General features: G+C 71.3%; 96 protein-coding genes, 1 pseudogene and 1 riboswitch (2 of these 98 cut by a window edge). Of the genes and pseudogenes, 44 read left to right on the top strand and 53 right to left on the bottom strand.

Annotated elements, in window-relative coordinates; all coding sequences use genetic code 11:
* From F9C41_RS05935 to F9C41_RS05910, 6 genes are all read left to right on the top strand, one after another.
* Positions 1 to 1,195, top strand: the 3' portion of a protein-coding gene (locus tag F9C41_RS05935) for a M81 family metallopeptidase (RefSeq protein WP_155385650.1). It extends 269 nt beyond the left edge of the window; only the last 1,195 of its 1,464 coding nucleotides appear in the window; its start codon lies beyond the left edge, outside the window; its stop codon occupies positions 1,193 to 1,195.
* Between the two features lie 199 nt (positions 1,196 to 1,394).
* Positions 1,395 to 1,982, top strand: coding sequence for an HD domain-containing protein (locus F9C41_RS05930; protein WP_155385649.1), 588 nt, complete (start codon positions 1,395 to 1,397; stop codon positions 1,980 to 1,982).
* 180 nt (positions 1,983 to 2,162) lie between these two features.
* Positions 2,163 to 2,383, top strand: a riboswitch (cobalamin riboswitch).
* Between the two features lie 112 nt (positions 2,384 to 2,495).
* Complete coding sequence (locus F9C41_RS05925) at positions 2,496 to 3,017, top strand: acyl-CoA thioesterase (protein ID WP_407924668.1); 522 nt, start codon at positions 2,496 to 2,498, stop codon at positions 3,015 to 3,017.
* Positions 3,017 to 3,634, top strand: coding sequence for a LysE family translocator (locus F9C41_RS05920; protein WP_155385648.1), 618 nt, complete (start codon positions 3,017 to 3,019; stop codon positions 3,632 to 3,634). The genes F9C41_RS05925 and F9C41_RS05920 overlap by 1 nt, the downstream gene beginning before the upstream one ends.
* Before the next feature lie 184 nt (positions 3,635 to 3,818).
* Positions 3,819 to 4,157, top strand: a complete 339-nt coding sequence (locus F9C41_RS05915) for a VOC family protein (RefSeq protein WP_230689344.1) — start codon at positions 3,819 to 3,821, stop codon at positions 4,155 to 4,157.
* 315 nt (positions 4,158 to 4,472) lie between these two features.
* Entirely contained in the window at positions 4,473 to 5,195 is a 723-nt protein-coding gene (locus F9C41_RS05910; RefSeq protein ID WP_155385647.1) for a hypothetical protein, read from the top strand.
* 108 nt (positions 5,196 to 5,303) lie between these two features.
* Here the strand turns inward: F9C41_RS05910 and F9C41_RS05905 are convergent, their stop codons facing one another.
* From F9C41_RS05905 to F9C41_RS05885, 5 genes are read right to left on the bottom strand one after another with little or no spacing between them, the layout of a single operon-like run.
* The gene (locus F9C41_RS05905; protein WP_155385646.1) at positions 5,304 to 9,149 is read right to left on the bottom strand and encodes a tetratricopeptide repeat protein; all 3,846 of its coding nucleotides are present in this window, start codon (positions 9,147 to 9,149) and stop codon (positions 5,304 to 5,306) included.
* On the bottom strand, positions 9,121 to 9,384 hold the full coding sequence (locus F9C41_RS05900) for a hypothetical protein (protein ID WP_155385645.1): 264 nt from the start codon (positions 9,382 to 9,384) through the stop codon (positions 9,121 to 9,123). The genes F9C41_RS05905 and F9C41_RS05900 overlap by 29 nt, the downstream gene beginning before the upstream one ends.
* A gap of 38 nt (positions 9,385 to 9,422) precedes the next feature.
* Entirely contained in the window at positions 9,423 to 10,103 is a 681-nt protein-coding gene (locus F9C41_RS05895) for a flavodoxin (protein ID WP_155385644.1), read from the bottom strand.
* 46 nt (positions 10,104 to 10,149) lie between these two features.
* The gene (locus F9C41_RS05890) at positions 10,150 to 11,133 is read right to left on the bottom strand and encodes an aldo/keto reductase (protein WP_155385643.1); all 984 of its coding nucleotides are present in this window, start codon (positions 11,131 to 11,133) and stop codon (positions 10,150 to 10,152) included.
* Positions 11,134 to 11,166: 33 nt separating this feature from the next.
* Positions 11,167 to 12,024, bottom strand: coding sequence for an aldo/keto reductase (locus F9C41_RS05885; RefSeq protein ID WP_155385642.1), 858 nt, complete (start codon positions 12,022 to 12,024; stop codon positions 11,167 to 11,169).
* Positions 12,025 to 12,149: 125 nt separating this feature from the next.
* On the opposite strand from F9C41_RS05885, the gene F9C41_RS05880 reads away from it, so the two are divergent.
* Positions 12,150 to 13,052 carry a helix-turn-helix domain-containing protein gene (locus F9C41_RS05880; RefSeq protein WP_155385641.1) on the top strand — a complete coding sequence of 301 codons (903 nt, stop codon included), beginning with the start codon at positions 12,150 to 12,152 and terminating at the stop codon, positions 13,050 to 13,052.
* Here F9C41_RS05880 and F9C41_RS05875 read toward each other — a convergent pair.
* Positions 13,049 to 13,246: a hypothetical protein gene (locus F9C41_RS05875; RefSeq protein WP_230689343.1), complete on the bottom strand. Its 198-nt coding sequence runs from the start codon at positions 13,244 to 13,246 to the stop codon at positions 13,049 to 13,051. The genes F9C41_RS05880 and F9C41_RS05875 overlap by 4 nt on opposite strands.
* A gap of 2 nt (positions 13,247 to 13,248) precedes the next feature.
* On the opposite strand from F9C41_RS05875, the gene F9C41_RS05870 reads away from it, so the two are divergent.
* Positions 13,249 to 13,701, top strand: a complete 453-nt coding sequence (locus F9C41_RS05870) for a hypothetical protein (protein ID WP_155385640.1) — start codon at positions 13,249 to 13,251, stop codon at positions 13,699 to 13,701.
* Between the two features lie 11 nt (positions 13,702 to 13,712).
* The gene (locus F9C41_RS05865) at positions 13,713 to 17,054 is read left to right on the top strand and encodes a tetratricopeptide repeat protein (protein ID WP_155385639.1); all 3,342 of its coding nucleotides are present in this window, start codon (positions 13,713 to 13,715) and stop codon (positions 17,052 to 17,054) included.
* Here the strand turns inward: F9C41_RS05865 and F9C41_RS05860 are convergent.
* Positions 17,051 to 20,488 (bottom strand): tetratricopeptide repeat-containing protein, encoded by a 3,438-nt coding sequence (locus F9C41_RS05860; protein ID WP_155385638.1) that lies wholly within the window; start codon positions 20,486 to 20,488, stop codon positions 17,051 to 17,053. The genes F9C41_RS05865 and F9C41_RS05860 overlap by 4 nt on opposite strands.
* A 261-nt stretch (positions 20,489 to 20,749) precedes the next feature.
* Here F9C41_RS05860 and F9C41_RS05855 point away from each other — a divergent pair, with 261 nt between their 5' ends.
* A complete protein-coding gene (locus F9C41_RS05855; RefSeq protein ID WP_155385637.1) occupies positions 20,750 to 21,760 on the top strand; it encodes a LacI family DNA-binding transcriptional regulator in 1,011 nt (336 codons plus the stop codon).
* Between the two features lie 115 nt (positions 21,761 to 21,875).
* Here the strand turns inward: F9C41_RS05855 and F9C41_RS05850 are convergent, their stop codons facing one another.
* From F9C41_RS05850 to F9C41_RS05820, 7 genes are all read right to left on the bottom strand, one after another.
* Complete coding sequence (locus F9C41_RS05850) at positions 21,876 to 23,378, bottom strand: rhamnulokinase (protein ID WP_155385636.1); 1,503 nt, start codon at positions 23,376 to 23,378, stop codon at positions 21,876 to 21,878.
* A gap of 39 nt (positions 23,379 to 23,417) precedes the next feature.
* The gene (locus F9C41_RS05845; RefSeq protein WP_230689342.1) at positions 23,418 to 25,472 is read right to left on the bottom strand and encodes a bifunctional aldolase/short-chain dehydrogenase; all 2,055 of its coding nucleotides are present in this window, start codon (positions 25,470 to 25,472) and stop codon (positions 23,418 to 23,420) included.
* On the bottom strand, positions 25,469 to 26,635 hold the full coding sequence (gene rhaI / locus F9C41_RS05840; RefSeq protein ID WP_155385635.1) for an L-rhamnose isomerase: 1,167 nt from the start codon (positions 26,633 to 26,635) through the stop codon (positions 25,469 to 25,471). The genes F9C41_RS05845 and rhaI overlap by 4 nt, the downstream gene beginning before the upstream one ends.
* Positions 26,636 to 26,717: 82 nt before the next feature.
* The gene (locus tag F9C41_RS05835) at positions 26,718 to 27,692 is read right to left on the bottom strand and encodes a substrate-binding domain-containing protein (protein ID WP_155385634.1); all 975 of its coding nucleotides are present in this window, start codon (positions 27,690 to 27,692) and stop codon (positions 26,718 to 26,720) included.
* Between the two features lie 92 nt (positions 27,693 to 27,784).
* Positions 27,785 to 28,801 (bottom strand): ABC transporter permease, encoded by a 1,017-nt coding sequence (locus tag F9C41_RS05830; RefSeq protein ID WP_155385633.1) that lies wholly within the window; start codon positions 28,799 to 28,801, stop codon positions 27,785 to 27,787.
* On the bottom strand, positions 28,798 to 29,760 hold the full coding sequence (locus F9C41_RS05825; protein WP_155385632.1) for an ABC transporter permease: 963 nt from the start codon (positions 29,758 to 29,760) through the stop codon (positions 28,798 to 28,800). The genes F9C41_RS05830 and F9C41_RS05825 overlap by 4 nt, the downstream gene beginning before the upstream one ends.
* A complete protein-coding gene (locus F9C41_RS05820) occupies positions 29,757 to 31,295 on the bottom strand; it encodes a sugar ABC transporter ATP-binding protein (protein WP_155385631.1) in 1,539 nt (512 codons plus the stop codon). Before F9C41_RS05820 ends, F9C41_RS05825 begins: the two co-directional genes overlap by 4 nt.
* Positions 31,296 to 31,540: 245 nt before the next feature.
* On the opposite strand from F9C41_RS05820, the gene F9C41_RS05815 reads away from it, so the two are divergent.
* The gene (locus tag F9C41_RS05815; RefSeq protein ID WP_155385630.1) at positions 31,541 to 32,563 is read left to right on the top strand and encodes a LacI family DNA-binding transcriptional regulator; all 1,023 of its coding nucleotides are present in this window, start codon (positions 31,541 to 31,543) and stop codon (positions 32,561 to 32,563) included.
* A gap of 33 nt (positions 32,564 to 32,596) precedes the next feature.
* Here F9C41_RS05815 and F9C41_RS05810 read toward each other — a convergent pair whose 3' ends face one another.
* The gene (locus tag F9C41_RS05810; RefSeq protein WP_155385629.1) at positions 32,597 to 32,947 is read right to left on the bottom strand and encodes a nuclear transport factor 2 family protein; all 351 of its coding nucleotides are present in this window, start codon (positions 32,945 to 32,947) and stop codon (positions 32,597 to 32,599) included.
* Between the two features lie 115 nt (positions 32,948 to 33,062).
* On the opposite strand from F9C41_RS05810, the gene F9C41_RS05805 reads away from it, so the two are divergent.
* The 8 genes from F9C41_RS05805 to F9C41_RS05765 all read left to right on the top strand — a co-directional run bounded on the left by F9C41_RS05805 (position 33,063) and on the right by F9C41_RS05765 (position 44,764).
* Entirely contained in the window at positions 33,063 to 36,122 is a 3,060-nt protein-coding gene (locus F9C41_RS05805; RefSeq protein WP_230689341.1) for an AfsR/SARP family transcriptional regulator, read from the top strand.
* A gap of 99 nt (positions 36,123 to 36,221) precedes the next feature.
* Entirely contained in the window at positions 36,222 to 37,844 is a 1,623-nt protein-coding gene (gene mhpA, locus F9C41_RS05800) for a bifunctional 3-(3-hydroxy-phenyl)propionate/3-hydroxycinnamic acid hydroxylase MhpA (protein ID WP_155385628.1), read from the top strand.
* Positions 37,845 to 38,404: 560 nt separating this feature from the next.
* On the top strand, positions 38,405 to 39,406 hold the full coding sequence (locus tag F9C41_RS05790; protein WP_155385627.1) for a glycosyltransferase family 4 protein: 1,002 nt from the start codon (positions 38,405 to 38,407) through the stop codon (positions 39,404 to 39,406).
* A gap of 178 nt (positions 39,407 to 39,584) precedes the next feature.
* The gene (locus F9C41_RS05785) at positions 39,585 to 40,709 is read left to right on the top strand and encodes a glycosyltransferase (RefSeq protein ID WP_155385626.1); all 1,125 of its coding nucleotides are present in this window, start codon (positions 39,585 to 39,587) and stop codon (positions 40,707 to 40,709) included.
* Positions 40,706 to 41,716 carry a glycosyltransferase gene (locus tag F9C41_RS05780; protein ID WP_155385625.1) on the top strand — a complete coding sequence of 337 codons (1,011 nt, stop codon included), beginning with the start codon at positions 40,706 to 40,708 and terminating at the stop codon, positions 41,714 to 41,716. The genes F9C41_RS05785 and F9C41_RS05780 overlap by 4 nt, the downstream gene beginning before the upstream one ends.
* Positions 41,713 to 43,185: a glycoside hydrolase family 130 protein gene (locus F9C41_RS05775; protein WP_155385624.1), complete on the top strand. Its 1,473-nt coding sequence runs from the start codon at positions 41,713 to 41,715 to the stop codon at positions 43,183 to 43,185. Before F9C41_RS05780 ends, F9C41_RS05775 begins: the two co-directional genes overlap by 4 nt.
* A 230-nt stretch (positions 43,186 to 43,415) precedes the next feature.
* Complete coding sequence (locus tag F9C41_RS05770; protein ID WP_155385623.1) at positions 43,416 to 43,880, top strand: DUF5994 family protein; 465 nt, start codon at positions 43,416 to 43,418, stop codon at positions 43,878 to 43,880.
* A 65-nt stretch (positions 43,881 to 43,945) separates the two neighbouring features.
* Positions 43,946 to 44,764 carry an alpha/beta fold hydrolase gene (locus F9C41_RS05765; RefSeq protein ID WP_155385622.1) on the top strand — a complete coding sequence of 273 codons (819 nt, stop codon included), beginning with the start codon at positions 43,946 to 43,948 and terminating at the stop codon, positions 44,762 to 44,764.
* Between the two features lie 79 nt (positions 44,765 to 44,843).
* On the opposite strand, the gene F9C41_RS05760 is transcribed toward F9C41_RS05765, so the two are convergent.
* A complete protein-coding gene (locus F9C41_RS05760; RefSeq protein WP_155385621.1) occupies positions 44,844 to 46,061 on the bottom strand; it encodes an epoxide hydrolase family protein in 1,218 nt (405 codons plus the stop codon).
* A 467-nt stretch (positions 46,062 to 46,528) separates the two neighbouring features.
* On the opposite strand from F9C41_RS05760, the gene F9C41_RS05755 reads away from it, so the two are divergent.
* The 5 genes from F9C41_RS05755 (at position 46,529) to F9C41_RS05735 (ending at position 54,996) form a co-directional block, all read left to right on the top strand.
* Complete coding sequence (locus F9C41_RS05755) at positions 46,529 to 49,309, top strand: helix-turn-helix transcriptional regulator (protein WP_230689340.1); 2,781 nt, start codon at positions 46,529 to 46,531, stop codon at positions 49,307 to 49,309.
* Between the two features lie 248 nt (positions 49,310 to 49,557).
* Positions 49,558 to 51,012: a putative bifunctional diguanylate cyclase/phosphodiesterase gene (locus F9C41_RS05750; RefSeq protein WP_155385619.1), complete on the top strand. Its 1,455-nt coding sequence runs from the start codon at positions 49,558 to 49,560 to the stop codon at positions 51,010 to 51,012.
* A 306-nt stretch (positions 51,013 to 51,318) separates the two neighbouring features.
* Positions 51,319 to 53,244 carry an asparagine synthase (glutamine-hydrolyzing) gene (gene asnB, locus F9C41_RS05745; protein WP_230689339.1) on the top strand — a complete coding sequence of 642 codons (1,926 nt, stop codon included), beginning with the start codon at positions 51,319 to 51,321 and terminating at the stop codon, positions 53,242 to 53,244.
* Between the two features lie 41 nt (positions 53,245 to 53,285).
* A complete protein-coding gene (locus tag F9C41_RS05740; protein WP_155385617.1) occupies positions 53,286 to 53,648 on the top strand; it encodes a DoxX family protein in 363 nt (120 codons plus the stop codon).
* Between the two features lie 124 nt (positions 53,649 to 53,772).
* Positions 53,773 to 54,996 carry a multidrug effflux MFS transporter gene (locus F9C41_RS05735; RefSeq protein ID WP_155386191.1) on the top strand — a complete coding sequence of 408 codons (1,224 nt, stop codon included), beginning with the start codon at positions 53,773 to 53,775 and terminating at the stop codon, positions 54,994 to 54,996.
* Positions 54,997 to 55,059: 63 nt separating this feature from the next.
* On the opposite strand, the gene F9C41_RS05730 is transcribed toward F9C41_RS05735, so the two are convergent.
* The 7 genes from F9C41_RS05730 to F9C41_RS05700 all read right to left on the bottom strand — a co-directional run bounded on the left by F9C41_RS05730 (position 55,060) and on the right by F9C41_RS05700 (position 60,855).
* Positions 55,060 to 55,545 carry a hypothetical protein gene (locus tag F9C41_RS05730; protein WP_155385616.1) on the bottom strand — a complete coding sequence of 162 codons (486 nt, stop codon included), beginning with the start codon at positions 55,543 to 55,545 and terminating at the stop codon, positions 55,060 to 55,062.
* Positions 55,546 to 55,609: 64 nt separating this feature from the next.
* Complete coding sequence (locus F9C41_RS05725; RefSeq protein WP_196279635.1) at positions 55,610 to 56,323, bottom strand: DUF998 domain-containing protein; 714 nt, start codon at positions 56,321 to 56,323, stop codon at positions 55,610 to 55,612.
* A 36-nt stretch (positions 56,324 to 56,359) separates the two neighbouring features.
* Positions 56,360 to 57,136, bottom strand: a complete 777-nt coding sequence (locus tag F9C41_RS05720) for an ABC transporter ATP-binding protein (protein WP_155385614.1) — start codon at positions 57,134 to 57,136, stop codon at positions 56,360 to 56,362.
* Positions 57,133 to 58,191 (bottom strand): FecCD family ABC transporter permease, encoded by a 1,059-nt coding sequence (locus tag F9C41_RS05715; RefSeq protein ID WP_155385613.1) that lies wholly within the window; start codon positions 58,189 to 58,191, stop codon positions 57,133 to 57,135. The genes F9C41_RS05720 and F9C41_RS05715 overlap by 4 nt, the downstream gene beginning before the upstream one ends.
* A gap of 1 nt (position 58,192) precedes the next feature.
* A complete protein-coding gene (locus F9C41_RS05710; protein ID WP_155385612.1) occupies positions 58,193 to 59,221 on the bottom strand; it encodes a FecCD family ABC transporter permease in 1,029 nt (342 codons plus the stop codon).
* A 10-nt stretch (positions 59,222 to 59,231) separates the two neighbouring features.
* A complete protein-coding gene (locus tag F9C41_RS05705) occupies positions 59,232 to 60,236 on the bottom strand; it encodes an ABC transporter substrate-binding protein (RefSeq protein WP_155385611.1) in 1,005 nt (334 codons plus the stop codon).
* Positions 60,237 to 60,552: 316 nt separating this feature from the next.
* Positions 60,553 to 60,855 (bottom strand): helix-turn-helix domain-containing protein, encoded by a 303-nt coding sequence (locus F9C41_RS05700; protein ID WP_155385610.1) that lies wholly within the window; start codon positions 60,853 to 60,855, stop codon positions 60,553 to 60,555.
* A 64-nt stretch (positions 60,856 to 60,919) separates the two neighbouring features.
* Here F9C41_RS05700 and map point away from each other — a divergent pair, with 64 nt between their 5' ends.
* The 4 genes from map to F9C41_RS05680 all read left to right on the top strand — a co-directional run bounded on the left by map (position 60,920) and on the right by F9C41_RS05680 (position 65,460).
* Positions 60,920 to 61,699 carry a type I methionyl aminopeptidase gene (gene map / locus F9C41_RS05695; protein ID WP_155385609.1) on the top strand — a complete coding sequence of 260 codons (780 nt, stop codon included), beginning with the start codon at positions 60,920 to 60,922 and terminating at the stop codon, positions 61,697 to 61,699.
* A gap of 161 nt (positions 61,700 to 61,860) precedes the next feature.
* On the top strand, positions 61,861 to 62,007 hold the full coding sequence (locus tag F9C41_RS05690; protein WP_155385608.1) for a hypothetical protein: 147 nt from the start codon (positions 61,861 to 61,863) through the stop codon (positions 62,005 to 62,007).
* A 72-nt stretch (positions 62,008 to 62,079) separates the two neighbouring features.
* Entirely contained in the window at positions 62,080 to 64,821 is a 2,742-nt protein-coding gene (locus F9C41_RS05685) for an ATP-binding protein (RefSeq protein ID WP_230689337.1), read from the top strand.
* 291 nt (positions 64,822 to 65,112) lie between these two features.
* Positions 65,113 to 65,460: a DoxX family protein gene (locus F9C41_RS05680; protein ID WP_155385607.1), complete on the top strand. Its 348-nt coding sequence runs from the start codon at positions 65,113 to 65,115 to the stop codon at positions 65,458 to 65,460.
* Positions 65,461 to 65,527: 67 nt separating this feature from the next.
* Here F9C41_RS05680 and F9C41_RS05675 read toward each other — a convergent pair whose 3' ends face one another.
* From F9C41_RS05675 to F9C41_RS05660, 4 genes are all read right to left on the bottom strand, one after another.
* On the bottom strand, positions 65,528 to 66,268 hold the full coding sequence (locus F9C41_RS05675; protein WP_196279634.1) for a GNAT family N-acetyltransferase: 741 nt from the start codon (positions 66,266 to 66,268) through the stop codon (positions 65,528 to 65,530).
* Between the two features lie 192 nt (positions 66,269 to 66,460).
* The gene (locus tag F9C41_RS05670) at positions 66,461 to 67,192 is read right to left on the bottom strand and encodes an MBL fold metallo-hydrolase (protein WP_155385605.1); all 732 of its coding nucleotides are present in this window, start codon (positions 67,190 to 67,192) and stop codon (positions 66,461 to 66,463) included.
* Positions 67,193 to 67,290: 98 nt separating this feature from the next.
* Complete coding sequence (locus F9C41_RS05665) at positions 67,291 to 67,845, bottom strand: NADPH-dependent FMN reductase (protein WP_155385604.1); 555 nt, start codon at positions 67,843 to 67,845, stop codon at positions 67,291 to 67,293.
* An 81-nt stretch (positions 67,846 to 67,926) separates the two neighbouring features.
* Positions 67,927 to 68,376, bottom strand: a complete 450-nt coding sequence (locus F9C41_RS05660; protein WP_155385603.1) for a MarR family winged helix-turn-helix transcriptional regulator — start codon at positions 68,374 to 68,376, stop codon at positions 67,927 to 67,929.
* A gap of 193 nt (positions 68,377 to 68,569) precedes the next feature.
* On the opposite strand from F9C41_RS05660, the gene F9C41_RS05655 reads away from it, so the two are divergent.
* Positions 68,570 to 70,129, top strand: coding sequence for a glycosyl hydrolase 53 family protein (locus tag F9C41_RS05655; protein ID WP_155385602.1), 1,560 nt, complete (start codon positions 68,570 to 68,572; stop codon positions 70,127 to 70,129).
* A gap of 144 nt (positions 70,130 to 70,273) precedes the next feature.
* On the opposite strand, the gene F9C41_RS05650 is transcribed toward F9C41_RS05655, so the two are convergent.
* On the bottom strand, positions 70,274 to 72,262 hold the full coding sequence (locus tag F9C41_RS05650; protein WP_230689336.1) for a beta-galactosidase: 1,989 nt from the start codon (positions 72,260 to 72,262) through the stop codon (positions 70,274 to 70,276).
* Between the two features lie 300 nt (positions 72,263 to 72,562).
* Between F9C41_RS05650 and F9C41_RS05645 the strand changes: the two genes are divergently transcribed.
* From F9C41_RS05645 to F9C41_RS05615, 7 genes are all read left to right on the top strand, one after another.
* A complete protein-coding gene (locus F9C41_RS05645) occupies positions 72,563 to 73,858 on the top strand; it encodes an ABC transporter substrate-binding protein (protein ID WP_155385600.1) in 1,296 nt (431 codons plus the stop codon).
* Between the two features lie 3 nt (positions 73,859 to 73,861).
* The gene (locus tag F9C41_RS05640) at positions 73,862 to 74,788 is read left to right on the top strand and encodes a carbohydrate ABC transporter permease (RefSeq protein ID WP_155385599.1); all 927 of its coding nucleotides are present in this window, start codon (positions 73,862 to 73,864) and stop codon (positions 74,786 to 74,788) included.
* Entirely contained in the window at positions 74,785 to 75,633 is an 849-nt protein-coding gene (locus tag F9C41_RS05635; RefSeq protein ID WP_120320313.1) for a carbohydrate ABC transporter permease, read from the top strand. Before F9C41_RS05640 ends, F9C41_RS05635 begins: the two co-directional genes overlap by 4 nt.
* Positions 75,633 to 76,646 carry a LacI family DNA-binding transcriptional regulator gene (locus F9C41_RS05630; RefSeq protein WP_155385598.1) on the top strand — a complete coding sequence of 338 codons (1,014 nt, stop codon included), beginning with the start codon at positions 75,633 to 75,635 and terminating at the stop codon, positions 76,644 to 76,646. The genes F9C41_RS05635 and F9C41_RS05630 overlap by 1 nt, the downstream gene beginning before the upstream one ends.
* Positions 76,647 to 76,923: 277 nt before the next feature.
* Positions 76,924 to 77,601 carry a hypothetical protein gene (locus F9C41_RS05625; RefSeq protein WP_155385597.1) on the top strand — a complete coding sequence of 226 codons (678 nt, stop codon included), beginning with the start codon at positions 76,924 to 76,926 and terminating at the stop codon, positions 77,599 to 77,601.
* Positions 77,602 to 77,614: 13 nt separating this feature from the next.
* Complete coding sequence (locus tag F9C41_RS05620) at positions 77,615 to 78,148, top strand: sigma-70 family RNA polymerase sigma factor (protein WP_155385596.1); 534 nt, start codon at positions 77,615 to 77,617, stop codon at positions 78,146 to 78,148.
* Positions 78,141 to 78,884 carry a hypothetical protein gene (locus F9C41_RS05615; RefSeq protein ID WP_155385595.1) on the top strand — a complete coding sequence of 248 codons (744 nt, stop codon included), beginning with the start codon at positions 78,141 to 78,143 and terminating at the stop codon, positions 78,882 to 78,884. Before F9C41_RS05620 ends, F9C41_RS05615 begins: the two co-directional genes overlap by 8 nt.
* Before the next feature lie 83 nt (positions 78,885 to 78,967).
* Here F9C41_RS05615 and F9C41_RS05610 read toward each other — a convergent pair whose 3' ends face one another.
* Positions 78,968 to 82,450, bottom strand: a complete 3,483-nt coding sequence (locus F9C41_RS05610) for a S8 family serine peptidase (protein WP_155385594.1) — start codon at positions 82,448 to 82,450, stop codon at positions 78,968 to 78,970.
* Positions 82,451 to 82,677: 227 nt separating this feature from the next.
* On the opposite strand from F9C41_RS05610, the gene F9C41_RS05605 reads away from it, so the two are divergent.
* Positions 82,678 to 83,235: a hypothetical protein gene (locus F9C41_RS05605; RefSeq protein WP_155385593.1), complete on the top strand. Its 558-nt coding sequence runs from the start codon at positions 82,678 to 82,680 to the stop codon at positions 83,233 to 83,235.
* An 81-nt stretch (positions 83,236 to 83,316) separates the two neighbouring features.
* Here F9C41_RS05605 and F9C41_RS05600 read toward each other — a convergent pair whose 3' ends face one another.
* Positions 83,317 to 83,547: a hypothetical protein gene (locus tag F9C41_RS05600; protein WP_155385592.1), complete on the bottom strand. Its 231-nt coding sequence runs from the start codon at positions 83,545 to 83,547 to the stop codon at positions 83,317 to 83,319.
* 225 nt (positions 83,548 to 83,772) lie between these two features.
* Between F9C41_RS05600 and F9C41_RS05595 the strand changes: the two genes are divergently transcribed.
* Complete coding sequence (locus tag F9C41_RS05595; RefSeq protein WP_155385591.1) at positions 83,773 to 84,231, top strand: nuclear transport factor 2 family protein; 459 nt, start codon at positions 83,773 to 83,775, stop codon at positions 84,229 to 84,231.
* A gap of 166 nt (positions 84,232 to 84,397) precedes the next feature.
* Positions 84,398 to 84,997: a hypothetical protein gene (locus F9C41_RS05590; protein WP_155385590.1), complete on the top strand. Its 600-nt coding sequence runs from the start codon at positions 84,398 to 84,400 to the stop codon at positions 84,995 to 84,997.
* Positions 84,998 to 85,031: 34 nt separating this feature from the next.
* Here F9C41_RS05590 and F9C41_RS05585 read toward each other — a convergent pair whose 3' ends face one another.
* The 5 genes and pseudogenes from F9C41_RS05585 to F9C41_RS05565 all read right to left on the bottom strand — a co-directional run bounded on the left by F9C41_RS05585 (position 85,032) and on the right by F9C41_RS05565 (position 88,958).
* A complete protein-coding gene (locus tag F9C41_RS05585) occupies positions 85,032 to 85,520 on the bottom strand; it encodes a hypothetical protein (RefSeq protein WP_155385589.1) in 489 nt (162 codons plus the stop codon).
* Between the two features lie 165 nt (positions 85,521 to 85,685).
* Positions 85,686 to 85,910, bottom strand: a complete 225-nt coding sequence (locus F9C41_RS05580; RefSeq protein ID WP_155385588.1) for a helix-turn-helix domain-containing protein — start codon at positions 85,908 to 85,910, stop codon at positions 85,686 to 85,688.
* The gene (locus tag F9C41_RS05575; RefSeq protein WP_155385587.1) at positions 85,910 to 86,530 is read right to left on the bottom strand and encodes a DUF2975 domain-containing protein; all 621 of its coding nucleotides are present in this window, start codon (positions 86,528 to 86,530) and stop codon (positions 85,910 to 85,912) included. Before F9C41_RS05575 ends, F9C41_RS05580 begins: the two co-directional genes overlap by 1 nt.
* A 1,268-nt stretch (positions 86,531 to 87,798) precedes the next feature.
* Positions 87,799 to 88,257: pseudogene (locus F9C41_RS41100) on the bottom strand (SigE family RNA polymerase sigma factor); the annotation flags it as partial.
* An 80-nt stretch (positions 88,258 to 88,337) separates the two neighbouring features.
* Positions 88,338 to 88,958, bottom strand: a complete 621-nt coding sequence (locus F9C41_RS05565; RefSeq protein WP_230689335.1) for a TetR/AcrR family transcriptional regulator — start codon at positions 88,956 to 88,958, stop codon at positions 88,338 to 88,340.
* 61 nt (positions 88,959 to 89,019) lie between these two features.
* On the opposite strand from F9C41_RS05565, the gene F9C41_RS05560 reads away from it, so the two are divergent.
* The gene (locus F9C41_RS05560; protein WP_155385585.1) at positions 89,020 to 90,168 is read left to right on the top strand and encodes an FAD-dependent oxidoreductase; all 1,149 of its coding nucleotides are present in this window, start codon (positions 89,020 to 89,022) and stop codon (positions 90,166 to 90,168) included.
* 108 nt (positions 90,169 to 90,276) lie between these two features.
* On the opposite strand, the gene F9C41_RS05555 is transcribed toward F9C41_RS05560, so the two are convergent.
* The 6 genes from F9C41_RS05555 to F9C41_RS05530 form a co-directional block, all read right to left on the bottom strand.
* Entirely contained in the window at positions 90,277 to 93,873 is a 3,597-nt protein-coding gene (locus tag F9C41_RS05555; RefSeq protein ID WP_155385584.1) for a fibronectin type III domain-containing protein, read from the bottom strand.
* A gap of 26 nt (positions 93,874 to 93,899) precedes the next feature.
* Positions 93,900 to 95,735 carry a spherulation-specific family 4 protein gene (locus tag F9C41_RS05550; protein ID WP_155385583.1) on the bottom strand — a complete coding sequence of 612 codons (1,836 nt, stop codon included), beginning with the start codon at positions 95,733 to 95,735 and terminating at the stop codon, positions 93,900 to 93,902.
* Between the two features lie 27 nt (positions 95,736 to 95,762).
* Positions 95,763 to 96,590, bottom strand: a complete 828-nt coding sequence (locus F9C41_RS05545) for a carbohydrate ABC transporter permease (protein ID WP_155385582.1) — start codon at positions 96,588 to 96,590, stop codon at positions 95,763 to 95,765.
* Positions 96,583 to 97,560 carry a carbohydrate ABC transporter permease gene (locus F9C41_RS05540; protein WP_155385581.1) on the bottom strand — a complete coding sequence of 326 codons (978 nt, stop codon included), beginning with the start codon at positions 97,558 to 97,560 and terminating at the stop codon, positions 96,583 to 96,585. The genes F9C41_RS05545 and F9C41_RS05540 overlap by 8 nt, the downstream gene beginning before the upstream one ends.
* Before the next feature lie 6 nt (positions 97,561 to 97,566).
* Positions 97,567 to 98,829, bottom strand: a complete 1,263-nt coding sequence (locus F9C41_RS05535; protein WP_155385580.1) for an ABC transporter substrate-binding protein — start codon at positions 98,827 to 98,829, stop codon at positions 97,567 to 97,569.
* 177 nt (positions 98,830 to 99,006) lie between these two features.
* Complete coding sequence (locus tag F9C41_RS05530) at positions 99,007 to 100,173, bottom strand: ROK family transcriptional regulator (protein WP_155385579.1); 1,167 nt, start codon at positions 100,171 to 100,173, stop codon at positions 99,007 to 99,009.
* Between the two features lie 83 nt (positions 100,174 to 100,256).
* Here F9C41_RS05530 and F9C41_RS05525 point away from each other — a divergent pair, with 83 nt between their 5' ends.
* Complete coding sequence (locus tag F9C41_RS05525; RefSeq protein WP_155385578.1) at positions 100,257 to 101,525, top strand: Gfo/Idh/MocA family protein; 1,269 nt, start codon at positions 100,257 to 100,259, stop codon at positions 101,523 to 101,525.
* A 73-nt stretch (positions 101,526 to 101,598) separates the two neighbouring features.
* Here F9C41_RS05525 and F9C41_RS05520 read toward each other — a convergent pair whose 3' ends face one another.
* On the bottom strand, positions 101,599 to 102,690 hold the full coding sequence (locus F9C41_RS05520; RefSeq protein ID WP_155385577.1) for an NAD(P)/FAD-dependent oxidoreductase: 1,092 nt from the start codon (positions 102,688 to 102,690) through the stop codon (positions 101,599 to 101,601).
* Positions 102,691 to 102,825: 135 nt separating this feature from the next.
* Here F9C41_RS05520 and F9C41_RS05515 point away from each other — a divergent pair, with 135 nt between their 5' ends.
* Positions 102,826 to 103,680, top strand: coding sequence for a helix-turn-helix domain-containing protein (locus tag F9C41_RS05515; protein ID WP_155385576.1), 855 nt, complete (start codon positions 102,826 to 102,828; stop codon positions 103,678 to 103,680).
* A gap of 23 nt (positions 103,681 to 103,703) precedes the next feature.
* On the opposite strand, the gene F9C41_RS05510 is transcribed toward F9C41_RS05515, so the two are convergent.
* From F9C41_RS05510 to F9C41_RS05495, 4 genes are all read right to left on the bottom strand, one after another.
* A complete protein-coding gene (locus tag F9C41_RS05510) occupies positions 103,704 to 104,198 on the bottom strand; it encodes an NUDIX domain-containing protein (RefSeq protein ID WP_155385575.1) in 495 nt (164 codons plus the stop codon).
* 230 nt (positions 104,199 to 104,428) lie between these two features.
* Positions 104,429 to 106,894, bottom strand: coding sequence for a DUF7824 domain-containing protein (locus F9C41_RS05505; protein WP_155385574.1), 2,466 nt, complete (start codon positions 106,892 to 106,894; stop codon positions 104,429 to 104,431).
* A gap of 228 nt (positions 106,895 to 107,122) precedes the next feature.
* A complete protein-coding gene (locus tag F9C41_RS05500) occupies positions 107,123 to 107,593 on the bottom strand; it encodes an NUDIX domain-containing protein (protein ID WP_155385573.1) in 471 nt (156 codons plus the stop codon).
* Between the two features lie 251 nt (positions 107,594 to 107,844).
* Positions 107,845 to 108,567, bottom strand: a complete 723-nt coding sequence (locus F9C41_RS05495) for a 2-phosphosulfolactate phosphatase (RefSeq protein ID WP_196279633.1) — start codon at positions 108,565 to 108,567, stop codon at positions 107,845 to 107,847.
* A 203-nt stretch (positions 108,568 to 108,770) separates the two neighbouring features.
* Here F9C41_RS05495 and F9C41_RS05490 point away from each other — a divergent pair, with 203 nt between their 5' ends.
* Both F9C41_RS05490 and F9C41_RS05485 read left to right on the top strand, forming a co-directional pair.
* Positions 108,771 to 109,910, top strand: coding sequence for a serine hydrolase domain-containing protein (locus F9C41_RS05490; RefSeq protein WP_155385571.1), 1,140 nt, complete (start codon positions 108,771 to 108,773; stop codon positions 109,908 to 109,910).
* A 220-nt stretch (positions 109,911 to 110,130) separates the two neighbouring features.
* Positions 110,131 to 110,538, top strand: coding sequence for a hypothetical protein (locus tag F9C41_RS05485; RefSeq protein ID WP_155385570.1), 408 nt, complete (start codon positions 110,131 to 110,133; stop codon positions 110,536 to 110,538).
* A 439-nt stretch (positions 110,539 to 110,977) separates the two neighbouring features.
* On the opposite strand, the gene F9C41_RS05480 is transcribed toward F9C41_RS05485, so the two are convergent.
* The 7 genes from F9C41_RS05480 to F9C41_RS05450 all read right to left on the bottom strand — a co-directional run.
* Positions 110,978 to 112,093: a MerR family transcriptional regulator gene (locus tag F9C41_RS05480; protein ID WP_230689334.1), complete on the bottom strand. Its 1,116-nt coding sequence runs from the start codon at positions 112,091 to 112,093 to the stop codon at positions 110,978 to 110,980.
* A 268-nt stretch (positions 112,094 to 112,361) separates the two neighbouring features.
* A complete protein-coding gene (locus F9C41_RS05475) occupies positions 112,362 to 112,982 on the bottom strand; it encodes an SRPBCC domain-containing protein (RefSeq protein ID WP_155385568.1) in 621 nt (206 codons plus the stop codon).
* Entirely contained in the window at positions 112,957 to 113,337 is a 381-nt protein-coding gene (locus F9C41_RS05470; RefSeq protein WP_155385567.1) for an ArsR/SmtB family transcription factor, read from the bottom strand. The genes F9C41_RS05475 and F9C41_RS05470 overlap by 26 nt, the downstream gene beginning before the upstream one ends.
* Positions 113,338 to 113,380: 43 nt before the next feature.
* Positions 113,381 to 114,340: a serine hydrolase domain-containing protein gene (locus F9C41_RS05465; protein ID WP_155385566.1), complete on the bottom strand. Its 960-nt coding sequence runs from the start codon at positions 114,338 to 114,340 to the stop codon at positions 113,381 to 113,383.
* Positions 114,331 to 114,672 carry a hypothetical protein gene (locus F9C41_RS05460; RefSeq protein ID WP_155385565.1) on the bottom strand — a complete coding sequence of 114 codons (342 nt, stop codon included), beginning with the start codon at positions 114,670 to 114,672 and terminating at the stop codon, positions 114,331 to 114,333. The genes F9C41_RS05465 and F9C41_RS05460 overlap by 10 nt, the downstream gene beginning before the upstream one ends.
* Positions 114,673 to 114,755: 83 nt before the next feature.
* The gene (locus F9C41_RS05455) at positions 114,756 to 115,157 is read right to left on the bottom strand and encodes a helix-turn-helix domain-containing protein (RefSeq protein WP_155385564.1); all 402 of its coding nucleotides are present in this window, start codon (positions 115,155 to 115,157) and stop codon (positions 114,756 to 114,758) included.
* A 78-nt stretch (positions 115,158 to 115,235) separates the two neighbouring features.
* On the bottom strand, positions 115,236 to 115,343 hold the end of the coding sequence (locus F9C41_RS05450; RefSeq protein ID WP_155385563.1) for a DivIVA domain-containing protein. 516 nt of this gene lie beyond the right edge of the window; 108 of the gene's 624 nt are visible here — the last part of the coding sequence; its start codon lies beyond the right edge, outside the window — the gene reads right to left on this strand; the stop codon is at positions 115,236 to 115,238.

Genomic DNA, 115,343 nt, shown 5'->3' with positions numbered 1-115,343 from the left:
GGACGGCATGCTGGTCGACTTCCACGGTGCGATGAGCGTCGTCGGACGCGACGACGCCGAGGGCGACCTGATCACCTCCATCCGGTCCGCGCTGGGGCCGCAGCCGTACGTGTCCACGGCGATGGACCTGCACGGCAACGTGTCCCGGGTGCTGTTCGACGCGTGTGACCTGCTCACCTGCTACCGGACCGCCCCGCACGTCGACGTGTGGGAGACCCGCGAACGCGCCGCCCGCAACCTGGTCGAGGCGCTACGCCGAGGGCAGCGGCCGCACAAGGCCCTCGTCCACGTGCCGATCCTGCTGCCCGGCGAGATGACCAGCACCCGCGAGGAACCGGCGCTGAGCCTGTACGCGAGCGTCCCGGAGATCGAGGCCCGCGACGGCATCGTCGATGCGGCCGTCTGGATCGGATACGCCTGGGCCGACCAGGCCCGCTGCCAGGGCGCGGTCGTCGTCACCGGCACCGACGCGACGGCGACCGCCGACGCGGCCCGCGAACTCGGGGAGCGCTTCTGGGCGGCCCGCGACGACTTCGCGTTCGTCGCGCCGACCGGCACGATGGACGAATGCCTCGACACCGCCCTGGCCGCGGTCGCCGACCCGGCCCGGCGGCCGTTCTTCATCAGCGACTCCGGTGACAACCCCGGGGCCGGCGGCGCCGACGATGTCACCTTCGCCGTGGAGCGTCTGCTGGCCCGGTCGGAGATCCGCGACGGTTCGCGCCGGGCCGTGTTCGCCTCGCTGGTGGACCCGCAGGCCGTCACACAGGTCGCCGACCAGCCTCTCGGCTCGCCGGTGCGGGTGACGGCCGGTGGGCGCATCGACGCGCGCGAGCCGGGGCCGCTGCTGCTGGACGGTGTGCTGGAGGCGGTCGCCGACGATCCCGACGGCGGGCGGTGCGTCAGTGTGCGCGTCGGCGGGCTCAGCGTGTTCGTCACGTCGCGGCGGATGCAGTACCGGCTGCTGGAGTCGTACGCCCGGCTGGGGGTCGCGGTCGACGAGGTGGACGTCGTGGTGGTGAAGATCGGCTACCTGGAGCCCGAACTGTTCGACGCGGCGGGTGACTGGCTGCTCGCGCTGACCCCGGGCGGGGTCGACCAGGATCTCGCGCGGCTGCCGTACCACAACGTGACGCGGCCGATGTTCCCCCTGGACCGTGACTTCACCGCGGACCTGACCGTCGTGATCGGATGATCACCCGGGCGGCTCGTCCTGACCACCTGGCCGGCGGCGGCTGACGCCGCCGGGTCGTGGCGTGCCCTGATAGGGCCTGGCCCCATCACTGTCGATCGGAGCAGGCCGCCTGTCGACGACAAGTGCTGCCGGCCGGGAAGCGCCACGCCGGGGCTGACAGCCGCCGGAACCCCCGGTCAGCGGCGATACGCTTGATCACATGTCGATCGAGCTTTCGGCCACGCCCGCCGCTCAGGCGGCTGTTGACATCGCCACGCGATATTGCTCGCCGGCTCTGCTCAACCATTCGATCCGCGCCTACCTCTGGGGAGCGTCGTATGCGGCAGCGCATGGCATCGGCTTCGACGAGGAGCTCTACTTCGTGTCGGCGATGCTGCACGACCTCGGGCTGACCACGCCCTTCGACAGCCACACGATGCCCTTCGAGGAAGCGGGCGGCGATCTCGGCTGGATGTTCGGGACAGCGGCCGGCTGGTCCCCGGAGCGGCGGGCACGGATCGACGAGATCATCGTGCGGCACATGCGAGATGACGTCTCCGCCGACGAGGATGCCGAGTCGCACCTGCTACAGGTCTCGACAAGCTGGGACGTCGTCGGACGCCACGCCACCGAGTTTCCGGCCGCCTTGCGGACCGAGGTGTTGGCGGCGTACCCGAGGCTCGGATTCGGCGCCGAGTTCCTCGAGCTGTTCAACGATCAGGCGGCACGCAAACCTCGTAGCGCCGCCGCGGCGGCGGTCAACAGCGGGATGGCGTCCCGAGTCGAAGCCAACCCGCTGGACACATAGGCGAGAGAGTTCCTCCCAGGAACGTCGGCAGCACCCGCCGGGCATCAGCGGCCCCAGCCACTCGATGTACAGGGTCCGCAGCCACCACGGGCGGCAAGGTCGGGTGTCCACCCTCGGGCGTGAGGCGGCCGTGATCGGCGACACCGGCCCCTCAGCTGGGCCGGCACGGCGCCCGGCGGTTATGCTCGCCGCGGCGCTGGTTCACCCGCAGGCCATGGTCCGGTGGGTGTCGTAAGAGGGAACCCGGTGAGAGACCGGGACTGCCCCGCAGCGGTGAGCGGGAACGACCGCCGTCAACATGCACTGGGCCACCGGGCCTGGGAAGCGACGGCCAGTAGGAGACCGGAGCTTGTCCGGTCATGCCCGCGAGTCCGAAGACCTGCCCGCGCCGCGCACACGCCGTGTGCGCTGCCGTCGGCCTCGCGGGTGGGCCCGGGCAGGGACGTGTCGTGCTGCCCTGCGCCGGTCGCGTCGCGGGTTCGGCGGTGTGGTTCTCGAGGGAAGGACTCACCGGTGCCCGCCACCGCACTGCACCCGACACTGGCCGGGCGACCCCCGGCAGCCTCCGAGCTGACCCTGTCGCAGATCATGGACCAGCACCACACCAACCTGATGGGCACCGTGCACGGCGGACGCATCCTCAACCTCATCGACTCCGTCGCCGGCGTCGTCGCCGCCCGTCACTCCGACGGACCCGCCGTCACCGCCGCGATCGACGAGACCGCGTTCCTGCAAGCCGTCCGCGTCGGCGACGTCGTGCACGTCCGCGCCCGGATCACCTGGGCCGGGCGCTCCTCGATGGAGGTCGCGGTCACCGTCACCGCCGACCGCTGGGACCGCTCCGTGCCCGCCACCACCGTGGCGACCGCCCACCTGGTCATGGTCGCCGTCGACGACCTCGGTCAACCGCGGCCGATCCCGCCACTGCTGCCGCAGACCGACGACGACCGCCGCCGGTACGAGCAGGCCGAGATCCGCCGCCGACATCGCCTCGCGCTACGCCGAGCACTCACCACGCACGGCGGGACGGCGTGATGAGCCACCTGCCCGTCGAGGTTCTGGTCGGCTACCTGGCCGCGATCACCCTGCTCATGCTCACCCCGGGCCCGGACATGATGTTCGTGCTCGCCAACGGCGCCCGATACGGCACGCGCGCGGGCATGCTCGCCGCCGCGGGTGTCGCGGCCGGAGAGGCGGTGCACATCACCGCCGTCGTGGCCGGCCTGGCCGGGCTGGTCTCCGGATCGCCGCTGGTGTTCGAGGCGATCCGGTACGCCGGTGCCGCTTACCTGGTCGTGCTGGGCGTGCAGGCACTGCGCCGCCCCGCGACGGCACCATCCGGCGTCGCGGAGGAGGGGTTCAGCGGCCGGGCGGCGTTCGGGCGCGGCATGGTCACCAACCTGCTCAATCCGAAGATGATCCTGTTCAGCCTGGCGTTTCTACCCCAGTTCGCCGATCCGTCCCGCGGACACATGACCGCACAACTGATCGTCCTGGGCGTGCTGTTCATCGCAGTGCAGCTGACCGTCGACGTCAGCCTCGGCGCAGCAGCCGGGCGGCTGACACACCGCCTGCACGCCTGGCAGCGGCAGATCCAGCGCGGCTGCGCGGCGGCGTTCATCGGGCTGGGCATCAAGCTGGCGTTCTTCTAGCGCGTGTATCGAAAGCGCCGGTCACAGCCACCCGTTGCGCTGAGGCAGGGGTAAACCGCTACTTCAGCGGTGGATGTGGCGAGTACGGTGTGGCTGTGGCCGGTGATCGCGTGCAGCGGCGGCTCACGGAGACAGGCGCGCGGACGCGAAGGAGCGGATGGTGTCAGGCGCTGTACTGCGAGGGGTGACTCTGGACTGTGCCGACCCGCAGACGCTGGCGGGCTTCTACGGTGCACTGACCGGGATGCGCGAACTATTCAGTGCGGACGAGTTCGTCGCTCTGACGGACGACTCCGGCTGTGATCTGGGGTTCCAGAGGGTTGACGGATACCGGGCTCCGCAGTGGCCGGGTCAGGACGTGCCACAACAGTTCCACCTGGATTTCCGCGCTGACGACCTCGATGCGATGGAAGAGCTGGCCCTGGAACTCGGCGCGGCCAAACCGGACCATCAGCCCGGCGACGGACGCTGGCGGGTACTCCTGGATCCGGCTGGCCACCCCTTCTGCCTGACGTCTTCCTGACATCACCGGCGTTGACAGGTATCCCCCGTCAGACGCCGTAGCGCTCAGGCTTGGGCGAGCGGTTCATCAGCTGCCGGCCGCCTCGGAGACGGGCTTCGCCCCTGCTCGACGGCGAAGTGCAGCTTGGTGGTCAGGCCGCCGCCGCCGCCGCCCGAGGCCGTGATCGTCGGGCTCGACTGCGACACCGCCGCGCGGCTCCTTCTGCAGGTCCCCTTTTGAATAGACGCTGGTCTACTGATGGTTCAAACTGGCTGAGTGTCGCGCTGGCAAGGCAGCGTCTGGACACCGCGAGCCGGTTCGGGGATGGATGTGAACGTGACCACGAACGACAACCCTGACGACCTGGCTGCGCCCGCGCCCGAACAGGCCCAGGCGCCAGAGTCGTCGGCTGCTCAGCAGCCGCAATACCTTGAGGAGACGTGGACATGGGCGGTGCTGCTGACCGCTGCGGAGTTTGCGCCACTGATCGCAGGTGGCTTCGCCCTGTCCCGTCACGGTGATGGCGGCCCGGCGGCCCGCGCAGTGGCAGGGATGTGTGGCCTGCTCGCGGCCATAGCCGTCTTCATGAGAACAAGGGAACTCGACGACGGCGGCACGCACGCCATACGCGAGCGCCACCGCAACTGGCGGCGATGGCGCACGATCGGGATCGGCATCACCTTCGCTGTCGCGTTCACACCGGTGGGATGGTGGCTCGCCTCGCCGTGGCAGTCGGCCTCACTGGCCAACGGCATCGGCTGGGGTCTCATGCTCGCGGCCATCGCGTACGTCGGCTGGCTGTTTCACCCTGGCGACCAGGTCCTGTCCGCTTACGGAGCCCGCACCTCTGCAGCCGTCAACGTGCCGGTGGCCCTGGCGTGGCTCGTACGCGCGCTGACCGCACACGGACTGCTGCTGCTACTGCTCGGCATCGCCACCTCCAGCGGCGAGCTGCTCGTAGCGGCCTTCTTCATGACTGTCACCGAATATCTGCTGGCCCTGCGCACCACCACACTGGTCTCCCGCACCACGTTCTGGGACCTGGTCAGTGGCGGATAGCGGCGAATCCAGCTCCCAGCGATGCCTCTGCCGGCTTATTGCGCTGCCGCGCTCCTGACACGCGCCCGGGACAGCGACCCCGGCGCGGGTTTGTGTGGGGACGGGCGCTCAGGCCAATACGCCGAGCAGGAGCACGGCGGCGCAGGAAACGGTCGCCCCGGCCGCCCACAGTGCCCACGCCTGGGGCCGGCGGGCGAGCGCCCTGCGGCTCCCGTCGTCGAGGAAGGGATGGAGCCGCATCGTTGCCACGAACCAGGCCGCCAGGTACTCGCTGCGCACGACGATCAGCAGCACGGCCACGAGGTGCGCGACCGTGAGAACCCAAGCCCACCTCCCATCGGCGATGTACGTGTCATAGCCGTGGTGTGTGTACCAGGCACCGCCGAGCAGCAACGTCAGGATCGACGCGAGGATCGCCGCCCGCGGTGCTCGCTGCAGGGGCCTGTCGCCGAGCTGCTGGGCGATCGCGAACAATCCGCCCGTGAGCGCCGCGTAGGCGATGGCGTCCAGCCACACGGGTGCCGCGTGGGACAGGCTTGCCGCACAGGCGATCCAGGTTGCCAGCGCCGCCGCCGTGATGATCGCAAGGCGGGCGGCTCCCTCCGCCCGCGGCGAACGTGGTTTTGCCGGTCGGGCGGGGCGGCCGGCCGCCTGCTGCTCGGCGAACTGGCTGAGGAGATCGCGCAAGACGGCCTCCGCGCCGGTGTCACCGCCACCGAGGCGCCGTGCCATCTCCGCCCGCAGCTGGGTCGCCATGGCCAGGACTGCGTACTCCTGCTCGGTCGCGTCGGTTGCCGCCGAGCCCGCTTGGGTGCACAGCTCGATCGCCTCGTCGGCGGCCTCGAGCTCGACGGCCGTGACCTGTCCGGCCGTGACGGCGGCCGCCGCGTAGGTGCAGAGGACCCCGGCCGTCCGCGCCTCGTGCAGGCCCGGCTCCGCGCGTATGAGCGCCCGGGACATGTCCCGGCCTTCGCGGAGGGCGACGCGCGCGGCATCGACATCCGTGCCGGCCTGGATGCCGATCGTGGCGAGCGCGAGCAATGCGGTCGCCGACGACACCGACGGACGTCCGCCGTCCAGGCCACGCAGAACAGCCACTGCTTCGGTTGCCGGCGTCAGGCCGTCGTCGGCCCGGCCCGCCTGCGCGAGTTTGAAGCCGTAGGAAGACAACCGTTCGGCGAGGTCCCGCTGGTGGGCCGCCGGGCTGGCGGCGGCGAGGTCGCGCTGCAGGGCAACGGCCCGTCCGGCGTTCTCCAGCCCCTGCTGAACGAGCATCGGGCTACCCGCGACCAGACCCCGCATGACCCCCGAGTTGCTCAAGTTGTGCAGGGCCCGGGCGTACCCGGGAAGGTAGGCCTCGGGGTTGCTCACGGCGAGCCGCTGCCAGGTCTCGGCCGCCTCCTCGTGGGCCTGGCCGGCCTGCTCGAGGTCGCCGAGCTCGGTGTGCCGGACCCCGAGGTTGTCCAGGTACAAAGCGAGGCTCGGGGTGTACTTCTCGGGGTTGGCCTTGGCGAGGCGCCGCCCGAACTCCACCGCGTCCCGGGTGAACGGCATCGCGTCGTCGGGCCGCCCGGACAGCGAGTACGCGACGCCGACGTTGTTCAGCGAGTCGGCGAGCTCCGGCAGGTACGCCGGGGCGTCCGAATCGGCGAAGGGTCGCAGGATCGCGATCGCCTGCAGCTCGTACTCCAGTGCCCGGTCCTGTTGCCCCAGCTCGGACAGGGCGGTCGCGAGCATGCCGACGGATCCGGCCAGTTCCGGCAGATACGACGGGTTCGCCGGGGCGATCCGTGAACCGAGCCGTACCGCCTCCTCAGCGGGTGAGAGCGCGCCCTGCGCATCGCCGAGCATGATCAGTAGTCGTGCCTTGTTGCTCAGCATCTCCGCGAGGGTTTCGGCCGCTTGGCCGTCGCCGGCCGCCGCCGGGTCGGCGTGATCAGGTTCGAGCAGCGTCCGCTGGAGCGCGACGGCCTCGTCCAGGGTGCTCGCCGCCTCGGCGGGTCGGCCGAGATATGACTGGATGTTGCTCAGATCGTTGAGCGCCTGGGCAAGCGCGTCTGCCGGACCGCCACCGTCGCGCAGGACCGTCACGGCCTCGCCGGTGCGGCCCAGGGCGTCCGCATACCGGCCCGCGTACGCCAGGCGCTGCCCGAGGAATGCGAGCAGCTGCGCGCGGCGCGGCGCGTCCGCCGTCGGCAGTTGATGATCGGTAAGGCGCTCGACGAGCGCGGCCGCGCCGGTGTCGAGGTCGAGGTGCTGCCCGTCAGGCAGGTGACGTGCGAGCGTCTCCAGCAGCTTCGGGTCGACGTCGGGCAGGCTCGCCACGGCCGAGAGGGCCGCGCTGCCGGCCTCGAAGGCCCTCGACGGCTCCGCCTCAAGGAGCGGGAAGAGGCAGGCGTGGCCGACATGGGGCCATCGCGCCGCGGCCGCGGCCAGAAACAACACCGGCCGAGACGTGCTGGCGCCGGCGGCGGACTCGATGGCCGCCACCGCTGCGTCCACGGTGGGCCGGGCCCAGGACTGGGCGGGATAGGCGATCTCGTGACCGGGGACGGTCAGGGCGAGGAAGTCTTCGGCCAGCCGGTCGGGGTACAGCGGCTCCAGGCCGAGGTCGGGCCCGGGCGGCGGATAGCAGGCCGCGTGGTCGGCGACGACCTGGTCGGCGTCGGGCCCGACGGTCGCCCGGGCGACCACGTCCACCGCCGAGGACCTGTCCACCGCGCCCGTCAGCGCAGCGATGAAGACGGCCTGGTTCATGGTCTCCGGTGGCGTCAGGAACGTCCTGCCCGCCGGATGCAGCCGGTGGGCCTCGGGCGCGTGCATCAGCGCCCAGTGCAGCTGCTCTCGGTGGAGCAGGTAGATCGTGAGCCCGGCCAGGCCCTCGGGCACCGTCACGGCCCGGCCGCCCGTGGCGGCGTCGACGGCCACCAACGCGGCCATGTGGATCCCGAGCACGAGCCCGAAGTCGGGATGGCTGAGATCCGGCGGTCGGATCTCCTGCGAAGTGGCCAGCCCGTAATGGCGGGCGAAGCTGTCGCGCGCCGCCTTGAACATCGTCTCGCGGTCCGCGTGCTCGCCGCTGATCGCCCGCAGCGCCTGCGCCGAGGTGCCCGCGTCCTGATTGGCGAGCGTTGCCGCGATCCTGGGCCATGCGTCAAGTGACCGCGCGATGAGCAGCACTCGCGAAGGTACGCCCACTTGGTGGAGCAGCGCGTTGCTCAGCAGCCAGGTGAGATGGGTGATCGGCCACCGGTCGGCGTAGTCGACGACGAGCAGGATCCCTGCCGCGCCGTTCAGCGTCAGATCCTCTTGCCGCTGAGGCTCGTGGATGACGCCCGGCCCGTGCACGGCATTGACGACCTTCCAGCCGTCCTGCAGGCACTCCTCGGCGAATCTGGCCGCCAGACGCGATTTGCCCTGTCCGCCGGGGCCGTGCAGCCAGCGCACCGCGAGGCGGGAATGCAGCCCGCGCCAGGCCAGCAGGCTCGCCAGCTCGTCATCCCGCCCGGTGAACTCGACCACTGCGTTACGCGCGTTGAGCATCCGGCTCGGCAGCTCGCGCAGCACCTCGCTGTCCACCGGCGGGGCAGGACGCCAGTTCTCCAGCACATAGACCGGGCTGCCGTCGCCGAAAACGTGCAGGTCAGCGCCGATGACCCCGTACGCGAACCCGGCGGTGGCGGTGACCACCTGACTGACCGGCGTCTCCGGGGAGCTCACGCGTCCTCGGCCGAGGGAGAGGTGCCCGGCACCGAGGCGGCAAGCGCGGACAACGTTTCGAGCACACTGTCCCCCGTCGATATCAAGGTGCGAGCAAGGGCAGCATGCTACGCGGGTCCATGTTGTACAAGGGATCGGTCGGACTGCCGTCTGGACGAGGCATGGGGACGCCGCGGTCGCCTGGTCAGCCTCCGTCGTCCTGTTCTCAGCCCGCCTGCTCGATGCAGCGTGCACCGAGCAGCAGTTTTGGCAGCGTACGTGCCGGTTCCCGCTCGGCCGCCGGCACCAGGAACTGCTCCACGCCGGGCACCTCGGCCACGATCCGGGCGAGCTGGAACAGTTCGTTGGAGGAGGTCAAGCCGTCGAGGTGGCGTGCCACGGCAGGCCAGTCCGACTGCCGGCACCAGGCTCGCACCGACTCGACCTCGGAGTGCGCCGCAGCGGGGTCGAACGACGCGCCCGATGCCATCGCGACCTGAACCGGGCATTACGGACCCGAAGGGTGGATCATGACCTCAGCAGGCTGTTCTGGCGCAGCCAAGTTTCGACGGCCGGGTCCGCGTCCGCTACTTCTTCGCCGCGTACGGCCAGGCCGGCGGCGATGGTGGCACCCGGGCAGGACGCGGCATAGTCACGCTCGGTGGTGCCGAGTCCGCTCATGGCGTACGTGGTGACCGGGTGGACGGTCTTGCCGGCGAAGTCGTGGCTCTCGGCGAACGTCGACATGATCATTGGCGCGCGGACGTTCCAGATCCCGCTGGCCAGCAGCACGGTGTCGTAACGGTTGATCGATGCCAGCGGATTGGCGACGGCGGGGCGGGCGTCGGCCTTCTGCTCGCGCACGTTTCGCGCGACGGTGTCGCCGTAGTCGTCGGAGTAGGGGTCGGCGGCCTGGATACGGTGCACGTCGCAGCCGAGCAGCCTGCCGATCATGCCCGCCAGGACTTCGGTGTTGCCGGTCTGCAGATACCTGCGGCCGCCGTTGTGGTAGTTCCAGCCGGCCCGGGAGAAGTAGGCCAGCAGCACCCTGCGCTGCCCGTCCGGCGCGGTGGATGCGCCAGGCGGGGCTGTCGGCTGCGGAGCCGCCTCGGACCGGCAGCCACCGAGCATGTTCACGGTCGCGGCGCCGATCGCTCCCGCACCGGCCAGGCGCAGCAGCGACCGTCGCCGCACCGCGATGTCCTGCATGTCCTCGACCTCCGGGTACTTCGTCGGCTTCAGCTCGGTCGCCGGGCTAGCGCTCGATCATCTGCATCTGGTCGTCGGTGTGGTGGCCGCCTTCGGCCGGGGTCAGCCGGTCCAGGACGGCGACCTGTTCGGCGGTCAGTTCGACGGCGTCGGCGGCGGTGTTCTCCTCCACCCGGTGGACATGCTTGGTGCCGGGAATCGGCACGACGTCGTCGCCCTTGGCCAGCAGCCACGCCAGAGCCACCTGGCCCGGGGTGGCGCCGATCTGGGCGGCGACGGCCTGGACCTCATCGGCGATGCGCAGGTTCCGTTGCAGGTTCTCGCCGGTGAAGCGCGGGTTGTTCTTACGGAAGTCGCTGTCGTCCAGCCGCTGCACGTCCTCAGCGGTGCGGATGGTTCCGGTCAGGAACCCCCGCCCGAGCGGCGAGTAGGCGACCAGGCCGATGCCGAGTTCGCGCAGCAGCGGCAGGATCTGCTCCTGGTCGCGGGTCCACAGCGAGTACTCCGACTGCAGTGCGCTGATCGGGTGCACGGCGTGGGCGCGGCGGACGGTGTCGGTCCACGCCTCGGACAGGCCGATGTGCCGGATCTTGCCCTGGGCGACGAGTTCGGACAGCGCCCCGACGGTGTCCTCGATCGGCGTGCTCGGGTCGACGCGGTGCTGGTAGTACAGGTCGATGTGGTCTGTGCCGAGGCGCTGCAGTGAGCCTTCGACGGCGAGGCGGATGTTGGCCGGACTGCTGTCCACGGTCCAGGGGCCGCGGCCGTCGTGGGCGACCAGGCCGAACTTGGTGGCCAGGACGACCTGGTCGCGGCGACCCTTCAGGGCGCGCCCGACGAGTTCCTCATTGGTGTACGGGCCGTAGATCTCTGCGGTGTCGATCAGAGTCACGCCCAGATCGAGGGCGCGGTGGATGGTGCGGATCGATTCGGCGTCGTCGGTTCCGGCGCCGGTGTAGCCGTGGGACATGCCCATCGCGCCCAGGCCGATCCGGGATACTTCCAGCTTGCCAAGGTGTGCCGTGTGCATGAGGTCTCCTTGTGTCGATACGGGCCGGATGCGTCAGTCGACGCGCCGGCCGCCGAGCCACTCGACCATCGCCGGGTCACGGTGGTCGAAGAACATCGACTTGCCGGTGTCCAGGCCGGCGATGCGGGCCATCTCGTCGTCGCTGAGCTCGAAGTCGAAGATGTCGAGGTTCTGGGCCATGCGGTCCGGCCGGACCGATTTCGGGATGACCACGACGTCGCGTTGGATCAGCCAGCGTAGGACGACCTGGGCCACGGATTTGCCGTGCCCGGTGGCGATCGCGGTCAGGGTCGGGTTCGTGAACAGGTCGTTCTTGCCCTCGGCGAACGGACCCCACGACTCGATCTGCACCCCGTGCTCGCGCATCAGCTGCTGGTCGGCCTGACGCTGGTAGAACGGGTGCGTCTCGACCTGGTTGACGGCCGGGGTGACGTCGTTGTGCTGGATGAGGTCCACCAGCCGGTCGCCGAAGAAGTTCGACACCCCGATCGCCTTGGTCAGACCCTCGCCGTACAGCTTCTGCATCGCCCGCCACGAGCTGTAGTAGTCGCCCAGCGGCTGGTGGATGAGGTACAGGTCGAGGTAGTCCAGGCCCAGCTTGCCCAGCGACTTGTCGAACTCGCGCCGGGCGGTGTCCTCGCCGGTGTGCTGGATCCACAGCTTCGTGGTGACGAACAGCTCCTCGCGAGCGATGCCGCTGGCCGCGATCGCCCGGCCGACGGCCTGCTCGTTGCCGTACGAGGCGGCGGTGTCGATGGACCGGTATCCGGCCGCGAGGGCATCGGTGACGACCTGTTCGGTCTGCTCGTCGGGGACCTGGAAGACGCCGAATCCGAGGATCGGCATCTCGACCCCGTTGTTGAGCGTGATCATGCGGTTCTGCGCTGCCATGACGAATCCTCTCCACTTGCCCTGACTCCACCCAACCCCATTTCCGGTGCGGTAGGCAGTGACGCTCCTGCCCGGTAATGCCAGACCCTCCCTCCGCAACCGGGCCGCGCCGTACGGTCGAAGCCATGGACAACCGCAGCGAGGTACGCGACTTCCTCACCACCCGCCGCGAGCGACTGACCCCCGAGCAGGCCGGAGTGCCCTTCTACGGCGGCCGGCGGCGCGTCAAGGGCCTGCGCCGCGAAGAGGTCGCCATGCTCGCCGGGATGAGCACCGACTACTACACCCGCCTGGAGCGCGGCAACCTCACCGGCGTCTCCCACTCGGTACTCGACGCCCTGGCCCGCGCCCTGCGACTGGACGAGGCCGAACGCACGCACCTGCTCGACCTGGCCGAAACCGCCAACACCCCCAGCGCGGGCCGGACACCCCGGCGGGTGGCGAACCGGACAACGGTACGGCTAGGTGTACAGCGCATCCTCGACACCATCAACGCCCCCGCTTATGCCCGCAACGGTCGCATGGACATCCTGGCCACCAACCGGCTCGGACGGGCACTGTTCGCCGACGCCCTCGGCACGGGCGACAGCTTCAACCTGGCCCGGTATCTGTTTCTCGACCCCCGCGCGCAGGACTTCTACCCCGCCTGGCCGACCGTGGCCGCCGACTGCGTCGCCGCCCTGCGCACCTACGCCGGGCGCAACCCGTACGACCGCGCCCTGACCGACCTGATCGGCGAGCTGAGCACCCGCAGCGAACCGTTCCGCACCTGGTGGGCCACGCACAACGTGAAACTGCACCACACCGCCACCAAGACGATGCACCACGCCATCGCCGGGGACCTCGAACTCACCGGCGAAGCCCTGCAGCTGCCCGGCGACCCCGACTTGACGATCATCACCTACACGTTCGAGCCGTCCGGTCCCACCGAGCAGGCGCTCGGCTTCCTCGCCTCCTGGAGCCCCCGGTCCACCGAGGACCTCGACGATCAGCCCGCGCGCTCGGGCCGGGGCACCACGTCGCGCTAGCCGCGGTCGGGTGCCGAGGCTGCCGCCGTCCAGTCGGCCACGGTCGTCACGTCCGCCTGGACTGGGAACACTTTCTCGGTGAGGACCCGGTGCACCTCGGGATCGTTGTCGAGGCAGCCGTCGGCGGTGTAGCCGAACCGACAGCATCGGGGGAAGTCGTGGTCCACACTGGACCAGCGGACAGAGGGGGGCATGGATGCTGTCGGAGGCGCTCGCCGCATTGGCGGTCAGCGGTGGCACGGCCTTGGTCGGCGCGATGGCCACGGATGCGTGGAATGTCGCCCGAGACGGGGTGAGCAGGCTGCTCAAGCGGGTGGGCCCCGGACGCCGGGCCGCGATCGAGGCTCAGTTGGACGCCAACGTCGCCCTGGTGGAGGGGGCGCATGACCCCGAGCAGGCCCGTCAGGCGCTGGCACCGGTGTGGCAGCTGCAGCTGACCCAGCTGTTGGAGGAGGATCCCGAGCTGGAAGCAGCGCTTCTGGATCTCACCAACCGCATACAGGCGGCCTTGCCGGTCCAGCATCAGCAGTGGGTGCAGACGAACATCGCCCGCGACAACTCGCGGCTGTTCGCCGTGCAGGGAGGCAACATCTTCTATCACGAGGCTCCGCCGCCCGCCGGCCGGGAGGATCCGGGCAGTTCGGAATGAGCGGTGCCAGCGTGCGGCAGCAGGTGCATGTCGAGAGTGGCTTCGGCTATGGCGTGGTCGGCGCGGACCTGCACGTGTTCGCCGACCGCGGTCCGGTCTACCTGCTCCTGGGCCACCGCCCCGCCCCGACGCCGGATACCGCGTGGCTTCTCGCGCAGCCGAGTCGGCTGCTGGACGCCCGCTATGCCGTGGTCGACTTCACCGGCCGCGGCGCCGAGATGGCGCAGCTTCTGGCTTGGCGGGAGACCGGGACCAGGTTGACGGCCCGGTGGCTCCATGGCCCCGGCGGGCAGGGCAAGACCCGTCTCGCCAACGAGTTCGCGAGGCAGTCTGCCGCGGCCGGCTGGAAGGTCGTCACCGCTGTTCACGGGGCCGGCACGATCTGGTCGCCACCGGGCAGCGAGGACCTGCGGCTGGGCGACGCGGTGGGCCTACTGGTGGTGGTCGACTATGCGGACCGATGGCCCCGTTCCGACCTGGCCTGGCTTTTCAGCAACGTCCTGCTACATCAGCCTGTGCCGACCCGGCTGCTGCTCGTTGCCCGTAGCATCGACCCGTGGCCTTTGGTGCGGGCCGACCTGCACCGGCAGCAGGCCGACACCAGCGACCAGGCACTGAGAACGCTCCCGCACGAGCGCGAACGGATGTACACCGCGGCGAGGGACGCCTTCGCGGCCCGGTACGGGAGCAGCCAGGCGGCGCCGATCCCGCCGGCGGGTCTGCTGGAGGACCCGGAGTACGGCCTCACCCTCGCCATCCACCTAGCGGCTCTGGTCAGCGTCGACGCCACGGCGCACAGCCGCCCCTATCCGTCGGACATGGCGGGGTTGACGGCATATCTGCTGGACCGGGAACGTGAGCACTGGGCGAAGTTGTACGCGAACAGCGCTCACGGGTCGGACTTCCGGACCCCGCCCAGCGTGATGGCGCGTGCGGTCCACCTCGCGGTGTTGACCGGCTCGGTCCCGCACCGCGAGGGCAAGTCGATCCTGGGCCGCCTCGACCTGGGGGGGCATCCGGAACGGGTCCTGAGCGACCACGCCATCTGCTATCCGCCGATGAACCCACGCCAGGGCGCCGTGCTCGAGCCCCTCTACCCGGACCGGCTCGCGGAGGACTTCCTCGCGCTGATGCTGCACGGCCACGACCTGGACAGTCGCCCGGCCGACCCGTGGGCCGCCACGGCGACCACCGACGTCCTCGCCTCCACCGCCGATGACGTACCTTCCGGATTCCTAGCCCGAGCGATCACGTTCATGGCCGCCGCCGCCCGCCGCTGGCCACATGTCGGCGACGGGCACCTCTACCCGCTGCTGCGCGACAATCCTCGGCACGCGGTGTCCGCCGGCGGCGCCGCGTTGACGAGCCTCGCCCAGCTGCCGACCATTCCCCTGGGCCTGCTGGAGGCCATTGAGTCCGAACTGCCGGAAAGGCGAGACGTCGACCTGGACGTGGGCATCGCGGCGGTGGCCTCCCGGCTCGCGGCCGAGCGGCTCGCCGGCGACCTGGACATCGTGGACCGGCTGCGCATCCGGTGGGAGCTGAGCAACCTGCTGTCCAACGCGGGCCGGGACCAGGAGGCGCTGGGCATGGCCGAGGAGGCTGTCGCCATCGCTCGCCGGCTCGTGGCCGGCGACGGGACCGGCTTTGAACCCGATCTCGCGGGCTCGCTGAGCACACTTGGCGGTGCACTGTCCACACTCGGGCGGTGGGAGGAGGCGCTCGACGCGGCTACCGAGGCGGTCGCGGTCCAGCGGCGGCTGGCCGCGCAGAGCCCGGCCACGTTCGGGCCGGAACTCGCCACGGCGCTGCACAACCTCAGCATCTCGCTGGCTGGGGCGGGGTTGCGGCAAGAGGCTCTTGAGGCGGCCGAGGAAGCCGTCCGGATGCGCCGCCGGCCTGGTTTCGCCGACGACGAAGCCCACGTCGCCGGGTCGTTGGACAATCTCCGCCTCCGGCTGCTCGAGGTCGGACGGCTCGACGAGGCGTTGGCGCTGGCCGAGGAGGCGGTGCTCGCCCACCGGGACCTGGCTGCGGCAAACCCGGCCGCCTTCGGGCCCGATCTGGCCCGTGTCCTGTCGAACCACAGCGTCATCCTGACGAAGGTCGAGCGGCACGAGGACGCCGTGGCCGCCGCTGAGGAAGCGGTCAGGATCTGTCGAGGGCTCGTCGTGGCAAACCAGGCCGTGTTCGAGGTCGACCTGGCTACGTCTTTGACGAACCTCGGCAACGCCCGTTCCGCGTGGGGTGAGCGGGACGAGGCATGGGAGATCACCAACGAGGCGGCCGAGATCCTCCGGCGCCTCGTCCAGGGCAACGCCGGCCTTGAGGCCAACCTGGCCCTTGCCCTTTCCAACCTCGGAAAACAGCTGTCCGACGTCGGGCAACAGGAAGCGGCGCTGGTCGTCACGCAGGAGGCGGTCGAGATCCGCCGGCGGCTGGCGGAAGGCAATCCGGCCGCCCACCGACCGGGCCTGGCCACGTCGTTGGATCATCTGGGCAAACGACTGCTGGCGGCGGGACGCGCCTGGGAAGGCCTGGCCGCCTCCGAGGAGGCTGTCGAGGTTCGCCGGAGCCTTGCCGCGGACGACCCGGGCGCCTTCGCAGCCGACCTCGCGAACGCCCTGACCAACCAAGGCGCGCTCCGGTGGGGACTAGGGCAGCGGCAGGAAGCACTGGACGTGACAGCGGAAGCCATCGAGATCCGCCGGCAGCTGGCCGCCGACGTCCAGAGCGCAGGCGCCTCGGATCTCGCTGCCTCGCTGACCAACCTCAGCGGGATGCTCTCGGGGCTTGGGCGGCTCGACCAGGCACTCGCTCTGGCGACCGAGGCCGTCACCCTCTGCCGCCGGCAGGCCGAAACCCATCCGGCTGCAGCTCCTGGTCTGTCCGCCTCGTTGGCGAACCTCGGTCTCGTGCTCGCCCTCGCCGGCAGACAGAGCGAGGCCCTGGCCGCCACCCAAGAGGCGGTCATTATCCGAAGGCGGCTGGCCGTCGACAGCCCGGCGGTCTTCGAACCGGAACTCGCGGCCGCACTGACCAACCTCAGCGCCGACCTGATGGCCTTCCACCGGCGGGACGAAGCGCTGGCAACCGCCGAGGAGGCGGTCGACATCCATCGGCGACTGGCCGAGGCGAACCCTGCCAGATTCGCGTCCGGCCTCGCCACCTCGCTGACCAATCTGTGTATCACGTTGTGGCTGGCAGACCGGCGCGAGGCCGCGCTCAGGGCCGGAGCCGAGTCGGTGGAGGTCTACCGCAACCTGGCACTGGAGTCACCGGAAGCCCACATCGACGACCTGCGGCGGGCGCAGGCGCTGGTCGCCGACCTGCGCTCCCGGCTGACCGGCTAACCGGTCGTTCTGCCGCGGATGCGGCGCCGGATCAGGGACACGACGGTCCAGGGCAGGGTCACCACGAACACCACACCGACACCCACGATCGCCAAGAAGCCGACCAGGATCATGACGATGAACGTGACCGGGCCGGACGTCAGCCCCAGCCGGTCCATGATGGACGGTCGCAGGCCATAACGGCCGAGTCGCCTGCGCAGCTTGGCCTGCACGAGGGGGGCAAGGTGCAGCTGGTCCTCCAGCGACCGGGCCGCTTTCAGCTCCGTCTTGAAGACATACGGTGCCTGCTGGACGAGCTGTTTGTACTGGGCGACGGCCTCCTGCGCGGTCTGCTCGCCCGCGGCCAGGTCGCCGCTCTGACCCTGCGCCGTGGCCTGCAGGCCGAGGGCTCGGGCGAGCGCGGGCCGGTAGAAATCCGGCGCGCGGTCGGTCAGCCGCCGCAGGACCGCGACAAGCTCCTCGGCGACGTACGCGGCCGTCGCGGCCTGCGCCAACCCCAGGTAGTTCACCGTCTCGTTGTGCAGCACGACCGCGAGCCGCGGCTGATACAGGTCCGGTTCGGTATCGGCCAGCGACCGGTAGATGCCGGACGCCTCGTCGAGCGGCTCCTCGGCGTCCGCAGGCGCGCTCCGCGCCTGGATGCTGCCGAGGTTGGCCAGGGCCGCGGCGAGATCTGCCGGGTTGCCGCCTTGCCGCAGCACGGCGACGGTCGCCCTCGCCTTGGCGGTCGGGTCTTCCTCGGCGGCCAGCGCGGCCCGGATCGAGGCCGCTTCTCGCTGCGGAGCGGTCGCCTGTCGGCCGCGGCCGAGGTTCTGCAGCGTCGTGGCGAGGTTTTCCACGGACGCCGCCAGGTCGGGCAACCAGGACGGGTCGGTCTCGGCCAGCTGCCGCCGGAGCGCCACCGCCTCCTCGATGACGGTCAGCGCCTTGCGGTTCTGGCCCACGGCCGACAGGGCGGCACTGTGGTTGTTGAGCGCCCTGCTCAACCCCGCGAGGTACGTGTCGGGCCGGTCAGCAGCGAGCCACCGAAAGACCTCGACGGCCTCGGACGCGAGCGTGAGCACCTGCTCGGGCTGAGTGGGCGGCAACGCGCCGGCCAGGTTGATCAGGACCAGGCCGAGGAACTGGCGGTTGGCCGCGGGATTCGCCTCCATCAGTTCGCGTAGCCGGGCCTCGGCCTCCCGGAACACCGGGATCGCCTCGTCCGCGTGGCCCAGGGCGGTGAGCCGCATGGCGAGGTTGTTCAGGGCCAAAGCCAGCGCCTGCTCGTACGCGTACGGGTTGGTCTCGACGAGCCGGCGGCGGATGGCCACCGCATCCCGGCTGACCGTCAGGGCGTCGTAGTGGCTGCCCGTCGACGCATGGGCGTTTCCGAGGTTGTTGAGCGACGTGGCCAGGTCGGGCAGGAACGTGTCGGGATCGCGCTCGGCGAGATCGCGCCGCATCGTGACGGCTTCCAGCGCGGCGGCCAGGCCTTCGGCGGGCCTGCCGATCTCCAGCAGACGAATGGTGAGACTGTTGAGCGCGCCGGCCAGGTCGGGGAGGTACCTGTGCTGGTCCGTCTCGGTGAGCCCGCGGTAGATGGCCACGGCTTCCTCGGTCTGGGCGAGTGCCTGTGCCATCCGGGTCGGGTCCGGTCGGGTGGACTCCCGGGCGTGCAGGTGCAGCGCGTCGGCCAACCGCGGTAGGTGGACGTGGCCGTCCCCCTCGACCAGGTCGCGGTAGACGTCCACGGCACGGGCGACGACGGCCGCCGCTTCGACCCGCCGGCCGAGCCCGCTGAGCGCCCGGCTCTGCTCGTATGCGCCGGCGGCCGCCATGGCGCTGTGCTCGTCGACCAGCTCCGCGACCCGGAGCGCCGCATCCAGCGCCGGCTCGAACAGGCCGGCGTTGACGTAGCGTCGGGCGAGCGTCACGAACAGGGCGGCCAGCGGCTCACCGGTCATGCCCGACGCGATCGCCTGGTCGGTGCGGCGTCGTGCGATCGCCGCAAGGCCCAGATCCAGGTCGGCCTGGGCACGTTCGGGCAGCAGCGGGTCGAGCGCGGCCAGCACGGCCGGGTCGAGGTCTTCGATGTCGGCCAACGCGGTGAGGGTGGCGCTGCCGCCGGCCAGCGCCAGCTCCGGCGCGCCGCGCAGCAGCGTGGCGAGGTGTCCGGCCACGTGCGGCCACCGCCCGGGCGCGGCCGCCGCGGCCAGGAACGTCAGCGCTCGACCGGCGTACGTCGTCGCGCCGTTGTGCACCAAGGTCGCCACGGTGGACGGCGCCCACGGTCTCGACTGGTGCCCGTGCGCCGGGTGGCCCGGCAGCGTCAGCGCCAGGAAGTCCTCGGCCAGCCGATCCGGGTACAGCGGTTCCAGTACGGTGGCGGGTTCGGCCGGTGGATAGCAGCGTGCGTGGTCTGCCAGCAGCCGGTCCGGATGGCCGGGCAGTTCGAGCGGCCGCAGGATCCGGACGGCGCTGTCGTACGGCGTGGCCCCGGTGAGCGCCGCGGTGAACACCAGCCGGGTCATCTCCGACGGCGCGGTGCCGAACTCCGCACCATCCACCCTGGATTCATGCAGTCGGCTCCAGTGCCGGAATTCGCGATCGAGCAGGTACACCGAAAGCGCGGCTGGGTCGCCGGCTGCGACATCCTTGGCTGAACCGCGGAGCTTTTCGTCCACGGCGACCAGCGCCGCCATGTGCACGGTGAGAGTCAGGCCGAACTCGGGGTCGTTGAGCCGTGCCGGCACGGCGATGGTCTCCGGCGCGACGCCGTACCGGCCGGCGAAGGCGTCGCGGGCCGCCCGAAACATGCGCTCCCGGTCGGTCGGCAGCGGCCCGAGCGGCAGGTCGTGGACGTCGCCGTCGAGTTCCTCCACCAGCGAGCGCACCGCCTGCCAGGTGTACGCGGAGCGGGCCAGCAGGAGCAGCCGCGTCGGCACGCCCCGGTGCAGGATCGCGTTGCTCATCAGCCAGGCCAGGTGTGTCAACGGCCACCGGTCGGCGTAGTCCACGACCATCAGCAGTCCGGCGGCGTTGTCCAGGGTCAGGTCCTGGCTCCCCGGTGGCGGGATCACCGCGCCCGGCCCGTGCCGGGCATCCACCACCTTCCACCCGGCGGCGGCGCTCATGTCCGCGAACTCCGCGGCCAGCCGGGTCTTTCCCGCTCCACCTGGCCCATGCAGCCACATCGCGGACATCCCGCGGCCGTCGCGCCACCGCCTGAGCCGGGCCAGCTCGTCGTCTCGCCCGCTGAACGGCACGACGCGGTGCCGGGCGTTGAGCAGCCGACTGGGCTGCTCGGACAGCCCGGCGGGATCCGGCGGGGGCGCCGGCCGGTGGCTGGTGAGGACGTACACCGGACCGCGGTCTTGGAACACGTGCAGATCCGCGCCGATCAGACCGTAGCCGAATCCATTCTCGACCGTGACGACCTGAGTAACCGACACGCTGACCTCCAACGGCGCGGGTCGGCCCCGGCACGCCGGGCATCAGCGTATCGGCCCGACGCCTCGACCGGATGTCGTCTTTTGTCCCGCTGCTGCGGTTCCCCACCATCCGCCTGGTGCTCTCGTCGCCGCCCCCGCAACGGTCGAACGTGCCGGTAGCGACATCGGCGCGATGGCTTTCCGGCAGGTGCGGGCAGCGTTGACGCGTTTCAACCGTCGCGTAGCGTGTGGGCAAGGCGCCGGTGAGCATGGATGGAGAACATGGAGACGACGAGCATCAAGGAGGTCGCACATCGGGCCGGCGTCTCGCTGGGAACCGTCAGCAACGTCCTGAACCGGCCGCACCTCGTGGCCGACACCACTCGGCAGCGCGTGCTGGAGGCCATCCGCGAGCTCGGCTACGTCCGCAACGATTCCGCACGTCAGCTGCGCGCCGGCCGGAGCCGCACGATCGCGATCGTCGTGCTGGATGTCTCGAACCCCTTCTTCACCGACGTGATCCGCGGCGCCGAGGAGGCCATCGACGCCGCCGGCGCGGTGGCGGTCGTCTGCAACAGCGGCCAGAGCGCCGCCCGCGAGCGCAGGCACCTCGAACTGCTCGAGGAGCAGCGCGTACAGGGCGTGCTCATCACCCCGGTCGACGGCGGGCGGGACTCTCAGCTGGTCAACCTCATCAAGCGCGGGGTGCCGGTGGTGCTGGTCGACCGCGGCATCTGGCAGTCGGACCGGTGCTCCGTCGCGGTGGACGACGTCCTCGGCGGCCGGATCGCCGGGCAGCACTTCCGGGAGCTCGGCCACGATCACGTCGCGTTCGTCGGGGGCCCGCTGACCATTCCCCAGGTCGCCGACCGGCAACGCGGCTTCGAGTCGGTGCTGTCCGGCGTCCGGGTGCGCACCTTCCTGACCCCCGAGCTGACCGTCGCGGCCGGGCGGCAGGCAGGGCACGCGATCGCGGACCTGCCCGCGCCCGACCGGCCGACGGCGGTGTTCTGCGCCAACGACCTGCTGGCGTTGGGGCTGCTGCAGGAGATGACGCAACGCGGCATCAACGTGCCCGACGAGGTCGCCATCCTCGGCTATGACGACATCGACTTCGCCGCGGCCGCGGCGGTGCCCCTGTCCTCGGTTCGCCAGCCTCGCGAGCACCTGGGCCGTGCCGCTGCCGAACTGCTCCTGGAGGAGACCAGGTCCCCCGACACGCACGCGCACCGGAACCTCGTGTTCCATCCGGAACTGGTGGCACGGAAGTCGACGGCCCGCCCCGGGCGCTGACCCTGCCCGGGCGCGTGTTCGTGGCTCGCGGGCCGGCCGGTGATTCGCCGCTCAGCCGGCACAGGACCCGAAGCGCTCGTGCCACGTGCCACTCTCGCCCTGGCACCACGTGACGCTAGCCGGCCAGGCGCGCCTGCAGGCCGGCCCACGCTGTCGCGCTCTGCCCGGATCGCGGCAGGTATCGCCTCGGCGTGACGTGCCGATGGAGCAGGGTGCGCAGGTCGCGGAGCTCGCCGGAGATCGCGCCGAGGGCCCTGGCCTGCACCAGTGCGTTGCCGAGCGCGGTCGCCTCCACCGGTCCGGCCGTCACCGGAAGGCCGCAGGCGTCGGCGGTGAGCTGGCAGAGCAGTTCGTTGCGCGACCCTCCGCCGACCAGGTGCACGACGTCCACCGGGTGGCCTGCCAGCTCCTGCGCCTGGCGCACGGCACGCGCGTGCGCCAGTGCCAGACTCTCCAGAATGCACCGCACCAGCGCTGCCCGCGAGGCAGGCACCGGCTGGCCGGTCCGCCGGCAGTAGTCCACGACCCGGGCCGGCATGTCGCCCGGTGGCAGGAAGACCGGGTCGTCCGGGTCGACGACGCTCACGAAGGCCGGCTGGGCCGCCGCCTCGGCCAGCAACGTCGTCAGGTCCGCGGGCTCACCCCGTGCCTGCCAGGTGCGCATCGACTCCTGCAGCAGCCATTGGCCCATCACGTTGCGCAGGTATCGCACGGTGCCGTCGAGGCCGGCCTCGTTGGTGAAGCCGGCCTTCCGGCTCGACTCGGTCAGCACCGGCCCGGTCAGCTCAAGCCCGACCAGTGACCAGGTGCCGCAGGAGATGTAGGCGAATCGTTCGTCGCCTGCGGGCACCCCCACCACGGCCGAGGCGGTGTCGTGGGAGCCGACCGCCAACACCGGCACGCAGCGGTCCAGGCCGGTGTGTGCTGCCACGTCCGCGGTGAGCGGGCCGATCACGTCGCCGGGTCGGCGAAGTGGCGCGAACAGCTGCTCGTCCCAGCCCAGCGCGGCGATGAGCTCCGTCGACCAGGCGCCGCTGCGCGCGTCGAGCAGTCCCGTCGTGGAGGCGTTGGTCAGTTCCGTGCCTTCCCGGCCGGTCAACCAGTAGGCCAGCAGGTCGGGCAGCAGCAGCATGCGGCGCGCGGCGGCGGCCGCGGGCGTGCCGCGGGCCGCCGCCAGTTGGTAGATCGTGTTGAAGGGCAGGTTCTGCAGCCCTGTGATCGCGTAGAGACGTGCCACGTCCAGCTGTTCGTGTACGCGGTCCATGACGCCGTCGGTGCGCCGGTCGCGGTAGCTGATCGGATTGCCGATCAGCGCGCCGGTCGCGTCGAGCAGCCCGTAGTCCACCGCCCACGAGTCGATGCCGATGCCGTCCAGGCCCTGACCCGGGGTGCCGGCCGCACGGGGTGCGCGACCGGCTGCCCGCAGCCCGTCGAGCACCCCGCGGTAGAGGGCCAGGACGTCCCAGTGCAGGGTGCCGCCCACCTGGATCGGTTCGTTGGGGAAGCGGTGTACCTCGGCCAGATCCAGCACGTCGTGGCCGACGCGGGCGAGCATCACCCGGCCGCTGGCGGCGCCCAGGTCTACCGCCGCCACGGTGGCGGGCTGCGGTCGGGGCATGGTGCGGCTCCTTCGTGCGGTGGGTCGGGCCGGACGGGGTCAGCGCAGGAACGCTGCGGCGACTCCGGCGTCGACCGGGATGTGCAGGCCGGTGGTGTGGGACAGTTCCCCGGCGGTGAGGACGAAGACCGCGTTGGCCACGTGTTCGGGCAGCACCTCCCGCCCTAGCAGCGTGCGTTTGGCGTAGTAGGCGCCCAGTTCGGATTCGGGCACACCGTAGACGGCGGCCCGTTGTGCGCCCCAGCCGCCGGCGAAGATGCCTGATCCGCGGACGACGCCGTCGGGGTTGACCCCGTTGACGCGGATGCCATGTGCGCCGAGTTCGGCGGCGAGCAGCCGCACCTGGTGCGCCTGTGCGGCCTTGGCCGCGCTGTAGGCGACGTTGTTGGGGCCCGCGAACACGCTGTTCTTGCTGGAGATGTAGACGATGTCGCCGCCCATGCCCTGGGCGATCAGGACTCGGGCGGCCTCCCTGGCGACCAGGAACGAGCCCTTGGCCATGACGTCGTGCTGGCTGTCCCAGTCCGCCTCGGTGGTGTCCAGCAGCGGCTTGGAGATCGACAGGCCGGCGTTGTTGACGACGAGGTCGACGCCGCCGAAGGCCAGGCAGGCGCTGCGTACCATGTCGCGCACGGCGGCGGCGTCGGTGACGTCGGCGCGGACGCCGATCGCGAGGTCGGTGCCGCCGATCTCGGTGGCCACCCGCTGTGCGGCGTCGGCGTCGCGGTCGGCGACGACCACGCAGGCGCCCTCGGCGGCGAGGCGGTGGGCGATGGCGCGGCCGATGCCCGATCCGCCGCCGGTGACCAGTGCGATCCGCGTGGCCAGCGGCTTCGGTTTCGGCAGCCGGGCGAGTTTGGCCTCCTCCAGCGCCCAGTACTCGATGCGGAACTTCTCCCGCTCGTCGATCGGGGCGTAGCGCGACACCGCCTCCGCGCCGCGCAGCACGTTGATCGCGTTGAGGTAGTACTCCCCCGCGACCCGGGCGGTCTGCTTGGTCGTGCCGAAGGTGAACATGCCGACGCCCGGCACGAGCACGACCGCGGGGTCTGCCCCCCGCATGGCCGGCGAACCGGGTTCGGCGTGCTCGTCGTAGTAACGGGTGTAGTCGGCGCGGTAGGCGGCGTGCAGCTCGCGCAGCCGGGCGGCGGTCTGGTCGAGCGGCGCGGTCGGCGGCAGGTCCAGCACCATTGGGCGGACCTTGGTGCGCAGGAAGTGGTCGGGGCAGGAGGTGCCGAGTGCGGCGAGCTGCGGGTGGCGTTCGCGGGCCAGGAAGTCCAGCACGGTATCGCTGTCGGTGTAGTGGCCGACCTGCGACTTGTCGGTGGACGCCAGGCCGCGCAGCAGCGGGGCGAGTTCGGCGGCCCGCTGGTGCCGCTGCGCTGCCGGCAGGGGCTGGTAGCCGTCCAGCACGGGCCCGAAGGGCTCCGGCCGTCCGTGTTCGGCGAGGAACTTCTCCGCCACCCGGATGATCTCCAGGGAGTTGGCTTCGCACTCCTCGCTGGTGTCGCCCCAGGCGGTGATGCCGTGCCCCCCGAGGATGACGCCGATGGCCTGCGGGTTGGCCCGCCGGACGTCGGCGATGTCCAGGCCGAGCTGGAATCCGGGACGCCGCCACGGCACCCAGACCACCCGGTCGCCGAAGCACCGCCGGGTCAGCTCGGGGCCGTCGGCCGCGGTGGCCAGCGCGATGCCGGAGTCGGGGTGCAGGTGGTCCACATGTGGGGCGTCGACGAGCCCGTGCATCGCGGTGTCGATCGACGGGGCCGCACCGCCACGGCCGTGCAGGCAGTAGTCGAACGCGGCGACCATCTCGTCCTCGCGCTCGACTCCCGGGTAGGTCCGGGCCAGGGCATGCAGCCGGTCCAGGCGCAGCACGGCCAGGCCCGCTTCGGTCAGGGTGCCCAGGTCGCCGCCGGATCCCTTCACCCACAGCAGGGGCACATCCTGGCCGGTCACCGGGTCGTTGCCCGGCGCCTTGGCGGAGGTGTTGCCGCCGCCGTAGTTGGTGTTGCGCGGGTCGGCGCCCAGCCGGCGGGATCGGTCCACCAGCTGCGCGGGCGTCGACATGGCACTGTCGTGGTCGGCCGTCATGCTCCCCAGCCCGCCTGGTGTCCGCCGGTGCGGGCGGCTTCGATCTGTTGCTGGTATCCGCTGGCGTGGTATCCGGCGATGGGGTCGGGGTCGACGCCGAGTTCGGTGCGCAGCTCGGCCAGCAGCGGCCGGACGTCGGTGCTGAACGCGTCCATGAGCACCGCGTGCGCGCCCAACACGTCGCCGTTGCTCTGCGCGGCGGCGAGCGCGTCGGCGTCGACGAGCAGCGCCTTGGCGACCGCCTCCTGGACGTTGAGCACGGAGCGGATCAGCGCCGGGACCTTGGCCTCCAGGTTGTGGCACTGGTCGAGCATGTACTCGACACCGGACTCGGGGCGGATCGCATCGGCGCGGACCAGCTCGTGCGCGATCCGGAACAGCTGGAACGGGTCGGCCGCGCCGACCATGAGGTCGTCGTCGGCGTAGTTGCGGCTGTTGAAGTGGAAGCCGCCCAGCTTGCCGAACCGGTGCAGCACGGTCACCAGGAACTCGATGTTGGTGCCGGGCGCGTGGTGGCCGGTGTCGACCAGCACCCGCGCCTTGTCGCCCAGGGCGACGCAGTGCGCGTAGGAGGTGCCCCAGTCGGGCACGTCCATGCTGTAGAAGTGCGGCTCGAACAGCTTGTATTCGACGAGCATGCGCTGGTCCGGGCCGAGCCGGTCGTAGACCTCGCGCAGCGCGTCGGCGAGCCGGTCCTGGCGGGCGATGATGGAGTCCTGCCCGGCGTAGTTGGTGCCGTCGGCGAACCACAGCGACAGCACCTTCGATCCGGTGGCGTCCATGATGTCGACGCATTCGAGGAGGTGGTCGATGGCCTTGCGGCGCACGCCGGCGTCCGGGTGGCAGACGCTGCCCAGTTTGTAGTCGTTCTCCTGGAACACGTTGGGGTTGATCGCGCCGATGCGGATGCCCGCGTCGGCGGCGAAGCCGGCCAGGTCGGCGTAGTCGTCGACCCGGTCCCAGGGGATGTGCAGCGCCACGCTGGGCGCGGCGGCGGTCAGGCGGTGCACCATCGCCGCGTCGGCGACCTTCTCGTACGCGTCGCGGGGCACCCCGGCCTGCGCGTACACCTTGAATCTCGTGCCCGAGTTCCCGTACGCCCACGATGGCGTCTCGATGCGCATGGCGCGCAGGGCGGCTTTGACGGCGGCGTGGTCTTTCATCATCTTCTCCTGAGCTTCGCCGGCGATGAATGCCAGGCAGGGTGGGGCGGGCGGCGCCGAAACGCGCCACCCGCCCAGGGCGTCACTTGACCGTGTCGACGTTCTCCTTGGAGATCAGCTGCACGGGGTTGTAGACCTCACGCTCGGCCGCGTTGTCGAAGGTGAGGGCGGTCTTGGCCAGGGCCTGGTCGGCGAGCTTGACGGTCAGCGCGCCCATCGCGGCCGGGTCCTGCGCGACGGTGGCGGCCAGGCCGTTGGCCTTGATGGCGGTGATCGCCTCGGGGTCGGCGTTGAAGCCGACGGTCACGATGTCCTTGACGGGGTCCTTGCCCGCGTCCTTGACGGCGTTGGCGGCGGCCACGCCCATCGGGTCGTTGCAGGAGAACACCCCGGTGACGTCGGGGTTCTTGGCCAGGATGTCCTTCATGACCTTGTAACCCTCCTCCGCCTTGGAGTTGCCCGACAGCTCGGCGACAACCTTGAAGCCCAGCTTCTCGATCTCGGCCTTGAACCCGGCGTTGCGGCGCGCGGCGTAGACCGCCGACGGCTCACAGGTGATCGAGGCGACGTTCTTGCCGGTCTTGCCGTTGGCGGCGATCTGCTTGGCCATGAACTCGGCGGCGAGCTTGCCGCCGCCGGCGTTGTCGGAGATGACGATCGCGTCGTACGGTGCACCGCCGCCGCCGATGTCGTCGACGATCACCGGCACGCCCTTGGCCTTGGCCTTGGCGATGATCGGGCCGAGTGCGCTGGGCTTGAACGGGCTGATGATGAGCACGTCGACGCCGGAGTCGATGAGCGCCTGCGCGCCGGTGACCATCTCGTTCTCGTCGCTCTTCTCGTCGTGCAGCTTGAACTCCCAGCCCTTGGCCGTGGCGGCCTCGCGGGTGCCCTTCTCCATCTTCTGGAAGAACTCGTACTGCATGTCGTACACGGAGAAGCCGACGACGACCTTGTCGGAGCCGTTCTGGTTGTCGGACGGCGCGTTCGAATCCGAACAGCCCGCCGTGACCAGCGCGCCCGCCACGGCGAGCGAAACAAGGATCCTGCTCTTCACGGATACCCCTTCCCTGGGGAGGTGGACGGTGCAGGGAGGTAAATCGTTTCAATTCCTTGGTGCACGTGACGCCGGGAGCCTCACGTCGTGGTTCACCGGGCAGGGCCCGGCTGGGGTGTTCGACCGCCGGACAGCGCCCGCCGCAGCGAACCGGGCGCGGCGAACCGGGTCCGCAGCCCGTCGATGGTCAGCGCGACGATCAGCACGCCGCCGAGCACGATGCGCTGGTATGCCGACGGGACGCCCTCGCTGACGAGCATGTCGTTGAGCACGCTGATCAGCAGCACCGCGGAGAACGTGCCGATCAGCGTGGCCTTGCCGCCCTTGAGGCTGGTGCCGCCGAGCACCACGGCCGCGATCACCTTCAGCTCGAACCCGTCCTGGGCCGAGCCGTCCGCCGTCCACACCCGGGTGATGTAGGTCAGCGTGGCGATGCCGACACTCACCCCGACCAGGGCGAAGACGAAGAGCCGGAGCCGGTTCGCCGAGATGCCGCAGAACCTCGCCGCCTCGGGGGAGGATCCGTAGGCGAGCACCCGGCGTCCGGTCGCGGTGCGCCGCAACAGCAGCCATGCCGCCGCGAACACGCCGACCATGATGACGAACGGCACCGGCACGCCCGCCACGTTGAGCCCGCCGATCTTCACGAACGGGGAGCCGATCTGGTCGTACGGCAGGGTCTTCGGCCCGTCCTGGGTGAGGATGTAGGACAGGCCGCGGAACACGAACAGCGTGCCGAGCGTGGCCACGAACGGGGGCACGCTCAGCCGGGTGATCAGGCTCGCGTTGAGCAGGCCGCAGGCCAGCCCGGTGGCCAGGGCCGCCACGATCGCCAGGACGGTGCCCCCGGCGGCGAAGCCGATCAGCGACACCACGCTGCACAGCGCCAGCTGCCCGCCGACGGACAGGTCGAACGCCCCGCTGGCGACGGCGAACGTCATACCGGCCGCGACAATGCCGAGGTAGGCGCTCTCGCGCAGCACCGACTGCGCGTTGTCCAGGCTGAAGAAGTCGGGCGTCAGCACCGGGGCCACCGCCAGCAGCAGCACCAGGATCGCGGTGATCCCCCAGGTGTCCCAGAGGGACCCGAGCGAGGTCGAGCTCTTCATCGGGCGGCCTCCGGCACCGGGACGGGCAAGGTTCGGGCCTCCGCGCGGCGGATGCCCCTGATCGCGAGCGCGGCGATGAGCAGGAGTCCGACGCTGATGCGCTGGTATGCCGGTGGCGTGTTGAGCAGGTTGAGCCCGTTGCGGATCGTCTCGATCAGCACCGCGCCCAGCACGGTGCCCACGATCGACGCCCGGCCGCCGAGCAGGGCGGTGCCGCCGATGACGACGACCGTGATCGCGTCGAGTTCGAAGCCCATGCCGAGCTGGCCGTTGCCCTTCTGCAGCTGGCTGGAGATGAGCAGGCCCCAGCCCGCCCCGGCGACGCCGACCAGGACGTAGACGGCGATGCGGACGCGGTCGACGGGCAGGCCGGACACGCGGGCGGCCTCCCGGTTGGAGCCGATGGCGCAGACCCAGCGGCCGAACCGGGTCCGGTTCATGGCCCACCAGCCGGCGGCGGTCGCGACGACGGCCAGCACGATGGGCATCGGCACCCCGAGCGGCCGACCGCCGACGAGGTACTTCAGCGCGGCGGAGCTGACGATCTGGTCGTGGCCGCCGGAGTAGGCCAGCGACAGCCCGCGCACGATGACCAGTGTCGCCAGTGTCGCGATGAACGGGGTGACGCCGAGTTTCGTGATGACCAGGCCGTTGGCCAGTCCGATCGCCGCGCCGACGAGCAGTGCGATGCCCATAGCCACCGGCGCGGGCTGGCCTGCGATGATGGCGCTGCAGCACACGACCCCGGCCAGGGAGACCGTCGAGCCGATCGACAGGTCGAACTCCCCCATGGCGAGGCAGAACGTCATGGCCAGGCCGGGCACGGCCACGATGGCCGCGGCGACGAGCACGTTCTCGATGTTCGCGCCGGTCAGGAAGCTGTCGGTGGCGACCGCGAGCACGACGACGGTGCCGAGCAGCGGCAGCAGCAGGGGCGCCCGGCGCAGCACGGCGGTCATCCGGACACCGTCGCGGAGAAGACGCGCTGCCCGGTGGTGGCGCACCGCATGACGTTCTCCTCGGTGCGGTCGTCTCCGGTCAGGTGGCCGACGATCCGACCGGCGGCGAGCACGTAGACGCGGTCGCTGATGCCGAGCAGTTCGGGCAGGTCGCTGGAGATCATGACCACGCCGGCTCCGTCCGCGGTGATCTCGTTGATGAGGTGGTGGATCTCGACCTTGGCGCCGATGTCGACGCCCCGGGTGGGCTCGTTGAGGATCAGCAGCCGCCCGCCCGGCGCGAGGGCGCGTCCGAACAGGACCTTCTGCTGGTTTCCGCCGGACAGCTGGCCGATGAGCTGGTCCGGGCCGGTGGTGCGGATGGCCAGGCGCTTGCGGAAGGTGTCGAACACGCCGAGTTCGCCCGCGGGCGACAGCAGCCGGCCGAACAGGCCTCGCACCTTGTCCAGTACGGAGACGGTCAGGTTGTGGCGCACGCTGAGGTCCGGCAGGATCCCGGCCGCCTTGCGGTCCTCGTGCAGGAAGCCGATCCCTGCCTTCATCGCGTCGTCCGGTCCCTTGGGCCGGTAGTCCGCGCCGGACAGCAGCATCCGGCCCGACTTGACCGGCAGCGCACCGAAGATCACCTGGGACAGCTCGGGCTGCCCCGCCCCGGCGACGCCACCGATGCCGACGATCTCACCGGCCCGTACGACGATCGACACGTCGCGCAGCTGCCGTCCGGCGCTGACCTGGTCGAGTTCCAGCACGACGTCCCCGCCCGCGACGTCGTCGCGGTGGAACATCGCCGACACGTCGCGTCCGACCATGAGCCGGACGAGTTCGTCGGGGCTGGTGTCGGCCAGCGCGGTGGTGCGCACGTGACGGCCGTCGCGCAGCACGGTCACCCGGTCTGCCACGGCGAACACCTCGTCGAGGCGGTGGCTGACGTAGACGACGCTGCGGCCCTCCGCGCGCAGCCTCCGGACGACGTCGAGCAGCCGGGTCACCTCGTCGGCCGACAGGGCGGCGGTCGGCTCGTCCATGACGATGATGCGCCCGCCGACCGACAGGGCCTTGGCGATCTCGACGAGCTGCTGCTCCGAGACGGTCAGGCTGCTCACGGGAGCGGTCGGGTCGATGCGCACACCGAGCGTCGCGAACAGTTCCGCGGCCCGGCGGTTGATCTCGGCGTAGCGGATGCCGCGGTGGAAGCGGTGGAACGGCTCGCGTCCGGAGAACACGTTCTCGGCCACGGTGAGGTCGGGGTAGAGATTGAACTCCTGGTAGATGACGGCTATGCCGGCATGGGTCGCGTCGGCGGGGCGACGCGGACGGTAGGGCCGCTCGGCGAGGCCGATCGTGCCCGCGCTGGGCTGGTGCAGGCCGCCGAGCACTTTGAGCAGGGTGGACTTGCCTGCCCCGTTCTCGCCGACGAGCGCGTGGACCTCGCCGGCAGCGACGTCGAAGTGCACGCCGTCCAGCGCGCGTACGCCGGGGAACTCGACCGTCAGCCCGTCGACCCGCAGCAACGCCGGGGTGCTGCTGTCTGCCACCGCGCACCTCCGTCCCTTCGGCACCCAGGGTTCAAGGTCATATTGAATCGTTTTTCATATCGAGTGCGACGTACGCTACGATCCGGTGGCAGACCTGTCAATACTTTGATGCCTGGCCGTTACGGGAGTGCGCTTTCCGCCGCGCGAGGTTCGTCCGATGTGGGTTGACACGTTTCATTTCGGGCGTACGCTGAAGCCCGCTCCGGACCTGGGGCTGCCCGCATCCACGTGCGCCAGGAGGAGCCATGGCGACCGTCAGCATCAAAGAGGTCGCCCACCGCGCACGCGTCTCGGTCGGCACGGTGAGCAATGTGCTCAACGGCCGCGCCACCGTCGCCGCCGCGACCCGCCGCCGCGTGCTCGACGCGATCGCCGAACTCGGCTACGTCCGCAACGACTCGGCCCGCCAACTCCGGGCCGGACGCAGCCGGACGGTGGCGATGGTCGCCCTCGACCTGGCCAACCCCTTCTTCACCGACGTGATGCGCGGCGCAGAGATCGCCGCCGAGCACGGCGGCGTCAACGTCATGGTCTTCAACAGCGGCGAAGACCCCCGGCGCGAACGGCGCCACCTCGACCTGCTCAGCCAGCAGCGGGTCCTCGGCGTGCTGATCACCCCCGTGGACGAGACCCACGATGCGCACCTGGACGGGCTGGTCGAGCGCGGCATCCCGGTCGTCCTCGTCGACCGCGGATCCAGCAGCTTCCACCGCTGCTCGGTCGCCGTCGACGACGTCCTCGGCGGCCGACTCGCCGGGGACCACCTGCGCGGGCAGGGCCATCACCGGATCGCCTTCGCCGGCGGGCCGTTCTCGCTCCGCCAGGTCGCCGACCGGCACGCCGGCCTGACCGCCGCGCTGGGCGACGGACCACCGCCCCGGCTGGTGACCACCTCGAACCTCAGCGTCGCCGCGGGACGCAACGCCGGTCGCGAGATCGCCGACCTGCCCGCCGATGCCCGCCCGACCGCGGTGTTCTGCGCCAACGACCTGATCGCCCTCGGCGTCCTGCAGGAGATGACCACCCGGGGAGTCCGGGTGCCGCACGACGTCGCGATCGTCGGCTACGACGACATCGAGTTCGCCGCCGCCGCAGCGGTGCCGCTGTCGTCGGTGCGCCAACCACGCGAGCAACTCGGTCGCGCTGCCGCCCAACTGCTGCTGGAGGAAGTCAACGAGCCGGACACCCACCAGCACCGCCACGTCGTCTTCCGCCCCGAACTCGTCGTACGCCGATCCAGCTCACCATCGACCCGTACCACCACGTGACCAGGTACGACCCGGAGGGCGAGGCGTTCTGCGTCAGCCGGCCTGGCCATCCTCGTCGAACACCACCGTGAGTTCCGCGACCGATCCCCGGAACCAGCGAACGGTCATGCTGCCCGTACCACCCGAATCCCAGCGGAAGAGCGCGCTCGCGGTGTCCGGCGCGAGGGTGCGGACCGAGGTCACGGTGATCGTGTCGACTGGCGGCCGCTCGCGGTACGCCTCGGCGATCGCCTCGCGCCCGACATAAGGGCCGACCGGAACGCCGACGAACGCCATGACGGCGTCGTCGGCGAACGTCGCCGAGAAGTCCGTCCAGCCTCCGCCGCGGACAGCGGCGTTGAACGAGTCGATGTGGGTGCGGAGAGCGTCGTCGGGTTCGGTCACGCGAAACACCTCCTGGCGTGGCGGAAGACTCCCATCCCCCCGATCCTCCCCGATCGGCACCGGGCTTGCAGCTCGCGCTGGCTCACTAAGATGGCGCCGTGGACACCGCAGCCTCATGATCCAGTTCGATGCCGCGACGGGGCTGAGCATGGGCGTGCTCGGGCGGCTCGAGGTCCGGCGGGCGGGCAGCCCGGTCACCGTCGCCAGCCCGAAGCAGCGTGCGCTGCTCACCCTGCTGCTGATCCGCTCCGACCGGTTCGCCACCGTCGACTGGCTGACCGACGCGCTGTGGGACGGTGCGCCGCCGCCCAGCGCCGAGACCACCCTGCGCACCCACGTCGCGGGGCTGCGCCGCGCGCTGGAACCGGATCGCGCACCGGGCACCGCGCCCGCGACATTGCGCAGCAAGGACGGCGGCTACCTGCTCGACGTGGACGCAGACGCCGTCGACCACGTCCGCTTCGCGGCCCTCACCCGGCAGGCCGCGACCGCGCACGCCACGGGCGACGCGGCCGCTGCCGAGCGCGACTACAGCGCGGCGCTGCGGCTCTGGCGGGGCGAGCCGCTGCCGGACGTCGCTGACCTCGCCGCCGCGCAGCCCGACCTGACCCGCCTGCACGGACAGCGGGTGCAGGCCGAGGAGGGACGGCTCACCGCGGCCGTGGACGCCGGCGGGCACCTGCGGGTCCTGGCCGAACTGCAGGCGTTCACGGCCGCCCACCCGCTGCGCGAGGACGCGCGCGCCCAGCTGATGCTCGCGCTGTACCGCTGCGGCCGCCAGGCCGACGCCCTCGCGGTGTTCACCGACACGCACCGGCTGCTGTCCGGGGAGTACGGATTGGACCCCGGGGAGCGGCTGCGCGCCGTACACAGGGCGATCCTGGCGCAGGACCCGGCACTGGACGGACCGCGCGGCGTGATCCGGCCGTCGGCTGCCGAGCCCGCCGCGCAGCCGCTGCCGGGCCGCGCCGTCGAGCTGGACACCCTCGTCGCCGCCGTAGCCGGGGCGGTCGGCGGCGCGGGCCGGGTCGCGCTCGTGGCCGGCGAGGCCGGGATCGGCAAGACCACCCTGGTCGCGCGGGCCGCGGCAGCGGCCTCGGAGGGCGGAACGCCGGTCGTGCGGGCGCGCTGCCCCGCGGTGGGCCAGGCCCCGCCGTTCTGGATCTGGATCCAGGTCGTCGGCGAGCTGGCCGGGGCGCCGGGCACGGGGGACGCCGCGTTGGCCGCGCTGGGCGCGAGCGCCCCTGACGACACCATCGGCGCCGACCCCGCCGCACGGTTTCGGCTGTACGAAGCCGTCGCGCGGCTGATCGGGGCCGCCGCCCGCGAACGCGGCCTGCTGGTGCTGCTCGACGACCTGCACGCCGCCGACCCCGACTCGCTCCTGCTGCTGCGCTACCTGTCCGGTGCGCTCGCCTCGACGCGCGCGCTGGTGCTGGCCACCACGCGGCCCTACCAGCACGATCCCGGACTGCTCGCCACCACCGCGGAACTGGCCCGCACGCCCGGCTACACCCGCGTCGACCTGACCGGCCTGGACGAGGCCGCGATCGCGACCCTGGTACGCCGGGAGACCGGCGCGGACCCGGCTCCGGACGAGATCGCGGCCCTGCTCGGGCGGACCGGCGGCAACCCGTTCTTCGTCACCGAGCTGCTGCGCCACGGCGGTACGGGCGAGCTGCCGCCGACCATCCGGGACACGCTGTGCCTGCGGCTGGACGCGGTCCCCGCGCCGACCCGGCAATGCCTGGACGTGCTCGCCGTCGCCGGTCACGGCCTGCCGCTGCGGGTGCTGGCCGACGTGCTCGGGCGGCCCGCGCCGTCGGTGGCCGAGGAGCTGCTGCCGGCGTACGCGGCCCGGCTGGTCGCCGAGGAGGCCCCCGGCCGGGCCGGGTTCGCGCACCCGCTGTTCGCCGAGGTCGGCTACGCGACGCTGAGCCCGCCGCGGCGCGCGGTGCTGCACGCGCGGCTCGCGGGCGCGCACGAGCGGCTGGGCGGTGCCGCGCCCGCCGAGATCGCCTACCACTACGGTCGTTGCGCCGGGCTGGGCCGCGACGACGACCACCTGCGCTGGCTGCTGCGCGCGGCCGACGACGCCACCCGGCGGCTGGCCTACGAGGACGCGCTGGCCCATCTCGACCTGGCTGCCGACCGGCTGGCGGGCAGCGCCGACGCGGCCGCCGAGGAGCTGGCCGTGCACCTGCGGCGGGCGGCGCTGCTGCAGGTCACCGTCGGCATCGGCAGCGACGCCGTGGACCGGGCCTGCGTACGCGCGCGTGAGCTGCTCGGCCTCGTCCCGGCGGGCGCGGACCTGGCCTCGGCGCGCTGGGTGCTCGGCGAGCTGGCCGCGAACCGGGCCGAGTACGGCATCTGCCTGGAGCTGGCCGAGCCGCTGGCCGCCGACGCCGATCAGCTGACCCGCGCGGCCGGCTCCTACCTGCTCGGCGCGGCATGCTACTTCCTGGGTCGGCTGGCCGAGGCGGAGCAGCACCTGAGCACCTCAGCGGAGCTGCTGTCCGGGATGGACCCGCGGGTGCTCGGCCCGGAGGTGGCGCGGCGGCCGGCGCTGGCCGCGTACAACTTCCGGGCCCTGGTCCGGTCGCTGCGCGGCGAGCGGGCCGCCGCCGACGCCGATCTCGCCGCCGCGGCGGACCTGGCGGAGCGGCTCGACGACCCCTACGGCCGGGCCAACGCGCGCCTGTACGCCGCCTGGCTGGAGCTGCAGGAGCTGGACGCGCAGGCCGGGCACGCCGCGGCGCTGCGCTTCCGGGAGCTGGGCCTGGCGCACGGGATGCCGCACTTCGTCACCACGGCCGAGGTGTTCGCGGCGTGGGCCGCGGTGTACGCCGGGGATGCCGCGCAGCGGCCGCGGATGCGCGCGGCCTACGAGGCGCTGTACCGGCTGGGGCTGCGCGCCACGCGTACGGTCACGCTCAGCGCGATGGCCAACGCGCACCTGGCCGTCGGCGACCTCGACGGCGCAGCCGCCCTGGCCGCGGAGGGCCTGGCCGTGGCGGAGCGGACCGGCGAACGGGTGGTGCTCGCCGAGCTGCTGCGGGTGCGCGCGGTCGCGACGGGCGACCGGGCCGGGCTGCCCGCGGCCGCCGCCGTCGCCGCGCAGCAGGGCGCCCGGCTGCTCGCGGCACGGGTGGCCGCGTCCGCCGCGCAGGCATAGCGGCCGCGCGGAGGAGCGACCTCCACGCGGATTCCACGCCGCCTCCACGCGTGGCTGGTCCCCTGGACAGGCACCGATCCCCCACGTGAAGGAGCCAACGTGTCCACCCCAGCGAACCCCACCGACGTCGACGTGCTGATCGTCGGGTGCGGGCCGGTCGGCGCGCTCACCGCCAACCTGCTCGGCCGTCGTGGTGTCAGCACCCTGGTCGTGGAGCGCAGCCGTGATCCGCACGGCCAGCCCCGCGCCTTCTCCTGCGACGACGAGGCGCTGCGCATCTACCAGCAGGCCGGGCTGCTGGCCGAGGTGTCGGCCGGGATGCGCACCGCGCCGCTGGTCGACTACACCGACGGCGCGGGCCGGCCGTTCGCCGAGATCGCACTGTCCGAGGTCGACTTCGGGCTCGGGCACCCGCCGCTGCAGTTCTTCGACCAGCCCCGCCTGGAGCACGCGCTGCGCGCGGGCCTGGACCGGTTCCCGCACGTGGCATTGCGCCTGGGCGTCGAGCTGGAGGGGCTGCACGCCGACGACGGCGGCGTGACCGCCCGGATCCGCGACCTCGGCACCGGCCTGACGCAGGAGGTGCGCGCCCGCTATGTGCTGGGCTGCGACGGGGCGCGCAGCAGCACCCGGGCGCTGGCGGGCATCGGGCTGCGCGGGTCCACGTACGAGGAGCCGTGGCTGGCCGTCTCCGGTGACCTGCCGCCGGACGCGGTGCGGCTGGACCGGACCCGGTTCGTGTGCGACTGGCGGCGGCCGGCGTTCGTGTCCCCGGCCGCCGACGGCGGCTACCGGCTGGAGTTCATGCTCCGACCTGGGGAGACGGCCGAGCGGTTGGAGCAGCCCGCGGCGGTGGCGGAGCTGGTCGCGCCGTACGTCGACCCGGACCGGTTCCAGGTCCGCCGCGCGGCCGTGTACACGTTCAACCACCTGGTCGCCGACCGGTGGCGGGCGGGACGGGTGTTCCTGCTGGGCGACGCCGCGCACCAGATGCCGCCGTTCATGGGCCAGGGGCTGTGCAGCGGGCTGCGTGACGCCGCCAACCTGGTCTGGAAGCTGGACCTGGTGCTGGCGGGGCTGGCCGGGCCGGACCTGCTCGACACGTACGAGCAGGAGCGCCGCCCGCACACCGAGGAGATGGCGGCGATCACGGTGCGGGTGGGGCGGGTGTTCCTGGCCCGGAGCCGGGCCGGTGCGAAGCTGCGCGACACGCTGCTGCGCGGCGTGCAGCTGGTGCCGCGGGTGCGCCGCTTCGTGCGGCGTTTCGAGTTCAAGCCGCTGCCGGTGCACCGCCGCGGCTGGCACGTCGGGGGCCGCCCGGCGGGGACGATGTTCCCCCAGCCGCGGGTCGGCGTGCCCGGCGCGACCGGCCCGGTGCCGCTGGACGAGGTGCTGGGCGGTGGCTTCGTGCTGATCGGACCGGAGGTGGGCCCGGCCGTCGCCGCCCAGGCGCACTGGCGCGGCCTGCCGGTGCGGTTCGTGCGGGTCTGCCCTACCGGGACGGCCCCGACGATCGCGGACGGGAACTACTGCGAGGTGGCCGACGTGGACGGACGTCTGACCGCCTGGTTCACCCGGCACTGCGCGGGCATGGCCGTGCTACGCCCGGACCGGTTCGTCTACGGCACGGCCCAGGGCTCCACCGCAGAGCTGGGCCGCACGCTGGCCCAGGCCTTGCGGGCGGACATGCGTCCGGCGGCGTCAGCACCGCGCGTCGGCTGACGGAGACACGTGTGGCCGGGCGGCACAGCTCGCCCGGCCCTACGTCGAGTCTTACGCAAGCGTCGAATGGTCACCTGACGCTCGGAGCGCGGGACGCCCGCGCCCTGATCAGGCTCCGGCGGACCGGAGCGGTCAGAACGGGGCCTGGTCCTCGCCCATCAGTGCCAGGACGGTGTTCTTGGAACCGCCCTTGCGGCCCTGGACGACCACCTTGCCGGAGCGGCCGTCGGGCATCTCCAGGGTCAGGGCCATGCCCACCGGGATCTCTACGCCGGCGGAGTCGGTCGCGACCCGGAAGTCGCCCGCCCACGGCCGAAGGCCACCCTTACGCCCAGGTTCGGAGAAAAGGGCGGCGGTACCGGACGTTCTGGTGCCGTCAGCGGACAGCAGCACTGCGGGACTTCGATAAGTAGCCATATGCCCCCCACCCTATACGACTTCGGACCCGGGTGGGGTGACGAATGCCTCAGCATCCACCCGCCGGTGATCTTGATCATGGCGGCCCGGGCCGACTCAGGCCGGTCCCGTAGGGTGAGCCGCATGCCGCGAACCAGGTACGTGTGAAGGTAGCCCTGCTGGGACCCGTGGCCTGGCGTACGCCGCCACACCACTACGGGCCGTGGGAACAGGTCACCAGCCTGCTCGCCGAGGGCCTGACCGCGCGCGGGGTGGACGTCACCCTGTTCGCGACGCTCGACTCGCTCACCTCGGCGACCCTCGACGGCGTCTGCGCCCACGGCTACGCCGAGGACCCGGCCATGGACGGCCGCGTCTGGGAGGCGATGCACGTCGCGCACGCGTTCGCCAGGTCGGCGGAGTTCGACCTCGTCCACAACCACCTGGACTGGCTGCCGCTGGCGTTCTCCGAGCAGTGCCGCGCACCGCTGCTGACCACGGTGCACGGGTTCTCCGGCCCGGCCATCCTGCCCGCGTACGCCCGCGCCCGGTCCCGCTACGTGTCCATCTCCGACTCGGACCGCTCCCCCGACCTCGACTACGCCGCGACGATCCACCACGGCATCGCCTTCGACGGGTTCCCGTTCCGCGCCGCCGCCGGGCACGGGCTGGTCGTCTTCGGGCGGGTGCACCCCGACAAGGGCACCCGGACCGCGATCGAGATCGCGCGGCGGGCCGGGATGCCGCTGACCATCTGCGGCATCGTGGCCGACCAGCGCTACTTCGACGAGCAGATCCTGCCGCACGTGGACGGCGAGCAGGTCGTCTACCTCGGCTCGGTCGGGCCCGAGCAGCGCGGCGAGATCCTGTCGTCGGCCGCGGCGCTGCTGCATCCGATCGCGTTCGCCGAGCCGTTCGGCCTCGCCGTCGTGGAGTCGATGGCCTGCGGCACGCCCGTCGTGGCGTACGCCCGCGGTTCGATGCCCGAAGTGGTCGACGAGGGCGTCACCGGCCACCTGGTGCACAGCGTCGCCGAGGCGGTGGCGGCCGTGACCCGGATCGGGGACATCGACCGGCGACAGTGCCGTGACCACGCCAGGAAGCGGTTCTCGGCCGACCGGATGGTCGACGACTATCTACGTCTGTATCACACGATCGTCGATTAACACCTGCTAACTGCTACCGTCAAGGTGCTGAGACGCCCGCAAGGGTGCAATGTGGTTCCCGGGCGACGCCCTGGGAGACCCGGACCGCTCGCCGCACACGCAGGCCGAGCGGACGCCTTCACCGCGTGAGGCCGCCGTCCCGTAGGGAGGGGCGCCGATGAACCGGAAGGCACCATCCATGCCCACCAGCTATGGCTTTGTCAGCACCCATCCGCCCACCGCGTGTGGGCTCGCCACGTTCAACTCCGCCCTGTCGGCCGCGCTGTGCCCGGACGGCATGCCCGGCGGCATCGTGCGCGTCACCGCCGCCGGGGAACCGGACACCGCGGACCCGAAGGTCGTCCACACCTGGTCGGTCGACGACATCGACGGCTGGCAGCTCGCCGCGAAGGCACTCGACCACTTCGACGTGGCCATCGTGCAGCACGAGTACGGCATCTACCCCGGCACCGACGGCGACGACGTGGTGCCGATGCTTCAGCAGCTCACCGTGCCGAGCATGGTGGTGCTGCACACGGTGCTGGCCAACCCCACCGCCCGGCAGAAGACCGTGCTCGAGCAGATCGCGCGTGCCACGGACGCCGTGGTCGTCATGACCGCCACCGCCCGGGACCGGCTGGCCGCGGGCTACGACGTCGACCTTGGCAAGGTCACTGTCATCCCGCACGGCGCCCACGACCACGCCGCCGCCCCGGCCGACAAGGGCCCGCGGCCGCACCTGCTCACCTGGGGACTGCTCGGACCCGGCAAGGGCATCGAATGGGCCGTGCGCGCCCTCGCCCGGCTGCGGAACCTGCCGCAGCGCCCCGTGTACACGATCGCCGGCAAGACCCACCCGCGCGTGCTCGAACAGCAGGGCGAGCAGTACCGCGAGGGCCTGGTCGAGCTGACCCGGGTGCTCGGCATCGCCGAGTCGGTCCACTTCGACCCCGTATACCGTGACGACGCGTCGCTGGGCCGCCTGATCCGCTCCGCGGACGTGGTGCTGCTGCCGTACGACTCCCGGGAGCAGGTCACCTCCGGGGTGCTGATCGAAGCCGTCGCCGCGGGTGTGCCCGTCGTCGCGACCCGCTTCCCGCACGCCGTCGAACTGCTGACCGACGGTCCCGGCATCGTGGTGCCCCACGGCGACGCCCCGGCCATGGCCGACGCGATCCGCAAGATCCTCCTCAGCCCCGACACCGCAGGCCTCGGCGACCCGCCCAGCGCCGCCATGCTGTGGCCCGCCGTCGCGGACCGGTACGCCGCGCTCGCGCAACGGCTGCTGACCGGCGACCGGGCCCTGACCGCGGCCGCTGCGTGAGCGCCCCCGCACCGAACTTCGCCCACCTCATCCGGCTGACCGACGACACCGGCCTGTTCGAGCACGCCAGGCTCGCCGTCGTCCGCCGCGAGCACGGCTACTGCACCGACGACGTCGCCCGCGGGCTCGTCGTCACCAGCCGCGAAGCCGACCCCTCGGCGGAGCTGCTCCGACTGTCCGAGTGCTACCTGACCTTCCTCAACCACGCCCAGTCCAAGACCGGGGCGTTCCACAACCGGCTCGGCCACGACCGGCGCTGGGAGGACCAGGCCGGACTCGGCGACTGGTGGGGACGGGCGCTGTGGGGCCTGGGCACCGCGGCGGCGCGTCACCCGGCGGCATGGATACGCGACTCCGCGCTGACCGCCTTCCGGCTCGGCACGTCACAGCGCTCCGCCTACCCGCACGCCATGGCGTTCGCCGGGCTGGGCGCGGCCGAGGTGCTGCGCGCCGACCCGGGCGACGTCGACGCGGCCGCGCTGCTGGCCGACGCCGCCACGGCAGTCGGCCCACCGGGCGCGGATCCGGACTGGCCGTGGCCCCTGCCCCGGCTTACCTACGCCAACGCCGCGCTCGCCGAGGTCGTCATCGCCGACGCCGCGGCACGTGGCGACGACGCCGCCCTCGACACCGGCCTGCGCCTGCTCACCTGGCTGCGCGACGTCCAGTCCGGCCCGCACGGCCTGCGCGTCGTACCGGCCGGTGGCTGGGCCCGCGGCGAGGCACGCGCCGAGCGCGACCAGCAGCCCATCGAGGTCGCCGCGCTCGCCGACGCGTTCGCCACCGCCGCGGCGGTGACCGGGGACCCGGCCTGGCAGGCCGATCTCGATCGGACCGTCGCCTGGTTCCTCGGTGCCAACGATGCCAACGCGGTCATGTGGGACGAGAGCACCGGCGGCGGCTACGACGGGTTGACTCCGTACGGGCCCAACCTCAACCAGGGCGCGGAGTCCACCTTGGCGCTGCTGTCCACGTTGCAGCACGCGCGGACGGTGGTGCCGGTATGACCATCGGCGAGCTCGCCGTCAGGCATGATGTGACGCTGGAGCCAGACCCGCAGCGGGTGATCGTGAAACTGTTCGTGCCCGGCGAGGACGCGGTCATGGCACGAACCAGGGCCTCCGGGTTGGTCGAGCGCATCACCGCACTCGACGACGACGCCGCCGCACGGCTGCTGGACGAGGTCATGCACGGCTTCGGCAGCCGCCATCACGAGCTCGCGGACACCTTCCGCCACCACTTCGACCTGGTCAGGCACCGGGTAAGCCCCGTACGCGAGCTGCCGCCCACGATGCGGACGCTGATCGGCGCGTTCTTCAGCCACGAGTACGCCGTCGAGGCCGCGGCCCTGTGCAATCCGTCCATGGTCGCCCACCCCGACCAGTCCGGACTGGCCGACGGGCAGCTGCGCGCGGCGATCAGCCTGCGCCAGATCGGCGAAGGACACCTGTCGTCCATCGGGTTCGCGGCCGCGGTCCTCGGACCCGGCGGGGACCTGACCCTGGCGCCGCGACCCGGCCCGCTGACCGTCGGCACGCGCGTCAGCCCGGTACACCGGCGTGACCTGCTCGCCGCCGGGCTGAACGAGGAGGCGTACGACGACGAGGTCTCGGCGACCGTGCTGGGCCTGCTGCCGGAACGCTTCGACGACCAGCAGTTCGAGCAGACGCTGGCCCGGATCCCGTCCGACCTGCTGCATCGGGCCACCGCGCAGCGCACCGTGGAACAGCTGCGCCGCACCATCGCCGACAGCTACTCGGTCGTCTTCCCAGACGACGTGCCGCTCAGCCGGCGGGTGCTGTGGCCGAACAACCCTTCGGAGAGCAACGGCATGGAGGACGCCCGCTTCGTCCGGGTCGCCGGCGACGACGGCGAGGCGAGCTACCGGGCGACCTACACGGCCTACGACGGACGGCAGATCGCCTCGCGGATGCTCGACAGCGCCGACCTCACCCGCTTCGAGGTGACGCCCATGCGCGGGCCCGGTGCACGCAACAAAGGGGTGGCGCTGTTCCCCCGCACGATCGAGGGCCGCCACGTGGCCCTCTGCCGGTCCGACGGCGAGACCCTCGGGCTGACCGTCCTCGACGGCGACAACCGCTGGGGTGAACCCGTGCCGCTGCTGCGGCCCGGGCGCACCTGGAGCCTGATCCAGGTCGGCAACTGCGGCTCGCCGCTGGAGACCGACGCGGGGTGGCTGGTGCTCACGCACGGCGTGGGACCCATGCGGCAGTACGCCATCGGGGCGATCCTGCTGGACCTGCACCGGCCGGAACGGGTCATCGCGGAGCTGCCGGGGGTGCTGCTGGCTCCGGCGGCGGGCGACCGCGACGGATACGTGCCCAACGTCGTCTACTCCTGCGGCGGGCTGATGCACCAGGGCACGCTGTGGATGCCCTACGGCGCGAGCGACGCGCGGGTGGGTTTCGCCACCGTCGGCGTCGCCGGTCTCCTCGACGCCATGCGGGAGTCCTGACGGCCCTGCCGAGACCGCCCACCCGAGATCGCCGTCTCGGGGCAGGGCTGATCATGCTCGGACGGCGTAGGCTGAAGTTGCCGCTCCGGACCCCGGTGGCTGCCAGCGCGTCAGCGCGGGCGCCGCTGTCGAGGTTGCTCGACGCATTCGGCGTAGACGATCGGCTGGACGGATCATCGCTGTCGGCCGCCTGTGGACCACCAAACCGGCTCAGCAAAGGACGGTCGATCATGCACAGCACCGTGGACACCGACAGACCCGTCACCGTCCCGACCACCGCCGCCGCGTCGCCCGCGGCCCGACTGGCTCTCACACCCCACCGGGCCGACCAGGCGGTTCTCGACGGCGGCTGGTGGCCGCGCACCTGGAACCCGGCCGAAGAACTCCCCGCCTTGGTCACGGCGCTGGCACAGCGATACGGCCCGATCCGCCATCTCATGCTCAACGACACCGTGTGGCCGGATCACGTCCGGCGGCTCACCGTCGGCTCGCAGGCGGTGCGCATCGGGTGGTTCGCGACCCAGGACCCGGCGCTGGCCATCGCTCTCACGGCCCGTGACGAGCAACTGGACCTGCTCGTGGTGCCGCCGTCGACCCCGACCGCCGCCGCCGAGCGGGCACTGGCCACGGCCGCCGACCCGGCCGACTACACGCACGCCGCTGACATCCTCGCCGCCCTTCGGCCGCAGGCCTGACCCGGCACGCCCACCTTCGGCGTTCTAGCATTGCGGGTCACGGTTCGCCGCTGGAGGAGGGCTCGATGCGGGTCGACAGGATCACCTCGGCCGATGGCGCGCCGATCGCGGTGCATACCACCGGCACCGGGCCGGCGGTCGTCGTCCTGCACGGTGGCGGTATTCCGCAGCAGCACTACCACCGGCTGGCGGAGGCGCTGGAACACCGGTTCACGATCCACCTCTACCACCGCCGCGGCCTGCCGGACGCGGCCCCGCTGGAGGGCGCCGAGACCATCGCGACCGATCTCGCCGACCTGTCCGCGGTGCTCAAGCACACCGGCGCCCGCAGCATCCTCGGGCACGGCAGCGGCGGCTTCCTCGCCCTGCGTGCGGCCCTGAGCCTGCCCCTGTACCGCGTCGCGGTGTACGACCCGATCCTGTCCGTCCCCGGCGGCGACTTCCTCGACTCGTTCGAGCAGGCACTGCACGCCGGTGACCAGGCCCGCGCGCTGACCCTGCGGAACCGGGCCACGCACCCCGACGGGCCGGCCGCCAAGCTCCCGTTCAGCCTCGCCCTGCGACTCAACCGGATGCTGCTGCGCCGACCCGGCAACCGTGCCCTGGCGGACCTGCTGCCCACCGTGGCCGCGGAGTTCCGGAGCATCCACGAGCACGACGGACCGCCCGGCGACTACGCCGCCATCGCCGCCGAGGTCCTGCTCACCGCGGGCGCCCGCAGCCCGGAGTACTTCGCCGAACGCTGCCGGGCGCTGGCCGAGGCGATCCCCCACGGGCAGGCGATCATCATCCCGGGAGCGGACCATGACGCCCCTACCATCGCCCACGACGAGTTCGTGAGGCCCCTGTCCAGGTTCCTGGCAGGCTCACCGGTGAACGCGTGACCCCGCCCCCGGACCACATGGCTCGGGCGACCGGGCGACTCGGTGTCGAGCCGCCCGGTCGCGGCACTGCCGCCGTCGTCTAGCTGCGCAGCGACCGCAGGCCGGTGCGCACCTCCTCGACGAGCAGTTGCGGCTGCTCCCACGCCGCGAAGTGCCCGCCCTTGTCGAGCCGGTTGTAGTGGATCAGATTCGGGTATGCCCGCTCGGTCCAGCTCTTCGGAGGCTGGTAGACCTCGTCCGGGAAGACGCTCACCGCGACCGGGATCGTGACGCCCTTGACGCCCAGGAACGAGAACCTGTTCTCCGCGTACAGCCGACCCGCGGAGACCGCGGTGTTCGTCAGCCAGAACAGCGTGATGTTGTCGAGCACGTCGTCGCGGGTCAGGCCTTCGGGCTGCCCGGCGAAGGCCCGGGAGATCAGGGCCATGCTCTTCGGATCGTGGTCGAGGACGAAGGTCGCCAGACCGACAGGCGAATCCGCCAGCGCGGTCAGGGCCTGCGGGCGCGAGCCCAGTAGCAGGAACATCGCGACGTGCTGCCAGAGGAAGTCGAGCTGCTCGCACGCGCGCCGCTCCTCGGCGGGCAGATCGGACGGCAGGGACCCGAGTGCATCGGCGGCTCCGACGATGTTCTGCTGGAACAGCCGGTCGATCTCGGCCGGCACCGTGCCCGCCAGGTTGGTGTGGATGCCGAGCAGCCCTTCCGGCGACTCCGCGGCCATCACGTCCGCGATGATCGCGCCCCAGTCGCCGCCCTGCGCCACGAACTCGTCGTAGCCGAGGCGCTTCATCAGCTGTACGTAGGCACGGCCGATGCGGTCGGGGCCCCAGCCGGTGGTCGTCGGCTTGCCCGAGAAGCCGTAGCCGGGCATCGACGGGATCACGACGTGGAAGGCGTCGGCCGCGCTGCCGCCGTGCGCGGTCGGGTCGGTCAGCGGCTCGATGAGCTTCAGCTGCTCGATGATCGAACCCGGCCAGCCGTGCAGTACGACGAGCGGCAGCGCGTCCTCGTGTTTGGACCGGACGTGGACGAAGTGGATGTCCAGCCCGTCGATCTCGGTGATGAACTGCGGGAAGGAGTTCAGCCGCGCCTCGCATCGGCGCCAGTCGTATTCTTCGGCCCAGTAGCGCGCGAGTTCCTGGATCGTGGCGAGCTGCGGGCCCTGCGACTGGTCGGTGGCGGTCTCCTTGTCGGGCCAGCGCGTGTGCATGATGCGCTCGCGCAGCCCCTTGAGTTCCACGTCGGGAATCTCGACCGTGAACGGCCGGATCGTGGGCGTTTCGGGTGTGGCAGACATGTGGATTTCCTTGCTGATGCTCGTACGAGAAAACAGGGCTTGAGCTGACGTCGGCATCTTCGACCGACGCTGAGCGATTTGCACTAATACGACATAAATAGGCCCTTCTATCTCAGCGTAGTGCGGATCCGGGTGGTGAAGCGGCCGATCGCGGCCGGGTCGGCCGGTGACCGCGTGTCCCGCCGTCCGGTAAACCATCGCTTCGGCGGACGGAGGTAGCCCCTGGGTCCGCCACCTGCATACCCCCGGGGTCGGCACCGGGGGCCGGTGCCCGGGCCGCCGGAACGCGGTGTCCCGTGCGGTTTGGGGCATTCGGCCCGCGTCACCGCCCCGCGGCCAGGCGGCGTGCCGGTGCGTGCGAAGCCCGCCGAAAGCACCCGAGCAGGCCGAGATGCGACATCCGCCGACGTCAGGTCGTTCCGGCCGCAGCGGGCCGGGTCCCGGACGGGGAGAATGGAGGTATGGGCGTGTCCGTCGTAGGCGCGCGGGGCGAGCTGCGGGGCCGGCGCCGAGAGCTGGCGTCGCTGGAACGGGCGCTGGCCGGCGCGAGGTCGGGTGGCAGCGCGGTCCTGGTCCTGCGCGGTGAGGCGGGCATCGGCAAGACGGCATTGCTGGAACATGCCGCCAGGCAGGCGATCGGCTTCCACAAGACGTCGGTGGTCGGCGTCGAATCGGAACTCGAGCTCGCGTTCGCGAGCCTTCACCAGCTCTGTGCGCCCATGCTCGGCCGGCTGGGTCAGCTGCCCGGGCCGCAGCGTGCCGCCCTTTCCGTCGCGTTCGGACTGCACGACGGCGAGGCGCCGAACCGTTTCCTGGTCGGCCTGGCCGTGCTCAGCCTGCTCGCGGACACCGCCCGGGACCACCCGCTGGTATGCCTGGTCGATGACGCGCAGTGGCTCGACGACGCGTCCACGCAGGTGCTGGCTTTCGTAGCCAGGCGGCTGCAGGCCGAGCCCGTGGTCTTGATATTCGCGGTGCGGGAGCCTGACGAGGGCCGTGACCTGGCCGGACTGCCGGAGTTGATCGTCGAGGGCCTCAGCGAGCCTGACGCACGCGGACTGCTGGCCTCGAACGTCCGCGTGCCACTCGACCCGCTGGTACGGGACCGGATCGTGGCCGAGGCGCACGGCAACCCGATGGCCCTGCTGCAGCTGCCCCGCGCGCTGACACCGGCGGAGCTCGCGTGCGGTTTCTGGGTGCCCGACCGGCGCCCCCTGGCGAGCTTCCTCGAGAACACCTTCTACCAGCAGTTCCGATCGCTCCCGGAGGACAGCCGGCGGCTGCTGCTGACTGCCGCGGCCGATCCGACCGGCGACGTGGAACTGCTGTGGCGCGCGGCCGGACTGCAGGAGACATCGATGGACGCCGCGGCGCCCGCCGAGGCCGCAGGGCTGGTCGCCTTCGGCACGAGGGTGCGGTTCCACAACCCTCTCGTGCGCTCGGCCGTCTACCAGCGGGCCTCCGCGCAGGATCGCCGGGCGGCACACCGGGCGCTGGCCGAAGCCACCGACCCCCGACTTGATCCAGATCGCCGGGCCTGGCACCGTGCCCTCGCCGCCACCTGGCCCGACGAAGACGTCGCCGCCGACCTGGAACGCTCAGCCGACCGCGCCCGGGGTAGGGGCGGAGCCGCCGCGGCAGCCTCGTTCCTGCAGCGGTCGGCCGAGCTGACGCCCGATCCCGCCCGCCGGATCCCCCGCGCGCTGGCCGCCGCCCGGGCCGGCATCGACGCCGGTGGAGCCGACCAGGCATACGACATGCTGGCGCTCGCCGAGGCCGGCCCGCTCGACGACCTGCAGCGCGCCCGGCTCGAACGGCTGCGCGCCCGGCTGCTGTTCGCCCAGGTCCGCGGCAGCGACGCGCCCCGGCTGCTGCTCGACGCCGCCCAACGCCTGGCGCCCCTGGACACCGCCACCGCCCGTGACGCGCTACTGGAAGCCGCCGGTGCGGCGATCTTCGCCGGCCGTCTCGGCGACAGGCCCGGGCTGCGGGAGGTGGCCGAGGCCGCGCGCGCCGGACCGCCGCCACCGTCGCCCCCGCGGTCGGTCGACGTCGTGCTCGACAGCGTCACCAGCCTGGTGATCGACGGCTACCCCGGCAGTGTCGACGCCCTCCGACGCGCCCTGCACGCCGTCCGGCAGGAGCAGCGGTCCGGCACGAGCGGGACGGACAAACGCTGGCTGTGGCTGGCGTGCCCGGTGACCCCGGAGCCGCTCGCCCCGGAGTTGTGGGACGACGAGGCCTGGCACGAGCTGGTGACCGGTGCCGTGCGCATCGCCCGCGAAGCGGGGGCACTCGGCGTACTCCCGATGGCGCTGACCTATCAGGCGTGCTTCCACGTGCACGCCGGCGACTTCGACACCGCCTCCGCCCTGATCGACGAGGCCACAGCGATATCGGAGGCGTTGGGCAGCGCACCCCTGACCTACCCGTCCCTGGTGCTCAGCGCCTGGCAGGCACAGGAATCCCAGGCCATGGACCTCGTCGAGGCCAGCATCAAGGACGTGGGCGCCCGGGGTGAAGGACGCGCCCTCGGCCTGGCCGAGTATGCGACCGCGGTGCTGTACAACGGCCTGGGCCGCTACGACGCCGCGCTGGCCGCCGCGGCGCGCGCATGCGAGTACCTGGATCTGGGCATCTTCGGCTGGGCACTGGTCGAACTGATCGAGGCGGCCGCCCGCAGCGGGCAGCCCGAGGTTGCCGCGGCGGCGCTCGAGAAGCTCACCGAACGCACCCACGCCAGCGGAACCGCCTGGGCCGCCGGCGTGGAAGCCTGCTCGCGCGCGCTGCTGAGCGACGACCAGCATGCCGATGCGCTCTACAGGGAAGCGATCGACCATCTTGGACGCTGCCGGATGACCGTACACCTGGCCCGCGCCCGCCTGCTGTACGGCGAGTGGCTGCGCCGCCAGAACCGCCGACAGGAGGCCCGGGAGCACCTGCGTACCGCGTACGAGACGTTCAGCCGGATCGGGGCCGCCGGCTTCGCCGAACGCGCCCGCAGGGAGTTGCAGGCGACCGGGGAGACGGTCCGCAAGCGGACGGTCAGCGCCATCGCCGAGCTCACCAGCCAGGAAGCCCAGATCGCCAGACTGGCCAGGGACGGCAACACCAATTCCGAGATCGCCGCCCAGCTGTTCATCAGCCCACGCACGGTGGAATGGCACTTGGGCAACGTCTTCACGAAGCTGGGGGTCAGCTCCCGCAAAGAGCTGCGTTCAGTGCTTCTCGCCCCGAAACCGGCGTGACGCGGCCGACATCATCGCGCCGACACCCGGAATCGGACACCCGCCCCATCAGGTGACTCACGGCCACGAATCACTCGACTTCCACAGCGTCCTGAGCGCCCGGGGTCCCTCCCAAGGGCGCGACCCCGGGGGTGGCCCGGGGGCGACGAGGGACCTTCTCAGCGACTGTGGATCCAGTCGGCGCGACGACCGCCCGACTTCCCCATGGCGAGCCTGCACAGGCGCCACCCCCCGGAGGGCATGAGAACGTGAATCTTCCAGAGATCGATATCGGCCGCAGCCCACGTGACACCGCGAACCCCGGCGACATCACGCTGAGCGCATACCTCGCCGAACGCCCCGGCGACGAGTTCTACCCCTCGCAGGCACCGCATCACCCGCACCCGTCGCGCCAGCACTCCATGTACGACCCGCTGACCGGGCTGCCCAACCGCATCATGCTCAAGCAGGCCCTGTTCGCCGCCCTGTCACCCGCGGCCGCGCAGCGCCCGATCGGGCTGTGCCACGTGGACGTCGACGGGTTCGCCGCGATCAACCACATCCTCGGACACGACGTCGGCGACCAGCTGCTGCAGACGATCGCCCGACGCATCTCCCACCGGCTCGGCGACGGATGCCTGCTCGCCCGTACCGGCAGCGACGAATTCTCCGTCCTGGTCACCGCGTCCGCGCGCACCGCCGACGTCGGCGACACCGCAGAGGCGATCCTGCAGGCGATCCGGCAGCCGGTGCGGTTGGCCGGACGACGGCTGCACGTGACGGCCAGCATCGGCGTGGTCGCCTGCTCGCCACACCTCTATTCCGCCGCCGAGCTGATGAGCGCCGCCGAATCCGCCCTCGCGCAGGCGAAGGCCGCGGGCCGCGACCGCTACCGTCGGTTCGACCCGGACCTGCACGCCCGTCAGCAGGCACGGCACGAGATCGCCTGGGCGCTGCCGCAGGCGTTGGCACGCGGCGAGCTGTTCGTGGAGTACCAGCCGATGGTGCGGGCCGACGACGGCGAGCTGCACGGTGTCGAGGCACTGGCCCGGTGGCGGCATCCCCGGCTCGGCCTGGTCGCACCGGCGCAGTTCATCCCCGTGGCCGAGGAACACGGGATGATCGGCGAGGTCGGCCGGTTCGTGCTGCGCACCGCCTGCGCGCAGGCCGGCGTGTGGCACACCCGCCATCCGGGGCGCCGGCTCGTCATGAGCGTCAACCTCGCTCCGGCGCAGACCGACGACCCCGCGTTGCCCGTCCTGGTGGCCGGCCTGCTGGCACAGCACGGCATCGACCCGGCCATGCTCCAGTTGGAGATCACCGAGAGCAGCATGATGCCGACCGCCGGACCTGCCCTCGACACCCTGCGGACCCTCGCCGGCCTCGGCGTGCGTATCGCCATCGACGACTTCGGCACCGGCTACGCCAACCTCACCAACCTGCGGTCAATGCCGGTGCACCACCTCAAAATACCCCGGCAGTTCGTGACCGCGCCCGTCGACGAGTTCGCCGAGCAGGTCGACTGCGTCCTGGTCGAAACGGTCGTCCGGCTCGCCCACAGCCTCGGCCTCGGCGTCATCGCCGAAGGGGTGGAATCGCAGGCGCAGGCGCAGCTGCTGCGGCGGCTCGGCTGTGACGTGTTCCAGGGATACGTGTACGGCAGGCCGCAGTCACCCGACGCCATCGACGCCCGCCTCAGCGCCTCGCCCGGGCGCGCGCCATGAGCATCCCGACTGCCGACGTCACGGACGTACGGGTGGCCCGATGCGGGCAGCTCGCACCGTTACGCGGGACGAATCGCGGCGGCGATACAACCTTCGGCCGGGAAACCTCCGTTTAAAAAGAAGAGATGCGAGTGCTGACCGAGTTCAGCGCCTACGCACGGCACGCGCGGACGGAGGTGGAACGCGTGCTCGTCGAGCAGGGACCGGCGTGGCCGTGAACGCGACCGCACCGACGTAGCGCTGCTGCGTTTCGGTGCGGCCGCGGTGCGTCCACAGAGGAACGGGGGCAGCACGATGTGCGGAATCTTGGCTCACTTCAGCGCGGACGGAACCGCCGGCACATGTGTCGACGCGATCACGGCTTCGCTGCACGGACTGCACCACCGAGGCCCGGACGACACCGGGGTGGTGCTCATCGACGGCGACGCGGTCTTCGGCCACAACCGACTCGCCGTCATCGACCCGGCCGGATCACACGAACCGCTGTACTACCGCGACGACCGTTACGTGCTCACCTTCAACGGTGAGATCTACAACTACCTGGAGCTGCGCGAGGAACTGCGGCGCGACTGCGGGGCCGAATTCAGCACCGACGGTGACGCCGAGGTCATCGTGGCCGGCTACCACTACTGGGGCGAGACGGTGCTGGACCGGCTTCGCGGCATGTACGCGTTCGTGATCTGGGATCGCCAGGCCAGGCAGGCGTTCGGGGCCCGCGACCAGTTCGGCATCAAGCCGATGTACCTCATGCAGGACCGGACCGGGCTCTACCTGGCCAGCGAGAAGAAGGCGCTGCTGCCGTTCCTGGACCGCACCGCGACCGCCCCACAGCGCATCGACCCGACCAGCCTCAAGTACTTCATGACGTACCAGTACGTGCCGGAGCCGCGCACCCTCGACCTCGGCGTGGAGCGGCTGGCCGCCGCCGAGTGCTTCACCTGGACACCGGCCCAGGGGATCCGCCGACGCCGCTACCTGCGGCCCCAGTTCGCACCGGCGCCCGAGCCCGCCCCGCAACGGCTGTACGAGCAGATCGCCGAAGCGCTGCGCGACAGTGTCCGGATGCACCTGCGCGCGGACGTGCCGGTCGGCGCGTTCCTGTCCAGCGGCATCGACTCCACCGCGATCGTGGCGCTGGCCCGCGAATCCCACCCGGACCTGAAGACCTTCACCGTGGGCTTCGACATCGCCGGCTACTCCGAGACCGACGTCGCCCGCGAGTCCGCACAGGCTCTGGGCGTGCGCACCATCCCGACCGTCGTCACCGCGCAGGAGGTGATGGCGGCGCTGCCGCTGATCGTCTGGCACCTGGACGACCCGGTCGCCGATCCGTCCCTGGTGCCGCTGTACTTCCTGGCCAGGTCGGCGGCCCAGCACGTCACCGTGGTGCTGTCCGGGGAAGGCGCCGACGAGCTGTTCGGCGGGTACGCCATCTACCGCGAACCCCTGTCGTTGCGGCCGCTGACCAGGCTGCCCGACCCGCTGCGGCGCGGCCTGCGGGCCGTCTCCCGGGCGGTGCCCGAAGGGGTCAAGGGGCGCGGTTTCCTGGAACGGGGCACCAAACCCCTGCGCGAGCGGTTCAACGGCAACGCCCGGATCTTCGCCGACGACGCCGAGCTCGCCCGCCTGCTCCTGCGCGACGACACCGCGGCGAGGTTCACCGACATCACCGCGCCGCTGTACGAGCAGGCGACCGCGGCCGGCCTGGACGACTCGACGGCCATGCAGTTCATCGACCTCAACACCTGGCTGCCCGGCGACATCCTGACCAAGGCCGATCGCATGTCCATGGCCCACTCGCTGGAGTTGCGGGTGCCGTTCCTGGACCGGGAGGTGTTCGCGGTGGCGCGCCGCATCCCCCTCGAACTCAAACTCCCCCGGCAAGGCCAGTCCACCAAGTACGCCCTGCGGCAGGCGCTGCGCCGGATCGTGCCGCCCGCCATCGTCGACCGTCCGAAGATGGGCTTCCCCACCCCGACCCGGGTCTGGCTGGCCGGCCCGATGTACGACTGGGCCCGCCAGATCCTGCACACCTCCGGTGCCGGCGACCTGGTCAACCTGCCATACGTGGACGGCCTGCTGCGGGCGCACCGGGCCGGCGAGGCCGACCACTCACGGAAGATCTGGACCGTCCTCATCTTCTGCCTCTGGCATGCCGTATTCGTCACCGGCACAATGAACCCCTTCGACGGCAACGACGTGCCCGCCACATCCCGCCTCGCCCGTTCCTGATCGCCCGTCCCGCACCAAAACGGTTGATATCGGAGGCATCCGTGTCCACGCTGCCCGACCCGGCCTGGCCGGTGGTCGTCCTCGCGTTGATCCAGGTGGCCGACGGGGTGCTGTGCGTCAAACCGGCGCGCTTCGTCGCCGCGTGCCTCGAAGCCGTGCGCTTTCCACGACGGTGGTGGCGGCTGCTGCCACCACTGAAGTTCGCCGCCGCCGCCGGTCTGATCGCAGGGGTCTGGGTGCCCCTGCTCGGTGCGCTGACCTGCGTGGCACTGGTCGCCTACTTCGTCGTGGCGATCACCATGCACATCGCCGCCCGCGACTTCGGGCGCTACCTCTTCGTCAACGCCACCGGCATGCTGACCCTCACCGTCGCGACGACGATGTACAGCTTCGTGCTCGGGTAGCCACCGCGATCCGGCGTGTGATCTGCACCATCTCGCCGCCGACGGGGAACATACCCGCCGGTATCCAGTTGTTGTCAGCGTGACCACACCTCCCGCCACAGCCACGCGCACGCCCGGCGACCTCATGAGCGGCGCGCAGCAGCTGCGGCTGGTACTCGTCCTCGGTTCGCTGATCGCGATCGGCCCGCTGACCATCGACATGTACCTTCCGGCCCTGCCCGCGATCACCGATGACCTCGCCACGACCTCCACCGCGGTGCAGCTCACCCTCACCGGCACGCTCGCCGGCCTGGGCCTCGGCCAGCTCGTCATCGGCCCGCTCTCCGACGCGTACGGCCGCCGCAAGCCGCTGATCCTCGGACTCCTGGTGCACGTGCTCGCCTCCGCCCTGTGCGTCATCGCCCCCGACGTGCTCACCCTCGGCGCGCTACGCGTCCTGCAAGGGCTCGGCGTCGCCGCGTCCTCGGTCGTGGCCATGGCCGTCGTTCGGGACCTGTTCAACGGCACCGCGTTCGCCCGCCTCTTCTCCCGGCTGATGCTCGTCATGGGCGCCGCGCCCGTGCTCGCACCCACGCTCGGCGGGGCGGTGCTGCGCTGGACGCAGTGGCGGGGCGTGTTCGTGGTGCTGGCCGGATTCGGCATCGCGCTGACCCTGGTGGCCGTGTTCGGCCTGCGCGAGACGCTGCCCCCGGAGCGGCGGCGCACCGGCGGCACCGCCGGCACGCTGCGCATGTACCGCGCGCTGCTGCGGGACCGCACGTTCGTCGGGCTGGTGTTCGTGGCGGGCCTGGCCATGGCCGGGCTGTTCGCATACGTCGCCGGTTCTTCGTTCGTGCTGCAAGAGCAGTACGGCCTGGACGAGCAGCAGTTCGCGATCGCGTTCGGCGCCGGCGCGGCCGGGCTCATCGGCGCGACCCAGCTCAACGTGCGCCTGCTGCGCCGCTACACCCCGCAGCGGATCCTCGTCGGCGCGCTGGTCGCCGGTGCTGCCGCCGCGGCCGTCCTCGTCACGCTCGCCGCGACCGGCGTCGGTGGCCTGCCCGCCCTGCTCTGCGGCCTGTGGGCGGTCCTGGCCGCCAGCGGCCTCGCCCTGCCCAACGCGCCCGCCCTGGCCATGTCCCGCCACGGCGAAGCGGCCGGGACCGCCGCGGCCCTGCTGGGCGCGGTCCAGTTCGGCGTCGGCGCGGTGGCCGCGCCGATGGTCGGGCTGCTCGGCGCGGACGCGATGGCGATGACCGCGGTGATCCTCGCCGGGATGACGGCCGCACTGGCGATCGCGCTGCTGGTGGTGCGCACGGCCCGGTTCGACGACGTCCCCGTCGAGGCGGTGGCGGTGCACGTCGGCTGACGCGGGCACCCGCGAGGTCCGGCGGCAGCACCCCGCCGGACCCGCGTGCTCCGCCGCCCGTGGTCAGGCGGCGGGCATGTTCTCCCAGGCCCGATGCAGGCGGCCGGTCAGGGCCGTCTCGGCCGCCTCCATCCGCTCGACGGCGTGGCGCAGCGCCTCGGTCTCGCTCTGCGGGCGAGCCAGCGTGTTCGCCCAGTCGTCCTGCGTCGCGGCGGCCGCCTCGGCGATCTCGCGGTGGATATCGCCCAGGGCGGCGAGATAGTCGCGCGCGGCAGTCTCGATCTCCGCGTCCAGCACGCTGCGCTTCTCGATCAGGAAGATGTTGAGGTGCCGGGTCTGCTCCCCCAGCGCCTCCGCCGAGATCGCCCCGCCCCGGGACAGGATCTGCAGCTGCCGCAGACGCGACTGCAGCTCCTCGATCGCCCCCGCGCTGCGCTGGCTCAGCTCCCGGGTGCGGCGGTTGCGCTCGGTGCGCCGCCACTGCAGGAAGCCGAGCCCGACGGCCAGCGCGCCGCCGAGGAATCCGAGCACCGGTCCAAGAATGTCCACGGACGACATAGTGCAGCAGACCGATGATCTGCCGCGAGAGGGGAACCGCAGCCGAGTCTTTCGGCTATCCGGCCGTGGCCCGCTCCGCTGCCTGCGCGTCGGATGCACCGTCGGCCAGCGCGATCCCGGACGCCGCCTTCGACCGTCCCGCGAACTGCGCCTGAGCCGGCACGACCGCCTTGGGCAGGCGGCACAGCAGCACTCCGGTCACCACGACCCAGCCCACCACGGGCACCAGCGCCACCCGCTCCAGCACGCTCGTGAACAACCCCCGTCCGATCGCCAGCAGCCCGATCACCAGCAACAATGCCAGGGGCACGGTCACCCCGGAGAACACCCGCGCGGTACGCCGCAGCGCCGGCTGCAACGCGATCAGCGCCACGGCGACCATCGCCACCACCGCCAGCCCGACGGCGAGCACGCTCGCCCCGGCGTGCACCAGATCCGGCGCCGTCGACGGCTCGTAGGGCGGCAGCGGGCACCCGGGGGTGCACGACACCGCCGACGAGAGCACGCCGAAGACGGCCGCGGCCACCAGCATCGCGCACACGAACGGCACCAGCCGCCGCAACGCCGCCCCGAGCAGGGCCAGCGAGCCGGCCAGGGCCAGGATGCCGGTCCGGTAGATCCCGTCCCGCGGGCTGGTGGCCACACCGCCCTCGCTGATGTAGCCGCGCGTCCACGGCTCGGGCAGCACGCCGAGCGCGTACATCACCGCGGCGGTGCCCGCGACCGCGAACACGACCGCGAACCCTGCCGGCCATCGGGACCTGTCCAAGACCATGATCCACCCTACTCCCGACGGCCTGGCCGGCTAATCGGCCGGCACGATGATCGGGGTGCCTGCCACCGGATCGGCCACGATCACGCAGGCCAGCCCGAACACCTTCTCGATCAGCTCGGCGGTGATGACGTCGCGCGGCGCGCCCTCGGCGACGATGGCCCCGTCCGCCATCGCGATGATGTGATCGCAATAACGGCTGGCGAGGTTGATGTCGTGCAGCACGGCGACGATCGTCTTGCCGCCCTGCGCGTTCAGGGTGCGCAGCAGGCGAAGCAGCTCGACCTGGTGGTTGATGTCCAGGAACGTGGTGGGCTCGTCCAGCAGCAGCAGGTCGGTGTCCTGGGCCAGGGCCATCGCGATCCAGACCCGCTGGCGCTGGCCGCCGGACAGCTGCCGCAGCGGCCGGTTCACCAGGTCGGCGGTGTCGGTCGCGTCGAGGGCGCGGGCGACGGCATCGTGGTCGCGGTCGTTCCAGGTGCGGAACCAGCCCTGGTGCGGGTAGCGGCCGCGGGAGACGAGGTCGGCGACGGTGATGCCGTCGGGGGCGAGCGGGGCCTGCGGCAGCAGGCCGAGCACCTTGGCGACGTCCAGGGTGCTGAGGTCGGCCATGGCCTTGCCGTCGAGCAGCACGTTGCCCGCGCGCGGGCGCAGCAGCCGGGCCAGGCCGCGCAGCAGCGTGGACTTGCCGCAGGCGTTGGCGCCGACGATCGCGGTCACCTTGCCGTCGAGCACGGTGACGTCGAGGTCGCGGACGATCGGCTCGGCGTCGTAGCCGAGGGTGAGGCCCTCGGCGCGCAGTCGGCTCATCCGCCGGCTCCCCTTCGGTTGGTCGTGGCGAGCAGCCACAGCAGATACGGTGCGCCGACCGCGCCGGTGACCACACCGGTCGGCAGCGGCGTGGGCAGCAGGTGGACGGCGACGAGGTCGGCGCTGAGCACCAGGACCGCGCCGACGAGTGCGGCCGCGGCGATGCTGCCGGTCGCGGGGCCGAGCAGCCGGTTGGCGATCGGGCCGGCGACCAGTGCGACGAACACGATCGGCCCGGCGACCGCGACCGCCAGTGCGACGAGCAGCACCGCGGTGGCCAGCAGGGCGGCGCGGGTGATCTCGACGCGCGAGCCGAGGGCGCGGGCGGTGTCGTCGCCGAGTTCGAGCACGCGCAGTTTGCGGGACAGGATCACGGCCAGGGGCAGCAGCACGACGAGCGCGCCGCCGAGCAGTTGGAGCTCGTCGTCGCTGGCCTGGCCGACCGAGCCGGTCAGCCAGTGCATGGCCTGCCGGGCTTCGAACAGCTCAGCCTTGATGAGCATGTATCCGGTGAGGCCTTCGAAGAACACGGCGACGCCGATGCCGATGAGGATGAAGCGGTAGCCGCTGACGCCGTCTCGCCAGGCCAGCAGATACATGACCACGGCTGCGGTGATCGCACCGCCGAGTGCCAGCGCGCAGACGGCGAGGCCGCCGACCTGGAACAGCACGATGCCGCTGACGGCTGCCAGGCTCGCGCCGGAGGTGATGCCGACGAAGTCCGGTGACGCGAGCGGGTTGCGCAGCAGCTGCTGGAACACGGTGCCGGACGCCCCGAGGGCCAGGCCGACGGTGAGCGCGGACAGCGCGGTCGGCAGCCGCAGGCCGCGTACGACGAAGTCGACGCTGGGGGTGTCGGCCAGGTGCAGCACGGAGGTGATGACCTCACCGGCGGTGAGCCGGAAGCTGCCGACCATCATGGTCAGCACGAACAGGGCTGCCACGGCGGCGGTGAGGCCGGTCGTCGCGGCGAAGGCGCGCACGGCGCGATGGCGGCGGGTGGCGCGCAGCGCGGCCGCGGTGGCGGAGCTGGTGCGGGTGGCGGTAGCTGTCATGTCATGCCTCCGACAATCGGCCGTAGCGGACGATGCCGATGAACACGGGCGCGCCCAGGACGCCGAGCACGACGCCGACCTGCAGTTCCCCGGGGCGGGCGACGACCCGGCCGACGATGTCGGCGAGCAGCAGCACGATCGGTGACAGCAGCATCGAGTACGGCAGGATCCAGCGGTAGTCCGGTCCGCAGATGAACCGGGCCAGGTGCGGCACGACCAGGCCGACGAACACGATGGGGCCGCAGGCGGCGGTCGCGGCGCCGGCGAGCACCGCGACGATGGCGAACGCGGCGGCGCGGGTGAGCCCGACGCGCTGGCCGAGGCCGCGGGCGGTGTCCTCGCCGAGGGCCAGGCCGTTGAGCGCCCGGCCGCAGGCCAGCGACGCGACGAGGCCGATGACCAGGAACGGCGCGACGCCGGTGAGGATGGGCGCGTACCGGCCTGCGAGTGAGCCGACCTGCCAGAACCTGAGCTCGTTGAGGGCGTCGACGTTGGTCATGACGATGCCGGTGGTGAGCGAGCCCATGCCCGCGGTGACGGCCGCTCCGGCGAGGGCGAGTTTGACCGGTGTGGCGCCTTCGCGGCCCAGGGACGCGATCGCGTAGACGAGCAGGGTGGCCAGGATGGCGCCGGCGAACGCGAACCAGATGTAGACGCCGACGCCGCGTACGCCCAGCACGGTGATGGCCAGGACGACGAAGGCGGCCGCGCCGGAGTTGACGCCCATGATGCCGGTGTCGGCCAGCGGGTTGCGGGTGACGCCCTGCAGGACCGCGCCGGCGACGCCGAGGGCCGCGCCGACGAGGACACCCAGAAGAGTCCGCGGCACGCGCATGTCGACGGTGACGGTGTGCTCGATGGAGCCGTCACCGTCCAGCCCGGCCAGGGCGCGCAGCACGTCGGACAGGCCGATGTCCCGCGAGCCGAGCGTGATGCTGAGGAAGGCGACCAGGGCGAGGATCACGCCGAGCACGGCGAGCCCGGGCCCGAGGGCCAGCGCTCGCCGTGCTCGCACTGTTGAGCTGCTCATGTGCGGTGGATCAGCTGCCGACGTTCTCGTCCGCGGCCTTGATCGCCGTGGTGAGCTTGTCCAGCTCGGCGGCGAAGTGGCCGTAGGTGTGCAGCCAGTACGCGGGCCAGGAGACGACCGCGTTGGCCTTCGCGGCCTTGATCGCGAACCAGGTCGGCTGCTTCTTGCCCCACTCGGCGTTGGCGGTGTCGGTGTAGGAGCGGCCGTCCCACAGGATCAGGTCGGGCTGGTACTTGTCGGCGTTCTCCCAGCTGAGGTTCTCCCAGTACGGGAAGCCGGGGTCGGGCTTGTCGGGGTTGACGACCTTCAGGCCCCACTTCTGGAAGTCCAGCAGCTCCGGCGCGAATTCGGGGTTGGCGACGTAGACCTTGTCGTCGGCCGGGGACATGGCCAGCACGGTCAGGTTGGGCTTGGTCGCGACGGCGGCCTTGAACGCGGTGACGGCGTCCTCGAACTTCTTCTTCGACGCGGCGATCTCCGGGGCGTCCACCTTGGCGCCGAGGCTCTTGGCGAGGGCCTCGTAGCCCTCGGCCAGGTCGACGATCGACTTGCCCTGCGAGACGCCGACGACCGGGGCCAACTCCTTGAGCTTCTTGCTCTTCTCGTCGACGCCCTCCTCGAGGCCGCTGTGGGCCTTCTCGGCGGGCCAGTAGTCGCCGACGATCAGGTCGGGCCGCAGCGACGCGGCCTTCTCGACGTCGATCTTGCCCCACTCCTCGCCGAGGATCTCGATGCCGGTGAGGTCCAGGCCCTTGAGGTTGGGATCGGTCTTGACCGACTCGTCGGCGTAGACGCCGACGGGCTTGATGCCGAAGGACATCAGCGCGGCGGCCTCACCGGCGTGCGCGATGATCCGGGTCGGGGTCTTGTCGGCCTTGACGACCTCGCCGGAACCGTCGGTGAACTGCCAGGGACCGGCGGACGTCGGCGTCGTTTCGGGAGTATCGGTCGAGCCGCAGGCGGCGAGCGTCAGGCTCAGCGCCGCAGCGGCAACGATCGGGCGCCAGATGCGCATGAGGGATTTCCGTTCTCACTGAAGAAAGGGCTGCCTAAAGTTAGGTAAGGCTAACCGAGCTAGCGATCACCGGGAAGCCCATAGGTGACCCAAGTCACCCACCCGCCACACGCCGCACGAACCCGCCGTCCGAAAGCGACTCCGCGACCTATCCAGGTGATCGACAGCGCGACGTGCGGGTATTCAATGAAATGGATACGTTGGGCTGGATCGCCGCTGAAGGAATCGCAACCGGCCGGCGTGACAACGGATGCGGTGTACCCACCGGGCATGGCTCCACCGCCCGGCACGGCAGGTCCGTCAGGGCATTGCGGACTTACGCGGCCAACCGCTCACGTGCGCCACGGCCGGAGCCGATCGGTTCGACACCGGGCTCAGGCTGGTTGATCTCGGCCCATACGGCATCGAGGGAGAGGCCGAGGACGTCGGCGATCGCCGCTATGGTCGGGAAGGCAGGAGTCGCCACGCGGCCCGACTCGATCTTCCGGAGCGTCTCCGGGGAGACGCGTGCGTCGAGCGCGGTCTCGAGCATCGAGCGCTCTCTCCTGGCGCGACGCAGCAGGGCACCGAGGCGGCGTCCGCGCTCGACCTCCGCCGCGGTGAGCGGCAACCTGACCATGGTCGGATTATAGTACCGGGATAATATGGCCGGGATAGTTATTGGTTCCTGAGAAAGGCGTCGCATGATCGAGATCCTGGACCCCGCCGAACTGCCCCGAGCCAAGGCGGCAGGCGCCCTGGTCGCCGACATTCTGCAGACGCTGAAGAGCCGCAGCGCGGTGGGCACCAACCTGCTGGACATCAACCGGTGGGCCAAGCAGATGATCGCCGAGGCCGGGGCGCTGTCCTGCTACGTCGACTACGCGCCCTCCTTCGGACGCGGGCCGTTCGGCCACTACATCTGCACATCGGTCAACGACGCCGTGCTCCACGGGCTCCCCTACGACTACGCGCTCGCCGACGGCGACCTGCTGTCACTCGACCTAGCCGTCTCCAAGGACGGCGTCGTCGCCGACTCCGCTGTCAGCTTCCTCGTGGGCGACGCGAAACCCCAGGAGAGCGTCGCGCTGATCAGCGCGACCGAACGCGCGCTGCAGGCAGGGATAGCGGCTGCCGGGCCGGGGGCTCGCATCGGCGACATCTCCCACGCCATCGGCTCGGTCCTCACCGACGCGGGATATACGGTCAACACCCAGTTCGGAGGTCACGGCGTCGGCTCAACGATGCACCAGGACCCGCACGTGCCGAACACCGGACGGCCCGGTCGTGGCTACAAACTGCGCCCCGGGCTGCTGCTCGCGCTGGAGCCGTGGGTCATGGCGGACACCGCCGAACTCGTCACCGACGCCGACGGCTGGACGCTGCGCAGCGCGACCGGCTGCCGCACCGCACACAGCGAGCACACGATCGCCATCACCGACGACGGAGCCGAGATCCTCACCATGCCGAAGCAGACGCACTGACACTGCCCGACGTCCCCGTAGGTATGCCTAGACCATCCCCGACCGCCGACTAGGAGGGTCGAGGCCGGTCAAGATAGGCCGCCGATGCGGATGGAGAGCCGTCCCGGCAAGACGAACATGGATGTTGTCAGCAGGACAACCGCACAGACGAGGAGTCTGCGATGTTCGGATCGCCGGAACTCTACTTCGATATCGCCAAGATGCACCACAAGGAACTCATCGACGAGGCCGCCCGGGAGCGGGTCGCGGCGTGCGCGCTGTGGCACCGCCGGATCGGCGGCAAGGCACGCAAGCGCGTACCCCGATGAGAGCGAGCACACAGGCCCGGGAGCCCGAAAAGGGCCCCGGGCCTGTCCGGCTGCGCCGGTACGCTGTCGCGCGTGGGAAGTCAGCGAGGTGGGGCGAGCTCCACGATGGTCGGGCGTGACCGCGAGCTGCGGCAGTTGACGCAGCTGGTGGCGTCACGCCGGCCGGCCGTGGTGTTCGTCGGCGGCGAGCCCGGCATCGGCAAGACCCGGCTGGTCCGGGAGCTGCTGCCGACCCTGCCCGAGCAGGCCGTGGTGCTGGTCGGCCAGGCCGAGCCCGACTCCCTGGCCCGCCCGTACGAGCTGCTGCTCGACGCGGTCGACGGCGCCGACGGCGTGCAGGTCGACGCCGAGCGGCTGGCCGCGCTGACCGACGCGCGCCGCAGCCCCGTCGAGCGCCTGCACAGCGGGCTGGCGCTGGTCGCCGACCTGGTCGGCGACGGCCCCTCGGTGATCGTGTTCGAGGACCTGCACTGGGCCGACTCCGAAAGTGCGGCCCTGTTCGAGCGCCTGGCCGACACCGACGGCCCCCGCCTGCTCATCGGCACGTACCGGCCGGACGAGGTCAGCAGCCGGCACCCCCTGGCGTCACTGCTGGAGCGGATGGAACGCCGGCACGCCGTGGCGCACCTGCGGCTGGAGCGGCTGACCGAGGCCGAGACCGCGGCACTACTGGCCACGGTCACCGGCAAGCCCGTGTCTTACCGCACCGCCGCCGCGCTGTATCACCGCACCGGCGGCAACCCGTTCTTCCTGGAGGAGCTGCTCGGCTCCTGTCAGCCCGACGACCTCGACGCCCTGGTCGAGCAGCCACTGCCGTGGAGCCTCGCCGAGGTGCTGCGCCGCCAGGTCGCCAGCCTCGACGCCGACGCGCAGCGCGTGGTCGAGGCCGCCGCGGTGCTCGGCCGCCGAGCCCCGTTCGACCTGCTGGCGACCGTCACTGGGGCCAGCGAGAACGAGCTGATCAGCGTCCTGCGCGACCTGGTCGTGCGCGGGGTGCTGGTGGAGGCCGGCGAGGACGAGTTCAGCTTCCGGCACGCGCTGGTCCGCGAGGCCATCACCGGGCAGATGCTGGGCCGCCAGCGTCGCCGCCTGCACGAGAGCGCCCTGGAGGCGCTGCTCGACGGCGGCGACGCCGACCCGGCCCTGATCGCCCACCACGCGCAGGCCGCCGGGCGGTACGCCGACATGGTGTCCGCCGCCCGCCGCGGCGCGGTGCTGTACCTGGCGATCGGGTCGGCGTACCAGGCACTGCAGCTGGCCGAGATGGGCATGGCCGAGGACCCCGAAGACCTGACTCTCCTATCGGCGGCGGCGCGCGCCGCCTGGCTGGCCGGGCTGCTCGGCGACGCCGCCGGATACGCCCAGCGCTGGCGCGACCTCGCCGACGGGCCCGCCGACCGCGCCGACGCCCTCTACCTGCTGATCCGGCTCGCGTGGGAGACCGACGACGAGCCGTGGCTGGAACGGGTCACCGCCGACATCGAACGGCTCATCGCCCAGCTGCCGCCCGGCGCGGACAAGGCCAGGGCGATGACCGCCGTGGCGCAGTCGGCGATGCTGCGCGACCACGACGACGAAGCCCTCGAGTGGGCCGACCGCGCCCTCGCGCTGGCAGCCGAGTTCGACCTGCCCCAGATCCGGCTCGCCGCCCTGGTCGAGAAGGGCATCGTGCTGACCGGCCACCCCGACCGGTCCGAGGAGGGCCGGGCCACGCTGTCCGGACTCGTCGACGAGGCCGAGAAGATCGGCGAGTGGGTGCTGGCCGCGCGGGCGCTGAACCGGCTGGTGAACATGCCGCAGACGTCGTCGCTGACCGAGCAGGCCGAACTGCTGGAACGGATGCGCGGCGACGCCGAACGGGCCGGATTCGAATCGCTGGCCGTCGCGGCATACTTCCAGGGCCTGGCCCGGCTGGCCATGCGCGAAGGCGACCTGCAGGCCGCGATAGGCGCGCTCGACGAAGGCCGCGCCCGTGACCGCGGCTACCTCTACTCCGGCCGCCGCGCCGACTTCCACGCGGTGTTCCTGGCCGGGCTGTGCCTGGAGTCGGGCACCCTCGACCGGGTGCAGCGCCTGATCAGCGACCTGTCGGGCATCGAGAAGGTCGACCCGATGGTGCTCGACGGCCTCGGCTTCCACCTGGCCTGCCGCCGCGGCGACCTCGACGGCGCCGACGCGCTGCTCGACCGGGTGCTCGACGGTCTGCGCCAGCAGGCGTGGCGCAGCGGCGAGCAGGCACACGACCTGCTGTCGGCGGCGCTGCACGCCGGACTGCCGCTGCCCCGGCTGCGCCAACTCGCCGCAGAGCTGCTCGACGGGCAGGTCTGGGACCACTGGCGGGCGCTGGTCGAGGCGCAGCTCGCCGAAGTGTGCGGGCAGGACTCGGCGGCCCTGGACGGCTACCGCTCGGTCGCCGAGTCGCCGATGCTGGCCCTGGCCGTACGCGGCACCGCCCACCTCGGCGCGGCCCGCTGCCTGCTGGCACTGGGCCGCGACGCCGAGGCGGCCGGCTGTGTCGAGCGCGCCGGTGAACTGCTGCGCCGCTGGACCGGCTGGCGGGTGGAGCAGCTCGGGCAGCTACGGGCCCAGCTCGGTCTCGCTCCCGCCGACGGCCGCCAGACGGTCACCGGCGTCTCCGCACTGACGACCCGCGAGCGCGAGGTCGCGCTGCTGGTCGCCGACGGCCTGACCAACGCCGAGCTGGCCCGGCGGCTGTACATCTCACCGAAGACCGCGGCCGTGCACGTCTCCAGCATCCTGCGCAAACTGGGCGTCGCCTCCCGCACCGAGGTCACTACCGCCCTCACCCGCTGACCGCCACGCCACGCCACGCCCAAGATCGTTCGACTTGCCTGGCAGGTGGGCGAATGCGCGCTCAAGATACGCACAGGTGCCGGGCAAGTCGGCCGATCTTGGGACGGACCCGACAGGCCGGTCAGGCAGGGAGGCGGCGGGCGCAGCATCGGCCGGCCGCTGCGCCAAGTCGCGAACCTGGCCGCCGGAGTGCCGCGCGTGTCCGAAGAAGATCTGGTTGGGCTGTCACGTTCTGGCGGCGGGCCGAGTCATACCGGTGAAGGCACATCGCAGCACGTTAAGGAGCATCTGATGGCCACCGCCTACACCGTCGTCACCGTCATCGCCGCCGCCTGGGTCGGCTTCTCCGCCGGATCCATATTCGCCGGGGCCAAGTGGGTCGTCGAGCCGCTGGCCGACTACGGCGTGCCCCGTTCGTGGTGGACCTGGCTCGGCGTGGCCAAGGCCGCAGGAGCGCTGGGCCTGCTGGTGGGGCTGTTCATCCCACTGCTCGGTGTGCTGGCCGGGATCGGGCTGGTGCTCTACTTCACCGGCGCGGTGATCACCGTGCTGCGCGCCAGGTCATACGCTCACGTCCCGTTCCCGCTGCTCTACCTGGGCCCGGTCGTCGCCTCGATGGTCCTGGCCTCCGCCGCCTGATCCCGGCCCGGCATGGCCGGTGCAGCCCTGAGCCCGGGCCGCGGCCGTTCGCCTGGCCGCAGCGGGCTCAGGCGGGCAGGCGGGTGAAGAGGTGGGCCACGGCGATCTCGCGGAAGCCGAGCCTGGCGTAGAACCGCCGAGGCCAGTCATCGGCGCTCGCCTCCAGGAACACCAGGTCGCAGCCGGCGTGCCGGGCGCGGCGCAGGGCCGTGTCGAGCACCGCGCGGGCCAGGCCCCGGCCCTGGTGAGCCGGTCGGGTCTGCACATCCTCGATCTGCGCGATGCCCGCCGCAGCGTCGAGGTAGAGGTCGGCGTGTGCGACGACCCGGTCGTTCTCGTCGCGTACGCCGAGGAACGTCACCTGCGGCGCGGCCCGCAGCCGGGTCACCCGGCGGTCGACGAGCTGCTCGATCACTTCGGCCGACGCCTGGGGAAGCCGGGTCTGCCAGGTGTCGCGGTCGGAGTCCCGCAGCTCGTCCAGGGCGATCTCGTCGACGGTGACGGCGGTGTCGGCGGGCCGGTCGGCCGCCTGACCGTCGTGGCGCATGAGCACGTCGCGCTCGTGGAGGTGGCCGGTGTCGAGCAGCTGCGGGGCGAGCAGGTCGCCCGGCCGCTCGTCGTGGACGACGATGCTGCGGTGCATGCAGCCCTCGGCCGCGAGCAGCCGCTCGGCGGTGTCCGACACGTTGCGGAGGTCGTCGGCGTGGGTGACCACGAACTTGTTGTGGTCGTAGGAGTGCCGGTAGGTGTCGCTGAACACGGCGAATCCGGCCGGGGTGTCGACGATCCGCTCCGCCTGCGAGCGCATCGACGCACGTAGAAAGGCGATCATTCGCGCGGCGTCGTGTCCGTCCTGGTCGGCGTGTGGTGGCCGTGCTGTGTTCACCCTGGTACTCCATCCGGGCAGTCGCACGACGGGCGATCGGTCGTGGCGGCATCATGGTGCCCTATGGCGATGACGTAATTCCCGTCGCCGCCCATGTCGGCACTCGGCCTGCGGTCAGCCAGAAGGGGTGGTGAGCAGGTCACGCAGGTCACGGTCGGTGCGGGGCTGGTGGTGGCTGTCGACATACCAGTCGAAGCGTCCGAAGGTGTCCTCGTCGAGCAGCGACCGGATCAGCTGATCGTCGTGGGTGTCGCCAGGCTGTCGCAGGTGGTGGGGCGGCGGGTAGAAGCAGTCCCCGGTCAGCAGCACGCCTGAGTCGGGCACCGCGACGACTGTCGAGTCCTCGGCGTGTCGACCGCCGACATGGTGGACCTCGATCCCGCCGCGCAGCGTCAGCGTGTCGGCGAACTCGGTGTGCGGTGGTACGACGGCGAAGCCATCCCAGTCGGCCATCGCCCAGGCCCGGGCCCGGAAGCTGGGTACGAGCCGAGGGTTGGCGGCGGCCTGTTCTCGCAGGTAACGGTGGCTCCAGGGACGTCGGGCCTCTGCTTCGAGCAGGCGTGCTCCCGACTGGTGCCCGATGACCTCCACGTCGGGCCAGGCGCAGGCGCCCCATACGTGGTCCCAGTGGTGATGGGTGTAGACCAGCCGACGCGGTGCCGGCAGGCCTGCCGCCTGGATCGCCGCCGAGATGCGCAGGGCCGCCGCGGGGCTGTTGCCGGCGTCGACCAGCGTGCTGCCGGATTCGTCGGCGATGACCGCGACGCCGCCTTGGATGTTGTCGTGGTCGTCATCGTGCGGGTACCACCACACCCGTCCTGCGAGTTTCCGCAGCGTTGCCTGCATCGGCGCACTGTAGCAACACCGGCCGGAGTCCGATGATCCACTGGCGGCCGCGGCCGTCCCGGTGCGCCGGGACGGCCGCGTAGGTCCTGGTGACCTGGTCAAGCGGGGTACGGCGAGGTCGCCTTGGCGGCCTGCAACGCCCGCGCCCACCAGGTCAGCTGGTCGAGGAGTCTGCCGGCCGCGGCGGCGGGCGCTGCCGGGTCCTTGGGCTGCCCGGCGCCGTCGAACTGCTTCCACGCGCCGTGGAAGCTGACCGTGTCCCGGGTGGTGACGGTGTGCAGTTCCGCGAAGACCGGTCGCAGGTGCTCCACGGCCCGCAGGCCGCCGGAGAGACCGCCGTACGACACGAACGCGACGGGCTTGGCGTGGAACTCCCGGCCGTGCGAGTCGATCATGTTCTTCAGCGCGGCCGGGTAGCTGTGGTTGTACTCCGGGGTCACCACGACGAACGCATCCGCGGCCGCGAGCCGGTGGGCGAGTCCGGATGATTCCGTGGTGGGGCTGGTCGGGTCGGCTGCCAGGTCGATCAGATCCACCTGGACGTCGTCGCGTTGGCGCGTCTCACCGACGAACCAGTGGGCCACCGTCGGGCCGAATCGTTCGGGACGGACGCTGCCGATGACGACGGCAAGCCTGATCTTTGTGTTGGGCACGTGTTCTCCTGAGAAAGTCTTTGCGCGAGGGCGACTGCGGTCCGTCGGCCGACGCCGAGGTGATCGATGCGGGCGGGTCGGTCAGGGAAGGTCGCTGCTGCCGCCCAGGTTGTCGATCATGCGGCGCAGTACGTTGAGCGCCGCGACGTATTCATCAGTGCTGATGCCTTCGTGCATCCGGGCGTGCGCCTTGGCGTTGCGCTCTCGCGCCCGCACGAGCCCGGCCTGCCCCGCGTCGGTGAGCGTCAGCGTCGCGGCGTCCTGGGTCATCCAGCCGCGGGCGGTCAGGTCGTCGAACACCGCTGCGAAGTCGGTGTCGAGGTCGTCGAACGGGGTCAGCCGTTGGGTGAGTGCCGCGCGGTCCCACTTTCCGGGTGAGCCGGCGACGTGGTTCAGCGTCCACCAGTGCGGCTGGGTGAGACCTTCCACGGCCAGCTCGGCCCGCAGGCTTCCGACGACGCGCCGGTATGCCTCGCCGCTCCAGTAGCCGATGGGCTGGGTGGCGAGCTCCTGCTGGGAATAGTTCTTCATGACCACGTGGCTGTTCCTGTCGATCGGCTGCACGGATACGGGCCACGCTAGAAGTTAAAGATCACTTGAGGTCAAGCCGGACTTGACAACGCACGCGCGTCGATGTTTTCTGTGAACGTTCACAGCTGCCGCCCGGTCTGCTGTGGATGCTCCTCCGATGTGTCTGTGAGCGACTCACACATCAGGAGGAATCATGCACAGAGCAAAGGCACTGCTCGCGACGGCGGCAATCGCCGTCGCGGCGGCGCTGGCCGCGCCCGCGCTGCCGGCCGCGGCGGCGTCGACGGTCACCAACCCCGGGTTCGAGTCCAACGGGGCGAGCCAGACCCCGACCGGCTGGTCGGAGTCGGGCACCGTCGCGGCGTCGAAGAGCGAGGCGGGCGGGCGAAGCGGCAGCTACCACGGCACGCACTGGTCGGCTTCGGCGTACGCCGTCGAGACGTACCAGACCCTGACCGGCCTGAGCACCGGCTCGTACACGCTGAGCGCGTGGGTGCGCTCGGGTGGCGGGCAGTCGGCGGCGTACCTGGCGATGAAGAACTGCGGCGGCGCGCAGGCGCAGGTCAACATCCCGACCAGCAGCAGCACCTGGGTGCAGGTGTCGGTGACGGCCAACGTCAGCTCGACGTCGTGCACGCTGAGCGTCTATTCCAGCGCCGCCGCCAACCAGTGGATCAACGTGGACGACGTGACGTTCGTGAAGGGCACCACCGGTGGCGGCACATCGCTGCAGGTCAAGGGCGGTGACCTGTCGTCGCTGAAGAAGAACGAGGACTTCGGCGCGCTGTACTACACCAGCTCCGGGACGCAGGGCGACGCCATCGCCATCCTGAAGAACGCGGGCATGAACTACGCCCGGCTCAAGGTGTGGGTGAACCCGGCCGACGGCTACAACAACAAGGCCCGGGTGTTGACCATGGCGCAGCGGATCAAGGCGCAGGGCCTGAAGCTGCTGGTCGACTTCCACTACTCCGACTCCTGGGCCGACCCGGGCAAGCAGGTCAAGCCCGCCGCGTGGGCGAGTTACTCGCTGGCGCAGCTGAACACCGCGGTCTACAACCACACCTACGACGTGCTCAACGCGCTCAAGGCGCAGGGCACGACGGCGGACATGGTGCAGGTCGGCAACGAGATCAACCCGGGCATGCTGCTGCCGACCGGCAGCACGTCCAACTGGGGCAACCTGTCCCAGCTGCTCAAGTCGGGCGTCAACGCGGTCAAGGCGGTCAACTCCTCGACGCTGGTGATGCTGCACCTGGCCGAGGGCGGCGACAACGCCACCTTCCGCTGGTGGTTCGACCAGGCCGTCGCGTACGGGGTGCCGTTCGACGTGATCGGGGCGTCGTACTACTGCTACTGGCACGGTCCGCTGTCGGGGCTGCAGAGCAACCTCAACGACATGGCCTCCCGGTACGGCAAGCCGGTGATCGTGGCCGAGACGGCCTACGGGTTCACCACCGCGCAGGACGACGGCGAGACGAACATCTTCACCTCGTCCCTGGCGAACACCTGCGGTTACCCGGCCAGCGCGACCGGGCAGCGCGACGCGTTCCAGGCCGTGGTGAACATCGTGAAGAACGTGCCCAACGGCCGCGGCATGGGCGTCTTCTACTGGGAGCCGGCGTGGACCGCGCAGGCCGGTTCGGGCTGGGACCCGGCCAACCCGTCGTCGGGCAACGGCTGGGAGAACCAGGCCCTGTTCGACTACAACTCCCGCGCGCTGACCGCGATGTCGGTGTACGGCTCCATGTAAAGAGCGACGCCGCCGGGTGGTAGGGCACCCGGCGACGCCGCCGTTGACAGCCGACGCGACTGTTGCGAGTATGTGAACGCTCACAGACACATCGGCAACATGTCCGACATCGACGCGTCACCGCGCCGCGCGGCCGACGGCCGCTCAGCAGCCGACGTCGATCACCCGCACGCCGCCCGCCGGCACGGTCACGCCGGCCGCGAACGACGTCCCGTCGAGCACGTCCACTCCGGCCGCGTCCGGCACGACCACCGGCTCGTCGCCGTGGTTCAGCAGGAACAGGTGGCCGCCGCGACGCACCACCTCGACGGTCTCCGGCAGGCCGCGCGGGCGCGACACCCCGGCCGCGTCCAGGGCCGCCGACAGCAGCGGCCGCAGCCCGTCCACGCTGCTGGCGACATACCAGGCGGTGCCCCGGCCCAGCTCGTGCCGGGTGACCGCGGGGTGCCCGGCGTCGGGGCCCGCGGCGAACTCGGTCACCGTCACCGCTCCCTTCGGGCGGACCCGCTCCGACCAGACCCGGGCCGTGCCGCCGTCGGACAGCGCGACCGTCTCGTGCTCGCGCAGCGGGTGGAACTCCTCGACGGACAGTCCCAACACGTCGCGCAGCACGCCCGGGAATGCCCCCGGATGCACGGCGTCGTGCTCGTCGACGATTCCGGAGAAGTACGACACCAGCAGGTGCCCGCCCGACTCGACGAAACAGCGCAGGTTCTTCGCCGCGGCCTCCCCGAGCAGGTAGGCGCTGGGGGCGACGACCAGCTTGTACGCCGACAGGTCCGCGGCCGGGTGGACGAAGTCGACGGTGGCGTGCTCGCGCCACAGCGCGGCGTAGTACGCCTCGACGCGCTCCCGGAAGTTCAGGTCCACGCTCGGACGCCACTCCAGGTCCAGCGCCCACCAGGACTCCCAGTCCCAGACCACGGCGACATCGGCGGCCACCCGCGTGCCGCGTACCCCCGAAAGCCTGTCGACCTCGCCGCCCAGCGCGACCACGTCGCGCCACAGGTCCGAGTCGGTGCCGGCCTGCGGCAGCATCGCCGAGTGGAACTTCTCCGCCCCGGCGCGCGAGGCCCGCCACTGGAAGAACAGCACCGAGTCCGAGCCTCGGGCCACGTGCGCGAGGCTGTTGCGGCGCATCTCCCCCGGGCGCTTGGCGATGTTGCGGGGTTGCCAGCTGACCGCGCCGGGCGAGTGCTCCATCAGCAGCCACGGCCGGCCCCCGCCCAGCGAACGGCTCAGGTCCGCGGCCATCGCCAGGTCGATGTGGTTGTCGGGCTGCTCGGCGTTGAGGTAGTGGTCGTTGGAGACCACGTCGACCTCCGGCGCCCAGCGCCACAGGTCCATGGACTTGCAGTTGGTGACCATGAAGTTGGTGGTCACCGGCAGGTGCGGGGTGGCCGCGCGGAGCACGTCGCGCTGCAGGGTGAAGCAGGCGAGGTTCTCCGCGGAGCTGAAGCGGGCGAAGTCGAGCCGCTGCGCCGGGTTGACCACGGTGTGGTTGGCGCGCGGCGCGTCGATCTCGTCCCAGTCGCCGTAGCGCTGGCTCCAGAACGTGGTGCCCCAGGCGGCGTTGAGCGCGTCGAGATCGTGGTAGGTCTCGCGCAGCCAGCCCCGGAAGGCCTGCACGCTGACCTCGCAGTAGCACTCGCCCAGCGGCGCGCCGTACTCGTTGTGCACGTGCCACATGACCACGCCCGGGTGGTCGCGGTAGTGCTCGGCGAGCCGGTGGGCCAGTTCGACGGTGGCGTGGCGGTATTCGGGCGAGCTGGGGCAGGCGGTCTCGCGGCTGCCGAAGCCGATGCGCACACCGTCGCGGTTGACCGGCAGGGTGTGCGGGTACCTGCGGGCGAACCAGGCGGGCGGGGCGGCGCTGGGCGTGGCGAGGTCGACGCTGACCCCGTTGGCGTGCAGCCGGTCGATGATCTCGTCGAGCCAGCCGAAGTCGTAGCGGCCCTGTTCCGGTTCCAGCAGCGCCCACGCGAAGATGCCGAGGCTGACCAGGTTGACCCCGGCCTGCCGCATCAGCGCGACGTCCTCTTCCTGCACCTCGCGGGGCCACTGCTCCGGGTTGTAGTCGCCGCCGAAGGCCAGCCCGCGCAGGCGCGGCACCACATGATCGGACTCGGACACGGATCCCCCTGACAAGCACGGTACGTCTGTGAACGTGCACAGTAACCGACCACCAGGCGCGCGAAAAGAGCCGGGCATGGACCGACCCGGCGGACCCGGTCATGATCGTCCAACTTGCCTGGCAGGTGGGCGAAAAGGTGCTCAAGATACGCACGATCGCCAGGCAAGTCGGACGATCTAGGGTTGCCACGCGGCCCGTGTAACGCCTCGGAAACGAGGTCTTGACGGGTGCGTTTCCGGGCGAGCAGACTGTGCCGCACTGTGAACGTTCACAGAGAATTCGCCTTTGACGGAGGACCTATGCGTACGAAGCGGCTCAGGTTGGTGATGTCCGCAGTGCTGGTCGGCGCGCTGGCAGCGGGCTGTTCGAGCGGTGGGCAGGAGGAGACCCCGCAGGAGACCGGCCCGGTCGAGCTGACGTTCTGGACGTGGGCTCCCAACATGGACAAGATCGCGGCGGTGTGGAACACGGCGCACCCCGACATCAAGGTCACCGTCAGCAAGCAGGCGGGCGGCGACGAGGCGGCGGCGAAGTTCCTGACCGCGGCCAAGGCGGGCAACGCGCCCGACCTGGTGCAGGCCGAATACCAGATGCTGCCGTCGTTCGTGGCCGCCGAGGCCGTCGCCGACATCAAGGGCGAGGTCGCCGGCGTGCGCGACCAGTTCTCCGACGGGATCTGGAACCTGGTCACCCTGGGCACCGACGGCGTCTACGGCCTGCCGCAGGACAGCGGCCCGATGATGTTCTACTACCGCACCGACCTGTTCACCAAGTACGGCATCGCGGTCCCCAAGACCTGGGACGAGTACGCGGCCGCGGCCCGCACCGTGCACGCCAAGGACAAGACCGTCTACCTGGGCGGCTTCTCCAGCAAGGACCCGGGCTGGTTCGCCGGGCTCTCCCAGCAGGCCGGCGGCCAGTGGTGGTCCATCACCGGCGAGGCCTGGAAGGTCGGCATCAACGACGGCCCGACCAAGAAGGTCGCCGACTTCTGGGGCGGCCTGGCCAAGGACGGCGTCATCGACACGCAGGCCCCGTGGACGCCGGAGTGGAATGCGGCACTCAACGGCGGCAAGATCATGAGCTGGGCGTCGGCGGTCTGGGCACCCGGTGTGCTGAGCAGCAACGCCCCTGACGGCAAGGGCAAGTGGGCCATCGCGCCGCTGCCGCAGTGGAGCGCCGGCGAGAACTACTCCGGCTTCTGGGGCGGCTCGTCCATCGCCATCGCCGAGGGCAGCAAGCACAAGCAGGCCGCGGCGCAGTTCGCGTCCTGGCTGAACACCGACGCCAAGGCGCTCGACCTGCTCATCAAGGAGGCCGCGATCTACCCGGCGGCCAAGAGCGGCCAGGCCCTGATGACCACCGCGCCGGAGTACTTCGCCAACCAGGCCGACTTCTGGCAGCAGGCGACGAACATCGCCGGCACCGCGCGGGGCTTCACCTTCGGCCCCAACGTGAACGTCGCGTACAGCGCGTACAAGGACGCCTTCGACAAGGCGCTGCAGAACAAGTCCTCCTTCACGGACGCGCTGGGCGCGATGCATGACGCGACCGTCGCCGACATGAAGAAGTCCGGCTTCACGCTGGCGAGCTGATAGATGGCCAAGGCAAACCGGGGCGCCCGCGTGCACAGCGCGGGCGCCACCCCCTACCTCTACCTGGCTCCCGCGGTGGCGCTGTTCACCCTGTTCATCGCCGCGCCCATCGGGTACACCGCGTACCTGAGCCTGCGCCGGGTGCAGTTCTCCGGGCTGGGCCTCGGTAAGAAGTCGCGCACCGAGATCTTCGTCGGGCTGGACAACTACCGCACCGCGGTCGCCGACGGGGAGTTCTGGGCCGGCTGGCTGCGGGTGCTCGGATACGCCACCCTGGTGTTGGCTCTGATGTTGGGGCTGGCCCTGGTGTTCGCGCTGCTGCTGGACTCGGCGAGGGTGCGGTTGGCCCGCTTCTCCCGCATCGCGATCTTCCTGCCGTACGCGGTGCCGGGCGTGGTCGCCACCCTGCTCTGGGGCTTCCTCTACCTGCCCAGCCTCAGCCCGATCCACGCCACGCTGCGCGCGTTCGGGTTCGACAACGTCGACCTGCTCAGCCCGAGCACGGTCATGTTCTCCATGGTCAACGTCGCGATCTGGGGCGGCACCGGCTTCAACATGCTGGTCCTCTACACCCAACTGCGGGCCATCCCCCGCGACTACTACGAGGCCGCCCGCATCGACGGCGCGGGCGAACTCGCCATCGCGTTGCGGGTCAAGGTGCCGATCCTGGCCCCGGCGATCGTGCTGACCACGGTGTTCTCCATCATCGCGACGATCCAGGTGTTCACCGAGCCGATGACGCTGCGGCCCATCTCGAACGCGGTCAGCTCCACCTGGAGCCCGCTGATGAAGGTGTACCGCGACGCGTTCGTCACCGGCGACCTCTACAGCGCCGCGGCCACGTCGCTGGTCATCGCCGCGATCTCGGTCGTGCCGTCGCTGCTGTTCATGCGCCTGGTGCGCCGCCAGGCCTTCGGGGAGGAAAGATGACGACCAAGGGGGTACGCAGACCACTCGGGCTCGCGCCCACCGCGGTGCTGCTGCTCGGGGCGCTGTACTGCCTGCTGCCAGTGTGCTGGGTGCTCGCCGCGTCGACCAAGACGCGCGGCGAGCTGTTCACCACCAACGCGTTCGCCCCGGGCACCGGCCTGTTCAGCAACATCGCCGACCTGTCGGCATACCGCGACGGGATCTTCTGGCAGTGGATGGCCAACACCGCGCTGTACGCCGGCGTCGGCGCGCTGCTGTCGACGGCCGTGTCGGTGCTGGCCGGATACGCTCTGGCGAAGTTCCGGTTCTTCGGCCGCAACATGATCTTCAACGTGCTGATCGGCGGCATCCTGGTCCCCGCGGTGGTCCTCGCGGTGCCGCAGTACCTGCTGCTGGCCAAGGCCGGACTCGCCAACACGTACTGGGCCGTGCTGCTGCCGAGCATCCTGCACCCGTACAGCATCTACCTTGCCCGCATCTACGCCTCCGCGGCGATCCCGGACGCGCTGCTGGAGGCCGGCCGCATCGACGGGGCAGGCGAAAACCGGCTGCTGCGGGTCGTGGCGGTGCCGCTGATGCTGCCCGGCATGGTGACGATCTTCCTGTTCCAGTTCGTCGCGATCTGGAACAACTTCCTGCTGCCGTTCATCATGCTCGCCGACGACGAGCGCTTCCCGCTCACCGTCGGCCTCTACACGCTGCTGGCCACCGGCGCCAACCAGCCCGCCCTGTACAACCTCGTCATCACCGGCGCGCTGCTGTCGATCATCCCCCTGATCGCGCTGTTCCTGACCATGCAGCGGTACTGGCGTACGGACCTGTCCGGCGGGTCTGTGAAATCCTGATGCCCGTGACCAACAAGCGGCGTCCCACGATCCACGACGTGGCCCGTGCCTCGGGAGTCTCCCGGGGCACGGTGTCCCGCGCCCTCAACGGCGACCCCTACGTGAGCACCGCCGCGCTCGCCGCGGTCCGCCGCGCCGTCGCCGAGACCGGGTACGTCGTCAACCGCGCCGCGCGCAGCCTGGTCACCCAGCGCACCGGCACCGTGGTCATGGTGCTTTCCGAGCCGCAGGAGAAGCTGTTCGAGGACCCGAACTTCAGCGTGCTGCTGCGCGTGGCCACCCGGCGGCTCGCCCAGCGCGACGTCGCCCTGGTCATGATGGTCGCCGGCGACGACGGCGACCGCGAGCGCGTGGTCCGCTACCTGCGCGGCGGGCACGCCGACGGGGTGCTGCTGCTGTCCGCCCACTCCGGCGACCCGCTGCTCGCCGAACTCGAAACCCTCGCCATCCCGGCCGTGGCCTGCGGCGCGGTCCTCGGCCGCGAAGGCGTCATCCCGTACGCCGCCGCCGACGACCGCGAAGGCGCCCGCCAGATGGCGCAGTACCTCGTCGACCAGGGCCGCAAGAAGATCGCCACGATCACCGGCCCGCTCGACACCCCCGGCGGCCTGAACCGCCTGGAAGGCTTCTGCGACGTGCTCGGCCGCAAGGCGGTCAAGAAACTCATCGCGCACGGCGACTACTCCCGCCACAGCGGCGAAGCCGCCATGCGTGAACTCCTCGACCGCGTCCCGGACCTCGACGCCGTCTTCGTCGGCTCCGACCTGATGGCGGCCGGGGCCCTCGCCGTCCTGCGCGAACGCGGCCGCCGCGTCCCCGAGGACGTCGCCGTCGGCGGCTTCGACGACTCCGCCATCGCAGGCTCCACCCACCCCAAACTCACCACCGTCCGCCAGCCCCTCGAACAGGTCGCCACCGAAACCGTGCGCCTGCTCCTGGAACTGATCGACGGCGCCGAAACCGTCGAGTCCCTGGTCCTGTCCACCGAACTCGTCACCCGCGAGTCCGCCTGAGGGAAGGGCACGGCGCGTCGGGTCTCGTCGTCGTGACCGGGCGGCTCAGCTGAGCGCCGACACGAGCCGGTCGTGTTCGGCCTGGGTGCCGATGCGGGCACGGTCCTCGGGGTGGTCGACGTACCCACCTGCCCTACCGCCACTCGATCCGCGCGCAGCCGGGCGATGCGGTGTCGGCGGTGTGACGTGTGGCACTCGGCCGGATGCGTCCGAACGGTCGGGTCGGACGTCATTGGTGCGCTCCGGACGGAGCGCGTCGACGGCGGAAGGAACAGAAATGGAAAACACGAGGGCTCGGTGGATCGCGCGATGCTCGTTGGGCGTCGTCGTGCTGGCGGGAGCCGGCGGGTGCGCGACGCCGCCGGGGCAGAACGGCGCGGGTGGGATGCAGCCGGCGTCCCAGACCGCTGCGCTGACGTCGGCCACGCCCTCGCCCGTGGTGTCGGCGAGCGCGTCGAGCAGCCCCGCGCCGTCGGCGGCCGCGACAGCCGGCCTGGTCGTTCCCCAGCCCGACCGGGCCTTCCTGCTGCAGGCCGTCGACCGGATCGAGGACCCGGTGCTGACCGTGACCGCGAGCGGGCGGATCGGCACCTACCCCGGCGGCGCGGACACCGGCGACCGCGAGCGGTTCATGCTGGTGCCGCTGTCGCCGGGCGCGAAGACCTACCAGCTCATGACCGCCCAGCTGCGGATTGGCGGGGAGCCGTGGTGCGCCGGGATCAAGACCGGTGTGCTGCACGCCGTGGCGTGCGACGCGGCCGCCTCGACGCAGCGGGTGACGCTGGTCGCACGTGGCAAGGACGCCTCGGAGGCGGCTACGTTCGACCTGGTCGTCGGGGGTTACCAGGTGGAGGTCAGCAAGGATGGCAAGGTGTCGCTGAAGAAGCAGGGCAGCGCGCCGGCCGGGACGCGCTTCCGGTTCGTCCCCGCGGGCACGGCCGGGCCGAGGCCGTGACGGTGCAGCGTTGATGTCCGACGTCGAGGAGTTCGACGCCTTCTACGCCGACACGTCGTGGCGGGTGCTGGGCCAGCTGTGGACCATGACCGGCAGCCGGGCCGAGGCCGAGGACGCGGTGGCCGAGGCGTACGCGCGGGCCTGGCAGCGCTGGCGGCAGGTGCGTGAGTGCGACAGCCCCGAGGCGTGGGTGCGGCGTACGGCGTCGCGGATCGCGATCAGCGCCTGGCGCAAGGCGATCAACCGGATGCGCGCCCACCACCGGGCCACCCCCGACCAGGAACTGGCCGGACTCGGGCCGGACCACGTCGCGCTGGTCCACGCGCTGCGCCAGATCCCTGCCGAGCAGCGCCGGGCGATCGTGCTGCACCACCTGGTCGGGCTGAGCGTCGCCGAGGTCGCCGCCGAGGTCGGCGCACCTCAGGGCACGATCAAGGCCAGGTTGCTGCGCGGGCGGCGGGCGCTGGCCGGCTGGCTCGACGATCTGCCCGACCCGGCCCACATCCCGCACCAGCCGACCACAAGAACGGAGTCCACGAATGGCTGAGCAGCCCGGCGAGGACGAGGCGCTGGTGGGACAGCACCTGGCCGCGCTCGCCGACCACGGTGCCCGGATCGGTCGACTGGCCCCTACCGACCAGGTCCGCCGCCGGGGCGAGCGGCGACGTCGCCATACCCGGCTCGCGACGGCCGCGAGCGGCCTGGCCGTGGTCGCGGTGTTCGTCGGGGTGTACACGACGCAGGGTGGCCTCGGCACCAAGGACGTGCCGGTGGGAACGGAGACTCGACCTCCGTCCGCGTCGGCCGCCCCCTCGGTCACGCCGAAGGCCGACCCGTCCGCGGTGCCCGGCACCGGCATACCGGCCCCAGACCGGGCGGTGTGGCTGCAGGCGACCACCACCAGCGGCTACCCGCTGCTGACCGCCCTGCCGGACAACTCCATTTCCGCGGTGGGAGAGGACGCCGCGACGGAACAGGCCTGGTTCGCGCTCGTTCCGACCTCCCCCGGCGCGAAGGTGTACCTGCTCAAGACCGGCACGGCCGCGTCATGGGGCGAGCCCGGCTGTGTGACGGCGGACGGCGACCGGTTCGCCGTCCAGGCGTGTGACGCGTCTCGTGACGACCAGCACGTCGTCCTGCGTGGCCAGGCCCCACGTTACGAGGTGGTGGTCGACGGCCGGGCGCTGAAGGTCAGCGTCGACGGCGTGTCCGGCGTCGCGCTCGGGCAGGGCAGCCCGCTGACCTTCATCGACCGCGGGCCGGCTCAGGGCACGGTCGGCTGAGCCCGGCCGCGGGCGGCACGGGCAGGGCCGGTCACACCGACGCCGCTGCGGCGACGTCGGTGTGACCGGCTCAGGGCTCCAGGTCAGGAGTGCCGGTAGGCGCCGATGATGGTCTGCTCGAAACCGCTGCCGGCGGAGGCGTCGACCTTCACCCGCAGCGACACCGCCTGCCCGGCCGTGGCGTCGGGCAGCTGCGCACGGTACGTGCCATCGGCGCCGCTGCGTACCGTCACGGGCGTCCAGGTGCTCCCGCCGTCGGTGGAGGTCCACAGCCGGAACGCGGTCACCCGCTGCGCCGCGACCCCGTGCGCCTGGCGCACCGTGAAGCCGGCCGGCCCCCCGGCCGGCCGGTTGGCCGTGTCCAGCGGCAGCGCGTAGTCCACCGACAGCAGCGGCAGCGGTGCGCTGCCCGTGCCCGCCGGTGCCGCCGAGCGGAACGTCCACGCGGTGCTGACCTTCGTCGACACCGGCAGCATCGCACCGGCGTCCAGGTCATAGGTGAGCCGGTAGTCGGCCGCGGCCGCCCCGATCGCGAAGTCGCCGAACGACTCGGGCACCTTGCCGACCAGTACACCGTCACGGTGCAGGGTCAGTGACCGGACGGTCTCGAACGACCAGGCGTCGCCCCACCCCAGGCAGTCGAAGCGCTGGTGCTGGTCGGCCAGGTCCACCAGCTCGATGTGCAGGCTGCCGCGGGTGCGGCTGGGCGGCGTGGGCGCGCAGCCGCTGGTCGACGAAGTCGGGTCGTCGTACCAGTCGGGCCGCAGCGGCTGGCGCACCCACACCTTCTGCTGCGTGCTGCCGGGGGCGTAGCGCCGCAGCGATTCCTGGGTCACCACGCCGGAGTCGGCGAGGGTGTCGTAGAACGCCTCGTCGAGCCAGGCGAAGCCGGAGGAGATGTAGTCGGCGCGGTCGCCGCCGACACCGTCGATGGAGTTCTCGGCCAGGAAGAAGCCCTCCGGGCTGAACCCGTACCGCTTGTGGCCGGTGCCGCCGCCGGCCATGTCCAGCCGGTGGAAGCGCTGGTCGATGCGGGCCAGGGTGGCCCGCTCCGCCGCGGTGACCTCGTGGGACAGGTCCTGCGGGATGCCGCCTGCCAGCGGCTCGATCAGGTCGTACAGGAACGGGCTCCGTCCTGGCTCGCCCGGAGCGTGCAGCCCGAAGACGCCGTACGCCTGGAACGAACCGGGCCCGGCGCCCGCGACCGGCACGGCGTACACGCTTTCGGCGCTGGCCGTCTCGCCCCAGGCGAAAGCGAAGTCGCTCCAGCTCGGGCCGTGCCGCGGGGTCTGCACGTAGAGGATGCCCACGGAACTCGCCTGCGTCGCCACGCCCTGCACCGTCGCCGAAACCGGGGTCGCGTGCGCCGCGTCCACCAGCACGGTCGTGTCGGCGCCGACCGTGACGTCCGGGTCGCCGCCCAGCGCCATCCGCTGCCGGTCGCCGAACTCCATCAGCTGGCCCATCACGCTGTACCGGCCGGCGGGCACCCGCAACGTCCGGGTCTCGCCCGGCGCGAAGGCCACGTACCGCGAGAAGAGCGCCACGTCGTCGATGTTGGCGATCTGCACGAACAGGTACGGGTCGTCGGCGGCGCTGGTGTCAGGCAGTGCCGTCCCGCCGACCGTCAGGTCGTGGCTCGGCGGCTCGACATAGAACACGACGGTGGTGCTCGACACGAACCCGCCGAGGACCGTACGGGCGGTGATCACGGCCGTGTACAGGCCGGGCGCGCCCGCCAGCCGGGACTGGTCCACGCGCAGGGTCTGCTCGGCCGTCGCGCCCGCGGCGATGACCGCCGAGCGTTGCGACAGCGTGGCCACACCCGGCGCGGCCGGCACGCCGTGCCGGTCGGTCACCGCGGCGCTGAGCACGACCGCGGCCGGACCCGTGCCGGTGTTCGTCCACGACAGGCCCGTCGTGGTGGCGCCGGTCTGCGGGTAGGCCAGGGTGCCCAGGTTCACCAGGCCCTGCCCGCTGACGACGCCGTGCAGCGCCCGTGCGGCGTTCAGCCGTCCGGAGCCCACCGCATACGCGTCGGCCCCGGGCAGCGGATCGGCTGCGCCGACCAGCGCGGCCTTGAGCTGAGCCGCGTTCCAGTCCGGGTGCCGCTGCACCAGCAGCGCCGCCGCCCCCGCGACGTGCGGCGCCGCCATCGACGTGCCCGAGGACGCGGTGTACCGCTCGTCGACGACGCGGCCCATGCCGGTGCCCGCGGCGCGCGCGGCGACGATGTCGACCCCGGGTGCCACCAGCTCGGGCTTGGCAGCCCGGGTGCTGAGCAGCGGACCGCGGCTGGAGAACTCGGCGAGCGTGTCGGTGCGGTCCACCGCGCCGACGGTCAGCGCCGACGCGGCTGCGGCCGGAGCGAAGACGAGCCCGTCGTACGGGCCGTCGTTGCCCGCCGAGAGCACGAACAGCGTGCCGTACTGCGCGGTCAGCGTGTTGACGGCCACCGACATCGGGTCGTCGCCGTCGTTGGTCTCCCAGCCGCCGAGGCTCATGTTGACCACATCGGCCCGCGACGCGGCCCACTGCATGCCCGCGATGACCGTCGACTCGGAGCCGTAGCCCTCGTCGTCGAGCACCTTGCCGATGACCAGTCGGGCGCCGGGGGCGACGCCGCGGCGCTGCCCGCCGGCCGCCGCGCCGGTGCCCGCGATCGTCGCCGCGACGTGGGTGCCGTGGCCGTGATGGTCGACGCCGTCGCCTTGCGCATCGTTGAAGTCGGCCCATTCGGCGATCCGGCCCTGCAGGTCGGGGTGGGTGAAGTCGGCCCCGGTGTCCAGCACCGCGACCCGGCTGCCCTGCCCGTCGTAGCCGGCCGCCCACGCCTGCGGTGCGGAGACCTGGCGAAGGTTGGCGTCCCAGCCGGCGGTCCGCAGGGCGGGTTCGGCGGGAGTCGGGGCCGCCGCGGTGGTGCGGACCCGGCGGTCCAGCCACACCTTCGCCGCCGCCGGGGCGGTGCGTGCCTGCGCGGGCGCGGCCGGCCTGCTCGTGGACAGGTCGCGCAGCAGTTCCGGACCCGACGCCTTGGACTGCCACCCGGCGACCGCGCCGATGCTGGGCAGTGCCGTGGGCCGTCGCAACCTGGCCGTGAGCGGGTCGGCCGACAGCGCCCGCGCGCCCGGCTCACCGGATCCGGCCGGACGCACGATCAGCGGGAGGTCCTTGGTCCGCGTGTCGTCGTAGCCCTGCTGGATCAGGCCCGTCACGTCGAACAGCGACTCGTCCAGCGTCGCGCCGATCAGCCCGGCGACCTGGCCCGGGACGACCCGAACGTGCCCGTCCGGTCCGCAGCTGCGGCGCTGTACGCCGCCGATCCCGGCCGGTTTCACGCTCACCACCGGGCACCGGGCTTTGCCGGTGTGGACGGTCACGACGTCACCGGTCAGCAACGTCACCGTGTAGGTCCGCCCGGCGGGCAGCACCGGGGACGTTTCGACGGCTGCTGTCACCGCCTGCGGCGGCGCCGCGGCGACGGTGGCACCGAGGCCGGGCGCGACGGCCAGCAGCCCGATGGTCACTGCGACGGCCAGCAGGCCGCGTGGTCTACCTCTGAACATTGTGGACTTCCTCCCCATGGACGGGCCTGCGCTCAGGGCGAGCCGTAGGCCCACATCCCTTCACGACGGTGGCTCCGCGTTGGGTTGGAAATCCGTGGCAAAACTGAGCTGCCGTGGCACGAGCAGGGCCGAGGGCCTGCCCATCGCGACCCGGCCACTCACTCAAACGATCTTGGATCGGCAGATGCGACACGACGACGTCGGGCTTGCGCCGTACACTGCCCGCCGTGAGCCGAAAGAGCTTCTACGACCTCCGCTTCGGGGTCGCCGCGGGCGGAGCGCGCAAGGACACGCACTACATCCGGGGCAGCCTCGACGAGGTCAAGGCGGACCTGGCCGCCGAACTGGCCGACGGCATGAACCACTACCTGCTCTGCTGGTACGGCGCTGACCTGGCGCTCGACGTCTACCAGCACGGCTGCCTCACCCGGTCGATCGACCTGCACCCGTTCCTGGCCATCGAGGTCGAGGGCTATCCCCGGATCACGTTCACCGGACCGGGCTTGCCCGTCGGGCACGACTTCAGCTCCGACGAAGAACGCGACGTCGATGACGGCAGCCTGTCCGACCTGTTCTTCATGGGCGCGCTCGAACAGGTGACCACGGTGACCGTCGACTGGGCCGGCATCGACGCGACCGCCCTGCGCGGCGAGGCCGCCCTGCCCGGCGACCTCGTGATCTTCGGCGGCCCGCTGGTCACCGACGCCGAGGCGGACGCCGCCGCCGAACAGGCGCCGGACGAGGCCGGCAACCTCGGGTACGGATACATCGACTTCGAGGCGTGACCACGGCAGGAACCGGACCAGGCGTCCGCCCTACCTGCGTGCTGCGGCGGACCGCCCGCGCGGGCGGTGCGCCAGGAGACGTTACTCGCCGATCAGGCTGGTCAAGCGCCCCGCGAACAGCTGCGCCTCGATGTCGTCGACCTCGCCGCCCAGCTCGCGAACCAGCGTTTCCTGGGTGCACAGCACCCTGGCACCCTCGCCCAGCTCGGCCCTGGGGACCACCACGACCTCGTCGCCGACCAGGGCGAGGACGGGATCGACGTCTCGGGACCGGGCGAGCACGCGCACATCGTTCCCCGTCACCGTGGTCATGGACTCAGATTACCGAAGGATCTGTCGGCAGCGTGCGTCATACGCCCGCTCCCCCGTCCGGAGACCACTGGAATACGGTCGAAAACGGGCAGGACGTCGATCGCGCCGGAACCGCTCCGGAGAGCCGCCTGCCGTGCCACAGTGGTGCGGGAGCGCCGTAAGCAGCGAAGACAGCTGCCGGCGACAGGCCGCACTCGCCGCGTGACGTGTTCAGGAGAATCCGCCATGGCCGACAAACCGCCGCTACCCCCGTTCGACCACACCACGGCGCTGATGAAGGTGCAGGCCGCTGAGGACGCGTGGAACACCCGCGACCCGGAACGTGTCGCGCTGGCGTACACCGAGGACTCCGTGTGGCGCAACCGGGACATGTTCCTCACCGGACGCCCGGCGATCATCGAGTTCCTGAGTGACAAATGGGCGCGCGAGCTGGACTACGCGCTGCGCAAGAACCTGTGGACGTTCGGCGGCGACCGGATCGCGGTGCGCTTCCAGTACGAGTCCCACGATGCCGCCGGGCAGTGGTGGCGCAGCTACGGCAACGAGCTGTGGGAGTTCGACGAGCACGGCCTGATGCGCCGCCGGGAGGCCAGCATCAACGACGTGCCGATCGCCGAGTCGGAGCGGACGATCTTCGGGCCGCGGCCGCCCGAAGACCACGGCAAGGAGCAGCCGATCCGGTAGGCCGCCCACCGTCGCCGACGTGGCGGTGACGGCGCCGCGGTCCGGGAGGCGCCCGGACACCGGCAGGTCTCGCCGAGTCCGTGGTGCACGCTTCGCGAATGCGCTTGCCCGGCGTCGTACGGATGGTTAGCGTCCACTGCCACGCCTCCACGCGAAAGGCACTCGCATGGCGCAACGCCTGCCCCGCCCGGTTTCGCTCGCCTCGTACCTGCTGATCGCCCTGGCGGCGGTCGCCCTGACCGATGTCGTCGTCTCGGCAGTCGGCCTGATCCGGCTCGACGACGCGGGACCGAGGTTCCTGGCGTCGGGACTCGCCCAGCAGGTCGCCGACCCGCAGCTGGTCGTGGAGACCGTCGAACAGGACCTGCGGTGGCATGCCGTGATCGCCGCGGCGATGCTGGTGGCCTTCGGCGTGCTGGGCCTGCTCATCCGCCGCCCGTATGCGATCGCCCGCAACCTGGTGTGGATCGTCGGTTCGGTCGCCCTCTTCGTGCTCTCCTGCGCTGTCACCGTCAACTCCGACTACACGGCTCCGACCGACGGGATGCAACGCTGGTGGGCGCTCACCGAACTCGGCCTCCTACCGGCCTGGCATCCCGGCGTACGCAGCGTATTGACCACGGCCGAACTGGCCCTGCTGATCCTGGGATGCCTGCAACTGCTCCGGCAGGACGCCATGGATCACTACCGCATGCAGACCGTGGAGCTCAGCCTGAGCACGGTGTTGGCGCGGCGCCAGGAACGGATCGAACGCGAGGGCGCCTGAGCCGGCGAGGGACCGCGCCTGGCTACGAGTCGCTCTAAAGGTAGTCGAAGTATCGAACCCACCAGGTGTTCTCCCCGGGCGAGAAGACATCAGGATCCCACGTGCCGTCGTAGCGCCGCCAGAGCGGACCTTCCGGGATGTGGGTGTAGCCGAGTTCGCCGAGAGCCGCGCTCACGCGGTCGCGGTCGCCGGTGTGCAGCAGGTCGGCCACCTCGTCGTCGGTCCAGACACCCGGGTTGTCCACGGCAAGGACGGCCAGTCCTCCGAAGTTGCTGACGACAACGACGAGCGGATGCCCGGTCGCGGTGGCAGTTGCGGGGATGTCGATGCGGCCGTGGAAGCTGGCGTCTTCCACATGGCGGTCCACCTCGCACCGGCAGCCGAACGCGGCGTCGAGCCGCTGCGCCAACTGCTCGAACCGTGCGCGCTCGCCGCGGTGGTCGTAGCCGACGGGATGCTCCAGGAGATCGGGGTCGTCCAGGGATCGCAGCAACTGCCAAAGCTGGGCGTCGTCGGTCAGCACGGGCTCATTGTGCCGCCGTCGGCGGCCCTCCGGTTCGCGAATGCGAACCGGGTGACCGGCCCGGCGGGCAATCGGCCTGGTCTCATGGCGACCATGCGCTGGTTGTCCGAGCCTTCATCGGCCGCGGTGCGGGACGCGCTGCGTACGGTGGGCGTCGGCCCGTGCTCACGGGCCGTCGAGGCCGAGCAGCTCGCCCGGGGTGCAGTCGAGCACGTCACAGAGGGCGGTCAGGGTGCTGAAGCGGATCGCGCGGGCGTGGCCGTTCTTCAGGACGGACAGGTTGGCCGCGGTGACCCCGACCCGGGCGGACAGCTCCACCAGCGTCATACCGCGTGCGGCCAGCAGTTCGTCAAGATGCACCGTGATCCGGTGTTCGGTCGGCTCCCCCATCAGATGACGGCGTCCAGTTCTGCGCGCATGGCCACGCCCCGCGCAATGAGCTGCGCGAACGCGGCGAAGATGAACCCGACCGCGAGCCAGCCGAACGGCGACTGCTTCGGGTCGACCCTCGCTCCGGAGCTGAGCATGGTCGAGGCCAGCAGCCACATGGCGAGGTTGCCGACCGCGTACACGCCGAGCCCGCCGAAGGCGGTGATCTTCGCGACCAGGGTCAGTTCGCTGACGGTGTGGGTGGTGAACGGGTCGGTGTCCTGCGCGGATTTGAGGAGCCGCGCTAGTCGGCGGGCGACCTCGGCGATCAGCAGCACGCCGGGCAGGATCGTGGCCAGGTAGAGCATCCGCTGCGCCAGCGTCGGGTCGGTGACCTCGAAGACGACCTCGCCCATGGGGTAAGCCACGACGCCTGTCGCGACGCCGCCGATCCGGTCGAGCCCGGTCAGCAGCGTGGTGGGCAGCGCCAGCACCACGGGTGACCTGGGAATGAACGCGACCACGAGCATGGCCACACCGACGCACAGCGACGCGATGTAGACGAACTCCGCTGTCCCCCGCAGTCGCCGCAGCCACTTGGTGAGCCGCTTGCCTTCCTCCACGACAGCCTCCCCGGCCATACCGAAAAACGATATGCATCTCGAAAAACGATATGCTGATCCGTCAAGCCCGTCAACCCGCCCGTACCGCGGCGGGGCCGCGCCGCTCGAGGTCGGGCCACCCAAGCGGGCGACCCGACCCGAGGTCACCGTCGTTGGTCAGGCATGACGCTGGCCCCGCACCCGGCGAGTTGGTAGATCCATTGCAGGTACGACAGCGGCATGATCGCGTACAACTGCGTGGTTCCGGCTCGTACTCCCCGGAGCGTGCGGCGGTCGGTCCAGAGCATGCCGCCATCGCGGTAGCACAGCACGTCGCCCTGGCGCTGGTCCACGCCGATCAGGTTGACGCGCCGCAGCACGCGTCCATCGACCAGGGAGAACTCGATGATTCCCGTGGCCTCCCTGACCCAGTCCTGCAGTGGATCGTGGCGGAAGAACTCGACTGCGGCGATCCCGTCGGCCGCCACCTCGATCTCGGTCACGAACCCGCCCACGACGTCGGCCATAGACACCTGGGCCAGCCTCTCGTCGACCCCGAGCTGAGCGGCCGTGTCGACGGCGATGTGCCGCACACCGCCGGTCGCCGGCGAGACGATCCGCAGCGTCAGCCGGGTCCGGCTGGTGCCGACGTCGGTGCACACCAGCTCGCCCGCGTCGGTCACCGCGAGGACGGACCCCCTGTCCTCGGTGATCTCTCGCGGCGACCAGGTGCCCGGCGACACCAGCCACCCGGGACCGTGCAGGTTCATGCCGTACAGCCAGCCGCCGGAGGGCGCCCAGATGAGCCCGGTCGCCGCGGGCAGCGTGTGCTCGGCCGTGCCGGTCAGGTCCCGCACCACGACCCCGTCCCTGTCCTTGCGGGCCAGCCACCGCCCGTCCGGCGACAGGGTGTACGCGCCGGAGTCCGCCTTCGGGCGATGCCACCACGTGCCGTCGAGCGCCACGATGTAGCCGTCACGGACGTCGCGCCCCTCCAGCAGCAGCATCGCGCGGCCGATGGCCCGGTCGCGCGGCAGCGGCTGGGCCTCGCCGCTGCGATCGGTGAGACCGACGGGCAGCGGTGCCAACTCCGAAGGGACGTACGGCGACGGCGATGGCGAGTTCAACGGCGGCACGGGACCCGATCCGGACGGGCCCGGCAGAACGAGCGCCAGTAATGCTGCCACCAGCGCCAGGCTCGCCGCCGCCGTGGCGGCGAGCCGGCCGGTCCGGCGGCGCTTCGCCTTCGCGACCGCCGCGCCGGCGTCGGCGTACTGCCCGGCGTGTTCGGCCAGCATGGGCAGGGATTCGCGCAGCCTGGCCAGGCCGTCGTGGGTGTAGCGCTTGACCGCCCCGACCGAGCAGTCCAGTGCCGACGCGGTGTCGGCTTCGGACAGGTCCTCGTAGAAGCGCAGCACCACCGTGGCGCGCTGGCGCGGCGACAGCTGGTCCAGCGCGCGATCGAGCACGAGCCGGTCCAGCACCCGCTGCCCGCTGTCCGGGCCGGGCCGGTCGGGGACCTCGGCGACCGGCCGGGCGGGCCGCCGGCGCCACCAGGAGATCTGCTCGTTGATCATAATGCGGCGCACATAGGCTTCCGGCTGGCCGCCGTCGCGGATCTGCCGCCACCGGGTCGCAGCCTTGGCCAATGCGGACTGCACCAGGTCCTCGGCCGCATGATGCTCGCCGGTCAGCAGGAAAGCCGTGCGCGACAGGGCGCCGCCCCGCGCGACCACGAACTCCTGGAAACCCTCGTACCTGTTCAAAGGACACCTCCACCACCAGAACGCAGCCACCTCGCGAGAGGTTGGGGTCCCCCGACCGCGGCGCCGACCGCCAGGCGGCGTCAGACTGCCATGGCACGCAGCAGGGCACGCACGGCCTTGGTGAGGTCCGCTCTGCTCGCGGCCGTGCCCGGCGGCGGGGCGGTCAGCGCGCCGGCACCGGCTAGGCGGTCGAACAGCAGCCCGTCGACGCAGGCCACGAAGTGGTCGCCGGCCCGGTCGGGGTCCGCGGCTCCCGCCGCGGCCAGCATGGCGCGGGCCTGCACTCGTGAGGCGGCACCGTGGCCGAGGATGTCGCGCAATTCGGGATGGTGGGTCGCCTCCAGCACGCAGGCGTACCGGGCCAGGGCGCGGGTGCGGCCGTCGGTGAGCCACCGGTCCAGCAGCGCGCCGGTCGCGGCCGCGATCCCGTCCAGGTCCGTTTCGGTCAAGGGCAGACTCCGGGGGTATGCCGGCACGTCGTCGTCCGGGAGGCCGCCTGCTTCGAGGTCGGCCGCATCGAGATCGGCGAGCCGCTGCACGAGTGCTTCGATCAGCGCCTTCCGGGTGCGGTAGTACGCGGAGGTCGTGCCGGCCGGCAAAGCGGCCCGCGCGTCGACGGCGCGGTGGGTCAGGCCGCGCATGCCGTGCTCGGCGACGAGCTCGATGGCGGCGTCGGTGATGACGGCGTACCGAGTGACCACGTGGACCCTCGCTTTCTACGCCTGTAGTATGCCGCTTCTACAGGTGTAGAACGGGAGCGACATGGACGCGATCGTCATCGGCGCGGGCATCGGCGGGCTCTGCGCCGCCATCGGGCTGCGTAGGCGCGGCTGGCAGGTCACCGTCCTGGAGCGGACGGCGCGCTTCGGCGAGGTCGGCGCGGGCCTGACGCTGATGGCCAACGGGCTGCGCGGGCTCGACGCGCTGGGCGTCGGCGACAGGGTCCGCGCTGCGGGCCACCCCGACACACCGGGCGGCATACGCACCGCCTCCGGCCGGTGGATCTCGCGCATCGACGGCGCGGCCATGACCCGACTGCTGGGCACCTCCGCGCTGGGCATTCACCGGGCGTCCCTGCACGAAATCCTGCGCGCGGCGCTGCCGGCCGACACGATCGTCACCGGTGCCGAGGTGACCGACATCGGGGGGCAGGTCGTCTACCGGCACGACGGCGAGACGGTGACCAGGGCCGCCTCGCTCGTGGTCGCCGCCGACGGCATCGACAGCACGGTGCGCGCACGGCTGTGGCCCGGCCACCCGGGGCCCGTCCACTCAGGCTCGACCGCCTGGCTCGGCGTCACCGGTCCCTGGGACGGCGAGCGCATGGCCGCGATCAGCTGGGGGCAGGGCGCGGAGTTCGGCATGGTGCCGCTCGGCGACGGCCGCGTCTACTGGTTCGCCGCGGTCAACGCGCCCGCGGGGCGGTACGTCGACGACGATACGGCCGCGGTTCGGGCGCGGTTCGGCGGCTGGCACGCGCCGGTGCCCGACCTGCTCGACGCCACCGACCCGGCCGCGGTCATCCGCACCGAGCTGCGTCACCTCGCCACCGCCCTGCCGTCCTATGTACACGGCCGCGTCGCGCTGCTGGGCGACGCCGCCCATGCCATGACCCCGAACCTCGGCCAGGGCGCCAACCAGGCGATCGAGGACGCCGTGGTGCTCGCCTCGGTGTGCGGACCGGACGACGACATCCCCGCCGCCCTGGCCGGGTACGACCGGCAGCGCCGCCCACGGTCGCAGCAGATCGCCCGCGCCGCGGAACAGCTCGGCCGGATCGGCCAACAGCTGTCGAACCCCGTGGCCGTCGAGCTGCGCAACACACTGATGCGACTGACCCCGCCGCGGACCGCGCTGCGCTCAATGGCCCGGCACGCCGACTGGACGCCGCCGCAGATCACACAGGCGTAGCCCGGAACGGTCACTCCCCAAGCAACGATCTTGCGCGGACTGTTGCCGATACACCCGATATGAGCGTGTCGCACCCACAGCTCGCGCAAGATCGTCGCGGTGAGAGGGTCAGGGTAGGAGGGTCACGGCCGGGAAGGTGCCGCCTGCGGTCGGGAGGCGGTCGGTGGTGTTGTTTTTGATGTAGCCGAGGCGGAACTGGGTGCCGGGGGTCAGGCCCAGGCTGGACAGGGGGATGGCGGCTTCGATGACGGTGTCGTTGCGGACGAAGGTCATCGCGCCCAGCGGGGTCCAGGACCAGCCGCTGCCGCCGTGGTCGTACAGGTTGGCGTTCTCCAGCATGTAGTCGCCGCCGGACGGGTTGGTCCAGCCTGCGGCGTTGTAGCCGGTGCCGGTGTTGTTGTCGGTGTTGAGGAAGAACTGGCCGAGCACGTTCAGGCTGGTGCCTTTGACGCACAGGTAGAGCGTCGTGCCGTTGTTGGTGACCGACACCGACTGCACGCCGGTGCCGCCCGACAGCACCGGTGTCACGCTCGCCCAGTCACCGGCCGACCCGTCGACGGTGATCGCCGGGTAGCCGCCGCCGGACGACGCCGTGGTGAAGGTGCCGTTGGGGCTGTTCGTCGTGCCACCGGCCGAGACCGAGCGGACCCGGAACTGGTACGCCGTGCCCGAAGACAGCCCTGACAACGTCACCGAGTGGCCGGTGACGTTGTTCGCCCCGGTCGCCGTGGAGCCGTAGGCGGTCGAAGTGCCGTACTCGACCACCGACGACGACGCCACGTCCGTTGTCCAGGTGACCGTCGCGCCGGTGCTGGTCACGTTGGCGTACTGGACGTTGCTGACGACGGGCGCGCCGCCTCCGCCGCCGGAGCCGTTGAGCAGGCTCACCACCGGGAACGTGCCGCTCGCGGCCGGGAGCCGGTCGGTGGCGGAGTTGTTCTTCAGGTAGCCCGCCCGCAGTTGCCCGCCGGGGCTCAGGCCGAGCGTGGACAGCGGGATCGCCGCTTCGACGGCGGTGTCGTTGCGGACGAAGGTGACCGCGCCCAGCGACGTCCAGGCCCAGCCGCCGCCGGCGTGCCGGTACAGGTTGCCGTTCTCCAGCATGTAGTCCGCGCCGGACGGGTTGCTCCAGCCGGTGGCGCTGTACCCGGTGGCGGGGTTGTTGTCGGTGTTGAGGAAGAACTGCCCGAACACGTCGAGTCCCGTGCCCCGGGCGAGCAGGTAGAGGTTGGTGGCGTTGTTGGCCACCGACACCGACTGCACGGTGGTGCTGCCGGTCATGGCGGGCGTGATGCTCCCCCAGTCGCCCACGGATCCGTCGACGGTGATCGCCGGATAGGAACCGCCGCCGGACGAGGCCGTGGTGAACGTGCCGTTGGGGCTGTTCGTGGTGCCGCCGGCCGAGACCGAACGCGCCCGGAACTGGTACGCCGTGCCCGGAGACAGTCCGGACAGCGTCACCGAGTGGCTGGTCACGTTGCTCGCCCCGGTCGCCGTGGCACCGTAGGCGGTCGAAGTGCCGTACTCCACCACCGACGACGACGCCACGTCCGTGGTCCAGGTGACCGTCGCGCCCGTGCTGGTCACGTTCGCGTACTGCACGTTCGAGATCACCGGCGGTTGCGCCGGGGGCGGCGAGCTGGACGGTGTCGGGGACGGCGACGGGGGTGTGCCGCCGCCGGGCACGGTGAACTTGACCGAGGACCCGCCGAAGTTGGCGACCCGTAGCCACGTCCACACCTCGGTGCCCGCCATCGAGGCCGGGAACACGTAGTCGCGGTCGAACTCGAACTCGGCCCGGGTACCGGACTGCACCACCCGCACCGGCCAGCCGCGGTTGGTCGGCGCGCTGGGGCTGCCGAACTTGAACACGTCGCCCTGGCCCGCCCCGGCGTGCGGCAGCAGGTAGGCCTGGTTCAGGTTCTCCAGGTAGAGGCGCGAGTCGGGCGACGTCGGCCAGGACGGCTGCCACCCGGACGGCCCGTCCTTGTCGTAGTCGAAGTAGATCATCTCCTGGGCCAGGCTGATCGTCTGCTTAGCCTCGGCCATCATGAAGAACCGGTTGCCCACGAACTTCACGTACACCTTGGTGATGCCCTTGGCGTTGGCGCCCGCGGGATCGCTGAAGATCGGCGTCTCCGCGGACCACTCCCCCACGGTCCCGTCGGCCACGAAACCGCCGTAGAGATCCGTCGGGTGGGCCCCGGCCTGGCTGGGCGCGGCCCGCCCCTGCGCGTCGAGCCAGTTCTTGGCGTCGTCGTACACCGCGGAGTTGAAGTGGTTCGCACCCGACACGTCGTAGCCGAGGTAGCCGGAGTTGACGACGACCTCGTTCATCCACTTCTGGGTGCTCGCGGCGGGCACCCGGAAGTCGATGATGGCGACGTTGAAGCCGTCGGCCTGGTTGGCCTGGGCGTTGACGTACTCCTTCCAGAAGCCGCCGAAGTTGTCGCGGCTGCGGTAGGTCGGCGAGGCCGGATTGGTGTTCCAGTTGGCCTCGAAGCCGGGGCTGGTGTCGTAGAAGCCCGGGATGTACGTGTTGTAGTACCAGGACTCGGTCACGAAGATGTTGATCGCGTGCCGGTACCGGGAGGCGAACTGCGAGGTGCCCTCGTCGGGGTTGAAATACCAGTAGCCCCGGTTGGAGGCCACGACCTTGCTCGGGTCGACCGCTTTGATCTTCTCTACGAGGTCGACCATGCCGCCCGCGGTGAAGCCGAAGTTGCCGCGCGGCCCCCAGGAGATGCCCGGCCCCGCGCCGCCGACCGGGTCGGGGGTGTCGACGGTGTCGAGGAAGACCCCGTCGTAGTCGCCGTCGTGCACGATCTTGTCGACCTGGTACGTGACGAACTTCTGCCAGGCCGGGTCGCCGCCGTTGATGTAGCCGCCGCCGTAGGTCGGGTTGACGTCGACGGTGCCGTCGCCGTCCTTCCAGTAGCCGCCGTACAGGTAGCGGCTGTCGTTGACCCAGGTGCCCTGCTGGTCGAGGTACCAGGGCATGACGCCGCTGTTGCGCCAGGTCAGGCGGTTGCCCCAGGAGGAGTAGTTGGCGCCGATCGAGGTGCCCGCGTAGTTGGCGTAGCCGTCGGCGTAGGTGCCGTCAGGGGTCGCGCCGCCCTCGACGTTGAGGTAGGAGCCGGCGGCGTTGTAGTTCCACGGGTTCGGGCCGTGCAGCGGACCCGACGGGCCGCTGTAGCCCGCCGGGAGCAGGCCCAGGTCGATGCCCTTCTGGATCGTCATGTGCCCGCTGTGGCCGGGGATGATCGTCGGCAGCATCTCGCCGACCGACAGGTAGCCGAGCACGATCGCGTCGTCGGCGCTGCCGAGCACCCCGTCGACCCCACGTTTGATCTCCTGGACCTGCGCGGAGGTGACCGACTCGAAGTAGAAGTGGTCGGCGGTCACGTTCAGCACCCGCAGGGTGGGTTCCAGGACCACCAGGTCGTACGCCTTGAGCTGGTTGACTTTCGCCTGGTCGAGCGCGCCGTACCAGAACGCGGTGCGGCTGTTCGCGCCGAGCGTGGGGACCTTGCCGTAGAACGGGGTCCGGCCGATCTCGAAGCCGGCCGCGGCCGCCGGGGCCGCCGTGACGGCGACGATCCCGGCGGTCAGCGCGGTGACGGCGGCCAGCGCCCCGGCCAGCAGCCTGGCCCGGACACGGCGTTTCGCTGAAGTGGTGCGGTGCGGATGAGCTCTGTCGTTCATGGCACCTCGCCTCTGTTAAAAGTGGATCAGCTGACGGTGATCACTGCGGTGTAGGTCTCCGGCGAGCTGCCGGAGCCGTGGAACACCACCCGGTGCGGGCCGACCGGCACGCCGCCGAGCACGTCGGCGGGCACCCGCCAGACGTAGCGGTCGTCGTCGCTGGACACGAGCGGGCTCGGTCCGTCGACCGGGGCCCAGCTCCAGCCGGTGCCGGTGTGGCGGTAGAACCAGGCGTTCTCGATGAGCAGGTCCGCCCCGATGCCCGCGGTCGCGAACCCGGTGCTCGCGTCGTTGTCGACGTCGATGAACAGGTGGTGGAAGTCGAACGGCAGGTTGTACTGCGCCTGGTAGGTGACGTCGGCGGTGGCGATGGCACCGGACGCGTCGCTGATCGGGTCGCCCGAGGGCGCCGTCGTGCTCACGGTGAGCGGCCCGGCGGCGGCCGAGCGGTTCCCGCTGCGATCGCGGGCGTACGCCGTGAACGTGTACGCCGTGCCCGGCTCCAGCCCGCTGACCGGCACGGTGACCGTGGTCCCCTGCGTGACCAGCGACGACGGCAGCGACAGCAGCGGCTGCCCGTCGACCTCGACGTCATAGCCCGCGAGGTCCGCCTCGGCGGACGCGGTCCAGGCCAGCCGTACGCTGGCGACCTTGGTCTCGGCGGCGTGCAGCCCGGCGGGCGCGGCAGGCGCCGACGCGTCGGCACGCGCCGTGGTCAGGCTCAGCGCACGGCCCGGCGCGGAGACGTTGCCCGCCGCGTCGTGCGCGGTGACCGTGATCCGGTAGGTCCGGTTCGGGCTGAGTCCGTGCAGCGTGGCGACCGGCAGCGCACTGGCCGAGCCCGCCACTCGCACGCCGTCGACGTGCACGTCGTAGCCGGTGACCCGGCCGTGCGGGTCGGCGGCGGGCAGCCAGGCGACGACGGCCTCGGTCGGGCCGGTCCGGACCGGGAACGGCGTGCCGAACACGCGCGGCGCGGCCGTGTCCCCGCCACCAGTCGACGCGGCGGCAAGCTGCTGCGTCCAGTAGTCCTGCGGCGGCAGCGAGTCCCAGGGGTTGGCCAGCACGTCCGGGGTGACGTACAGGTAGCCCGCGTTGCGCTGCTCGCTCAGCGCGACCGCGTTCGCGAGCTGGGCGGTGGTGTCGGTGGCGTGCACCAGGTGCCACAGCTTGCGCGGGTCGAGCGCCCGGTGCCAGGCCGGCGGCTGCCAGCCGAGGTAGGTCTCGTAGGTGCCCTCGAAGGTGAGGATGACGTCGGCGGCGTCGGCGTAGCAGGGCTCGGTGTCGATGCCCGGGTTGATGACGGTGAACGCGCCGGGGTTGGCGCGCTTGGTGTGCCGGTCGAGCATCCGGTAGGTGTCGATGTAGGTGTCCTGTGGGCCGCAGACGTTCTGCACCTCGTCGAAGAAGATCCCGGCGAGCCCGTCGGCGCCGTAGAGGCGGTACCAGGTGGCGATGTCCTGCTGGACCTGTGCCGCCCAGGCGGCCGGGATGGTCTCGTTGAGCCTGGTCGCGCGGCCGGTGGTGCCGAGGTAGCCGGTGGCGACGTAGCCGAGCACGCGTACGCCCGCGGCTTTGGCGGCGCTGATGGCGGCGGCGTAGTTGGGGTCGCGGGTCTTGCCGGGGCCGGAGAACGGGTTCGCGACCGCGATCCCGACGCCAGGGGTGTTCAGCTGCTGCCAGAGGGCGGCGCCGTCGCCGCCCGGGTAGAAGTACGCGGGCACCGCGAGCTGCTGGGCGATGCCGTCGGGCGGGCGGGCGACGGCCTGCGCGGGTGCTGCGCCGGATGCGACGGTGAGCAGTGTGACGAGTACGGCCGCCGCCCGGAGGTGCAGGCGTCCGCGGCCATGCCGATGCAGCATGGTCGTAGTCTCCGATCTGGGGTTGTGTCAGCCCTTGTTGCCGCTGAAGGCGATGCCTTGGATGAAGTGGCGCTGCATCACGGTGAACAGCACGATGACGGGCAGCGAGGCGAGCAGGGAACCGGCCATGAGCACCGGGTAGTCGGTCTGGAACTGGCCCTGCAGCGAGGCGAGGCCCGCCGACAGGGTCATCTGCTCCGGGTCGGTGTTGACGATCAGCGGCCAGAACAGGTCGTTCCAGGACCACAGCACGGTCAGGATGCCCAGCGCGAGCAGGCCGGGTTTGGCCAGCGGCAGCATGACCGACCAGTAGATGCGCAGCGGGCCGGCCCCGTCGAGCCGGGCTGCCTCGTCGAGTTCCTTGGGCAGGCCGAGGAAGAACTGCCGGAGCAGGAACACGCCGAACGCGGAGAACAGGCCGGGCACGATGAGCGCGGTCAGGCTGTTGAGCCAGCCGAGGTCGGCCATGATCTCGTACTGCGGGATGACGAACAGCGGCGGCGGCACCATCAGCACCGACAGGAAGATCCCGAACAGCAGGCCGCGGCCGGGGAAGCGCAGCCGCGCGAACGCGTACGCGGCCATGGAGCAGAACAGCAGTTGCCCGGCGGTGCGGGCGGCGGTCATCAGCACGGTGTTGAGGATCTGGTGGCCGAAGGGCAGCAGCTCGAACACGTCGGCGTAGTTGGACCAGCGCCAGTCGGGCACGAACGTGGGCGGCACCCGGGTGGCGTTGGTGAGGGTCTTCAGCGACGTCAGGAACTGCCACAGGAACGGGCCGACCATGACCGCCGCGCCGACCAGCAGCGTGACGTGGGTCGCGGTGCGCCCACCGCGGCGTGCGGGATCAGCCATAGTGCACCCACCGTTTCTGCAGCCGGAACTGGATCGCCGTCAGCGTCACGATGAGCACCAGCAGCGCCATCACGATCGCGGCGGCGTATCCCCGGTCGTTGGTGTAGAACGCCTTGTCGTAGAACAGGTGCACGACGGTCTGGATGCGCGGGAAGGCCGGGTTGGCGCGCGCCGACTGGCCGCTGCCGCCCATCACGTACACCAGGTCGAACAGCTGCAGCGAGCCGATGACCGACAGCACCGACACGAAGAACAGCGACGGTGACAGCAGCGGCAGCGTGATCCGGCGGAACTGCGCCAGCGCCCCGGCCCCGTCGATCGCCGCGGCCTCGTAGTACTCGCGCGGGATCGCCTGCATGCCGGCCAGGAAGATGACGATGTTGTAGCCGAGGCTGGTCCAGATTCCGACGGCGACCAGCGCGTACAGCGCGGTCGCGGGGTCGGCGATCCAGTGCGGGCCCTCGACGCCCACCAGCGACAGCAGGTAGTTGATCAGGCCGTAGTCGCCGTTGTAGAGCCAGCGCCAGACCATCGCCACGGCCACCGGCATGGTGACCACGGGCAGGAAGAACAGCGCCCGGTATGCCGACACGCCGCGCAGCCGGGGCCGGTTGAGCAGCGCCGCGAACAGCACCGCCAGCGGGATGCCGAGCAGCCCGAGCAGGGTGTACGCCACGGTGTTGCGCAGCGATGTCAGCACCTCGTCGTCGGCGGCCAGGGTGCGGTAGTTGTCCAGCCCGACCCATTCGTGCCCGCCGAACGGGCCCCATTCGGTGAAGGAGAAGTAGCCGGTCTGCAGCACCGGCCACAGGTAGAACACGGCCAGGCCCAGCCCGGTGGGGGCGATGAGCAGGTATCCCCAGGCGGCTTCGGCTCCCCGGTGGCGCCAGCGACGTCGCCGCCGGGCGGGCACCGGGGCGGGCACCGCGGTGCGGACGTCGTCCGCGGCGCCCGTCACGGTTGCTGTCATGCGGTGCTACTCCTTCGCCAGCAGGGCGTTCATCTGCGTGGCGAGTTCCTTGGCGGCCGCCTCGACGGTCACCTCACCGGTGTACGCCTTGGTGAGCTGCTTGAACTCCTCGTCGTTCCAGGCCGCGGTGTTGCGCGACACCGGGTAGGGCACCGCGTAGCTCACCGCGTCGAGGAAGACCTTGCCCTTGAACTGCGCGTTGGCGGCCAGCCAGGCGTCCTGGGTGCCGGTGTACGCCGGGATCGGGCCCTTCTTACCGAGGATGTCGGCGGCGGGCTTGGAGCCGAGGAACTTCACGAACTCCCAGGCCTGCGCGGGGGCCTTCGTCTTGGCCGAGACCACGTTGGCCAGGCCGTGGATGATGGTGGCCTGCTTGACGCCGGTCGGCAGCGGGGCCGCGTCGACCCGGGTCTTGGTGTACTCGTTCTTGCCGAACTCCGAGACGTTCCAGGAGCCGCCCCAGTACATGGCGAGCTTGCCCGACTCGAACAGCTGGAGCGGGGCGGTGTCGGTCATCGTCTTGAGGTCCGGCGACTGCTTGTTCTTGATGAGGTCGGTCCAGAAGCGCAGGCCCTCGACGGTGGCCGGGTCGTCGAAGCCGGACTTCTTGCCGTCGGCCGAGATCACGTTGCCGCCGGCCTGGTAGATGGTGTTGTAGTAGTACTCCTGGCCGGCGAGGTTGGCGCCGACGGCGTAGACGCCCTTGGCCGGGTTGCTCAGCTTCGCCGCGGCGGCCTTGAAGTCGGCCCAGGTCCAGCCGTCGGCGGGGTACTTCACCGCGGCGGCGTCGAAGAGTTCCTTGTTGTACCAGACGCCGACGGTGTCGAAGTCCTTCGGCAGCCCGTAGACCTTGCCCTCGAAGGTGTAGAGGTCGACCAGCGCCTTCGGGTAGACGGTCAGGTCGAGCTTGGCCTGGTCGATCTTGTCGGACAGCGGCATGATCACGCCGTTGTCCGCGTAGAGCTGGATGTTGGGGCCGTTCATCCAGAACACGTCCGGTGCCGCGCCACCGGTGACGGCGGCCCGCAGCTTGGTCCAGTAGTCGGCCCACGGCGTGAGCTGGACGTTGATCGTGATGTTCGGGTGGTCCTTGGTGAAGGCGGCGGCGATCTCCTCCATCACCGGGACCTGGTTCTTGTCCCACACCGCATACGACAGGGTGACCTTCTCGTCACTGGCGGCGGGCTCGTCGCTCCCGCAACCCGCGGCGGTCACGGCGAGCGCGGCGGCCAGAACCGCGGCGGCGCCTACCCGCACTGCTTTCCACATCTGAGGAACCCTTCTCGCAAAGCCGTCATCGGGGATTCACCGGGCCGCGGTGGGACGAACGGTGGCGTGGCACCATCCGGCGCCGCCGAGACCCGTGTCACATGTGCTAGCCCAGTATTAATGGAGTCCTGAATAAGTTTGTCAAGACCCGAACGCGGGCCGCGGCATGCCGAAGTATCAACGTGCAGGTCGCAGCGGTGCTGCCACGCCGGTGCGCACGTCGAACAGATGCTCCTGCAGATGTTCGAGCGAGAGTTTCACCGCGCCGAGCGCCACCGACTCGTCGCCGAGCGTCGAGGTGAGGATCTCCGGGATGCGTACGCAGCGCTTCTCGATCTCGCGGCGCAGCGGGTCGAGCAGCACGTCGGCGGAGCGGGAGAAGCCGCCGCCGAGCACCACCAGCTGCGGATCCAGCGCCAGGACCAGCGCCGACGCGCCCAGCGCCAGCTCCTTGGCATACCGGCGCACCACGGCCACCGCCTTGCGGTCGCCCTCGCGGGCGCTGGCGAAGACGTATCCCGCCAGGTCGTCGGGGTCGGTCCCGGCCGGTGCGCCGGTCCACGAGCGCAGGTGCTCCTGCGCGCGGATCCAGCCCAGCTCGGGCAGCGCCCCGATCTCGCCGGCCGCCTGCGCGAACCCGCGGTGCAGCTTGCCGTCGATGATCAGACCGGTGCCCGTGCGCAGGCCCGCCAGCAGGTAGACCACGTGCTGGGCATACCGGGCCACGCCGCGCCAGGTCTCGGCCAGGGCGGCCAGCCGGCTGTCGTTCTCCACCAGCACCGTGCCGCCGACCAGGCGACCTACGTGCTGGGCCAGGTGCACCCCGGTCCACTCCGGGAACGCCACCGACAGCACGACCCGGCCCGCCGCGTCGACCAGGCCGCTGGTGCCGACCGTGGTCGCCCAGATGTCCGCGCCGGTCAGCCCGGCCGCGGCCAGGCACTCGGCGACCGCGGCGTCGACCGCGCCGAGGCGCTCGGCCCGGCCCGCGGTGATCGCCACCGGCGTGCGCACGGTGTGCCTGACCTCGCCGTCCAGGTCGGCGGCCAGCACCCGGATGGTGTGCCCGCCGATGTCGACGCCCAGCACCCAGCCGGCGTCGGACCGGAACCGGTAGCGGCGGGCCGGGCGGCCCATCCCGCCGGCCGCGGGCTGCACCTCCTCCAGCCAGCCCTGGTTCTGCAGCTGCAGCACCACGTCCTCGGTGGAGGGCCGGGACAAACCGGTGTCGCGCGACAACTCGGTCAGCGTCAACGCCGGTCGGCCGCGCAGCACGTGCACCACGGCCAGGGCGTTGAGCTGCCGCAACCGCGATAGATCCCCACCTGCGAGCTGTTCGGTCACCACCGGCCCCCTTTTGCACACCGCGCTGCCATGTTACTAATTATGGAGACCTTCAAAAGTAACTCCTCCACGGGATGGCTGAGATGACTGTAGACGGGGTACGGCTGGTCGTGGCAGGTGCCGGACTGCGCGGCATCGGATACGCCCGACGCGCGGCCGCCAGCGGGACGGCCCAGGTGGTGGCCGTCGCCGAACCGGACCCCGACCGCCGCGCGGCGTTCGCCGCCGAGTTCGGCGTGCCGGCCGACCAGGTGTTCACCGACTGGGCCGAACTCGCCGCCGCCGGACGGCTCGGCGACGCCGCGGTGATCGCCACCCAGGACCGGATGCACGCCGACGCGGCCGTGGCCTTCGCCGGGCTGGGTTATCACATACTCCTGGAAAAGCCGATGGCCACCACCGAGCCCGACGCGCTGCGCATCGCCGCCGCCGTCGACGCGGCCGGGGTCATGCTCGCCGTCTGCCATGTGCTGCGCTACACGCCCTACACCCGGGCGCTGAAAGGCCTGCTCGACGGCGGTGCGATCGGCAAGCTCGTCAACGTGCAGCACCTGGAGCCGATCGGATGGTGGCACTTCGCGCACTCGTTCGTGCGCGGGCACTGGAACAACTCCGAGACCTCCGCGCCCCTGCTGCTCACCAAGTCCTGCCACGACATCGACTGGCTGCTCTACCTGATCGGCGCGGCCCCCAGCCGGGTCAGCTCGTTCGGCGGGCTCGCCCACTTCCGGGCCGAGCAGCGCCCGGCCGAAGCAGCCGACAACTGCCTGGACTGCCCGCTCGAACGGAGCTGCCCCTACTCCGCGCCCCGCCTCTACCGCTCCTGCCTGGGCGACCCGGCCCGCGAGTTCTGGCCGCTGTCGGCGGTCACCACCGACCACACCGAGGCCGGCATCGACGCCGCGCTGCGCACCGGACCGTACGGGCGCTGCGTCTACGGCAGCGACAACAACGTCGTCGACCACCAGGTCGTCGCGATGGAGTTCCCCGACGGCGCGACCTGCACGTTCACCATGACCGCGTTCACGCCCATGGAGCTCCGCCGCACCCGGCTGTTCGGCACCCACGGCTACGTCGACGGCGACGGCCGCCTGCTGCACGTCACCGACTTCCGCACCGGCGAGCAGCGCACCATCGACACCGGCACCCTGGCCGACGGCACCGCCGGGGACGGCCACGGCGGCGGCGACGACGCCATCATGGACGCCTTCCTCAAGGCGGTCGCTGGCGGCGACGCGTCCGCGCTGCACTCCGACGCCGCCGCGAGCCTGGCCAGCCACCGCGTGGTCTGGGCCGCCGAGCAGGCCCGCACCACCGGCACGGTCACCGGAGGTGTCCCCACCCCCGCGTGACCGCCCGGCAGGTGCGGCCGCCGGCCACGCAACCTCATGGCCGGCGCGCGCCGTCCGCGACCGCCTAGCGGACTCAGGCCGTGCCGAACAACTCGGCGAAGCGGCCCGTGAACAGGTCGGCGCCTTTGTATTCGGCGACCGTCGCGGCCGGGACGACGGCTGGGCCGTCGGGTGTGGGGAACTGGCCGACACCGCCCTGCGTGCCGAGCGGGAGCAGGATCATCGGATCGGGTGCCGGGCGGTAGTAGGCCGTCGGCTGCTCGCCTCGCAGTCGCGCCGTGATGTTCTGCGCCACGACCTCGGCGTGCTGCATCGCGTACGCGGCCATCTTGGCCTCGGCGACATCGGTGATGTCGCCGATCGCGTAGACGTGGTCGTGCCCGTGCACGTTGAGGGACTCGGTGACGCGGACCTGCCCCTGCGGGGTGCGGGTGGTGAGGCGGCCGTCGGCGAGGTAGCCGGTGTTGACCCGTACGCCGTGGGCACGGAACCAGATGTCCGCGGTGATCTCGTCACCGTCGGTGGTGGTGACGGTGAAGGCGCCCGCCTGCCCCGGCTCGGTCGCCGGCAGCGCCGCCAGACCGACCCCCAGCCGCAGCCGGATGTCCGCCTCCACGAGCTGGCGGTGCAGCTCCTGGCGCAGTTCCGGCTGGAAGCCCGGCAGCAGCTGCTCGACCGGGTCGACGACGGTCACCTGCTTCTCCGGCCAGACCTCCCTGATCTCCCCGGCCAGTTCCAAGCCGACCGGCCCGGCACCGACGATCAGCACCCGCCGCGCACCGCTCAGTTCCTTGTGGGTCCGGCGCAGCTCGTCCAGCGCCGCGACGGTGGACTCGGCGTCGGGCTTGGCCGGATAGGCGTAGCCGGAGCCGGTGGCCAGGACCAGGTAGTCCGCCTCGACACGTCCGCCCGAGGCCAGGGTGACGCCACCAGGATCCACCGAGACCGCCCGGTCCCGGACCACCTTGCCCCGCGTGAGCAGCGTGCCGAAGGGAAAGAACATGTTGCCCGCCCAATCGGGCCGGACCAGTGCCCGCAGCGACGCCGCCGCGTTGACGAAGGCGTCCCGCGGATCGATGAGCACGACGTCAGCCTCGGCGTCCAGCGCCTTGGCGACCGCCGAACCCCCGTAACCTCCACCGATGACCGCCACCGTACGACCCATGACTGCACACTCCCGCAGACCGAAGTTGACTTCCTGCCATGACTCTGGCCGGGAAAAACGCGGTCAGGGAGGCCGGGCTGAGGGTGGTAGCAGCAGGGCCACGCTCCCGGACGCCGACGCTGTTAGGTTCGGACGGTGAGCGACAACGAACTCGGACTGTTCCTGCGGGTGCACCGTGAAGCGGTCACCCCGGCCGCGGTCGGGCTGCCCACCGGACCCCGCCGGCGAGCCGCGGGCCTGCGCCGCTCGGAGGTGGCCGCCCTGGCGGGCGTCAGCGTGGAGTACGTGACCCGGCTCGAACAGGGACGCGACCGCCGGCCGTCCCCGCAGGTGCTCTCCGCCCTCGCCGACGCGCTGCGGCTGACCGCCGGCGAACGCGTGCACCTGCACCGCCTCACCAAGGCGGCCGACCCCGGCTACAACTGCCGGGGCGAGACCGTCCCGGCGCGCACCGTGCGCCCCACCGTGCAGGCCCTGCTCGACCGCCTGGAGCCCACCCCGGCCGTGCTGCTCAACCGGCTCAGCGACGTCCTCGCCCACACCGCGGGCTTCGCCCGGCTGGCCGGGCCGGTCGGCCTGCTGGACGCGGCAGCGCCCAACCTCGCCCGGTTCGTGTTCACCGACAGCCGCGCACGCAGCGCCTACCCCGACTGGGACCACGTCGCCGACGAGCAGGTGGCCGGGCTCAAGGAGGGCCCGTTCCGGGCAGACCCGCACCTGGCCGCCCTGGCGGACGAGCTGACGGTCACGGCTGGCGACGCCTTCACCCGGCGGGTCGACGCCGTTGCCGCGCTGGCGAAGTCCAGCGGCGTCCTCCGGCTGGCCCACCCCGAGGTGGGCACATTGCGGCTGGCGTACGAGACGCTCGAACTGTCCGCCGACGACGACCAGCGTCTGATCGTCCACCTGCCCGCCGACGCCGCGACATCCGCCGCACTCGACCGTCTGAACAGCCCCCGGGCGCAGCCACTGCGGCTCGTGGTCGGATGACACGGCCGCAGGCGGCGTACGACTCAGGCCTTCGACGAGGCGAAGTAACGGGCCGCGACCGCGGTGTGCAGGCTGAAGGCGAGCGGCGTGGCGTCGGTGACCAGCTCCCAGCCGGCCGACTCCTCGTTCGCGACCGGCGCGGGCAGGTCGGCGACGTCGCGGTGCGGTAGCAGCCCGAACACGAGCAGGGTGCCGTCCGGAGCGCTGAGCGTGTCGTACAGGCTCACGTCGGCCGCATCGGCGCGGGTCCCGGTCTCCTCCCACAGCTCCCGGACCACCGCCGCCTGCCATGACTCACCGAGATCGATGAAACCGCCGGGCAGCGCCACCCGGCCCGCCCCGGGCGGGATGATGCGCCGCACGCCGAGCAGCCCGTCACCGACCGGCAGCACAGCAACGGCCACCGGCACCGGGTTCACATAGCTGACCTGCTCGCAGGCCGCACACCGGCGTGGCCAGGCCAGGTCGGCGGCGTAGGCGCTGCCGCAGTAGGAGCAGTGCGAGTGACGTTCCGGCATGGGCACCACGCTAGCCCGGCCGCGCTCGCGGCCGCTTTGCAGGCCCCTTCGGCACCGGGTGACGGCCCGGGTCAACAAGCGGCGACCCGTGCAATCCGCTTGTCACCGCCGACCGTGATGTCCCGATCAGCTTCACCGAGCTGCCGGCCTCGTCGACTCGAAACGGCACGTGCCGGTTGCCCGCCCGCGCCGATCACTTCGCGACCGCCGGATCGGAGGGGTCGAAGCGGCTACCAGGCCAGTGCTGCGGCCAGTTTACGTGCCTCGACGACCACGCGGCTCGAACCGCCGCGGGCGGCCGTCGCGTCGACCATCGGGATAGGACCACGTACGCCCAGCGCCATGGCGCAGCGGCAGGCGACCTCGACCACGTCGGCGACACCGGGCTGCGGGTTATCGGCGCGTAGCAGCTCGGGTAGCGCGGCCCGGCACAGTTCCCACACCCCGGCGACCGCACCGGCTCGTGCGGCGTCGTTCAGTGTGGCGGCGGCCCGTTTGGCTTTCACCAGCCCGGCCGCGCCGAGCCAGCCGAACTCCCGGCCGACCGCGGCGCGGTCCAGTGCCGCGTCGAAGCCGATGAGGGCGTCCACAGCCGCGGCCCGGCTCACGGCGTGCCCGGCCGCGAGCGCGTACGCGACAGCCAGCGTGACCGCAGGCCCGATGGGCCCGCTCGTTTCCGCGAGCATCGGCAGCAGCAGCGCGACGCCGCCACCCGGGCCGGTGTCGGCGCCCGCCGCGACGTTCGGCAGCGACCATGCGGCCACCACCTCGCGATGTGAGGGCAGCATCGCCGCCCAGGTGGCGGGATCGCCGGCCGGCTGGTGCCCGACACGCTGCGGTGGTTTGAGGGTGAACAACTTGCGTTCGACGGGGCCGGCGTCGGCTGGCGGGGTCAGCGACACCACGCCGCGGGCCGCCGGTCCGTTGCCCCACAGGCCGGGCGCCTGCACCAGGCGGGTGGCGACCGGGTCCGGGTGGCCGTCGCGCAGCCGCTGGGCCAGGGCGATCCCGACCCGCGAGCGCAGCCGCCCGGCTGCGGTGACCGCGGCCGGGTCGACCACTCTGGGCAGCCGCAGCAGCGCCTGGGCCAGGTCCGTCGGCCAGGGCTCGTGACCCGCCTGCTCGTATCGGGCCAGCCGGTCGGCCAGTTCGGCCGGGTCGAGGTGGCCATTGGCCGCGGTCGGGGTCGCCAGCAGGACGGGAACCGGCATGGCAGGGCCGTGCACGGCAAGCTCCGCCAGGCGGTGCTGCAGCAGCCAGGCGGGGCTGAGGTTGCCGTGCGGGTGCAGCGGTGCGAGCGGCCCGCCGGCCTGCGTGCGGCGCTGCGCGTCGGCGACCGCAGACCCGGCCTCGTCCGCCAGCTCCGGCGAGCCGCCCATGACGGCCAGCGCGCACCAGATCAGGGTCTGCTCCATGGCCCACCCGGGGTTCAGCCAGTCCCGGTGTCGCGCGACGACCGGGCTCAGCGCCCGGGCCGCCGCCGGCCTGTCCGCGGCCGCGACCGCGACCAGGCCCGCCATCACCCGCTCCATGGTGACCGGGGTCAGGTCACCATGGAGCAGTGCGGCGACCTCTTCGGCGAGTTCGGCGATCGTGGTGACGCGATGCAGTGCCGCCATCTGCGGCGTGGGTGCCGGCTGCGGCTGCAGCGGCTCCTCCGCGACCGCGGGCGGGTCGAGCAGGGCGAGCAGTTCGGTGCGGTGGGCCGGGCGGCGGCGCGCGGCGGCGCGCAGCCATACCTGCTGGGCCTGACGCAGTTTCTTCTCGTCGCGGGCGAGCATGGTCGCCGCGATGTCGCGCAGGGCGTCGAGTTCGAGCAGGCCAGCCTCGTCTGCGGCGCACAGGGCGCGTTGGGCCAGGCCGACGACGGTGCTGTGCGGCGAGTGCAGCAGGCAGAGATAGTCGGTGAGTCCGTCGGCGAGGTCACCGGCCTCGGCCGGGATCGCGTCGTGCAGGCGGGTGTACGGCCGCACCGCACCGGGCGAACCGCCGAGCAGCAGCCGGGCCCGGCAGCCTGAGCGCACGACGGTGGCGGCCGCCGGGTCGGCGGCGGCGAGCCGGCGCAACGTGTCCTCGATCCGGGCGCTCCCACGGGCCAGTGCCTCGCCGAACTCTTCGTGTTGCAGCACGAGCGGCAGCAGCACCGGCCGGTACGGGTCGTCCGCCAGTGCCCGGTATGCCTCCTCGCCGCGGTGGACGTGCCGCCACCAGCCGATCGCGAACGACGGCTCCACCGGCACCGGCAGCCCCGCCTCCCGTACGAGCGCGTCGGCCAGCAGCCACTCGTCCCAGGGGCGTGCGTCCAATCCCGCCACGACTCCGGCCGCAAGTTCGGGCAACCAGGTGACAGCGCGCTCACGCAGCACCGCGATGGCAACCTCCGCCGGGAGCATGTAAGTGCCGTCGCGCCACGCCCCGTGGGCGAACACCGCGGCCGCGGCGCGGTGCGCGTCGGGCGCGCAGCCGATTCCGGCCAGTGCCAGGACGGCCGGTTTGCGGGGGTGCCACCAGGACGGCTGCTCCTTGTTGCGGCGCACATACCCGGCGAGGTGCACAAACGCCGCCAGCCGTCGGGGTTCAGCGGCCCCGGCCAACCAGCCGACCACGTCCTCGATCGAGTTGCGCTCCAGCGCCGCCTCAAGCGTCGGCCAGTCGCCGGAACTCTGGTCGACGGCGTTCGTGGCGGGGATCGGCATGGCGGGCAACGTACACCAGCAGCCGGACACCGCGGCGAGCCGCTGCGTCGATCTCGCGCGACCTGTTGCCGTTCTGCCGGACGTGCGTGTCGAACCTGCAGTTCACGCAAGATCGCTGCGGCGTGGTGCGGCCGTGGTCAGCGGAGCGTGAACCGGTTTCCGCTGGTCACAGCTGATCTGCTGCCGGTGACCGGGCCGACTTCGAGTGGCTTGCTCGCATACGCAGGCTCAGGGTTGTCGACCATGCTCGGCGTATACACAACGGTGCTGCAGTCTCGCTTCGAGGGCGAGCCGCATCCGGTTGGCGAGGCGAAGGGGCAGGTGGTCGTCGAGAGCGCTCACATCGACGAATCGCGCCTCGGTGATCTCGCCGTCTGCGAAGGCCATCGCCACGAGATCTGCCTCGCTCAACTCGCCGCCATCGAAAATGAAGAGCACCTTGTCGCCCTCGTTCGCGGCCGGAGCCCAGTCGACGACAAGCGGCTGCGGCGCGACCGGCAATGACCTGCCCAGTTCCTCGACGATCTCCCGGTGGCATGCGGCCAGCGGAGACTCGCCGATGTTCACGTAGCCGCCGGGGATCTCCCATCCGGGCTTGTAGCTTGGCTTGACCAGCAGCGGGCGACCTGCCGCGTCGACGAAGAGTGCCCCTGCGGTTAGCCGCGGGGTGGCAAACGAGTTGGTCTCCGGTTCGGCCACCGGGCAAGTTTAGCGACGGCTCACTGCAGCATGTTCAAGCGCTTGGCGAGTGTGAACAGTGTCGAGGTGGGCCTGCCTCGGCTGCGCCGCAGCCCGCTGGCCATCTCCTGGGACCACTGCGGTTTCTGCCCGGCCAGGGAGTTCTGGCATGCCGTGCCTCATGCCGAACACCATCGCCAACCAGGCCGCGCGGGCAGCTCCGCTCGTCGCACAGCTACTGGTATCGCTGACAGGCCGGAGGGCGCGCCGATTCAGCATGGCACCTTGACGAGAACTACGTGGTCCTTGTGGACTTCACCGACCATGGCGAAGGAGGACCGGTCGACATCGCAGCAGAAGCGGAGGTCCCTGGAAACATCAGGGCGCTCGGAGGCGGGTAGTTGTGCATAGTGGTGAGCATGCTCGGTGGCGCCGTCCATGATGCCCGTGACCAGGTCCGCCCGTGCCGGCGCCGACCCGTCGAGAAGGCCGGCCAGGTACCTCGCACAGGCCCAGTCCTCAGCGGTCCGCCCAGTGCAGATGAGGGTGTACGGAACGTCGGCGTGGTTGCAAGCGATCCACCGGGCGGTGGCGCCGACGTTTACCGCTGACACCGCGAGCAGTGCCGCCGGGTTCGGACACCGGGCGAGCCCGAGCGTGCCGTTCGATGTCGCCTGGATCAAACGTCGGCCGTCGAGCTGCGCCGTCGACATCTCGAACGGCGAGTTCCCGAAGTCGAAATCTGGGGGCTTGAGCCCGTTGGCCTCCCCGACCAGAAGACGATCCGGGTGCAGCCGCCGGAGACCTCGGCCGACCTCGACCGACGGCGCGCAGGCAATTTCTGTCACGCCACGCTCAAAGGCGACCGCGGCCGTCGTGAAAGCCCGGATGACATCGATGACGACGACGATTCTGCCAGCCGGGACTTCGGCATCCATACCCACGATCGACACGGCGCTGATCGTTCGCCGCAGAAGGCCGATCCGCAAGGACATTCTCGCAGCGTGAACCGGCGCGCTCCCACCCTCTTTGCATGGGTGTGGCGTCATCGGTCGTCGTTTCCACGTGGTCAGCAGTGAAAATCCGTGACCCGGTGACCAAGCGCCATCTGTGATGATTTGATGAGATTCAAGACCGTTCGGGCACCGAGGCGTGCATGGCGGCGCCGATCGGAACGCGGTCTCGGAGGAGATTCTCGATGTGGCGGAAGAGCGTGGTCGGGGTGGCCGCGATCGTGGTGACAGCCCTGGTCGGATGTGCCCAGTCGACCCTTCAGCCGGTCGACCGAGACGGCCGGCGGTCGGCTGACCGGGATGCCCAGCTCACCGCCGCGGTTCCCGAGCTGATGCGGCAGGCCTCGGTTCCGGGCGCGATCGTCGGTGTCTGGCAGGAGGGAAAGGCCCCATACATACGGGCGTTCGGTGTCCAGGACACGAGCACCGGACAGCCCATGACCCCAGATCTCCACATGCGTATCGGCAGCCTCACCAAGACGTTCACCGTGACTGCCCTGCTGCAGCTGGCACAGCAGGGCAAACTCGGACTCGACGACCCGATCGACCGGTACGTGCCCGGTGTTCCGAGCGGCGATGTGATCACGTTGCGTCAGTTGGCCGCGATGCGCAGCGGGCTCTTCAACTACGCGGACGTGACCATCGCCGGCCTGTCGAGCGAGCCCGATCGCCAGTGGACGCCGCAGGAGCTCCTCGCCGTCAGCTTCAGCCGGCCGCTGCTCTTCGAGCCGGGCACGAAGTTCGACTACTCCAACACCAACACCGTGCTGCTGGGGCTCGTCGTCGAGAAGGTCTCCGGCCAGTCGATCGAAGCATTCATCGACCAGCACATCCTGAAACCGGAACGGCTGGGGAGCACTGCCTTCCCTCCCGGCGCCGACTTCCCCTCACCCCATTCCCAGGGCTACGCGAAAGCCGCCGACGGTGCGACCGTGAACGCCACGGACTGGAACTCCTCATGGGGATGGGCGGCGGGTCAGATGGTGTCGACGCTCGACGACGTCCGCGTCTGGACCCAAGATCTGGCCACGGGCAAGCTGCTCACACCCGAGATGCTCCAGCAGCGCAATCAGTTCCTGCCCGCGCCGGAGGAGGGACAGGGCGCTCAGTACGGCCTGGCGATCGAGAACCAGAACGGCTGGCTCGGCCACAACGGCAACATCGCCGGCTACATGACGTATCCGTACTACCTGCCCGCCGAGCAGACCACCATGGTCGTGATGCTCAACTCGAATGTCGACGTGCCGGGGAGCTGGGCGTTGATGGAAGGGATCGTGAAGATCATCAGTCCGCGCCACCCCTGGCCTAAGCCACCCACCGACTAGCGGGCAACTCCGACAGGACCTCTCGCTCAGGCCACGAGCGAGAGGGTCTTTTCACTATGCGCGGTCCAGTGGTAAGCGGCTCTTTGAGGCGGTCCCCTGGGGTTGCCGCGACCTACGGCATGGCCGCCGCCGCTTGACGGCTGGGGCCGAAACCAGTTTCCTGGTCGGGCCGACGCGGCGTCTCGACCACGGTGCGGTGCCGCGTTACGAAAGGGAGCCGATGCCCGGGTGGTACATCCAGAGCCCTGACGGAACACTGCTCGAGGAGACTCAGCTCATCTACGGCCTCATACACCTCGACGTCTTCCACAGCCTGCTCGCCGCCGAGGAAGGGATCGAGCTGAGGCAGTACGAGGAGTTCGGCGGATCGACCTCCTGGGAGGGCGTCAGCTCACCGCTCAAAGACCTACTCGCCCGCCCAGACCGCGGCATCCCCGCCACCCGCTGTAGAGCTGTGCTGCCGACAGTCGAGCCCATCCTCCAACGCTGGTCGAGCGGCGACTTCGCCCTGCACGACATCTTCCACGAACGCGAATGGATGCGAAAAGACCAGGTGACGTCGCTCGTGAAGCTGGTCGCCATGCTGAAGGAGTGCGTTAGGACGGGCAGTCGGTTGGTGCTGGCCTAGTACATCGGCGGCACCTGCGCTTTGCGCGCTGGTCTCAGGATCGAGGTGCCGCTCGTCGATACGTGGAACACTCTGGCGTTGTCCGGCCACCAGGTGCCGCCGACGAATTACTCACGACAAGGCCGGTGAGGGCGTTGGTGGACCTGATGTGGCACAACCCGAACCGCACTCACGCTGTTCAGAGGCCACCTGTTTTGTTTCGGCGGTCCGGCGGCGCGTCGCGTAGTCCGGCACCCAACAACGGCGCGACCGAGCTCTCGGTCGCGCCGTTCTCATGGAAACGCTTTCGCCCGACTCACTTCTCGCGCATCTCGATGTACATGTCCGGCCACGCCTTGATTATCGCGAGCCGGCCCGCCCGCGGCGCCATGCCCGCTTGGCGCCGCCATGACCGGCAGGCCGTCCAGGAAACGCTATTAGGTTGAGCCTGCGACGCAGTTCAAGCTATGAGCAGGCGGAGGCCGAGATCTGCCGCGTCGAGGTCGGCGAGGTCGCGGTTACGCTCGGCCCACCGGCCGGAGGCGAGGTCGTCGTCGAGGCTTCGCACCGCCCGCCGCTCGGCCTCCGGCCCGACCCGCGTCCATACAGACATCGCCCGGCGCACGTGATCCTCCAGATACTCCTCCGGTCGGCGCCAGTACGCCTCGAACAGGCCGTCGGCACAGTCCCACGGAATGGGGACCGGCTCCGCGCGGGCACCGATTGCGTCGGCCATCCCAGCAAGCGAGGGAAATTCTGCGAGGACGGTGGTGAACTCGGGCAAGTAGTCGCGGGTCAGCCAGAACCGGTCCTGCCATCCGGGCTCGTCGGTGTCGAACGTGAGCACCACCACGCGACGGGCCACGCGCCGCATCTCGCGCAGCCCGGCGATCGGGTCCCCCCAGTGGTGGACGGTGGAGACGGCCATCGCGGCGTCGAAAGACTGGTCCTCGAACGGCAGGATCTCCGCGGCGGCTGCCACGCACGGAGCCGCGCCCGCGGGACGCTGCGCCCGCATGACCGCCGACGGCTCCACCGCGGTCACGTCCCGATCAGAGGGCTCGTACGAGCCGGTACCGGCCCCGACGTTCAGCACTGTCTGTGCGTCCCCGAGCGCGTCCCAGATCTGCGCAGCGATCCGCGGCTCAGTGCGCCGTGTCGCGGTGTAGGCACCGCCGATCGCGTCATACAGCCGTGCACCGAGCATCTCCAGTTGCTCTTCTGGTGTCACCGTCAGTCCCCTCGCTCGTGCCTCGAGTTCCCTGTCGATGGCCGCGACCATCGCATCAGCGCGATCGCGCCGCTCCAGCAGCAGGCCGCGCAATCGATACAGGTGCGCGACTGCGTCGATGGACGGGTCGCCGACCAAGTCCGCGACCTCTCGCAGGCCGAACCCCAGCCGACGGTAGGCCAGCACCTCGCGCAGCCGCTCCACGTCGGCCGCCGAATAGGCCCGGTATCCGGCCGCGGTCCGTGCCGACGGCCGCACGAGCCCGATCTCGTCGTAGTGATGCAGCGCGCGGACGCTAACGCCGCCCAGCTCGGCCACGCGTCCGACGGTCCAGTGCTCTTCCACGCGACCGACTATGCCGCCTGACGCCACGTGAGGGTCAAACGCCTCGCTGCCGGCAGCCAGAAACGAACGCGAAGCTGCTTCGACGAAGTCGAAAGGACTGCGGATCAGCCTCGCCGGCGCCGAGCCAACCGCGCTACGGCAGGGCGAATGTCGTCGGCGGAGATAACAGCCCAGACAAAGAAATACGCCCAGGCCTTCCGACCTGGACGTACTCTCCGGTGGACCCGATGGGACTCGAACCCTGAACCTACGGATCAGGAGCGGGTGGTCAGAGGTCGGGGGCGAAGTGGGTGGCGGCGGCGGTGACCGAAGCGGTGATCTCGTCCTCGGTGGCGGTGCCGGAGGCGCGGATCGCGTCGGCCCAGGCCTGGATGGAGCGGCGGGAGAACTCCTGCCCGGCCGGGGAGTTCTGGTCGGCGAGCGGGTCGTCGCTCGGCTCGCCGCCGAGGTGGCGGGCCAGCATGAGCAGGCCCTGGTCCCAGCCGGGGCCGACGTAGAGCGCGCCGGCGCCGCTACCCGCCATCTCGATGGGCACGGTGTGCTCGACCTCGAGGTCGGTGCTGTCCGCACCGGCCGAGGTCAGCCGCACCTCGACGATGCTGGTCGGCCCGCCGTACGTCATGCGCAGCAGCTTCGGCGGCCGGCACTGAAGGATGTCGCCGGAGGCCATGTTCTCCACCTGGAAGCTGCCGCCCTCGCGGAAGTCGCCGCTGACCGGGGCGAACCATCGCGGCAGGCGCTGCTTGCTGGTGATCGCGTCCCAGACGTCGTCGACGTCGGCCTGGTACGTGCGCCGCACCAGCACGGCCACCATCTCGCCCAGGTCGCCGCCGTCGCGCCGGGCGACCTCGCGCCGGATCGCCTCAAGCTGCTCGGTGATGTCCTTCATCGGGTGTCTCCTTGTCCTGTCGTTCGTGCAGGCGGCGTTCCCGGCGGCCCCGGGCGAGTTCGGTTCCCAGCGCGTCGAGGCGCTGGTTCCAGAACCCGCGGAAGTGGTCCAGCCAGTTGTCCACTTCCCGCAACGGGGTGGTGTCAACCGCGTACAGCCGGCGGGTGCCTTCGGCGCGCACGGTCGCGAAGCCGTTGTCGCGCAGCACCTTCAGGTGTTGCGAGACCGCCGGCTGCGAGATGCCGAACTCCGCCTGGACCACCTCGGTGAGCGCGCCGGAGGCCCGCTCACCCCCGGCCAGTAGTTCGAGGATCCGGCGCCGCACCGGATCGCCGAGTACGTCGAAGGCGTGCACGGACCGAAGTTACAGCGGACGCTTATATAAGTCAAACCCGGTATTAGCTCAGCAGCAGGTCGAGCAGCCCGTCGGTCAGCGCCGCCGTGCGCTCGGTGTCGTCGCCGAGGGCGGTGACGACCACGCTCAACCCCCGGTCGGGCACCCGTGCCAGCAGCGTGCGCACGCCGGGCCAGGCCCCGCCGTGGCGGTACACGGTCAGCCCGTGGCGGCGGCGCACGCCCATGCCCCACGCGTAGTCCAGGGTCGTGCCGTCGTCGAGGCGGCCCGGCGCCTGCAGCAGCCCGCTGACCCCGAGGCGGCTGTCGTTGAGCGCGTCGGCCCAGCGCAGCAGGTCTCCAGCCGTGCTCCAGACCCCGCCGTCGCCCAGCGACAGCGGCGCGGGATGCACCGGCGACAGCGCCGACGCGCCCGGCGGAGCCGGCTCGGGGCCGTCCCAGAACCGGGTGGCCGCCATGCCCAACGGCTTGAACAGCAGTTCCTCGGCGAGCGCCGGCAGGTCTGCCCCGGCGGCCCGGCGCACCGCCTCGGCGAGGCAGACGTATCCGGCGTTGGAGTATGCGTATGCGGTGCCGGGCGGGCGCGCGGGCTCCGGCAGCGCGCGCAGGGCGGCCAGCACCCCTGGCCCGGTGCGGTCGCCGGTCAGGCCGCGGTCGACCAGATCGTCGTCGGGCAGGCCGCCGACGTGGTGCAGCAGGTGGCGCAGGCGCACCGACTCCGCCCAGGCGGGCAGCTCGGGCAGCCGCCGTGACAGCGGCTCGTCCACGGCCAGGCCGCCCTGGCGCATGACCAGCGCGACCAGCGCCGCGGTGACCTGTTTGGACAGCGAGGCCGCGTAGACGGTGGTGCTCTCGTCGAACGGCCGCCCGGTCGCAGTGGGGCTCGCGCACACGAAGACCGGCGGCGACACCCGGCGCGAGAGCCCCACCACCAGCGGCTCGGATGCCGCGTAGCCGGCCGCACGGGCCAGCCGCCGGACCTCGTGCGCCGGCACTACGCGCATCCGTCGGGCAGGTTCCCGACGAAGTTCATCGCCGAACCCGCCAGCGCCACGAACGGCACCAGGCTCCCCGCCCAGCCGGCCAGCACCGCCCACCGGTTGCCGTCGGTGCGACGCAGCGCACCCGCCAGCAGCACCCCGCCCAGCAGCAGGTCCAGCAGGACGGCGAGGGTCCAGCCCGCGGCCAGCCCGCTCGCCGCGCCGCAGCCCTCCAGCCGCAGCAGTGAGAGCATGCCGTAGACGAGTGCGGCGAGCACGTGCACGAGCGCGCCGATCGTCAGGTTCGCTGCCAGTCCGAGCGAGATGGAGGGCCGGTGCGCCGTGTGATCCGCCACGTGACCGCCTCAATCACTGCCGTCGCGCCGGCTCCGGTGGCCCGGCGCGAGCCGAAGTGTGCCACCGGCAGGTTACCGTTCGTTTACTGGTCGTCGTAGAGGCCTTCCATCAGGCGCAGGCGCTCCACGACCTCGGCCGCGAGGTCCAGGCTGGCCGGGGACAGGCCGGTCATCCGGTGCAGCAGCCGGCGTAGCTGGGTGTCGCGCAGCGCGCCGAGCAGTTCCAGCTCCCGGTCGACGGCGGCGGCACGTTCGGGGTCGAGGAAGTAGGCGACGTCGACGCCGAAGTGCGCGGCGATCCGCCCGACCAGCTCGTGGCCGGGGTTGGTGCGCTTGCCGGTGCGGAGCATGCCGATGTACTGCGCGGACACCTCGACGGCGCGCGCGACCATCTCGTCGGTCTGGCGCACGCCGCCGGGCTGGATCGCGTCCAGCAAGCGGTTGTAACGCTGCGCGAACATCGGCAGCACAGATCGTGCATGCATCTGGACATCATCTGACGGGCAGGCCGGGCCGGTCATGTTCACTCCAGTTAGGACACGACGCCGTCGGCGGTCCTGTGATCAGTCGGGCGACGGCGTCAGGTGCTGCAGCTGGTGCGCGAACGCCAGGATCACCGCATCGAACTGGGCCTCGATGGCGGGCAGGTTGGACCGCGCCGCCTCCAGTGA

Source organism: Catellatospora paridis, assembly GCF_009720365.1.
Taxonomy (GTDB): domain Bacteria; phylum Actinomycetota; class Actinomycetes; order Mycobacteriales; family Micromonosporaceae; genus Catellatospora; species Catellatospora paridis.
The sequence above is the reverse complement of the archived record's forward strand: the minus strand, read 5'-3'. Positions and strand labels throughout refer to the sequence as shown.

What these genes read in the sequence shown, in the direction of transcription:
- F9C41_RS05930 (WP_155385649.1), top strand. Translation starts at nt 1,395, where the DNA reads ATGTCGATCGAGCTTTCGGCCACGCCCGCCGCTCAGGCGGCTGTTGAC.
- F9C41_RS05920 (WP_155385648.1), top strand. Translation starts at nt 3,017, where the DNA reads ATGAGCCACCTGCCCGTCGAGGTTCTGGTCGGCTACCTGGCCGCGATC.
- F9C41_RS05900 (WP_155385645.1), bottom strand. Translation starts at nt 9,384, where the DNA reads ATGGCATCGGGCGCGTCGTTCGACCCCGCTGCGGCGCACTCCGAGGTC.
- F9C41_RS05895 (WP_155385644.1), bottom strand. Translation starts at nt 10,103, where the DNA reads ATGCAGGACATCGCGGTGCGGCGACGGTCGCTGCTGCGCCTGGCCGGT.
- F9C41_RS05890 (WP_155385643.1), bottom strand. Translation starts at nt 11,133, where the DNA reads ATGCACACGGCACACCTTGGCAAGCTGGAAGTATCCCGGATCGGCCTG.
- F9C41_RS05885 (WP_155385642.1), bottom strand. Translation starts at nt 12,024, where the DNA reads ATGGCAGCGCAGAACCGCATGATCACGCTCAACAACGGGGTCGAGATG.
- F9C41_RS05880 (WP_155385641.1), top strand. Translation starts at nt 12,150, where the DNA reads ATGGACAACCGCAGCGAGGTACGCGACTTCCTCACCACCCGCCGCGAG.
- F9C41_RS05875 (WP_230689343.1), bottom strand. Translation starts at nt 13,246, where the DNA reads ATGCCCCCCTCTGTCCGCTGGTCCAGTGTGGACCACGACTTCCCCCGA.
- F9C41_RS05870 (WP_155385640.1), top strand. Translation starts at nt 13,249, where the DNA reads ATGCTGTCGGAGGCGCTCGCCGCATTGGCGGTCAGCGGTGGCACGGCC.
- F9C41_RS05855 (WP_155385637.1), top strand. Translation starts at nt 20,750, where the DNA reads ATGGAGACGACGAGCATCAAGGAGGTCGCACATCGGGCCGGCGTCTCG.
- F9C41_RS05850 (WP_155385636.1), bottom strand. Translation starts at nt 23,378, where the DNA reads ATGCCCCGACCGCAGCCCGCCACCGTGGCGGCGGTAGACCTGGGCGCC.
- F9C41_RS05845 (WP_230689342.1), bottom strand. Translation starts at nt 25,472, where the DNA reads ATGACGGCCGACCACGACAGTGCCATGTCGACGCCCGCGCAGCTGGTG.
- rhaI (WP_155385635.1), bottom strand. Translation starts at nt 26,635, where the DNA reads ATGAAAGACCACGCCGCCGTCAAAGCCGCCCTGCGCGCCATGCGCATC.
- F9C41_RS05830 (WP_155385633.1), bottom strand. Translation starts at nt 28,801, where the DNA reads ATGAAGAGCTCGACCTCGCTCGGGTCCCTCTGGGACACCTGGGGGATC.
- F9C41_RS05825 (WP_155385632.1), bottom strand. Translation starts at nt 29,760, where the DNA reads ATGACCGCCGTGCTGCGCCGGGCGCCCCTGCTGCTGCCGCTGCTCGGC.
- F9C41_RS05815 (WP_155385630.1), top strand. Translation starts at nt 31,541, where the DNA reads ATGGCGACCGTCAGCATCAAAGAGGTCGCCCACCGCGCACGCGTCTCG.
- F9C41_RS05805 (WP_230689341.1), top strand. Translation starts at nt 33,063, where the DNA reads ATGATCCAGTTCGATGCCGCGACGGGGCTGAGCATGGGCGTGCTCGGG.
- F9C41_RS05785 (WP_155385626.1), top strand. Translation starts at nt 39,585, where the DNA reads ATGCCCACCAGCTATGGCTTTGTCAGCACCCATCCGCCCACCGCGTGT.
- F9C41_RS05775 (WP_155385624.1), top strand. Translation starts at nt 41,713, where the DNA reads ATGACCATCGGCGAGCTCGCCGTCAGGCATGATGTGACGCTGGAGCCA.
- F9C41_RS05770 (WP_155385623.1), top strand. Translation starts at nt 43,416, where the DNA reads ATGCACAGCACCGTGGACACCGACAGACCCGTCACCGTCCCGACCACC.
- F9C41_RS05765 (WP_155385622.1), top strand. Translation starts at nt 43,946, where the DNA reads ATGCGGGTCGACAGGATCACCTCGGCCGATGGCGCGCCGATCGCGGTG.
- F9C41_RS05760 (WP_155385621.1), bottom strand. Translation starts at nt 46,061, where the DNA reads ATGTCTGCCACACCCGAAACGCCCACGATCCGGCCGTTCACGGTCGAG.
- F9C41_RS05735 (WP_155386191.1), top strand. Translation starts at nt 53,773, where the DNA reads ATGAGCGGCGCGCAGCAGCTGCGGCTGGTACTCGTCCTCGGTTCGCTG.
- F9C41_RS05720 (WP_155385614.1), bottom strand. Translation starts at nt 57,136, where the DNA reads ATGAGCCGACTGCGCGCCGAGGGCCTCACCCTCGGCTACGACGCCGAG.
- F9C41_RS05715 (WP_155385613.1), bottom strand. Translation starts at nt 58,191, where the DNA reads ATGACAGCTACCGCCACCCGCACCAGCTCCGCCACCGCGGCCGCGCTG.
- F9C41_RS05710 (WP_155385612.1), bottom strand. Translation starts at nt 59,221, where the DNA reads ATGAGCAGCTCAACAGTGCGAGCACGGCGAGCGCTGGCCCTCGGGCCC.
- F9C41_RS05705 (WP_155385611.1), bottom strand. Translation starts at nt 60,236, where the DNA reads ATGCGCATCTGGCGCCCGATCGTTGCCGCTGCGGCGCTGAGCCTGACG.
- F9C41_RS05700 (WP_155385610.1), bottom strand. Translation starts at nt 60,855, where the DNA reads ATGGTCAGGTTGCCGCTCACCGCGGCGGAGGTCGAGCGCGGACGCCGC.
- map (WP_155385609.1), top strand. Translation starts at nt 60,920, where the DNA reads ATGATCGAGATCCTGGACCCCGCCGAACTGCCCCGAGCCAAGGCGGCA.
- F9C41_RS05690 (WP_155385608.1), top strand. Translation starts at nt 61,861, where the DNA reads ATGTTCGGATCGCCGGAACTCTACTTCGATATCGCCAAGATGCACCAC.
- F9C41_RS05680 (WP_155385607.1), top strand. Translation starts at nt 65,113, where the DNA reads ATGGCCACCGCCTACACCGTCGTCACCGTCATCGCCGCCGCCTGGGTC.
- F9C41_RS05675 (WP_196279634.1), bottom strand. Translation starts at nt 66,268, where the DNA reads ATGCGCTCGCAGGCGGAGCGGATCGTCGACACCCCGGCCGGATTCGCC.
- F9C41_RS05670 (WP_155385605.1), bottom strand. Translation starts at nt 67,192, where the DNA reads ATGCAGGCAACGCTGCGGAAACTCGCAGGACGGGTGTGGTGGTACCCG.
- F9C41_RS05660 (WP_155385603.1), bottom strand. Translation starts at nt 68,376, where the DNA reads ATGAAGAACTATTCCCAGCAGGAGCTCGCCACCCAGCCCATCGGCTAC.
- F9C41_RS05655 (WP_155385602.1), top strand. Translation starts at nt 68,570, where the DNA reads ATGCACAGAGCAAAGGCACTGCTCGCGACGGCGGCAATCGCCGTCGCG.
- F9C41_RS05645 (WP_155385600.1), top strand. Translation starts at nt 72,563, where the DNA reads ATGCGTACGAAGCGGCTCAGGTTGGTGATGTCCGCAGTGCTGGTCGGC.
- F9C41_RS05640 (WP_155385599.1), top strand. Translation starts at nt 73,862, where the DNA reads ATGGCCAAGGCAAACCGGGGCGCCCGCGTGCACAGCGCGGGCGCCACC.
- F9C41_RS05635 (WP_120320313.1), top strand. Translation starts at nt 74,785, where the DNA reads ATGACGACCAAGGGGGTACGCAGACCACTCGGGCTCGCGCCCACCGCG.
- F9C41_RS05630 (WP_155385598.1), top strand. Translation starts at nt 75,633, where the DNA reads ATGCCCGTGACCAACAAGCGGCGTCCCACGATCCACGACGTGGCCCGT.
- F9C41_RS05625 (WP_155385597.1), top strand. Translation starts at nt 76,924, where the DNA reads ATGGAAAACACGAGGGCTCGGTGGATCGCGCGATGCTCGTTGGGCGTC.
- F9C41_RS05620 (WP_155385596.1), top strand. Translation starts at nt 77,615, where the DNA reads ATGTCCGACGTCGAGGAGTTCGACGCCTTCTACGCCGACACGTCGTGG.
- F9C41_RS05615 (WP_155385595.1), top strand. Translation starts at nt 78,141, where the DNA reads ATGGCTGAGCAGCCCGGCGAGGACGAGGCGCTGGTGGGACAGCACCTG.
- F9C41_RS05610 (WP_155385594.1), bottom strand. Translation starts at nt 82,450, where the DNA reads ATGTTCAGAGGTAGACCACGCGGCCTGCTGGCCGTCGCAGTGACCATC.
- F9C41_RS05600 (WP_155385592.1), bottom strand. Translation starts at nt 83,547, where the DNA reads ATGACCACGGTGACGGGGAACGATGTGCGCGTGCTCGCCCGGTCCCGA.
- F9C41_RS05595 (WP_155385591.1), top strand. Translation starts at nt 83,773, where the DNA reads ATGGCCGACAAACCGCCGCTACCCCCGTTCGACCACACCACGGCGCTG.
- F9C41_RS05590 (WP_155385590.1), top strand. Translation starts at nt 84,398, where the DNA reads ATGGCGCAACGCCTGCCCCGCCCGGTTTCGCTCGCCTCGTACCTGCTG.
- F9C41_RS05580 (WP_155385588.1), bottom strand. Translation starts at nt 85,910, where the DNA reads ATGGGGGAGCCGACCGAACACCGGATCACGGTGCATCTTGACGAACTG.
- F9C41_RS05575 (WP_155385587.1), bottom strand. Translation starts at nt 86,530, where the DNA reads ATGGCCGGGGAGGCTGTCGTGGAGGAAGGCAAGCGGCTCACCAAGTGG.
- F9C41_RS05560 (WP_155385585.1), top strand. Translation starts at nt 89,020, where the DNA reads ATGGACGCGATCGTCATCGGCGCGGGCATCGGCGGGCTCTGCGCCGCC.
- F9C41_RS05555 (WP_155385584.1), bottom strand. Translation starts at nt 93,873, where the DNA reads ATGAACGACAGAGCTCATCCGCACCGCACCACTTCAGCGAAACGCCGT.
- F9C41_RS05550 (WP_155385583.1), bottom strand. Translation starts at nt 95,735, where the DNA reads ATGCTGCATCGGCATGGCCGCGGACGCCTGCACCTCCGGGCGGCGGCC.
- F9C41_RS05545 (WP_155385582.1), bottom strand. Translation starts at nt 96,590, where the DNA reads ATGGCTGATCCCGCACGCCGCGGTGGGCGCACCGCGACCCACGTCACG.
- F9C41_RS05540 (WP_155385581.1), bottom strand. Translation starts at nt 97,560, where the DNA reads ATGACAGCAACCGTGACGGGCGCCGCGGACGACGTCCGCACCGCGGTG.
- F9C41_RS05535 (WP_155385580.1), bottom strand. Translation starts at nt 98,829, where the DNA reads ATGTGGAAAGCAGTGCGGGTAGGCGCCGCCGCGGTTCTGGCCGCCGCG.
- F9C41_RS05525 (WP_155385578.1), top strand. Translation starts at nt 100,257, where the DNA reads ATGACTGTAGACGGGGTACGGCTGGTCGTGGCAGGTGCCGGACTGCGC.
- F9C41_RS05520 (WP_155385577.1), bottom strand. Translation starts at nt 102,690, where the DNA reads ATGGGTCGTACGGTGGCGGTCATCGGTGGAGGTTACGGGGGTTCGGCG.
- F9C41_RS05510 (WP_155385575.1), bottom strand. Translation starts at nt 104,198, where the DNA reads ATGCCGGAACGTCACTCGCACTGCTCCTACTGCGGCAGCGCCTACGCC.
- F9C41_RS05505 (WP_155385574.1), bottom strand. Translation starts at nt 106,894, where the DNA reads ATGCCGATCCCCGCCACGAACGCCGTCGACCAGAGTTCCGGCGACTGG.
- F9C41_RS05495 (WP_196279633.1), bottom strand. Translation starts at nt 108,567, where the DNA reads ATGTCCTTGCGGATCGGCCTTCTGCGGCGAACGATCAGCGCCGTGTCG.
- F9C41_RS05490 (WP_155385571.1), top strand. Translation starts at nt 108,771, where the DNA reads ATGTGGCGGAAGAGCGTGGTCGGGGTGGCCGCGATCGTGGTGACAGCC.
- F9C41_RS05485 (WP_155385570.1), top strand. Translation starts at nt 110,131, where the DNA reads ATGCCCGGGTGGTACATCCAGAGCCCTGACGGAACACTGCTCGAGGAG.
- F9C41_RS05475 (WP_155385568.1), bottom strand. Translation starts at nt 112,982, where the DNA reads ATGAAGGACATCACCGAGCAGCTTGAGGCGATCCGGCGCGAGGTCGCC.
- F9C41_RS05465 (WP_155385566.1), bottom strand. Translation starts at nt 114,340, where the DNA reads ATGCGCGTAGTGCCGGCGCACGAGGTCCGGCGGCTGGCCCGTGCGGCC.
- F9C41_RS05455 (WP_155385564.1), bottom strand. Translation starts at nt 115,157, where the DNA reads ATGCATGCACGATCTGTGCTGCCGATGTTCGCGCAGCGTTACAACCGC.